The organism is Chryseobacterium sp. HNCC26DJ238 (assembly GCF_057180465.1).
Genome location: NZ_JBXUGI010000007.1, coordinates 57,672 through 173,014 on the forward strand (window position 1 = coordinate 57,672; position 115,343 = coordinate 173,014).

Here is a 115,343-nt window from a genome sequence, read left to right on the forward strand (position 1 = left end):
ATTAAAATTACCATTGGTAACTGAAACAGGTTTTGTAGCTGTGATTTTCGCACCTATCAGACCTTCCCAGTTATGCGTTGAATGCGTGCTTACTGCATCAATAATGTAAGACTGTCCTCTGTTTAAGGTAAATGTTTTTGTAGGTGAAGATGTTCCGTCTGAAAATAAAACCTGAGGATCATACCCTGAAACAATCACTGTTGTATTGTCTTCTGTTGCGGTTATACCAATAGTAGCATTGATCCAGTCATTAGCGGCAGTATTGGGAGCCATGGCAGCATAGAAGGTTGTTCCGAGGCCTGCCAGTCCTTTAGAAGTTATAATTTCGGCATGGTTAGAAACAGAAAACCTGTAATTGGCGAAGAATTTTTTAGAGCCTTTCACAAACATTCCCATAGGAACCGGTGTAAAAAGATCTCCCTGGTTGGTTGCAAGTAAAAAATTAGCTGGAATACTTACCTGTGCAGGATTTCCCTTGCTTATAGTAACTGTATTATAGAGATTGTTGTTATTGAAAATCTGCACCTGGAAAGGGCTTGATTCATTGGTGGAAAGATAGAGAAAGCTTTGTAGGCCACTGGTTCCTGCGCTTGCTGACATTGGGGCAAACCAATGGTCTGTATCCAGCTGAGCGTTGATCAATAAAGATAAAAAAGTAAAAAGAGCCAGTAAGATTTTTTTCATGCCGATTATTAAAAGGCGACAAATTTATATATTAATAATCATATAGTCGTATTGTTATTTTAATAATTGTAATTTAAAACCATGGTTCGTTGAATATTTAAAATAAACTTGATAATTAATTAATATTCATAATTTGGTTTGTAACAAAATATCCCGATGAGAAATCATCGGGATCTTATATTATTTTGAAAAATTGATTAAGCTAAGCTTACTCTTATAAATCCTGTAACTTTTAAGTCTCCGTTTACAGATTTTACATAATCAGCAACAGAAACAGAGCTGTCTTTGATAAAATCCTGGTGTACCAAAGTATTGTCTTTATAGAATCTCTGCATTTTACCTTTAAGGATGTTCTCGATAATGTTTGCAGGCTTACCTTCTTCAGTAAGTTTGTGTCTTTCGATTTCCAGTTCTTTATCAATTGTTTCCTGGGAAACTTTAGTTTCGTCAAGAGCAATTGGGTTCATAGCAGCAACCTGCATAGAAACAGATTTGGCAGCTTCATCAGCTCCGTCTACTTTAGCAGAAAGGGCAGTGATTGATGCGATTTTATTACCAGCGTGAATGTAAGCTCCAAGGAATGGTCCTTCGATTCTTTCGAATGCTCCGATTTCGATTTTCTCACCGATCACTCCGGTTTGCTCGATTAATTTTTCAGCAACAGTTACACCGTGGAAATCCGTAGCCAATAATTCTTCTTTAGTAGCAGCGAAAACAGCCATTTCAGCAATTTCGTAAGCTAATTCGATGAACGCTTCATTTTTAGCAACAAAGTCAGTTTCGCAGTTTAAAGAAATAATAGTACCTAAAGTATTGTCTTCGTTTACTCTTGCGATTACGGCTCCTTCAGCAGATTCTCTGTCTGCTCTGTTAGCCGCTACTTTCTGTCCTTTTTTTCTAAGGATATCTACTGCTTTTTCGAAGTCTCCTTCTGCTTCTACTAACGCTTTCTTGCAGTCCATCATACCTGCACCTGTTTGGTTTCTCAATTTTGCTACGTCTGCAGCAGCTGGTGAATAAGACATAATATTTATTATTTTTTTATTTAAAATTATGATTAGCTTTAATAGTTTATTTTAAAGATGTGCAAAGATAATGATTTTAATGATAAACTAAAAAATGACTTTTCACGTTATAGTATTATTTAATAAATTTTTAAAGGTTTTTATTCAATGAAAAAGATATTTCTGATTGTATTCCTATCCATATTCTGTCTCGGTTTTTCTCAAAAGAAGAAAAAAGGTAAAGCAAAAGCAGTTGCCGAGAAAGAAACAGTAATTATTTATACAGAAGCTGAGGCCGAAACTTCTAATGAACCAAGAATTATTGCAGGATTTTTAAAACAGAACCCAGGTCATGCAAGATCAGATTTTTTTAAGAAAAGACTCATTACCATTATTATGGCAGATAATTCTCCGGAAGCAAAACCGACAATCAGGCCATTAGGTAAAGATAAGATTGAAAAAATTGTAAGTAACAACGAACTGAATAAAGGCAAAGAGGTGACGATTAATAAAAAACCTGACAGTAATGTAAATTTCGCAAGTGTAGGAAGTACAGGTAAAAAATCTGAAGTCAGTGATAAAAATAAGAAAACAGCAGCCATGCTTACCCATATTTTTAATGATGATCCCAGTGATAAGGAAGCTTACATTAATATTAAGAACAGATCAAACTGCAGACTGATTGTGAAAATCAGCGGAAAAAAATACTACAATCTCGATGTTCCGGCAAAAGGCCAGAATTTTGTTTTAATTGATAAAGGCGATTATGTTTTGACAACTATGGTGTGCGACGCCAAATATTCTTCACTGAAAAAGATTACGAAAGATATTGAAATACAGCTTGATGTGGCAGAGTAATAGGTAGATTAAAAAGAAAAAGCAGCTTTGAGATTCTCTCAGCTGCTTTTTTTTTGGTTTATCCTTTAAATTGCCCCATCGCAATAAATTTGTCCTGTCTCTGCGTTTCCAGTTCTTTACCTGTAAATTTTGAGAATGCTTTGATATTTTGCAAAATCGAAGTTTTCAGATTCAGATAGGTAGTTTCCGGATCGTAATGAGCTCCACCCAATGGTTCTTCGATGATTCCATCGATGAATTTTTCTCTCAAAGCATCTTTTGGAGTCAGATTCAATGCGTTCGCTGCATCTTCTTTGTGATCCCAGTTTCTCCATAAAATTGAAGAACAGCTTTCTGGTGCAATTACCGTGTACCATGTGTTTTCAAGCATATACACTTTATTACCAACACCAATTCCTAAAGCTCCACCACTTGCACCTTCACCGATGATGTAAGTGAAAATAGGCGTTTTAAGCATTGTCATTTCAAAAATATTTCTTGCGATAGCTTCACCCTGACCTCTTTCTTCAGCTTCCAGTCCAGGATAAGCTCCAGGTGTATCCACTAAAGTGATTACAGGAATTTTGAACTTCTCAGCCAATTTCATTAGTCGTAGAGCTTTTCTGTATCCTTCAGGATTTGGCATTCCGAACCTTCTGTGCTGTCTCTCTTTGGTTGTTCTCCCTTTCTGAGTACCAATGATCATGATTCTCTGACCGTCAAGGGTGGCCAAACCTCCGATCATTGCAGGGTCATCAGCAAAGTTTCTGTCACCGTGAAGTTCCAGAAAGCTACCTTTATCTACCATTCCTTTGATATAATCAATGGTATAAGGACGATCCGGATGGCGGGATAACTGTACTCTCTGCCAAGGCGTAAGATTACCATAGATTTCTTTCTTGGTATCTCTAATCTTATCCTCGATCTGACTGCATGCTAATTTTACATCAACACCACTTTCTTCTCCTACCAATGAACAGGTTTGATACTGATCCATCAGCTCTTTTATAGGAAGTTCGAAACTTAAATATTCCATTCTTGAAGTAAATTAAATCTTTCAAATGTATGAAAAATTATGAAAATTTATTTAAAATTATTTACAGCATTGCTTATTCTTGCAATACTTTCTTCTTTTCCAACGAGTTCCAGAATATCAGGAACGTCAGGTCCTTTTAATTCTCCCACTAGAGCCAGACGCAATGGCATCATGACTTTTCCTATTCCAAGACCTTTATTCTCAGCAAAATCGTGTAAATTTTGCTTAATGCTTGCAGAAGTGAAATCATCCAATGACTTTAAACTTTCTGCAAATTCTGTTAAAAGGTTAGAAGTTTCAACATTCCATGCCTTTTTTGAAGCTTTTTCATCGTACGAAACCGGAGCTTCGAAAAAGAATCTTCCGTTTTCGTAAATGTCTTTCGGGAACGTTGCTCTTTCTTTCATCAAATGAATGATTTTCAGCAATTTTTCATCTTCAACAGATAGACTTAGATCTGAACTCTTTAGAAGTTCAAGCAATTCCGGGTCCGATTTCATTTGAATATACTGATGGTTAAACCACTCTGATTTTTCTTTACTGAATCTGGCACCGGCTTTATGAACTTTATACAAATCAAATTCTTTAATCATTTCATCTAAAGATAAAATCTCTTTATCGTCAGAAGGTGACCATCCTAACAGAGCAATCATATTAATGAATGCATCAGGAAGATAACCATTTTCACGGTATCCTTTAGAAATAATCCCGGTTTCAGGATCTTTAAAATCAAGTGGAAATACAGGGAATCCGAATTTATCTCCGTCTCTTTTGCTCAGTTTTCCTTTTCCTTCAGGTTTCAGAATCAATGAAAGATGTGCAAATTCAGGAGCTTCCCAACCCATTGCCTCATACAGTAAGATATGTAATCCTAAAGAGGGGAGCCATTCTTCGCCACGAATGACGTGAGAAATTTCCATTTCGTGATCATCGATGATATTGGCAAAGTGATACGTAGGCATTCCGTCATTTTTCACTAAAACTTTATCATCTAAAGTATTGGTATTCACTGCGGAATTTCCACGGATAATATCTACTAATCCCAAAGTTCTGTCAACAGGCATTTTGAATCTTACAACATATGGCGTTTTCGAATCCAAAAGTTTCTGTACCTCCTCTTCAGAAAGTGAAATGCTGTTTTTTAGACGGTTTCTTGAGATATTATTATAAGAGAAAACATCGCCTTTAGCTTCATATTCTGCACGGATGGTATCTAGTTCTTCAGCAGTGTCAAAAGCAATATATGCATAATTTGTTTTTAAGATCTGCTCTGTATACCGATCGTAGATGTCTCTTCTTTCGGATTGTCTGTAAGGAGCAAATTTTCCGCCTTTTTTAGGGCTTTCATCGGGAATAATTCCGCACCATTCAAGAGCTTCTTCAATATAATCTTCAGCACCTTCCACATATCTGGCAGTATCCGTATCTTCAATTCTCAATACAAATTCACCCCCCTTATTTTTAGCGAAAAGATAATCATATAATGCAGTTCTTACACCTCCCAAATGCAGAGGTCCTGTAGGACTTGGTGCAAAGCGGACTCTTACTTTATTCATTTCTTTGAAATTAAGGTGCAAATTTAAGCATTTCAAAAAAGGTTATAAGGAAAAGAGCTACTTTTTTAGAAAACTATTTGATATTTTTGAGCAGGATATAGTTTTTGTATTCTCCGATTCTTATTTTAAGCAAATCTTCCAGCGGCTGTACCAATTTATCTTTCTTATCCCAGACTGCCTGAGATTTATCGTGTTCAAAAACAAAATCATGATCGGCGATTGCCTGTGTCATTACTTTAGGGTGAGTTCCGGAGAATTTTCCAACTCTGTCAACTTTATGATAATTGTATTCCTCTTTCGGTGTTTCAACTAATTTTTCGTCCTTATGACCATAATAATACTCGAAATTGTTGGCTTTCAACATCATTTTCTTTTTGGATCTGACCGAATTATAATGATAGACAGGAACGTCCAACTTCAGGACTTTTAATTTTTCACCTTTTTCGCTGCCATTCAAATATCCTTCATTAGATTTAAACTTTCTAAAACCTTGCGAATCAATATAAGACCTTATTTCAGGATTATTTTTAAAAATTCTGATCTCATTTTTATGCACAGCGCGGCTATTTCTGATATGATTATAATCGCCCCAGAAATGGAGAAAAGGTTGTAAAAAACCTTCTACAATAGGGTTGTTGTGATGCTTTTTGATGTTTTCAAGGATTTTGAGCAAATCATTTTCATGGATTACTTCATCTGCCTGAATATGAAAAATCCAGTCTCCTGTAACGTGATCAAGCCCTATATTTGACTGTTGGGCAAAAATTTTACCATGCAGTTTAAGATTGTCATCCCAAATTGTATCTACAATTTTAATTTTTGGACTGTTCAAGTTTTCGATTGCTTCACGGGTGCCATCTGTAGAGTCACCCACTACAGCGATAAATTCATCACAAATAGGTAAAACAGACTGGATTGATTCCAGAAATGGAACACCATACTGAAAGCCATTTCTTACATATCCGTATCCGCTAATTTTCATAGTATTGATTTTACTGCAAAAATCCTGATTTTTTTTATATAATACCATATTTTAATCATTTAAGTTTTATTTTTGTACTTAAAGATTGAAGATCATGTTAGAAATTGGTGAAAGACCCTGGGGAAAGTATTATGTGTTAGCTGATGAACCTCATTATAAACTGAAAAGAATTGAGATAGATCCCGGTCAAAAGTTATCCTATCAATATCATCATAAAAGACAGGAGCAGTGGACTGTCATTGAAGGAGATGCTACAGTTGTTTTAAATGGTGATGAAATCAAATTGTCTTATGGAGAAAGTATCTCTATTCCACTTGGAGAAAAACACCGCATGATGAATCTGTCAAATAAACCGGTAGTTTTTATTGAAGTACAGACCGGAACCTATTTTGGAGAGGATGATATCGTAAGATTGGAGGATGAATATGATCGAGCTTAAAATAATATACAAATTAAAATGACTCGCCACGTCAATAGACTTAAGTTTTTAATTCTTTTTTCTATAATTTTTGTAAATTCCTGTTCTCAGCAGGAAGAAGGTTTGTTTGCTGAAAATGTCCCAACTGTATCCGACAATAACACAGAATACGGAGGGCCATTAAATTACCTCATAGATATTGGAACGATCAATATTAACGTAATAGCCAACGGAAATTATTCAGGAATGAATAATGTTTCCTTTATAAAGGATATTAGTAATCCTAATTTTTCATACTGTCATCCTGATGTACAATATTTTCCCAATAGCTTTAACGGATATAAGTATTGGATGGTTTTTACACCTTTTTTTGGAAAGATTGGAAATATTCGTGAATCTGAAAGATATGAAAATCCAACTATTGTTGTATCTAATGATGGAATAAACTGGAGTAGTCCAAATGGTCTTACAGGCCCACTGCAGAGAACTCCTTCAATGAATGAAGGTTTTGCCGAAAATAGGGATTCTCCTAAATATACTTTTTGGTCTGATGTTGATTGGACGTTTGAACATGGTAAGTTTACATTATATTATAGAGGCAGTTTCATAAAAGCCACTGCCTTGAAGGAGAGAGGTGCTAAAAATCTAAATAATTTTAAAAAATTATTGCATAATGCTCAGCGAACTATAGTTAGGCAGACTTCTACGGATGGTGTATCCTGGTCTAGTTTAGAAGCAGTTTATACTAGCAGTCCTCCTTATTCTCCGAAAAATAATCATCTTCTTTCACCCAGTATTGTTTATAATGGACAACGATATGTGAGTTTTGAGGTTGAAAATAATATTAGTCCAAATTTCCCTGGAAATGATCCGTCATATATTATTAGAAGAACGTCTTACAATGGACTGGATTTTTCTAATTTTAAACAAAGTAAGGTAATTAATTTCATTAATAAACCTTGGGTTGAAGTAAATCCCGAATATGCTCCCTGGCATATACAAGCCACTTATGTTGATGGCTATTATTTTTTATGCATTGCTGCAGGTGAAGTAAAAAAATGCACCTCAGACAGTCTCTATCTTGCATTCTCTAAAGATGGGCTTAATTTTAAAGTATTATCTAAGCCATTTGTTGAACACAATGCATATAGATCATGTATCTTTCCAATGAAAATAAATAATGAAACCATTGATTTTGGAGCAGTTTTTGCGTACAAATCTGGCGTTTTTAAATATAGCGAATTCCAGTTAGAAAAGGGAAAACTGGAGGCATGCCTTTCTAAATGATTTATATGGATGATAAAAAGAATATGTCTGTATTTGTTAAATCTTATGTATATGTTTAGAGAAATTTTTACTTGAAAATATAGTATTAAAGTTTTTTTTATAAACGTATTCTTCATAATTAAATTAGAGATTTAGGCTTAGATGTTGTGGAAAAAATTTTTATACAGAAAAATCATATCATATTCCAATCAAATTACAGTGTGTAAAAATTGTACTCATCAATGGTCAGGTTTCGGTCATAGTACATTACTGTCAAAAGGATTAAGATTAAATTAACTAAAAATCTGTACGACAGCTAAAACAATTGTCCATGCGATTGATAAAAGAGTTTACACGCAATTTCAATGAAAAACAGTATGCATTTTATCAATCTGCGATAAATTTATACACTAAACCTGTAAACCAAAAACCAGCAGATAAAGACAGAATTTATAACATCCACAAGCTTTTTAACCGATGTGTTGCCAAAGGGAAAGCGCATATGCAGTATGAGTTTGGAAAAGTTGGGCTGGTAACCACAGCCAACGAAAAAAAAATCATTCTCTGAATTAAATCATTTTTACAAACTCCTTACGACGGTCAAACCATCGAATCACTTTTAGAACGAGTGAAAACGAGCGGTCAAAAACTCGTCTACGAAAGAGGAGGGAGAGTAAACTAGGAAATAAAAGGAGTGAAAATCTCTATTTCAAACTCTCCACATAAGACAGATACTGCTTATCAAAAGCAAATAAAGCGTAAAAAATTCAGAACCAGATCCGTAATAGAGCCTGTCATCGGACATTAAAAACCGATTTCAGGCTGGCTAAAAATTACTTCATGGGAGAAGAAGAACAAATCAATGCATTCTTATCAGCAACCGCTTGGAACATGAAGAAAATGATGAAAATATTGAAACATAAATTAATTTTCTATTCTTATTAAATTCAAATTTTCATGTCTTGCAATGCTATTTTTAAAAATCAATTAGAAAGACGATTTTATCAAGGAACTACTAATTATCATTTCACGACTATTATTTTTGACGAATTTTTTATTTCAATTAAAGATAAATTAATGATTAGCCAGATAGTTATCAGAAAAAAATATATTTCTTCTTTTTTTTAAGCCAATTACTTTGGAAAATTATTCCTAAATAAACTTTTTTCAGTTTATCAATATTGTGAAGCTTTTTTTCTAAAATATACTGTTCTTTGTAGTGGTACACTTTGAAAAAATTTTCTATTGGGTAAATATCAATTAATCTTGTTTTCACTAGGTATTCTCCATATATTACACATTCTGAAGGTGATGTGATTTTATCGATGTCATTAAAAAACTCTTCAAAAGTTTTATTTTTCTGCTTTAAATATACTTCGATAAAATGTTTCCAGACAGTGCAGCTCCAAAGATATGGAGAAGGGCCGTAGTCCCATTCCTTTCCTTTATTTCCAAAAAAAGGGCGTGTTGATCTTAAAGCTTCTTTAAAAAAGATATTTTCAGAGTCCCTGCCAATATTTTCCATAGTTTCTAGAAACGCCTTTGATTCATGCATTATAGTATAAGGAGTGTCTTCATCATATAGAAAATCAGAATAGTAGAAATCACGAATAAATTCTGAATCAGAATCTAGACATAAATAATTTTTACAAATGTTTAATTTATATACATTAGCTTTTATTATTTGTTGATATCTCCATCCGTCTTTGATTTCTGAAAAAATAATCTCTGAATCTTTGATAATATGATAATCTTTGAAATTTTCCGTAAAGAAGATGAAATCTATATCGTTAACAGATATAAGGACTGGAATTTTTTCTTTGTTATGCTTTTCTATTGATGCAATAAGATTTTTCACCCTATCAAAATCAGGTCTGTATGTCTTTATAAATAGAATGAGGGATTTCATTTATGATTGGTGTTATATTGTTAATATTTCCCGCCAGAGTTCTACTGCTTTCTCCTCAGAAAAATTAAGTTTAAAATATTCTTCGGCTTGTTTTTTTGTATCATGATAATAAGATACATCTTGTAACAAAGATATTATTTCATTTTTAAAAATTTCAGGATTGTTATCTATTAAACAGCCATTATTTACTTTAGATGAAAAACCGTCAACTGCCCGTTCTGTTCCCACTACAGGGAGTCCGTACGACAGAGCCTCTATCACTTTTATTTTTATGCCTGTCCCTTCAAGCATTGGGCAAATCGCTACCTTCGACTGTCTGTAATATTCTTCTAAACTCTCTGCAAACATTACTAACTTTACGTTCTTTTTCTTCTCTATATGTTTGCAAATTCTACCAATAATTACAATGTTAATGCTTTCTGGTAATAAAGGATATACTTTCTCAAAAAACCATCGCATTGATTTTATATTAAATACATTGTCTGAACCTACAAAAATAAGATCATATTTTTTTTTGTCTGCATCAGAAGAAAAATTAATTGTGAAAGTAGGAGGAATATTGATAACCTTTTCACCTAAAAATCCTTTAAAGATAAAATGTTCATCATTGGAAATGGTTATTACTTTGTCAAATTTTGCCAGATTGTTAATTTCCTCTTCAAAACGTTCACCTATTTTTAGTGATGGATTTTTGAAAAACTCATTCAAAGTAATCCAATCGTGAGTATCAATTATTTTTACAGGATTGTTTGGTAATTCACAGTCCACAAGATCTGTCCAAAATTCATAGTTAATAATAACAAAATCGTAATTTTTAGCTCTAAATAATTTTTTGAAACCGTCTTTAATGTAAGTTGACAGTAAATGATTTGATTTGTTTTTACTATTTAAGCTGAAAAATTTATATCTCCAATACTCTACGGATGCAATTTTTTTTATAGGTCTTCTTACAAGCAAAAATAAATAGTCAATTATGTTTTTATCAAAATCAGTATTGTCTCCCATTCCATTATAGATGTCTTCGATACCTGCCAAATCAATTTCATAGCCAAGCCTTTTTAAAATTTGAAGATTGGTTTTGGCCCTTGTAGTATTTCCAGCTCTGTTAGAAAAGGGATTTTCTGGAAAAAAAAATAAAATTTTTTTTGGCATTATAAAGATTTTATGGCTGAATTGAATTTGTTGATAATTGTATTCCAAGAGTAATTTTTCAAAACATAATTTTTTGCTTTGGTACCTTCTAAAATTAAATTATCTTGTGTTTGTTGCAGATAAAAAATAAGAGATTGAGAAAATTCTGTACTACTAATGAAACTTTTTCCTGTTTCACTTTTTTCAACGTGAGCACATAAAACTTCACAGTTTTTATTTACAATGACAGGGATTTCCAATAACATTGATTCCAATGTTATTAAGGAAAGACTTTCGTAAAATGAGGGCATTATAAGCGCAGCCGCATTGATTAGCAAAGTATTTTTCAAGGTTTGATCTACAAATCCGGTAAAAATAATATCTTCTCCTTCGATAATTTTTTCTGAGAGAGAATTTTTACCCACTAATACTAATTTTATATCTTTATATTCTGGATGTGATATCTTAAAATTCTTAAAATAGTCAATCATCATGACGCAACCTTTAGCCTCAACAATTCGACCTACATAAATGAAATATTTTTTAGAAGAAAGATATCGTGGAAGTTCAGTTATTGATATCTCATAGTCGTCAAATCCAATTCCTGCGATTTCTGATTTTATTTTTTTTGTTTGTGGATACACTTTTTCTACAATATCTTTTTCAGTTTGTGTATTATACATTAAGAATTTTGGAGAAGAAAATAATTGAGAATAACCGTCAAGATAGAATTGAGGTTCATCATGTGCTGTCGGAATTAAAATACTTTTTTCAGAAACTTCTTTAATTCCTATGTTGGTAGGATAGTATAAATAAGTGAAGAAAATAAAAGCTGTATAATTATCTTTTTTTTCTTTTATATAATTAACAAGATCAGTAGAGAATGGACCTTGTACTTCCAGCCACTCATTAAAGTTAAATGAATTTTTACTGTATTTTGCTCTTTTATAAAGTAGATAAGGGAAATTTAGAATACTTAAATTTCGATTATTGTATTTAAATTGGTTGCGGATTATTTTACTAAGCTGATTAAATCTGTTTAAATTTTTTTTTAAAGTTTTGAATCTTCGAACTTTGATATTATTGATAATTTCAATCCCGTCAGGATAATAATTATTCCAAAATTCATATTCTATTGCACAGGTAGTGATAATTTCAACATCATAGATCAGTGATAATTTTTCAGCAAGCATTCTCGCATGAAGTTCGGCTCCTCCATTGATCTCTAAGCCATATCTTTGGACAACGATAGCAATTTTGTCTTTCATGAAAATCAGAATTTTATTCTAAGATAATTTATTTATGATAAAGTTTCAGATCACTAATATAGAAATGTAATTAATCCCGACCTTTTATTTTTTTTAAAATTTCATTTATTTTTTTTCTTGCTTTGTTATAAAATCCTTTTTCTAAATATTTTACTCTTTTTTGTAAAATCTTATTATCGCTTTCTAATTTTAATAAATGATTTTTTATTTCGTAATCTCCTCTGTCAATTAAGATTGTGTTTTCAATAATATCCAGTCTTTTTTTCATTTTGGTTCCAATTGCCTCCAGAGAGAAATAAGTATGAATGTCTTTTTTTGCTCTGTTTCCTATTTCGGAAGCGTAATTTTGATTCTCAAATACAAATTTCATCTGTTCTGCAGCATGATCTGTATCTGGCTCTGACCAATAATTGTTTTTTGGTAATACGCTCAAGTCGTAGTCATGCTTAATCATTTTGTATTTCACCAAAAAAGAATTATTAACATTCATAAAATCCAGATTTCCGGAATATCCCGTTGCAATCACTGGTTTCCCCAATGCCATGGCTTCTGCCATTGTCAGCCCAAAACCTTCCGAACGGTGCAAAGAAATATAACAGTCTGCAAAGTCCATCAAGGCAAGCAAATCATTTCTTCTTAGCATTTCTTCTTTATAAATAATGCTTTGATTATTGCCAATTCTTGTCATCACCTTTCTTTTAGCTTTAGAAAGATGATTTCCGGGAATTGAAGTTTTGAGGATAAGTTTTACTTTTTCGTTATCTGTGCCAAAAGCTTTTTCGTAAGCATCAATTAAAGCGAGTGTATTTTTACGCTCAATAAGGCTGTTGTAATCAAAAATAAAAAGGAAGTGATAATATTCTGATGAAAGACCAGTTTCAAAATTTTTGGTAATGTCATCTTTATTAATATTAATGGCGTGAGGAATATTGACAACAGGAATGTTTGATTTTAAAGATATAGAATCGAGACAATATTTAGAACATGTCCAAATTTCGTCATAATACTTAAAATATTCTGTATACTCATCCGGGAATTCTTCCATTTCCCAAGCCCAGTAACCGATATTATATTTGTTTTCAAAAAACTCAGAAGATTTTTCGTTAAAGAAACTGTAGATAGTATCCATATTTATATGAACAATATTCACAGGGTAGTCATTCGCATTGTCATCGAAATTTACAGAATTTTCATTCAGCCTATGACTAAGATGCATATTAAAATTAATTGGCTTTGCAGGAATTCCCACTTTTTCTAAGGCTTTCAGATTATTGCGGATCGCTTCACCAAATCCAATCTCAGCATTAAAAAAGCCGGACATATTCACACCAAATGTCTTATTATTAATTTTCATAAATATCTTTTCTAAAAATTTCTTTTAATTTGTTGCTAAATATGGCTTCCTCATTCAAAACCAAATTTTTGTAGGTCTTAAAATTAAGAACATGTAGAGAATAGTTGTCAAAAATACATTGTATCTTATTCAGAATAGACGGAATTTTTTCTGTACTGAAATCAAATTTATATTCATCAGGAATCATCAGATCTTCATAATAAGCGGAAGAACCATTTTTACCGGAAATGATACAGCAATCCTGGGACACAGACTCGCGAAGCATTTTGTCGCGTCCCGGATTTTCTCCGAAATCTACGTATAAAAGTGATTTTGCCATCAAATCTTTTATTTGATCTGCATTCATATTTTGTATAGGAGTCCACTTCAAATCAGAAGAATTTTTAATTAATTCTGCAATCTCTCTTTTTCCTTTTTTGGGATTGTAAAGTATCGTTTTATTAGAAAGATCTTTATTGATAGTTTGATTTTTTTCTAAAAATATCGGATTGATATAATCACAAACATAATCAATCTTGCTTTCCGGAACATTGTGATCTTTCAGATAAACGCTTGATCTGTAGGATTGTGCCCATTGAAAAACATTCGGAAGATTCTCAAAATGATATTCTTTATCGTCTTGTTTATAAAATAATTTTGTGAAAAAACTCTGTTTTCTGATTCTGTAATCCATCAGGATTTTGTAGAAATCAACACTTAACCACCAAATTATTTTTTGACTTTTAGGATATTTTTTAATTAAAAAGGTCATTGACTCCGGAATAATGAGTATGTTTTCTAAAGTGTCTTCAAACGTATTGATTTCCTTAGTTTTATAAATATCATAGTTTTTCGCTTTTGCATTTGCTCTTTGAGGAACATAATGCATAAAAACGTTGTCGTAATTTAATTCATACAACTTATTAGAAAGCTGATGCAATGCTTCCGGACCACCAGTAACTTTTCTCGGAGGACAGAATATGATGATTTTAGAAGCGCTTTTGTAAGAAATCATAAAGAAAATCAATTAAATAATTTGGAGTATCACAAGAATTTACGCCTGTTTTGAAACTATTAATTTGCAAAATTACGACATATTACTCAATCAATTCGTCAACCCAGTTTTCAATGAGGTATTTTTTGAGTATTTCTTCAGGTATTTTCGCATAATCTGTTTCAAAAAATGAATTGGGGATAGAGAGGTTTTCTACATTTTCAATGACATGGATGTTGACGGGATTATAAAAATCATAATTGACAATATCCGTATTTGTAGTAATTAATTTTTTTTGAAGACCTAGACTTTCAAAAACCCTGAAACTTAAACCCTGCTGTTTGCTTCTGTGTACATCCAGCATAATCTCCGATTCTGCCAAAAGTGCGTTGTTTTCAGCAATGGAAAGAGTCGTCTTTGAAAATTCCAGATAAGGATCATCTTTTTTCTTTGAAGTGAAAATGATAATTTTATAGTTAATATTCAGCTCATGAAGATACTTTGCTATCTTTTGAAACACAGGAAATCTGTTGTCCAGAGAGCTGATATTGAAAACTTTATATTTAAATTCCGCAGTACTGTTTTCTGCGTATTTATAGATGAAATTGGTTTTAAATATTAAATTGTATTTCTCACAGTCTTTTTTCTCAAAAGAAAATACTTGATCAAATAAGGATAATATATTTTTTGTTTTTGGATAACGGTTGATCGAATCGCTGATAATCAAGACAGACTTTTCTGATTTTTTATTAATAGCTTCAATAGTTTTCGGAGAAAGGAAATCAGCCTTGATATAAATGGAAATGTCAATTTTCTGAAAATCTTCTAGTTCTTTCAGAATGACATCGTTATAGTGAATATGTTTTAAATTTAAAAGACCTGTATTTTTAGTGAAGAAATTAAGCGTCTTATAGCCAATATTCGGGTAAGTATATCTGAAATGGTGAAAATTAATATGTTTTACTTCATACCCTTTTACCTCCAGTGCATCAGCAATATATTGATTAAAACCCCAGTTGTCATAGGTGATCAGTAAAATCGTTTTTTTGTGTTTATTCATTTTTGCGTTACAAATTATTTTAGTGCCTGATTCAAGAATTCTTTCAATTGATCTGAAAATAATTCAGGTTTGAAATCTGAATAGTCTGTTGATTCAGGAATAAAATCGTGTAAATGCAAAAATCTGTCCATTTTAGGATTGTTTGTCCATGCCCAGCCCTTTCGTTCGATATGGGGAGCAAAGATTGTAAAAGTTGGGATGTTTAATGATTTACTGAGATTTGTAGCACCGCCTTCATTTCCAATCAAGCATTTACAGAGACTGGTAACAGCAGCAAATTCACGAAGGTTTTTGGTGTCAAAGTTTTCTGCTATTGCTTTACGCGTTATAGGTGAAACCTTATTGAGTATTTGTAAAAAAAGCTCTTTTTGAAAGGGTAGGTAATTGCACAGGATTTTTGAATTTGATTTAGATTCTACAATTTTATCCAATATTTTCACCATATATTCTGATGGGTAGGTTTTTTCATTCGTACTTCCAAAAGTACTGATCATGATTAAACGGTCATCTGATTTCAGCCCATTTTGAGCCAGAATATTTTTTGCAGCTTCAAGTTCCTCCTCAGTAATATAAGTTTTAGGAAAAACTTCCTCAAACTCAATGCCTAAAGGTTCCAACAATTGAAGACGATGTTCAATACCTAATGTAGTATTCTCAGATAATGCGTTATCTCTTCTTTTTACAGGATGGGTGTAGAAAAACCTGGTATATTTTTTAAAAAAACCAAGACGTTTCTCTGCGCCCGAAAAAAGGGACAGCAATCCGGTGTCAATCTTGGAATACAGATCAATAACGATATCAAAATGATGATGTTTTATCTTCATCATCATTTTCATAAAATTTTGATCATCCCAATAGAGAAGATGATCCACATAAGGGTTTCCGTACAGGATTTGTTGATGTTTTTCCTCAAGAAGAAAACTTATTTCAGCATCAGGAAACTTATTTTTCAGTAGGGGTAAAATGGTGGAACTCACCAATATATCGCCCATGAATTTTTTTTGAATGATCAGAATTTTTATTTTAGCTCCCAAATTCCAAAACAGTTTTCTCGATTATTTTTACGCAGTCCAGTAACTGCTCTTCTGTAATAACTAAAGGCGGTGCCAATCTGATAATATTCCCATGGGTAGGTTTTGCAAGCAATCCGTTTTCTTTTAATTGTAAACAAAGATTCCATGCTGTTGAACTTTCAGGTGTATCGTTGATCAAAATTGCGTTTAGCAATCCTTTTCCTCTTACTTTTGTGATCAAATCAGATTTTTCGATCAGTTTTTCAATTTCAGATCTGAAAAGCTGACCCAATTCTTCTGCTCGTTCAGATAATTTTTCATCCTCTACAACATCCAAAGCTGCAATTGCAACTGCACATGCAATCGGATTTCCACCAAAAGTAGAACCGTGTTGTCCCGGTTTGATCACGTTCATGATCTCATCATTTGCCAAAACTGCTGAAACGGGATACATTCCGCCGGAAATAGCTTTTCCTAAAATTAAAATATCAGGTTGAACGTTTTCGTGATGACAGGCAATTAATCTTCCTGTTCTTGCAATTCCTGTCTGTACTTCGTCTGCAATAAAAAGAACGTTGTGCTTTTTGCAAAGTTCAAAAGCATTTTTAAGGAAATTTTCGTCCGGAACGTAAACACCGGCTTCACCTTGAATCGGTTCAACTAAAAATGCTGCAATGTTTTGAGCATCATTTTTTAAAACTTCTTCTAAAGCTGCAAGATCGTTATATGGAATTTTTACAAATCCCGGAGTAAAAGGTCCATAGTTTTTATTGGCATCCGGATCGTTCGAGAAAGAGACGATTGTTGTTGTTCTTCCATGAAAGTTATTTTCACAAACTACAATTTTTGCTGAATTTTCTGAAATTCCTTTCACTTCATAACTCCATTTTCTGGCTAATTTAACTGCCGTTTCCACAGCTTCTGCTCCGGAATTCATCGGCAGAACTTTGTCAAAACCGAAAAGAGTGGTGATTTTTTTCTCGTACTCTCCTAAACTTGAATTATAAAATGCTCTTGAAGTCAATGCTAATTTTTTAGCCTGATCCACTAGCGCTTCCACGATTTTAGGATGTGAATGTCCCTGATTTACTGCTGAGTAAGCCGATAGGAAGTCGTAATATTTTTTTCCTTCAACATCCCATACAAAAACACCTTCACCCTTGTCTAAGACCACAGGAAGCGGATGATAATTATGCGCGCCGTGTTTTTCTTCGAGTTCGATGAAATATTGTGAATTTTTTGTTTGTTCTGCTGTTGACATATTGTTTCCTTTTTTACAAAGTTAGGAATTATAAATGAAATCGATCAACAGTAGTATGATCCTGAAAAAAAGTATGATTTAGAAGTCTTTTAAAGATAAACAACAAGATCTTAGTGGAATTTTATACTCAAATCATAAGCTGTAGTTTTTATATCTGTTTATCAGTAATTTTCTGAATTAAAAAAAACCGTCTCATTTGAGACGGTTTAAAATATTTTTAAAAAATAATCTTAGTGATTGTCATATTTTCTATCCATTACAAAACTTTCCATGAATTTTGTAGTGTAGTTTCCTGAAAGATAATCTTCATCTTCCATCAATTGTCTGTGGAAAGGAATAGTAGTCTTTACACCTTCAACATAAAATTCTTCCAAAGCACGTTTCATTTTTGCAATCGCTTCTTCACGGGTTTGTGCTGTTGTGATCAGTTTTGCAATCATAGAATCATAGTTGGAAGGAATAGTATATCCTGAATAAACGTGGGTGTCAACTCTGATCCCGTGTCCGCCGGGAATGTTTAATCCGGTGATTTTCCCCGGAGAAGGTCTGAAATCAGCATAAGGGTCTTCAGCGTTAATTCTGCATTCGATAGAATGTAATTTTGGATAGTGATTGATTCCTGAAATAGGAGTACCTGCAGCCAAAAGAATTTGCTCTCTGATCAAATCATAATCAATCACCTGTTCGGTAATAGGGTGTTCTACCTGAATTCTTGTGTTCATTTCCATGAAATAGAAATTTCTGTGTTTGTCTACTAAGAATTCTATAGTTCCCACACCTTCATAACCGATGAATTCTGCCGCTTTTACAGCAGCTTCACCCATTTTCTCACGAAGTTCGTCAGTCATGAATGGAGAAGGGGTCTCTTCAGTCAGTTTCTGGTTTCTTCTCTGTACGGAACAATCTCTTTCAGAAAGATGACAGGCTTTCCCAAATTGGTCTCCTGCTACCTGAATCTCAATATGTCTTGGCTCTTCAATCAGTTTTTCCATGTACATACCTCCGTTTCCAAAGGCTGCTACAGCTTCCTGAATGGCAGATTCCCAGTGTTCTTTAAGGTCTTCAGCTTTCCATACCGCCCTCATTCCTTTACCACCACCACCGGCAGTAGCTTTGATCATTACAGGATATCCTGTTTCTTCTGCTGTTTTTACTGCGTGCTCGTAAGATTCAATTAAGCCCTCAGAACCCGGTACACAAGGTACATTGGCTGCTTTCATGGTCGCTTTGGCATTTGCCTTATCTCCCATTTTCTCAATTTGTTCAGGGCTTGCACCGATAAATTTAATTCCGTTTTTCTCACAAATTCTTGAGAAATTTGCGTTTTCAGATAAGAACCCGTAACCAGGATGAATTGCATCTGCATTAGTAATTTCTGCAGCAGCAATAATGTTTGGGATCTTCAGATATGAGTCCTTACTCATTGCAGGACCAATGCAGACCGCTTCATCAGCAAATCTTACATGCAGACTGTCTTTGTCGGCTGTAGAATAGACCGCAACAGTTTTGATTCCCATTTCTTTACAAGTACGTAAAATACGCATTGCAATTTCGCCACGGTTGGCAATTAATATTTTTTTAAACATCTTAATTTGATTTGAAATTTGAAATTTTGAAATTTGAAATTGATTTTTTCTTCAATTATCAATCATCATTAATCAATTATAATTAAGATGGGTCTACTAAGAACAATGGTTGGTCGTATTCTACAGGAGTAGCATCGTCAACTAAAATTTTAACGATTTTACCGCTTACTTCAGATTCAATTTGGTTGAATAACTTCATCGCCTCGATTACACAAACTACTTTCCCATTAGAAACCTCATCACCTACATTGATGAAAACTTCTTTATCTGGAGAAGGTTTTCTGTAGAAGGTTCCAATCATTGGAGATTTAATCGTTACATACTTACTGTCTTCAGAAGCCACTTCGATTTTTTCAGGAGATGAAGAAACTGCAGCAGGTGCGTGACCCGGAGCTGCTTGCTGAGGAGCCTGCTGATACATTGCAGGTTGGGAGACGTAGCTTACCTCGTTTCCTCCAAGTGGTGTTTTAATAGTAATTTCGAAATCTTTCGTTTTATATTTTACTTCTGAAACTTCAGCTTTAGATACAAACTTTATAAGATTTTGGATGTCTTTAATGTCCATAAAATTGATATTTGATTTGGCGTCAAAGATACCAAAAAAAGACAAAAAGCAATAAAAAACCACTCATTTTTATTAAAAATGAGTGGTTTTTGTATTAAATAGAGGTTTTTAAGATAAAAAGCTCTTAATTTTCTTCTGTAGTTGTTTCTACTGTTTTTTCCAATACTACTTTACCTCTGTAGTATAATTTTCCTTCATGCCAGTGCGCTCTGTGATATAAATGCATTTCTCCTGTAGTTGCATCTTTTGCCAATTGAGGAACTACTGCTTTGTAATGAGTTCTTCTCTTATCTCTTCTTGTAGACGACTGTCTTCTCTTTGGATGTGCCATTTTGTAATAACTTTTTTAATTTGATGAGCGATGAGATCTTTGCATCATCTCATCAATTATTATTATTTTTAATTTTTATCTTTTAATTTCTTCAAAGCTTCCCATCTCGGGTCAACTTCCTGCTCTTCCTCAATTTCTTTCGGACTGAATTTTTCAAGGATTGCCAAATCTTCATCACTGATATTTGGTGATATTTTTTTCATAGGTATTGATAGTGCCACATTTTCATAAATCAAATGAGCTACGTTGAAGGCATGATCACCAGAAGGAATCGTAATTACATCTTCTTCGCTGTCATCATACTCTTCTCCGAATTTTACTAAAATACCGATCTGGTTTTCAATGGGGTGATCAAAATTTTCGTTTGTGATATCACAAACCAACTCTACCGTTCCATTTACTTTTACTTCAAATTCTAAAAATGTAGTGTGTTTCTGTAAAAATACTTCTACATCGATTTTAGGATTTGTAAATTCCTGTTCAGTGTCGAATAATTGAAAGAACTCTTTATCTGTCTCAAACCTGAACTCGTGCTTACCGATTTTCAGTCCGGAAAAGCTTATATCGTAGTTTCTTAACTTGTCCATAAAATGAGTGTGCAAAAATATGCATTTATTTTAATATTACAAATAAAATAGGTAACAAAATTAATTTTAATTGAATTGATGATTTATATTTCACTTTCTACAGGAAGATCTTCGTCAATTCCATTGTCTGAAGGCATTCTTCTTGGCTGAAGCCTGTTACTCATCATCTCTTGATAATCACTTCTGTTCTTAAAAATTTTAATCGCCGTAAAAATTGCTTCCATAAAACTCTGCTCGTCAGCAATGTTTTTTCCTGCAATATCGTAGGCGACGCCGTGATCCGGCGATGTTCTGATAAAAGGAAGTCCTGCTGTGTAGTTTACCCCTTCTTCGTATGCCAGAGTTTTAAAAGGTGCCAGACCCTGATCGTGGTACATGGCTAAAACCGCATCAAAACTTTGGTATTTGCTGGGCTGGAAAAAACTGTCTGCCGGGAATGGTCCGAAAGCCAGGATTCCCTGGTCCGAAAGTTCCTTAATTGCCGGTGAAATGATTTCGATCTCTTCATTTCCGATCACACCACCATCTCCTGAATGAGGATTTAATCCTAAAACTGCAATTTTGGGTTTTGAGATTGAAAAATCTTCAATCAGTGTCTGGTTCAGTACTCTGATCTGTTTCTTTATTTTTTCTTTGGAAATATTTTCTGCAACCTGGGAAATCGGAATATGATGGGTAGAAACAGCTACTTTCAGGCCTTCAGTTACTAAGAACATCAATCCTTTTTTGTTAAATTTTTCTTCAAAGTAGCCGGTGTGTCCAGCATGCTTAAAGCCCATCTTTACCATTTCGTCTTTGTTGATCGGAGCAGTGACCAATACGTCAATCTCTCCTTTCGTCAGGGCCTCAGTGGCCGCTTCTAAGGAGTCAATTGCCATTTTTGTAGATTCTTCAGAGGGTTTGCCCAATTCCACTGTTGAATTGTCTTTCACCAGATTTAGCATATTCAGCTTTCCGTTCTGTGCCTGCGATGTTTCTGTTATGTAATTGAAATTCAGATTCAGTTTGAATATATTCTTCTGATACGTAAACAGTTTTCCTGAGCCGAAAATGATAGGGGTGAAAAAGTCTGTGATGGTTTTGTCTTTCAGAGATTTCATAATGATTTCAGGGCCGATGCCGTTGAAGTCACCAATTGAAATTCCTACTCGTACTTTATGGTTTTTTGGGCTCATTTTGATTATCTTTGAAGATTATAATTTTACAAATTTAGCAAAAAATAATATGTTCACAGGAATTATTGAAGCGGTAGGAGTTATTGAAAAAATTGAAGAAAACGGCAGCAATATTAATTTCACTCTAAGTTGTCCGTTTACCCAGGAATTAAAGATTGATCAGAGCCTGGCTCATAACGGCTGCTGTCTTACGGTAGTTGAGATTACAGATCGTCAATATGTTGTTACTGCTATCAGTGAGACCTTGCAAAAAACCAATCTGGGGAAATGGAAAGTAGGAAGTGTGGTCAACCTTGAGCGTTGCATGATAATGAATGGCAGGCTTGATGGTCATATTGTTCAGGGGCATGTTGATCATACCGGTGAAATAATTGATATCGAAAACAAAGATGGCAGCTATTTTGTTACTGTACAGTATAATTCAGAAGGAGGTTTTGTAACCGTTCCCCAAGGATCAGTTACTGTAAACGGAATAAGTCTGACCGTTGCCAAAAGCGGAGATTTTCAGTTTTCTGTTGCTATTATTCCATATACATGGGAATTTACCAATATGAATCAGCTTAAAATCGGAGATAAAGTCAACCTTGAATTTGATATCGTCGGGAAATACATCGCTAAATTAATTAACAAACAGAATGTCGTTTAGTAAATATAAAGGATATAGTTTAAGAAACCGGGTTTTTTTTGGTTTCCTGTTTGTCTGTCTTTTAAGTGTTGCTGCATCATCACTGGTTCCCTATTTTGTTTTGAGAAGCAATTCTCTTAAGCAGAGCAAAATTGATATGCAGGAGAAAACCAATGCTGTCATGAGGTTTTTAGATTATGCGGTCAGTTTGTCCACAGTACATACCGAAGATCTTCCTGTTGTCCTGAAAAATAAAATATTCGAAATAGCAGATATAAATCAACATGATATTATTATTTATGATCTGAAAGGAAATTATCTCCTTTCAAACAGGGATGAAAATCTTGTTGATAAAAAGAAAATTCCCGTTAATATTGTTAACAAACTTCTTTCTACTGAAACAAGATATGATTTCAGGGAGCATGATGTTACCAAGGATGCTGTATTTACATCTTCTTATCTGCTGCTCAAGAATAACATGTGGGAGCCTATAGGGATTATTTATATACCTCTGTACCATGATGAATCAGCCTATCTTGATGTTCTTCATCAATATGTTATTTATATTTTACTTGTCGATATTGTATTGATTGTCTTCAGTATCTGGCTTAGTTGGGTAACCTCAGCTAACCTTGCGAAAAATATTACAAAATTTTCTGATATGATTACCAGGATCACGCTTTTCGAAAATGAGATGCGCCCTATTAAGTATTATAAAAATGATGAACTTAACGCTTTGGCAAGAGCGTATAACAGGATGATTCTTCAGATTCAGGATCAGAAAGAAAGACTGCGTTTTAAAGCGTCTGAGGAGGCGTGGCGTGAGATGGCTAAACAGGTGGCTCATGAAGTGAAAAATCCTTTAACTCCCATGAAACTGACCATTCAGAATTTTGAAAGAAAATTTGACCCCACTGATCCTGACGTCTCTGCAAAAGTAAAGAAATTAAGTAAAACGATGGTTGACCAGATTGATCTGATTGCTACAGTTGCTTCTGCCTTCTCAGAATTTGCTAAACTTCCTGAAAAGAATAACGAAGTCATCAACCTTAATGCAGAGATTGATGATATTCTCAGGGTATTTAATGATGACCAGATCTTTGTACATTCGAATAAAAGTAACATCATGATCAATATGGACAGGATTTATCTGTCAAGGATTATAACCAACCTCGTGACCAATGCAAAACAGGCAAAGAGCGATGATCGGAATTTGCTTGTCAATGTAGACATTGAGCAGAATCAGAGAAAAGTGGTGATCTCAGTTCAGGATAATGGGATAGGTATTGCAGAAAGTATGTACGAAAGAATTTTTGAACCTAACTTCACTTCAAAAAACAGTGGAATGGGACTGGGGCTATCCATGGTACGAAAGATGGTTGAAGATTACAAAGGTCAGATCATTGTAAAATCAGAAGTTGGAAAAGGATCAACATTTATTATTACACTCCCTACAAATCTATAGTGAAACCTTTTAAATTCAAACAATTCGAAATTCATCAGTCCGCTGATGTTTTCCGTGTTGGTACAGATGGTGTTTTACTGGGTGCCTTAGCTAATGTTGCATCGGCTGCAAATGTATTGGAAATCGGGACGGGCAGTGGATTGATATCTCTTATGCTGGCTCAAAGAAATTGTAATGCCTGCTTCCTGGGAATTGACATTAATGAACAGGCTGTCGATCTCACAAAACTTAATTTTGAAACTTCTATTTTCAATTCAAGATTGAAAAATGTTCATCAGGACTTTAAATCCTGGGATACTGGAGAGAAATTTGACCTGATTGTTTCGAATCCTCCTTATTTTGAAGAGTCGGACTCTGTTAAAGATAAGCTGGCACGTCAGACGGTTGAACTGAATTTTCAACAGCTGATTTCAAAATCAGCTAAAATGCTTTCGAATATAGGGATTTTTTCCGTTATTATTCCCTTTGAAGTTGGGAAGGAATTTATTGAATTAGCTCGTAAAAGCAGATTGCATATCATTCGAAAAATCAATATTAAAGGAATAGAAAACTCGAGGGTAAAAAGATTAATTCTTGAATTTTCGCTTAAAGAAGCGATTTTGGATGAACTTGATTTTAGTATAGAAAAAAGTCCGAGAATATACTCGGACCAATATCTTGAACTCACGAAAGAGTTTCATGTTTTTAAAGGATGATTTATTCAAATAGCTCTGAAGTATCCAATACAGAAACTTTTCCGTCCTCACATCGTATGGCTTCTCCCGGAAAGTTTTGAATCATATGGTAATCATGTGTTGCCATCACTACAGCTGCTCCGTTTTCCGCAGCCACCTGTTTAAGTAATGTCATAATCTCATTTGAGGTTTCCGGATCGAGGTTTCCTGTAGGTTCATCAGCTAAAATCAAATCAGGATGATTTAGTAATGCTCTTGCGATGGCAATACGTTGCTGTTCTCCTCCGGAAAGTTCATGAGGCATTTTGTGTTTTTTCCCTTTCATGTTTACACTTGAAAGCACCTCGTTGATCCGCTCATCGATTTTTGTTTTCTCTTTCCAGCCTGTAGCTTCGAGCACAAATTTCAGGTTCTTCTCCACAGTTCTGTCAGAAAGCAATTGAAAGTCCTGAAAGACAATGCCCAGTTTTCTTCGCAGATTGGGAACGTCTGAAGCTTTTAGTTTGGCGAGATCAAATCCTACCACTTCACCATGTCCTGCAACCAATGGAATGTGTCCGTACAAAGTCTTTAAAAGTGAACTTTTACCTGAACCGGTTTTTCCGATAAGATAGCAAAACCTGCCTTTCTTGATGTTTAGATTAACATCAGTAAGTACGGTGAAGTTTTTTTGGGTAATTTTTGCGTGTTGAAGATTGATAATGTTGGTTCCGGATATATTTGTATGTGGCATAAATTCGATTTTTAGAGGCTTTTCCTGAACGGTTGTTTCAGAATTTAAAAATAGAAAAAAGAAGCTTTACAAACCTAAAATTTAGGAAAATTTAACAACAAAAAATGCTTGAAAAAAGTTATTTTCAAGCATAATCTGTATATTGTAAGTTAAGAATTATCTCTTAGCTCTTGCAGAACTAACAGTAAGGCTTTTTCTGCCTTTAGCTCTTCTAGCTGCCAAAACTCTTCTTCCGTTTGGCGTAGACATTCTTTCTCTGAAACCGTGTTTGTTTCTTTTCTTTCTTTCTGATGGCTGGAACGTTCTTTTACTCATTACTATATATTTTAGTCGTAATTATCTATTAATTTTCAGGTTGCAAATATATGTATATTTTTATTAAGTGCAAATATATTCTGTAATTATTTAACGAGAATTTTCTACACGGAAAACTATTCATTATATTTCAGTCTTTCTAATTCAAGATCTGAATAGGCAGAATTTATTTTAGTTTTTTGAACAGTAAGGATGTTATCCTTATGATTTCCGGAATCATTCAGAAATTAAAAAAAGTATTGGTTGTCAAATGTTTTGTTGTATTTTATTCTGAAGTTTTAATTTTCTCAATGTTGAAAAAGCTTTTCATCCGATTGAAACAGAGTCTTATAAATATTGTAATTTTTTCAAGCTCCAGGAGATGTATTTTTCATTTTTTAAAAGTACATACCGTATAAAAACTTTATCTTTGAAAACTCAAATTTATAGAAAATGTTTACACCTGCCGAACTTTTAGAAATCAATCAATTGCTTATTCCGGAAAATAGAATCGTAATCCTTACGCATTACAATCCGGATGGTGATGCCATTGGTTCAAGTTTAGGGCTTAAGCATTATCTGCGTGCCAAAGGGATTGAAGCAGAGATTGTAACACCCAATGACTTTCCGAAGTTTCTGAAATGGATGCCGGAAACAAAGAAAAACATTATCGGAGAGTATAAAAGAAAAGTAGCTTCTGAACTGATCAGTGATGCGGATGTGATTTTCTGTTTAGATTTCAATTCTCCTGCAAGGATTGGGATTTTGGGTGATTGGCTGATGAGAGCGAAAGCGAAAAAAATTCTCATCGATCACCATCAGCAACCGGAAGATTTTGACTACGTATACTCTGATACGGTTATTCCTGCAACCTGCCAGATGATCTATCATTTTATTGAAGCAATGGATGATGAAGATCTCGTAAATAAGGAAATTGCAGAATGTCTGTATACAGGAATTATGACTGATACCGGTGGTTTCCGTTTCCGTTCTACCAGTGCAGATACACACAGAATTGTTGCCAATTTAATTGAAAAGGGTGCTGATCCTTCTGTGATCACTTCAAATACATGGGATACAAATACTGTTTCACGCCTGCATTTACTGGCGCTGGTTTTAGGGCGTATTGAGGTTGTTAATGACGGAAAAGTAGCTGTTCTGTCGTTAACAAGAAAAGAACTCCAGGAATACGGCTTTCAGAAAGGGGATACCGAAGGTTTTGTGAATTACGGACTGAGTATTGTCGGGGTAAGAATGTCAGCATTCTTTATGGAAGATCTTTACGAAGATTTTATTAAAATCTCTTTCAGGAGTAAAGATGACGTCGATGTCAACCAGTTTTCAAGAAAATATTTCAGTGGAGGAGGTCATATCAATGCTGCAGGTGGGAAATCTATGGAGGCATTGCCGGATACGATTGAGACTTTTAAAACAAGAGTAGCTGAAGAGGGCTTGTAAACATTGTTGCCGGCCGGATTATAACTTTCTATAGCCCTTCTGCTCCAGCTCTTTACAGGTGTAATCATAAACTTCAGAAAACATATCATCCAAAAGTTTTTTATTAAACAAACTGAATTTTGTCATTTTTGGCGGATCAAGAAATATATCGCATGATTTTGCTTTAGAATAAACAGATTTGGCAATTGCTAAATGCAGGATGCGGTCAAATTCTTTCATTAAACTCATGTTTGTAAGGCTGTCATAGCTTATGGAATTGACGTGTGAGCCAATGAGAAAATCACATTTGTCAATAATCGGCTCGATAGGAAGATTATCTAAAACTCCGCCATCTACATATACTTTTTCTCCCATTCTTACCGGAGGCAGTACAAAAGGAACACTTGAAGACGCCAGAAGCGGACCGAATAATTCTCCTTCTGAGAAAAAATCTACAATCCCGTGAGTCATTTCTGTGGCTGCAACATATACCGGGATTTTTAAAACTTTAAAATCGTCTTCAGGAAAGTAATCCATGAGGAGTTTTAAAATAAATTTCGAACTGAAAATACCGTTTTTGGAAAGTTTTAAATAAGACTTTGAGAAAAAAGTTGTTTTTTTGACAATCTCCATCATTTCATCAGGAGATGTCCCGATAGAATAGAACGCGGCTACAATAGAGCCTGCGCTCGTTCCTGAAATGATATGAGGTTTAAGATCATATTCTTCTAAGGCTTTGAGAACGGCAATATGGGCGATTCCCCGCATTCCTCCGCCGGATAAAGTCAGACCGATAACAGGCTTCTTTTTTTTGAAAGAAAATAATCCCATTTATAAAAGAAATTTTTTCGGTAAATGATGAAGCAGTTCGGTATTAATGATCTCTGCACAGATACCGGGCTTTTCCCAATGACCGTTGTGTCCGCAATCGATAATATAAGATTTGATATTGGTTCTGTCAGGAAGATTATTGATGGTTTTGTCAGTTTTTACGGCATTATCATGTTTACCGGCAATGACTAAAATTTTAGCTTCAAGGTTTTCAAGAATGTGTTTTTTATCGGTTCTTGCAACCATACCTTTCACGCAGGCTAAAGCCCCCAGATTGTTAGTCGAGAGTGCTGTTTCCAAAGCAATTTCTATTTTCCCTTCCAATACATCTCTTTCATTTTGATTAAATAGATTAGGAATTCCTGCTCTGGCATAATGCGCAAATGCATCTTTTATGATCCGGTAGCTTTTGATTCGCTGTTCTTTTTTCTCTGCATCATCAGCAAAATAGGTAGAAAAGAATAAAGTCAGGCTTTTCAGGCTGTCGGGAAATTTTTCAGCAAATGCTAATGATGTATAGCCGCCCATTGAATGACCTAAAAGATGAAATTGGTCTAAACTTTCACTATCCACAACCTGCTTTACTTCATCAGCCATCAGTTCCATGGTGTGAACTTCAGCCAAAGTATCAGATTTTCCGTGACCGGGAAGATCAATTTTCAGTAAAGTGAAATCCTTAGAAAGATAGGCCTCCATATCACTCCATATGCTTATATTCTCCATAAAACCATGAAGTAAAACTAAAGTTTCTTTTCCGTTACCTTTCTTTTCAAAGTTGAGCATAGTTAAATTTTAAAAATGAATATCGATGTAATCTACAAAACCCGAACCATTAACCATATCCTGAAGCCTGTACGTTTTACCGCCATCTTTGGACATAAAAGTTTTTGTACCTTTTCTGATGTATGGTTTTCCGTTGTTATTTTCGGAGATGCTTTGCGTGATCTCTCCGGTAAAGTTGATATGCTTAGCAGACACTATTTTCATAACACCTTTAATCTGCACTGAATTATTGCCGGATTTTATACTTCCTGCAACATTATAAAAATCTCTTTCATCTTTATTTTTTGTAAAAACTACTGAGCCTGAATATTTTGGTGAACTGTCATTTTGGTATACAAACTGGTGACTTCCGCTAAAATCCCTGAAACGGTTTTTGCTATTTAAAGCTTTTATGCTGTCATTGATCTTTGTTCTTTCTGCATTGACGGAGTCTGCGATTTTTGAACTTTCTGAATGTTGGTTATTTTTCTGGGATTCTTTTTTTGAGCATGAAAATGTGAGAATTCCTGCAATGGCTATGATCAAAATTTTTTTCATTAACTGATAAATTATACTTTCAAAATTAAATAAAAAAAGAGCATTATAAAAATGCTCTCAGATTTTATTTTATTACGTTTTCGTAAATTTTCTTTTCCCAGGGTTTGATGTCGCTGATTCCGTATCTTTCTTTTTTGGATATTGAAATATTGTCCATCATGTCAACGAAATTTTTATAATTCGATTTATCTGTAGGTTTTACGATAATGGTAAAGTTCTCTTTTACAGGAGCCTTTTCGTAAGCAGTGGAAATGATCTTAGAAACATTCACTCCATTATAATCAGTTTCCTTTAATTCAGTTTCCGTAAGGTCTGTAGCATTGCTTTGATGATAAAAGATGCGATTATTCTCTCCAATGATGAATGTTATCTGATTTTTATCTCCAATCTGAATTGTGGGAGTATGCTCACCTTTTCCGGGTAATCCTAAATCCATCACGTTAGGTTTTGAAAAGCTTGATGTAAACATAAAAAACATGAGCAATAAAAAATTCAGATCGACCATCGGAGTCATGTCGATTTTAACGTTTTTCTTCTTTTGTCTGCCTCCTGATTTTTCCTGTGCAATGATTTCAGCCATGATTGTATTTTTTTAAGTTAAAGAAATGTGATCAAAATTACCCTGTAATTTGTAAGAATCAATGCAAAGTTTATACCTAAGTTTTTAATTTTATGTTAAATTGTTAAAAATGAATCTCGATTTATCAGTTGTTGCTTGTTTTTATTAAAAAAGCCTTATCAAAATGAATTGATAAGGCTTAAAATGATAATATCTTATTTTATTTACTGTTCTTAAAATAATTGACGCCACATTCTAAGAATTTTTTGAAATCTTCTTTCGGCATATATCCTGACACCGGAGTGTTGATTACCCTGCCATCGGGAGTAATTAATACATAATGAGGCTGAGAGTTATTGTTGAAATTCACTTGCTGGAATAAACTCCACCGGTCACCAATCGTTTTTACCTTTTTCACCTGGCCTTCACCCAGATCAATTTTTGTTTTTTGATCTTCAGGAAGTTCTTCCTTATCATCTACATAAAGTGAGGCTAAAACGATATCGTTCTGAAGAATGGGTAAAATATCGGGCTCGCTCCAGACAAATTCTTCCATTTTTCTGCAGTTTTCACATCCGTAACCTGTGAAGTCAATCAGGATGGGTTTGTTTTCTTTTTTAGCCAGTTCGACAGCATTGAAGAAGTCATGCTCGGGTTTCATTCCTAAAATTCCATCCTTTTCGTCATGGAAATAACTAACATTCAGTGGAGGCAAAATTCCACTTAGTAATTGAAGTTTCGGCCTGTCTGCAGGAACTAAGCCCTGGACAAGATAGATCACAAAGCCAATTCCCAAAGTTCCCAGAATCTTTCTGGTAATGGAGATTTTTGGCTTTTTATCATCGTGCGGAAATCTTATTAATCCGAATAAATATAATGCTAAACCTATCGCAATCACAATCCAGACTGCAATGAAAAGTTCTCTTTTAATCAGGAATGTCTTTGAGACCAGATCTGCTTTTGATAAAAATTTTAGAGCTAAAGCCAATTCGACAAAACCTAAAACCACTTTTACCGTATTCATCCATCCTCCGGATTTCGGAAGGCTCTGCAATGCCTGTGGGAATAAAGCTAAAAGCCCGAAAACGATCGCCCATGCGAATCCAAAACCAGCCAAAGCAAATGTAAGCAGCATCGGGACATTGGTAGATCCGGTCACGGCGCTACCCAATAAACTTCCTAAGATAGGGCCTGTACATGAAAATGAAACAATCACTAAGGTCAGTGCCATAAAGAATATTCCGATAATTCCGCCTGCTTCTTCTGCTTTTGAAGATTTATTGGCAATTGAACTGGGTAAAGTGATGTCGTAATATCCAAAGAAACTTCCCGCAAAGAAAATGAAGATGATGAAGAATGCCACATTCAGCCAGACGCTTGTTGAGATTTCATTGAAGACATTTCCTGCAATTCCATCTATCAAATGGAAGGGAAGGCTTAATAAAACAAAAATGATTAAGATGAAAAATCCATAGATCAGAGCATCTCTTTTTCCCTTTGCCTTATTTTTATTTCCTTTTGTAAAAAATGAAACGGTCAGAGGAATCATTGGAAAAACGCATGGGGTAAGCAAAGCGATGAGTCCGCCGATAAATCCTAAAAACAAATAGGTCCAGTAATTTTCAGAGGCTTCTATTGTTTTAGTTCCGCAATCGGTCAGAGGTTTTTTAAAATCAATCGATGCGATTTTCAACTGTTTCGGATCCAGTTTTGAAGTTGTAACAACGTTAATTTCTTCCTTTGTGGGATTGGTAACTACCTTTTCCGTTGTTTTTACAGAATCTTTTACTTCTGTTAAAGTCTTTGCGGTCTCTTCGGTAATTCCTGCCGGTGTAATATTTTTGTTAAACTCTAGAGTGTTCGGTGCCAGGCAAACTCTGTCATCGCACGTCTGATAAGTGATTTCTGCAATAACTTCACCTGGTTTTGTTCCGTCTTTTAATCTGAATTTCTGTTTAAAGCCGGCAGCATTGGAATAATAAATAATCGTTCCTCCAAAAGCTTCAGAGAATTCCTCGTGTTTCTTGCCGACTTCCTGGAATTTTCCGATCAGTTCAATATTTTTCCCTGAAACGGTATATTCAGTCGGGATTCCCGTATCCTCAGGAATATCTCTTGAATATATATGCCATCCGCTTTCCAAAGTTGCATTCAGGACGGCTTCGTATTGATTATTTCCAAGATCATTGACCGTGAATTTGAATTTTACAGGATTTTTGATCTGTGCATTAATTCCTGTGCATAAAAACAGGAGAATGAGTAAAAACCAGTTTTTGAATTTCATTTTACTTTTCATTAAAAATTGTGAGAATGCATTTTGTTCTCTCGTCTTTTGCGTAGCGTCTGTCCTGCCGGAAAGGAATAATGCCTAAAACACTGTTCTTTCCATCTGTCAGAAGCCAGATTTTTTGCTTCGCTAAAATAGACAATTTTTCGTCCTTAAAAAACTTCGAAACTTTCTTTTTCCCCGAAAAGCCAGTCGGGTAAAAAACGTCTCCTTCTTCTTTCCTGCGAAGCCTCAGCGGAAACATAATCTTTTCAGCATCAAATTCCCATTGAAACGGTTTATTGATTTCTTCAATAGGTAAAATGTCTTCCGAAATATTGATTTTAACATGACTTTGATTTAAATCCAGAACGTTGGTTAAAAAGATTTCTTTACGGTTTTCTCCATTTTTATCTAATTTCATCAAAATCAATTCATTTCGGTTAATGACCAGTTGATAGTCTTTTGAAATGAAGGAGCTTCCTGTTTCAGCTTTGAATATTTTATGTATTTCTTCGATCTGATCAAAACCGTATTTTCTTAATATTTCAAATTTTACAAAATCACGCTCAGAATTAAGTTTCTCTTTATTCAGAACCTTCATTTCATTATCGGAGATTGTTAGTATTTTTTCAATGTCTTTAATCTGTTGCTCGACAAAATCCTTAGTCTGATTCAGGTAGAACAGTGACTTTTTAAAGTTTTCGAGAAAATGATCATTGGTCTCCATAAGTTTAGGGACAATTTCATTTCTTATTTTATTTCTTAAATAATCACTTTTTTTATTAGAAAGGTCTTCACGATATTCGATCTTATATATTTCTGAAAAATCATAAATTTCCTGTTTTGAAAAATGTAATAGAGGGCGTAAGATTTTGTTGTTTTTTTCAGGAATTCCGCTTAATCCTTTGATTCCGGAGGCTTTAGATAAATGAATGAGAAAAGTCTCAAGCTGGTCATTCAAATGGTGGGCGGTAACTAAAAATTCTAAATTTTCTCTTTCCTGAATTTCTTTGAAAAAATTATACCGGAGTTCCCTGGCCCAGAGCTGAATAGAATTTTGCGGCTTGTTATCTTTGTCCGAAACTTTATATAAATGAAATTTAATATGATGTTCATTACAAAAATTTTCCACCACTTTCTGGTCTGAAGCAGAATCTTTTCCACGAAGTTTGTAATTAACATGCGCGATCTGAAATCTTAAACCTAAACCCTTGAAAATATAAGCCAGAACCATAGAATCTGCGCCGCCGCTTACAGCAAGAAGATATGTCTGGTTTTCAGGAAAATCTATGAGGTTTTCGAGTTGTTTTTTGAATTTTGATTGATCCAGCATAATATCCGGAATTTCTTTTCTGCAAAGATAAGCGATATAATTAAAATGAATTTCCCTAAATTTGGCTCGTCTAAAAAAGATTATTTATGAAGATTTTTAAAATTTTAGCAGTTTCTGCAATGGTGTTGGGTGTAACATCTTGCGTAAGTAAAAAGCAGTATGACGCATTAAGCGGCAACTACAAACAGTGTATCGAAAATATCGGCGAAAGACAGAGAGAAATTCAGGATCTGAAAGGTCAAAACTCTACGCTGACCGCAGAAAATAACCTGTTAAAGAATCAGCATGATGCTCTGAAATCATCTTTGGATGCGTGTCTTTCCAATACTGGGAAAAGTTCGGCAAACATTGATAAACTGGTGGGAGAGATCAACTCTTCAAACATGTATATCAAGCAGCTTATTTCTTCAAATGCGAAAAATGACAGTCTGAATTTAGCATTATCAAACAAACTGAAGAGATCTCTGGATAATATGACTGACGCTGATGTTCAGGTAAAAGTATTGAAAGGGGTGGTAATGATCTCTCTTTCTGATAAAATGTTATACAAAGTAGGAGATTACAACGTTTTACCGGCAGCTCAGGAAGTTCTTGGGAAAGTTGCTAAAGTGATCAACGATTACGACAAATACTCTGTATTGATTGAGGGGAATACTGATAACGCTCCTTTAAGCTCTGCAAATTTACCTAGGGATAACTGGGATCTTTCTGCATTGAGAGGGACTTCAGTTGCAAAAGTATTACAGAGCCAGTTTGGTGTTGATCCTGCAAGAATTACAGCAGGTGGACGTTCTGAATATAATCCTAAAGCGACCAATATGAGCGTTTCCGGAAGATCTGAAAACAGAAGAACGGAAATTATCATCATGCCAAAACTTGATGAATTTATGAAATTAATGGATATTACTCCTAAGAAATAGTAAATGCCAGCATGGAAAAAATCCCGATAAAACTTTATCGGGATTTTTTTGTGATTTCACAGGTCGGTTTTAAACCAGAAAACCACGGCTTTCGAGAAGCTATCCTCAATCAAATGAGATATTTCACCTTACAGGATTTTCATCTTGAAGAAATGGGTATATTTAAGTAAATTTGAATTGTTAAAATTATCAATATGAGTTTTTTTGAAGAAGAAAATGCTGACATGGACAGGTATCTCGAAAACCATGCTTCCTCTGAGCCTGAAATTCTGAGGCAGCTGAGAAGGGAGACTTTCCGGAAAACTACTCAGCCTCACATGATTTCAGGATACCAGCAGGGAAGATTGCTGACCATCATTTCAAAAATGCTGCAACCGAAGAATATTCTGGAAATAGGAACATTCACGGGGTACGCAGCACTCTGCATGGCAGAGGGTTTAGCTGAAAATGGAAAACTGACTACTTTGGATGTCAACGAAGATTTGGCCTATCTACCTAAAAAGTATTTTGCTGAAAGTGAATTTTCTGAGCAGATTCATTTTAAGCTTCAGGATGCAAAAGAATTTTTAAAAGAAACGGATGAGGTTTTTGATCTGATATTCATTGATGCTGATAAAGAAAATTATGCAGAATATTTCAGATTGATCAAACCCAAAACGAGATCAGGTTCTGTGATACTCTTTGACAATGTGCTCTGGTATGGGAAAGTTTTAGAAGAAAATCCAAAGCAGAAATCAACACAGGTCATTAAAGAACTCAATGATTTGGTAGCAAAAGATGAAGATTTTGAAAATCTTATTTTACCTTTGCGTGATGGAGTAAATCTTCTTCGAAAGAAATAATCAAAATATTTATTATCTCTAATTTTTTAATCTTTGAATCATTCAATCTTTTAATATAAATCAATGGACAAAGGAATTTGTGTGGTAACCGTAGCACCTGTACGTGCGGAGAACTCTGACAGAGCAGAAATCGTGACAGAAATACTGTTTGGAGAAAGTGCTGATATTTTAGAGGTGAATAAAAACTGGACTAAAATAAAAATGCATTACGATGGATATGAAGGCTGGATGGATACCAAACAGATCAAGCCTGTATCTGAAGAACATTTGATGAAAAGAAAAGTGACACTGATTACTGAAGATTTTTCATCAGTAATGACAAATGACGGACGGACTTTGCTTTCTATGGGTTCTGAAGTGGAATATCCTGCAGTTGCTTCCCGAAGAAGTCATGATTTGCGGGAAAGCATTGCTCTTACCGCAAAAGAATTTCTGAATGTTCCGTATTTATGGGGAGGAAAAAGTTTTTTTGCTGTAGACTGTTCAGGTTTTGTACAGTTGGTATATAAGATTCATAATGTTAAAATGCCAAGAGATACTTATCAGCAGGCAGAAGTTGGAGAGACTTTAAGTTTTGTGGAGGAAAGCCAGCCGGGTGATCTTGCCTTTTTTGAAAACTCTGAAGGAAAAATAATCCACGTAGGAATCATGCTTGAAAATCAGAAAATCATTCATGCGTCAGGAAAGGTGAGAATTGATACTCTCGATTCAACCGGGATTTTCAATAAAGAAATGAATAAGCATACGCACAGATTGAGAGTTATCAAAAGTGTTTTATAATTCAGTTTGTTTGCATGAGAGATTTGTCACTTATATTGTTTGATATTCTCAACTTCGGGTTGGTTGTTTTGCTGTGGTGGTTTACTGCGACTAATTATAAATCACTTCCCGAAAAAATTCCTACTCATTTTGATGTCGAAGGTAAAGCTGACCAATTTGGAAATAAAAAATTCTCTTTTTTAATACCGGCTTTAAGTATACTGTTTTATACAGGAATTTTCTTTCTGGTCCGTTTTCCAACCACGGTCAATTTTCCTGTAGAAATCACTGACGCTAATCAGGGAATTCAGTTTTTTATTATGAATTTCTTTATGAGATGGCTTTTACTTTTGGTTTTGTTGATTTTTCTGAACAGTCAGGACTATATGTTCAGATACGGTCATGATACAAATGCGAAAGTGAAAGTTTCTTTCTCTACTATGCTGCTTGCTGTTATTGGAAGTTTAATCGCTGTATTCATTATCACCTCTCAATTTAAATAACTTAAAATGTCATTCCTGTACACAGTCTTTATATATCTTCTTGTTTTCGGAATGAAAATATTCTCGCTGTTTAATGACAAAACTAAAAAAGGCGTTATAGGAAGGAAAGAATCTGTCAACCGTATAAAATCCGACCTTTCGATTTCAGATAAAGTAATATGGATGCACGCAGCAAGTTTAGGTGAGTATGAGCAGGGGCTACCTGTCCTGGAAAGACTTAAAAATCATTTTCCTGATCATAAAATTTTAGTAACATTTTTTTCTCCATCAGGTTTTGAGAACGTTGTAAAAAAGAATAATATAGCAGATTCAATCTGTTATCTGCCTTTCGATACAAAGAGGGATATAAGAGAATTCGTTTCTCATCTGACTGTTGAACTGTTTTTTACGGTGAAATATGATTACTGGTATCATCTTCTTCAGGAACTGAAACATAAGAATGTAAAAATATTTGTGATCTCTGCCCTGTTTTATGAAAATCAGTCTTTTTTTACTTCATACGGAAAATGGTTAGTGAAACAGTTGAAACAAAACATCGACTGGTTTTTTCATCAGACCCGGCAGTCCTGTCTTTTGGCCAAAAGCATCGGTCTTCAAAATTCTTCCGTCACAGGCGATACGAGATTTGACAGAGTAAGAGAGTTGAAAAGGCGTGATAATTCTGTTGATTTTATTGAAAAGTTTATTGATAATCAGAAAGTAGTTGTTTTTGGAAGTTCTTGGAAGTCTGAAGAGCTCATAGCCAAAATAATTTCAGATAGGAATCCGGAGATAAAACTGATACTCGCTCCACACGATTTAAAGAGAGTGGAAAATTTAAAAGAAGTCTTTCCCGATTCGATCCTTTACAGTGATTTAAAACAAGGTGAAACTCCACAGTTTTCTAACGCTCATATTCTGATCATTGACAGCATAGGTTTGCTTTCAAAACTTTATTCTTATGCAGATCTAGCGGTCGTGGGTGGTGGATTCCATGATTCTGGCCTTCATAATATTCTGGAAGCTGCCACTTTTGGTGTTCCTGTGATTTTTGGAGATCAGTACAGGAAAAATCCTGAAGCAGATGGACTGATTAAAGCTGAAGGAGGGAGATCTTTCGCACATGAAAATGCCGCAGCAGAATTTATCGCTCATCTCTTACATAATCATGAAGAATTGCAAATAATGTCAGGAAACGCTGAAAAATTTGTTATGGCACAACCTGAATCTTCGGAGCTCATTCTGAAAAAAATGGTGCTATTTTAAAAAGCCGTGACTTCTGATATCTTTGACAATTAAATCTAAATGATCAGGAATTTTCTCCGTCGTCAGCCAGTTGAAATCAAAACTGTTGTTGATGCAAAGTTTTTCCAGGTATTTGTTTTCATGGATTTTTGATTCAATACTCTCTAATATCTCATCAAGTTCCATCCAATAATCTTCATCAATTTTTTTTATTGAAATGATTGCCTTTAAAAGCTTATTGATAAGATAGATATAGAGCTTGTAAATGTTGTCAAACCTTTGATGGTTGAGTTTGTCGTTGTTTTCTAAAATTTGATTAACCAAAAAAAGTTGCAAAGAAATATCTCCGAATTTATCTGTCGTGATCTTTACGTGTTCTGTAATTTCAGCACTTATTTTTCTTATTAAAACTAAAAAATATTTGGGATTGCCTATATATTTTGAAGCAAGAATAACCCTTTCCTCAATCTGCTCTTCCATCTCGTTACGTTTCTGATCAACTGTTTCTGTGTCAATGAGTTCAAAATACAGTTTTTTAGAAAGCAATTTGTCCTTTTTCAGCAAACGGAAAATCAGACGGTCTTTTTCTATTGACGAGAAATTGCTCAGTGCAGCTTTAAATTCTTTTGAATATTCCATTAATTAAATATTTTTGAGTATTTCAGAAAACCGTTGATTGCCCAATGGGTTGTGTAATAAACAGATTTTACCGTTGAAAATTTCATAAAATCTTTATACACCAAATACTGATCTTTGAAAATATTCTGTTTTTTTCTTGAAATACTTGTTGCGTGCATCCTGTATTTTGCCATAGTCTTAGGAAGTGGTTTTCCCACAGGGATTTTTCTCAGCAGATTGAGCCACATCACATGGTCTTCTCGCTTACTTCCCTCAGGGAAATATTCTATACCGACTCTTAGTGAATCATACATTGACGAAAGTAAAGACAATCGGCAGGTTTTCAGTAAATTATTAAAATTGACTTCTTTATCTGCTCTGAAATCTTCAATCTTCGGAACTAAATATTCATCGCATCTGGCATAATTGGAATAAGCGATTTCTGCATTTTCCTTTTTCATAAACCCAATCATTTCTTCCAGGAAATCAGGTTCCCAAAAGTCATCTGCATCCAGAAAAGTAATGAATCTTCCTTTGGCATTTTTCAAAGAGATATTTCTTGCATAGCCTGCACCTCCGTTTTTCTCTGCTACAGTCAGCTGTATTCTGGGATCATTTGTTTTCTCGATGATTTCTACAGAGTTATCAGTGGAATTGTCATCTGTAATCAACCATTCCCAATCTGTAAAAGTCTGATCTATTACAGAGCGGATTGTCTCCTCCAGAAATTTTGAAGAATTATAACAGGGGGTAATGATAGATACTTCAGCCATTCAGTATTTTTTACAAATATAAGGCTTTGGAAATGGTCTTTGAAATTGGTATTTCAAATAAAATGTAAATTATGATTTCAAAATCCAAAAAAAATGATTGGTTTTTAATAAAAAATCATAATTTTATGCCTTGAAAAATTTGATCTATGAAGAAATTAGCATTATTATTTGCAGGTTTATCATTAATGGCAGCAACTACCGCATGTAACGATGACGAGGAGACGGTACAGGAGTTTCCTATTGTAGGAACCTGGAGACCTGTGGCTGAAGTAAGAACTGAGGTTGACCTTGACGGAGTCGGGTTTTCTGATGAAATTGCATACACTACATGTCAGAAAGAATCTACATGGGTATTTGGCGACAATGCTGCCGGTAAGAGAACAGACCGAGATGAAGCCGGTAGCCCATTAACCTGTTCAAATATTAATCAGCGTAATTTTACGTATGTCTATAATAAAACTGAAAAGAGTATCGAAATAAAATATCAGGGCACTGTTGTTTCAGATAAAGGAAAAGTCGTTGATCTCAATGCAGAAACGATGAATATCAAGTTTGAAGATGATACTGATCCTACTGTTTACAAAACGACGACACGTACTTTTAAAAGAGTTGTTCTTTAATCACCAAATTTAATACATCAACACATCAATATAAATCTCATCTCCCAATGAGATTTTTTTTATAATTTATCATGATGATAAATTAAATTAATTTCCAATTCTTTTAAAATCATTAAATTTGTGACTCTTGATTTCAGAATTAAAAAGGAATTTAAATCTAAAATCATTAATCTAACATCTAATATCTATAATAAAGTGTTTTACGATCATCAGCAGATAGAAAAAAAGTGGCAGAAATATTGGGAAAGCAACCAGACCTATAAAACTTCCGATTCAACCGATAAACCAAAATTTTATGTTCTTGACATGTTCCCTTACCCGTCGGGAGCGGGTCTTCATGTAGGGCACCCGCTGGGATATATCGCATCAGATATTTATGCAAGGTATAAAAGACATCAGGGATTTAATGTTCTTCATCCGGTTGGTTATGACAGTTTCGGACTGCCTGCAGAACAGTATGCAATCCAGACCGGACAGCACCCTGCGGTGACGACTGAACAGAACATCACCAGATATGAAGAGCAGTTAAGAAAAATTGGTTTTTCGTTCGACTGGAGTAGGGAAGTAAGAACTTCCGACGTTTCCTATTATAAATGGACACAGTGGATCTTTATTCAACTTTTTCATTCGTGGTATAATAAAGATTCGGATAAGGCAGAATCAATCGAAACTTTAATCAGCCATTTTGAACAAAATGGAACAGAAGGGCTACATGCTAATCAAAGCGAAGAGTTAAATTTCACTTCAGAAGAATGGAAAAATGCTTCTGCAATTGATAAAGAAGATATTTTATTAAATTACCGTCTTTCTTTCCGTGCCGAAACTACGGTAAACTGGTGTCCTGCTTTAGGGACTGTTTTAGCCAACGACGAAATTAAGGACGGGAAATCTGAAAGAGGAGGGTATCCTGTTTATCAAAAGAAAATGATGCAGTGGAGTATGAGAATTTCTGCGTACTCTGAAAGATTGTTACAAGGTCTGAAAACTTTAGAATGGCCACAGCCGCTGAAAGATGCCCAGGAATACTGGATAGGGAAATCTCAGGGAGCGGAGGTGAGATTCCCCCTTTCCCCCGAAGGGGAGAATACCTCTAATGATGCATCTCTAAAAAATGAATCTTCAGAAAAAGATAATAAAAAGTTTGGGTATATAACTGGAGGAAGTAATTCAGCTTTGCTTATTAAAAAAGCTCAGGAACAAAGAGATAATCCAACAGAAGCAGAAGCAATTCTATGGGAGGTTTTAAAGTCTAAAAAATTAGGATATAAATTCAGACAACAACATCTTATCAATGATTTTATTGTAGATTTTGTTTGTTTATCAAAGAAACTTATTATTGAAGTTGATGGAGGTTATCATAATATGGAAAAGCAGAAAATTTCTGATAATGAAAGATCAGAAATTTTAGAAAATGAAGGTTTTGAAATATTAAGATTTAAAAATGAAGAAGTTATTGGTGAGAACCAATCAGTAATTAAAAAAATTATTGAAAAACTTGAATCAAGATCAGATTCAGAGGAATTTACAGCAGAGAATCAGCCACAGCTCGCCCCTTTGGGGGAAAGGGGGATTGAGGTTTTCACAACCCGTCCCGATACTATTTACGGAGCGACCTTTATGGTACTGGCTCCTGAAAATCCTTTGGTTGAAAATATTACAACAGCAGAACAGAAAGCTGAAGTCGATAATTATATAGAAGAAACTTCTAAAAAGACGGAGCGTGATAGAATGGCTGATGTGAAAAATGTAAGCGGTGCTTTTACGGGAAGTTATGCAGTCAACCCGTTCAGCGGGAAAAAAATGCCGGTCTACATTTCAGACTATGTTTTGATGGGGTATGGAACGGGAGCCGTAATGGCTGTTCCTGCACATGACGAGCGCGATCATAGATTTGCGAAGAAATTTAATTTGGAAATTGTAAAAGTCGTAGAGACGGAAGAAGATATTCAGGAGAAATCGTTTGATTCAAAAGATTCTGTCTGTGTGAATTCTGATTTCTTAAACGGGTTAAAATATAAAGAGGCAAAGTCAAAAATAATTGCTGAAATAGAAAGAAGAGACATTGGTCACGGCACGACAAATTACAGACAGCGTGATGCAATTTTCTCAAGACAGAGATACTGGGGTGAGCCTGTTCCCGTATATTATAAAGAGGGGATGCCTTATACATTGCCAAATTCTGCTTTACCGCTGGAACTTCCTGAAGTTGAAAAGTATTTACCGACTGAAGATGGAGATCCTCCATTGGGGAATGCAAAAACGTTTGCCTGGGATGAAGTTGGTCAGAAAGTGGTTGCTACAGATTTAATTGATAATCAAACCGTATTTCCTTTAGAATTATCGACGATGCCGGGGTGGGCAGGAAGCTCATGGTATTTCTTAAGATACATGGATCCGCATAATGATGAGGTTTTTGCGAGAAAAGAACTTTCAGATTATTGGGGTCAGGTGGATTTGTATATCGGTGGAAGTGAGCATGCTACCGGACACCTGTTATATTCACGTTTCTGGAATATGTTCTTAAAAGATCGGGGATACATTAATCAGGAGGAAGAGCCTTTCCGGAAACTGATCAATCAGGGAATGATTCTAGGAATGAGTGCTTTTGTTTACAGGATTGAAGGAACCAATCAGTATGTTTCAAAAAATCTGGCAGTTGAGTATAAAACACAGGCAGTTCATGTAGATGTTTCTTTATTAAAGGGAACTTCAGACGAATTGGATACAGAATCTTTCAAAGCTTGGAGACCCGATTATGCAGATGCAGAATTTATCCTGGAAGATGGAAAGTACATTACGGGACGTGAAGTTGAAAAAATGTCTAAATCAAAGTACAATGTCGTAAATCCTGATGACATCTGTGAAGAATATGGTGCAGACGGGCTGAGACTGTATGAAATGTTTCTGGGTCCTTTAGAGCAATCAAAGCCCTGGAATACCCAAGGTCTGAGTGGAGTGTATGGTTTCCTTAAGAAATTCTGGAATTTATACTTCAACGGAGATATCTTTGAAGTTTCTGATGAAGAGCCTACGAAAGCGGAATATAAGATATTGCATACTTTAATTAAGAAGGTTGTTTCAGATATTGAAAATTTCTCTTTTAATACTTCCGTATCCTCATTTATGATAGCAGTGAATGAGTTACAGAAATTAAAATGCAGCAAACGCAATATTTTAGAACCACTTGCCGTTATAATTTCCCCTTATGCTCCTCACATCTGTGAAGAGGTATGGAATTTGCTTGGTCATAACAACTCAATAGAATTTGAAAAATTCCCCGTTTTAAACGAGGAATATCTAGTAGAAGATGAAATTAACTACCCGGTAAGCGTAAACGGTAAAATGAAATTTAAAATTTCTCTCTCTGCTCAGCTTTCTGCAGCGGATGTAGAGATTTTAGTGCTTCAAAATGACAAAATGAAAGAAATTTTAGAAGGTAAAACACCTAAAAAGATTATTGTGGTACCTAAAAAAATAGTAAATATTGTAATTTAATTTAAAATTAACATTGGTGATTTCAAAAAAATAGAAGGTTAATTTTTATTATTTTTTAATGTATTTGCAAATAGTGATAAAAATCATTAATAATATTAGATATAATTACAATATCGGAATCGTATTAATTTTTCTTTATCGAAAAAAGGCAAAATGTTTATTTAAGACTATTGCATTTTAAGTAATTTTGCCTTTATTTTACAACTTTAAAATTTTTAAACAATATAATTTAGTTAAATATGGAAATGAATGTTTCAAAAAATGATGAGCAAGTAGTTGCTAGAAAGGCAGGAGGTTTAAATCCGGCTGTAATTATTCCTATCCTATTGGTGTTGGGGATTTGTATTTGGTTATTCGTATTGGGTAGTCCAGGTAATTTTAAAGCTGATCCCAGGTTAGGAGGAGGTTCAGTAGCTTTTTCTGATGTAGAAGGTAAAGATTTGCATCCAGAAGGATTTATGGGAATGATTTACATGGGAGGTGTAATTGTACCATTGCTTGTTACATTCATGATTACTGTAATCGTTTTCTCATTTGAAAGATATTTTGTATTGAGCAAAGCTTCAGGTGCAGGGAACGTTGACAACTTCGTTGTAAAAGTTAGAAGTTTGTTGAACCAGAATAAAGTTGACGAAGCTTTAGAGGAGTGTGACAGACAGCAAGGATCTGTAGGGAATGTTGTAAAAGAAGGTTTGACGACTTATAAAGCGTTAGCTCATGATACGACCTTGAACAAAGAACAGAAAATGATCGCTCTAAACAAAGCTATTGAAGAGGCTACTACTCTTGAAATGCCAATGTTAGAAAAAAACATGATGATTCTTTCTACATTAGGTACAGTTGCAACATTGGTAGCACTATTAGGTACTGTAATTGGTATGATTAGAGCGTTCTTCGCTTTAGGAGCTAGTGGTGGTACGCCTGATGCTGCTGCATTGTCAATCGGTATCTCTGAAGCATTGATCAACACTGCATTAGGTATTGGTACTTCGGCTGTAGCAATTATCCTTTATAACTTCTTTACTTCTAAAATTGACGGATTGACTTACAAGATCGATGAGATCGCAATGAGCATCCAGCAGTCATTTGCAGAATTTCACTAAGAAATAAGTGAATCTGTGTTTTACACAAAAAGAAGTTTATAATTTAATTAGATAATAAATAATGGCGAGAATAAAACCAAAAAGACATGGGGTAGTTACGGATATGACCGCAATGTGCGACGTTACATTCCTACTGCTTACGTTCTTTATTATGACCACGCAGTTTAAGAAACCTGATGTGGAGCAGATCAAACCGCCATCTTCAATCTCAGAAAAATTACTTCCTGATGCTAGTTTAATGACGATCAACGCTACACCGGACGGAAAATTTTATTTCCAGCCAGTAGAAAATGCATCAGAAAGGTTAGAGCTTTTGGATAAAATGGGGAAAAAGTACGGAATTACTTTTGACAACAACCAAAAAGCTGCATTTCAGAGAGTTCAGACAATAGGGGTTCCTATGAACCAGTTGAGAAGCTATCTTGCTTTGTCTGAAGATGAGCAGAAGAATTTTAAAAGTCCGAAGGGAATTCCTATGGACAGTACAGATAAACAGTTAGTGGACTGGGTAGAGCAAAGCTTAAGTGTTAATCCTGAATACAAATTAGCGATTAAGGGTGATGTTACAACAGAATATCCAAAAGTTAAGAGTTTATTTGAGGGTTTAAGAGATATTGATTTTCTTAAATTTTGGTTGATTACGTCACAAGAAGGTAAACCTAACGAATAATAAGGAGTAGAAATGGCAGAAGTACAGGTACAAGAAAAAGGCGGCAAAGGCGGCAAGGTACGATCCAAGAAGAATAACCCCAGAGTCGATATGACTCCTATGGTTGATTTGAATTTCTTATTATTGATGTTCTTTATGTTTACATCAACGTTCAGTAAACCAAATGTAATGGATTTAGGTCTTCCGGCAAAACCGGATCCTAATGCTCCAAAACCACCCCCGACAGAAATTAAGCTTTCGAATTCAATTTCTTTGTTATTAGGAAAAGACAATAAGATTTTTTGGCATCAGGAAGATAATACATCTCTTACTGATCAGAATCTTAAAGAAACTTCTTTTGACAGAGAAGGAATCAGAAAGATCATTGAGCAAGCAAAAGCTGGTGCGGCAGATAAAGACAAATTCACAGTAATTATCAAGCCGACTGACGATGCAGTATATAAGAACTTTGTAGATATTCTCGACGAAATGGCCATTACCAAAAGCGAAAGATACGGTGTTACCGATGTGAAGCCTTGGGAAAAAGCGATTTATGATAAGAGAGTTGGTAATTAATCAATTACAACAAAGTAATTAACCATTAAATTTATATTACAATGGCAGATGAAAATGCTTACGGTCCTAATCTAACTTTAGATGAGATCGTATTTGAAAATAGAAATAAAAATTATGGGGCTTATGATATCAGAACGCAGTATCCCAGATTACTGACAAAATCTTTTATTATTGGTACCTCTATATTTTTATTGATTGCATTATCTCCCTTAATCTATTTAACCATTAAAAATTTAACTGCCGAAGAGCAGGTTGAAGTAAAAGCTGATTTGGTTGATATTATTCAGGAAGATAAAATTATAGAGCAGCCTAAGGAAGAAGAACCACCTCCACCACCTCCACCAAAGGAAGAGGAGAAAATTGAAATTATTCAGAATGTGGTTCCGGAACCGGTAAAAGCTCCAAAGATTGAAACTCCGCCACCACCGATTTCTAAGCAATTAGAGACAACGACTGGTTTGGTTAATCAGGAAGGGGTGAAAGCTCCGGCTTATACACCGCCGCCGCCACCGCCATCTACAGGTAACAAAGCTTCAACAGCTGAAGTTAAACCTCAGGTAAGTGATACGCAGGTATATAGTGAGGTTGAACAGACTGCGGAGTTCCCTGGAGGAATCAATGCTTTTAGAAATAAAGTATCTGGTAACTTTGACGGTTCTGCTATGAATGGTGATGAAGGTACTGTAAAAACTGAAATTACTTTCGTTGTTGAAAGAGATGGATCTATTACAGACGTAAAAGCTAACGGTAAGAATTCAGATTTTAATTCTGAAGCTGTTAGAACGATCAAGTCAATTAAGAATAAATGGACTCCTGCAAAAATCAACGGTCAATCTGTTCGTTACAGATTCAGATTACCATTAACGATGAATTTTGAAGGATAGAATTTATCTTTAAATATTAGTTAAAAAGAGAAGCATATGCTTCTCTTTTTATTTTTTTTAATACTTTTGTTATATGGTTTTCAAATATTTATCCTTAGTTACAGGATTTTGTTATATAGTATTGGGATTGGTTATTATATTTTATAAAACCTCTTTTGCCAGTTTTGATCCTACAATGATTCTGGTGTTTGGTATCGCTATTATTTTATACGGTACTTTCAGAATCTGGCGTGGATTTATCAATCTTAAAAATGACAGCCATGAAGAATAGTATTATATTAATGCTTGTTTTTTTACTGACCGCTGCCGGCTGTTCAAAAAAAGAAAAATCTCTGTCTTATAACAACGGTGAGATGACCATTCTTACTGATGAGTCGTTCAAAAGCGTAACTGAAGCATTAGCGGAAGGTTACATGATCAGTTACCCTGAAAGTAAAATAAAAGTCATTACTAAAAAAGAAGATTTGGGTTTTTTGGATCTTTTAAACAATAAGGTGAAAATTGCCGTTATGTCTAAAGATCTATCTCCTGAAGAAAAAGATGCTTATGAGAAACAGGTAGACTTGAAATTTATTCCTGCCAGATTTGCTGCTGACGCAGTTGTTTTTGTGGTTCCGAAGAATTCGGACAGAACAAGTATCACAATGGAAGAAATCATCAGTGGAATGCAGTCTGACGAGAAAAACTTTATTTTTGATGGAGCCAATTCCAGTAATCTGAATTTTATTGCTCAAAAATTAAAAAAACTTCCTAAAGACCTGAAATATTCTGTGATTCCGGGAAGTACGAAAGTAATTGAGGAATTGAGCAGGTATCCTGATAAAATAGGGGTTGTTGGCCTAAATACCCTCAGCAGGCCTTATGATAAAAACGCTGAAAAGTTAAGAGAATTAATAAAAGTTTTACCTGTGGTAAGTAAAGGAAAAACATATTCTCCGGATTTCGATGGAATGCGTGAAATGAAATATCCTTTTACCAGGGTTCTGTATTTCCTGACCAATGAAGGCAACTTTAACATTGCCAATGGATTTATCAGATATTCATGCACTCATTTAGGACAGAAGATCGTTCAGAAAGAAGGTCTGCAGCCTTACAATATTTATCCCAGAGAAGTTCAGATGCGTTAAATAATATTAAATTAACCTGATTACCAATTTAATTCATTTATTTTGGTCTGAAAATTGTGGGTAACCTATAGTTCAATTTAGAAAATATTTAATGAAAGATATAATGATTATGAATGTAAAGAAGATTGCTTTTGGAGCAGCGGTTGTATTTTTTAGCAATTTTACAGTTGCACAGACGTTACAGGAGGGTATCAACAGTGTTGACAGTGACAAGTTTGCTCAGGCGAAGAATAATTTTACTCAGATGATCGCTAAAGAGCCGAAAGCTGAAAATTATTTTTATTTAGGAAATACATATTTAAGACAGTCAGAGCCTGATTTTGCTCAGGCTACAGATAATTTTAATAAAGGTCTTGCTGCAGACAGCAAAAGTTACTTAAATAAGCTTGGTTTAGCTGCTGTTAAACTGGGAAAAGGTGATAAAAGTGCGGTCGCTGAAATTCAGAATATAGTTAAGGATTCAAGAGAAAAGGATGCTGAAGTTCTGTTCAGAGCTGCAGAAGCATTGACTTTATTTGAGAAAAACAACTCTCCTGATCTGGCTATTCAGTTTTTGAACAAAGCGATTGAAAGAGCAGCTAAAAAGGAGGTTCCTGCAAACTACTATTATACTTTGGGTGATGCTTACAGACTGAAAAAGATTCCCGGAGATGCAATGACCGCTTATGACAAAGCGTTGCCTTTAGCTAAAAACAAAGCTTCTGTTTATACAAGAATCGGAACGCTTTGGATGGCTGCACAGCAATGGCAGCAGGCTAAGACAAGTATAGAGAAAGCGATTGCTACTGATCCTACGTACGCACCGGCTTACAAGGCTTTGGCTGCATATAATATCAAATATCAGGAGAATGCAAAAGCGACTCAGGATTTGATTAACTACACCAAATATGCAGATGAGGATCCATATACACAGTTAGAAATTGCAAAGCTGTATTTCACCAATGAAGATTATGCAAACTCAAAAGCGATTTTAGATAAAATTTTTGATAAAATCAATGATCCTATCAAATTCAAATTGAGATCATATGTTAATTATGCTGACGGACAATATGCAGAAGCAAAAAAGAACATGGATTCATTCGTCTCCCAGGCCGAAAAGTCAAGAGTACTACCTGCTGATCAGGGATTACAGGGCTTGATTGCAGCGGGATTAGCGAAGACTGAAACTGATGCAGCAAAAAAAGCAGCTTTAACATCAGAATCTCAGCAGAAAATCGCTATCGCAAAAGCAGCGAAAGACGAAACAATGAAATGGGATATGGAATTGGCTAAGATAAGTGGAGGAGGTGCAGCATCTCAATCTTCTGTTGATGCAGGTCCTACCAACCCTCAGATTGAAGCTTTGAAAAAGCAGGTGGCTGCTAATGCTCAGGATTCTGATGCATTATATAAACTGGCTACGGCCTATCAGGATGTGAAAAACTGGAATGGTGCGATCATGACATGGCAGAAAATGAGTACAATCCTTCCTGATTGGGCTCCAGCATATTACAGTTTAGGATATGCTTATCAGCAGGCTACAAACAATGATGCCGCAAAAGTGGCTTATGAGAAATACATTGCTACCGTAAAACCCGCAGAAGTGGAGGCTAATAAGCAAACTCTGGCGTATGCTTATTTTGCAGTTGCTTATTTATCTAAAGATTCTGATGCAGCGAAAGCAAAAGATTATGTTGCTAAATCTTTACAGTTAGATCCGACTTATCAGGATGCTGTAAAATTAAACACTGAAATAAACAAGTAATCTGATTTTTAAATCATAACTATATAAACTTCCCATCCATCAGGCCTGGGAAGTTTTTGTTTTTAATCATATATTTGAAACTGTGAAATACTGCAGAAATATTGAGTTGATGTAAAAGAAATACTCACTGAAGCATTATTATAAATTATATAAAATCTTTATTTTAAATGAAAACAGATATACTGGCTTTCGGCGCTCATCCTGATGATGTTGAATTGGGATGTGGCGGAACAATTGCTAAATTAATTTCAGAAGGGAAAACCTGTGTTATTGTAGATTTAACCCGCGGAGAATTAGGGACCCGTGGAACAGATGAAACGAGAAAAGAAGAAGCAACAGAAGCCGCAAATATTTTGGGCGTCTCGGCAAGGGAAAATCTTGGGATGAAAGATGGTTTTCTTGTTAATTCAGAAGAATATCAGTTGAGTATTGTAAAAATGATCCGCAAATACCGCCCTGAAATTGTTTTAGCCAACGCAATCGACGACAGGCATCCCGACCATGCAAAAGCGGCTAAATTAGTTTCTGATGCCTGCTTCTTAGCAGGTCTCCGTAAGATTGAAACCGCCATCGATGGAGAATCTCAGGAAATCTGGAGACCTAAACAGGTTTTTCATTATATTCAATGGAAAGATATCAAGCCCGAATTTGTAATCGACATATCAGAACACCTTGAGAGGAAGTTGGAGGCTTGTATGGCGTTTAAAACACAGTTCTATGATCCTGAATCAAAAGAACCGGTAACTCCGATTGCAACAAAAGACTTTTATGAAAGTCTGACTTATCGTGCTCAGGATCTCGGAAGATTATCAGGTGTAGCGTTTGCAGAGGGCTTTACGACAGAAAAGTTATTAGTTTTGAAAAATTTTGAAGGAATTGTTTTGTAAGTAAAATAAAATTTCTATATTTGCACCCACGAAACGGTGATTGTAGCTCAGTTGGTTAGAGCGCCGGATTGTGGTTCCGGAGGTCGGGGGTTCGAGACCCCTCATTCACCCACATTAAAACACATCTTCTTTTGAAGATGTGTTTTTTTTATACAAAAAAAGCATCTGAAAAGATGCTTATGTTTTTATAGTGGGAAGGCTGCTGATTTAAACTTCGTCGTCAGAATCTATCGTATAAGTTCTGCTTTTAAAATCTTTATCATGTTTCTCAGATATTACATCTTCACCTTTCTCATTAATGATAAAATCTGTAGATTCATTGAACATTTCCTGAAAACTTTTAAAATCTTCCTTGTATAGGTAAATCTTATGCTTTTCAAATGTAGCTTCTCCATTCTCTCCGAAATTCTTTTTGCTCTCGGTAATTGTAAGATAATAATCTCCTGCTTTCGTCTCGCGCACATCAAAGAAATACGTTCTTCTTCCTGCTTTTAACACCTTCGTGAAAATTTCATTCTCATGGCGTTCCTTGTATTCACTCATTATTAGATATTTTTTAATCTTGTTAAGAACAAATATAAAATATTTCTTTTAATCACAAAATTTTTTTTATGATTTATTTAACAATTCCAAAAGAAACAGCTATGCAGTTACAGAATTGGTAATTTCAGTAAGATTAATAATTTTATCAGCTCTCTGAGCGCTGGACTCTCTGTGTGTGATAATTATGGATGTCGCATTATGAATTTTGCTGTCGATGTTTTCTAAGATATTCTGTTCCGTTTCTGTATCTAATGCTGACAGAGAATCGTCGAAGATAATGATGTTCGGATCTTTTATCAATGCTCTGGCAATACATATTCGCTGTTTCTGACCTCCTGAAAGCATCACTCCACGCTCACCAACCATTGTTTTGTAACCTTCTTTGAATCCGACAATGTTTTTGTGAACATCCGCTATTTTAGCATATTCGACAACTTTTTCGTGGGAAGGACTGTCAATGGAGAATCCGATATTATGCTCAATCGAATCTGAAAACAGGTAACTCTCCTGTGGAATATATCCAATAAAATCCCGGTAATTATCAAGATTAAGTTCTTTCAGGTTTTTGCCGTCGATCAGAATCTCACCCTCAGTAGGATCTATAAGTCTGCATAACAATAATGCAACGGTTGATTTTCCACTTCCTGTCTTCCCCATAATGGCTAATGACTGACCGGCATCAATAGTAAAACTCAAATTATCTAAAGCCTTGATTCCGGTATTTGGGTAAATGTAGGACACATTTCTGAATTCTATATTTCCTTTGACAGGATCCTTTTCAAAATTTTTATTAATGACCTCAGATTTTTTATCCAGAAATTCATTGATCCGCTGCATAGATGCCTCTGCTCTCTGGTTTACTGAAGTTACCCATCCCACCATAGAAAAAGGCCAGATCAATATATTGATGTACATAAAGAAATCGGCAATTTTACCTACGCTCAGTTCCCCTGCAATGTACTTTTGCCCCCCGATCAGAATGATCGCAACGTTGAGCAGACCGATTACAAATAAGATAATCGTAAAGAAATATGCTTCTGTTTTTGCTAAATCAAGAGCTTTTTCCTGATAATCGGTCACCTTTACTCCGTAACTTTTTTTAATATAGTTTTCTTTTGCGAAAAATTTCACAACCCTTATTCCTGAAAAGCTGTCCTGTACGAAAGTGGAAATCGCTGACTGACTCTTCTGCATGATTTTCGATTTTTTATTAATGATCGAACTCACCTTAAAAATGATAAAGGAAAGAATTGGAAGAGGAAACAGAGTCCATACAGTCATTGAAACATCAGTCTTCAGCATATAAATACAGGTGATTGTCAGCAGGATCACGAGGTTCACTACATACATTACACCTGGCCCCAGATACATTCTTACGGCAACGACGTCTTCACTGAGACGGTTCATAAGATCTCCTGTGGTGGTAGTCTTGTAATCGGTGAGGGATAGTTCCTGATAATGTCTGTATATTTTATTTTTAAGCTCATATTCTATTCTTCTTGATGCAACAATAATGGTCTGTCTCATCATAAAAGTAAAGAATCCTGTTAGAAGGGAGCATCCGACAATAATGGCAACATAAATAAGAACCTGTCTGTTGAATCCCAGATTGCCCTGTTTAGTCAGTTCATCTACAGATTTTCCTACGAACTGTACTTTATATATGTTGAAAAAGTTGCTGGCAATTATAAAGAGTAACCCCCAAAACAATAATATTTTGTGCTTCCAAAAGTAAGGGTTCAGAGTTTTCAGTGCTTTCATAAACTTTTGCAAAATTACAAAAATTGATACAGAGTGCGAATCACATACATTTTAAATTTTGTATCTTTGCACCCATAAAAAGCTCTTTGAATGTTAGGAAGAAGACAAATCCGTGAGAAAGTGGTGGAGAATGTATATTCATACTACCAAAATCCAATTAAATTTGATGTTTTAGAGAAAAACATGTTCTCGAGTATAGAGAAAATCTATAATCTGTATGTTCTGGAACTCAATTTTATGGTTGCCCTGAAAGCGCTCGCAGAAAATCAGATGGAAATCGGTAAGAATAAATACTTCAAAACCGATTCTGACATCAATCCCAATCAAAAATTTATCAATAATCAGGTTCTGATCAAGTTGGAAGAAAATCCTGAGAGGCTTTTCTTTTCCGGTCAGCACCAGGATTTGAAATGGGATCTGCACGATGATTTTTTAGTGCGTACTTTCCAGAGAATGACTTCAGGCAAAAGATACCAGGATTTCATGAAGGAAGAAGAATACTCTTTTGATGAAGATCAGAAGTTTATCGGAAAACTTTTTCTGAGATATGTAGCGGAGAATGAAGATTTTCATGATTACGTAGGAGACCGTGAACTTTCCTGGTCGGATGATATTCACATTGCGAATTCAATGGTTCAGAAAACGATAGGTTTTATCAAGGAAAATGAAGACAGCCGTACGCTGATCAAAATGATTAAAGATGAAGAAGATAAAAACTTTGCCGGAAAATTATTGAGAGATACACTGAACAATTGGGAAGGCAATGAAAAAAAGCTGTCTGAAAGATTGGAAAACTGGGACCTGGATCGTGTCGGACTGATGGATAAAGTAATTTTAACAATTGCATTGACCGAGCTTGATCATTTTCCTCTTACCCCTTCAAGAGTTATCATCAATGAATATATTGAGATTTCTAAAGTATTTGCAACCGACCGTTCCAATATATTCATCAATGGAATTTTAGATAAATATTGTAAAGATTTAAACAGAATATAAACAGAATAAAAATGAAAAAGACGTTATCAATTATCGCTTTGTCTATCATAGGCTCTGGTTTGGTTTCTTGTAAAAAAGAAGAAAACAAAGGGATTCAAAATTCAGAAACTGCAGTATCAGATTCTACAACTACAGTAAATCCAACTGATTCTGCAGGAACAGCAGCAAAAGTAACTCCTCCGGTAACAGGTGGAAGTGCACAGTCGCCAGCAGTTTCAAATCAGCCGTTAACTACAATTGCTTTATCTCAGAGCAGTTATGATTTCGGAAACATTAAAAAAGGAGATAAGGTTAATCATGTATACGAAATTACCAATACAGGTAAGAATCCGCTGGTTATTTCTGAAGTAAAACCTGGATGTGGATGTACTGCTCCTGAATTTACAAAAGATCCGATTTTACCGGGTAAAAAAGGGAAGATTACATTAAGTTTTGACTCTTCAAGCTTTGACGGTGCTGTTCAGAAATATGCAGATGTTTTTGCCAACGTGGAAAATGCTCCGATTAAACTAACGTTCAATGCAAACATTCAACCTAAATAATCAGATATGGTAACATTATTTTTACAGGCACCTGCAGGAGGGTCTTCTCCAATGATGCTGATCATGATGGGCGTCATGTTTGTAGGATTTTATTTCCTGATGATCAGACCTCAGATGAAAAAGCAGAAGCAGGAGAAAAAATTTCAGGATGATCTTAAAGTAGGAAGCAGAGTGGTGCTGACTTCAGGTCTTCATGGAAGAATTGCTCAGATCCAGGAGGACGGAATCGTTATTGAAACCCTATCCGGAAAATTAAAATTCGAAAAAGCTGCTATTTCGAGAGAATTTACAGCGGCCAGATTTGGTGATAAAGCGATAACAGCTACTGATAAAAAAGAAGTTATTGATACTGAAAAAAAATAAATTTCAGTTTGATATTATTATAAAACGGCGCGGTGATCAAAGGTCACCGCGCCGTTTTTCAAGTATGCTCCTTATGAAAATCTACAGCTTTTTTTAATTGTTTTTTTTAATTTTAAAAAGTCAGGAGACCGATGTATTTAAATGATTGTTCGTGATTGTCAGATTAGCGTAATTCATGTTTTAAAAATATCTTTGCCCAATGAATCAAAACAAAACTAAAACCGTTCTTATACTCGGTGCCAATTCTGATGTGGCTAAACAATGTATTCTGCAATATGTTGAAAAAGGCTTTGAGATTATAGCTGCATCCAGGAATACCGACTCTCTGAATGATTTTGTTGAAAAAAATAATCTGGCATCAGCAGTTTCCGTTATGTATTTTGATGCTGCGGATTTTGATTCCCATCAAAGGCTTTATGATGGACTTCCTGTTCAGCCTCATGTTGTTGTGTATGCTGCAGGGTTTTTAGTTGAAAACTCAGAAGCTTTAAGAAATTTTCAAGGTACGCAGCAAATGATACAGGTCAATTATATGGGCGGTGTTTCTATTCTTAATATTATTGCAGCCGACGGAAATAATAGGAATTTAGAAAGAATTATTGGACTGTCTTCGCTTTCAGGGGTCAGAGGAAGGAAAAGTAATTTTGTTTATGGAAGTACAAAAGCTGCTTTCACGACCTATTTAGCTGGTTTAAGACAGGAATTACAGGGAAGGAATGTAAAAGTCAATGTTTTGATAAGTGGATATATTAATACAAAAATAAATGCAGGTCTGGATCTTAATAAAAGCCTTTTAATGGAACCTGATTATGTGGCGGAACATATCGTTAATGCTGGAAATTCTTTTACAATCGTTCCCAATTTTAAATGGAAAATGATCTATTTTGTTTTGAAAATTCTGCCGGAGAGTCTGGTAGCAAAATTGCCTTAGGGTTTTAATTTTGAATATTTTTGCAGAAAACTATGAATGGTTTCAAATTCGTCAGCCATTACTTCAGTTTTATTTACAATGAAGTTTACATTTGAAATGGGATTAATTAATAAATGATTATCCTTTAAATCATAGGTTGTTTTTTCCCAAATCGAACAAATGGTGTTAAATGGATTCTTAAATTCAATCTCCTTATCATTGAGTCGTATATGAGAAATTTCAGATTTTAATTTATATTCGGCAATAATTTTCTCTACTTCAACTTTAAATTTCTTTTTTGAGACAAAATACCGATATGTTATAATAAGGCAGGATCCACCAAGGAAAATTCCAATGTATTTTATAATATAATACAGTAGATTTGTGTTAAAGTTTTCTATCGGATAAAAACCTAAGAAAAGAAATACAACAGTTATAACAATAATTCTGGTTCTAAACTTAAAAACTTTATCCCAGACGTATTTAAAGTAAAAATTCTGATTATCTCTTTCATTTTTTTCGTTAAAGGAAAGGTTAATTATAATATCCCCGTTCATTGTTATTATTTATATGACCAAAAATATCAAATTACTTCGCATCCTGCAACAATTCCAGTGCCTTCATCATATCGATTCCCTTTCCTAAAACAGGCTTAAAAAGATCTCCTTTAGCTTTAATTCGTTCCAAAGCATTTTCTATGTTAAAATCTGTTGGCTTCAATCCTTTTTTCAATTCGTCCCATTCCAGTGGCATAGAAACAGCAGCTCCTTCCTTTGGTCTCAGACTGTACACGCTTGCCAAAGTCTGACCCTGCCGGTTCTGAAGATAATCAAGGTAGATTTTTTTATCGTCTCTTTTCTGAAGGCTTCTTTCCAGGGTCGTTATTTTCGGAAGTTTATCATTGACCTGCTTCATCAGGATGTGGGCAAAATCTTTGACCTGGTCATCATCATAACTGCCACCCATAGGAATATAGATGTGAATTCCTGTGCTTCCGGACGTTTTACAGTACCCTTTTATTTTAATTGCACCCAACACTTCTCTGACCTGTTGAGCGGTCTCAATCACATGATCAAAAGAATTTTTCTTTGAAGGGTCTAAATCCAGAACCAAATAATCGGGATGGTCAAGATCAGGAAGAGAGGAGTTCCACGGGTTGAAATCAATGCAGCCAAGATTATTAAGATAAGCCATTGTCGCTTTGTCATTACAGATGGCATAATCAATATACTTATCAGTAGATTCTGAATGGACTTTTGTCGTTTTGATCCAGTCCGGAAAAGTATCACCGGTATCTTTCTGATAAAACCCTGACTGGTCAATTCCACTTGGGAAACGGTTCAGTGAAAGAGGGCGGTTTTTCAAATGAGGCAAAAGGTATTCAGCCACAGACTGGTAATATTCCACAACATCTCCTTTGCTAATTTTATCTTTGGGAAAATAAATTTTATCCTGATTGGTGAGTTTTATTTTGTGTCTGTTCAATGTAATTTCTGTGTCTTTTTCATCACCATTGTCTTCTTCAATCTTTTTTTTAGTTGACATATTGTTAGGGTTTTTATCTTTTTGACTTGATATATTCATCTCATCCGTATTCTTGTCTTCCCGCAGTGCTACGAAAACAGGATGGCGGAACATGCCGTCTTTAGTGATTTCCGAGTATTTTATTTCGCAGACTAATTCAGGCTTTACCCAAGTTACGGGCATATTGGTCTTTGGAATGGTTTCAAAAGGAGCATTTTTCAATTCTGATTTTTTTAGTATCAGATAAAGCCGGTTAAGCAATTCATTATTAAATCCCGTTCCGGTATGCCCTGAATAAATTAATTTACCTTCCGCATATTTTCCGAGAATCAATGCTCCAAAACCCTGACGGGAACCTTTTGGTTTAGTAAAACCACAGATGACCGCTTCTTCTGTATTGGTAAATTTTATTTTGAGCCAGTCTGTACTCCTTGAATTTTCACTGTAAATGCTGTCCGATCTTTTGGCTATCATTCCTTCAAGCTGCATTTTTTTCATCTGATCAAAGAAATCAATCCCTTTTTCAGGAACGTGGTCACAAAATCTGATTAGATCGGTTTCAATGAGTGCGTCTTTTAACAGTTCTTTTCTCTGTATCAGTGGAAGTTCTTCTGTCGAATGGCCATTAAGCCAAAGGAGATCAAAAACCTGATATGTTAAAGCCAGATTAGGATTGTCACCTATCTGCTGTAGTAACTGAAAACTCGGTTTGCCATTTTCATCGTATGCGACAATTTCGCCGTCAAGAATCATGTTATGTTTCTGTTGTTTGAAATCGTTGGAAATGATATCAAACTTTGATAAAAAGGAAATTCCGTTTCTGGAATAGAATAGGGGAAGCTTTTTGCTCAGATCTGCCACGGCCCGGTAGCCGTCCCATTTAATTTCAAAAAGCCAATTCTCGTGGTCGAAAGGTTTTTCAAAAGATTTTGCCAGCATGGGCCTGATGAAGGTTTCTAATTTTTTTTCATCCCCTAAAGAATTGAATTTTTGAAACTTTGATTTGGTGTCAGATTTTATTTCTTTCTGCTGCTTTTTGGGCTTTTTTTTTCCTCGATGAATTTTGAAACTAATGATTTCGGCGAAACGTTATCTTCTGCATCATATTCGTCTTTTGCAAATTTATCTTTATGCTTAATCAAAAGCCATGCGTTGTTTTCCGCATTTTTCATTTTAACCAAAGCAAATTCTCCTTTCAGTTTTTTACCATGTAAAATGAATTTTAGTGATCCTGATTTCAGTTCCTTTAATAATTCTTTTTCATCCGACAGTTTACTGGTATCATCCAGAGGTTCATAAGTTCCGCTGTCCCAAACTTCGACCTGCCCGGCCCCATAATTTCCGTCAGGAATGTTTCCTTCAAAATCTTTGTAATCGTATGGGTGATCTTCTACCATCATCGCCAACCGTTTGTCATCAGGATTTAATGACGGCCCTTTCGGAACTGCCCAGCTTTTTAGAACGCCTTCCATCTCCAAACGAAAATCATAGTGGAGTCTTGACGCAGCATGTCTCTGTATTACAAAAATAAGCTGATTTTCACTTTTTTTTGTTTTTCCTTTAGGTTCGGTTGTTTCGTCGAACTTTCTTTTTTCGTTATAATCTTTAAGTGCCATGATCAGGAAGCATTTTTAGATTTCGGACTTTGTAAACTTGCTTTCAGCTGAGCCATTAAGTCAACCACTTTACCTTGTTTTGCAGGTTCTGATTTTTTCAGTTTTATTGATTTTCCTTTGGCTTTTTTCTTGATAATTTTAAGCAGCTCTTCCGAATAGGTGTTTTTGTAAAACGAAGGATCAAAAGATTCAGAAAGCTGTTCGATGAGATTTTTAGCCATCTTTAATTCAGCAGGTTTCGGAGCTTTTTTAGCAGGAATTTTCAAATCTTTGTAATCTCTTATTTCCTGATTAAACCGTAATCTGTTTAATACTAAAACGTCATCATTATAAGGACGGATCATTCCGATAGCTTCCGAATCGCGTAAAACAAATGTTCCGATACCCACCATTTTTGTCTGTTGCAGGGCTTTGATTAAGAGCCGGTAAGCATTTTCGCCGTTTTTTTGAGGTTCCAGAAAATAAGGTGTCTCAAAATAAACAGAGTCTACTTCAACTTCTTTTACAAAATGTTCGATGCCCAGGATTTTTGTTTTTTCAGGGCTTGCAGCTTCGTAATCTTCATCTTCGAGAACGACATATTTATCGTCGATCAAAAAACCTTTTACGATATTTGCCCACTTGACTTCCTTTCCCGTTTTTTCATTGACTCTTTTGAATTTGATATTGGAAAAATCAGATTTATCCAGCATATCGAGATCCAGTTTGCTGGTTTCTGTTGCAGAATAAATCTTTACAGGAATATTGACTAAGCCAAAACCAATGGCACCGTTCCAAATTGCTTTCATTGTCTTTCTTTTTTTGTAAACTTACAATGATTGTGCCGTGGGAATATTATATGGTCCCTTTTCTAAATTAGAAGATAATAAATTTAGTATTCGAATTAAATCAAAAATCAACACAAAAGTAAAGCGAAGACTTAATCTCCGCTTGTATTTAAGTCAGTTTGAGTTTTCTCTTTCTGTCCCGTTTTTCTATATAATCTAAAACAGCATCTTTTGTCGTCAACCAATTTCTGCCTTCTTTGAAAGCGTCAATTTTCCCTTGCCTTGCGAGCAAACTCATATATTCCTGTCCATATGGAATATTCGGTTCGTTCACAATATCAGAAATACTCTGATAATTATCATAAGTATTGTTTAACGAACCTAAATATATGTCTAAACTTCTCTCCAAAGCCTGTAAAATAAGCAAAACCAATTTCGAATAATTCCCATTATTTGCAAAGTTCAGAGCATCGTAATATTTTTTCCTGTCGTTTTTAAGAATGATTGCAGGCGGAAAACCTTCTTTCATCAACAATAAATTAAAAAGCAAACGAGCAGTTCTTCCATTTCCATCAAAAAAAGGATGAATCCAAACAAAGCGATGGTGAAAAATGGCAGATTTTAAAATGATATTCATGTCAAAATTGTTCGTCCAATCAATTAATTCGGTGATGTATTCATCAATTTTCAAAGCGTTTGGCGGAACAAAATTCGCTCCGGAAATCCTTACACCCGAAGTTCTGAAACGACCGGCAAAATCTTTTTCAATTTTTTGAAGAACCAATTCGTGAATATTCAAAATATCGGTTTCCTTCAAAATATAGCTATCAGATATTAAGCTCTCCACCAATATAATTGCTTCCTGATGATTTAAGGCTTCGAAATGTTCCCGTAAAGATTTTCCTTTGATAGTAAAACCTTCTTCGATAACCATTTTGGTTTCCTGAAGCGTCAAAGTATTCCCTTCAATACTGTTCGAATTGTAGGTCCATTCAATCATCAGACTTTCTTTTATGCTTTTCAGAGCATAGGTCGGGATAGGGCGTAACTGATCTAATTCCTCTTTTTTCTGCAGAATTCTTTCGAGTTGTTTTTCTAAACCCTCAAAGTGATAAGGATATTCTTGCCATTTCATCTTATGCTTTTTTGTCTGTATTTATATGTCAGATGCAACGTCTATAAAAGATTACGAATTTTTAATCAGAATTTTATCAGACGTTTCATAATGATAAATTTACGATTTTATTTTAATATCGGATATATGAATTATAAGATACATCCGATATTAATATTTTTTAGAAATAAAATTACACCTTCAGGGTCGGGGAAATAATTTTGATGAAATTTTAGTTTCAAAAAATTACTGCTGCGAATTATGATAAGCAATCGCAACATGAATTTCAAAATAAGAAAAATCATCGCCTAATTCTTCTTTAATCGCTTTTAATGACTGAATGGATTGAGATTTGGCAATCTCAAGGATAGGTTTTATTTTGTTGACGTCCATTAATTCGGTTGGTTTTATCGCTCCCGATTCTACATATTTTGCTAAATGATTTTGGATAGTGTTAATCGATAGACTTCTGATTTTTGCAATTTCCTCAACACTGTGATGCTGCTTGTATAGTTCAAAAGTTGTTGCAAAAGTTCCTGATGTACTTTTAACTGCTTTCTTTGGTGCACGTGCTTTTTTAGGTTTTTTCTCCGAAATTTTACTGCCTACATTATTCTTCCTGCAAAATTCGATAATTGTTGGAAGAAATATATCCCCATACTTCTCTATCTTAAAAACTCCGAAACCACTGATCTGATTCAATTCTTCTTTTGAACTAGGCATATAAGATGATAATTCCAGCAAAGTCGCATCAGAAAAAATAACGTAGGGCGGAACATTTTCACGCTCGGCAATTTCCCTTCTTAAAGTTTTCAGTTCTGCAAAAAGTTCTTCATTTGCATCGATATCAGGAGTGAAATAATCAGTTTCTATTTCTGCAATGGTGACAGCTTTTGCTCGTTCTTTTACTTTCTGAAAGATTATTTTTTTATTTTTAAATAAAATTAATCTGCTTTCTTCATTTAATTTCAAAACAGGAAATTCCTCATTCGATTCATACAGGAAGCCTTTGATGAGCAACTGAGTTATTAAGTTTTGCCAATAGTTTTTATCCTGATTAATTCCTACGCCATAAGTAGGCAGACTGCGCATGTAGTCTGTAATTTTAACACTTTGCGAACCCCGCAGAAAATCAATAATCAGTGTTTTTCCGTAACGTTCTTTCAATCTGTAGACTGCGCTCAATAATTTCTGAGCATCAGCCGTTGCATCAAAAGTTTCAAAATCACTGAGACAATAATCGCAGGAATTGCAGCTGCCATCGTGCTTTTCGCCGAAATATTCCATCAGATACTGTCGTCTGCATTTTTGCATTTCGGCAAAGTCGGACATCTGTTTCAGTTTTCGCAGCATCAGTTCAGATTGCTCTTTATTGCCTTCTATCATTGCAAATCGTTTGAGTTTCATCACATCCGCATTTGAATAAAACAAAATCGCTTCACTCGGTAAGCCATCTCTTCCGGCTCTTCCCGTTTCCTGATAATAACTTTCTATATTTTTGGGCAAATCTGCATGCATCACAAAACGGACATTGCTCTTGTCGATTCCCATCCCGAATGCAATCGTAGCCACCATTACTCGTGTTTTGTCCTTCAAAAAATCTACCTGCACTTTTGCCCTTTCCACAGAAGAAAGTCCGGCATGATAAAAAGCCGAGTTGATGCCGTTTTCTCTCAGCTTATTCGACATTTCTTCAGTTCCTCTTCTTGATAAGCAGTAGATAATACCGGAATCGTCCGGATGCTCGTTATGGTACTGAATGATGTTTCGCAGAACAGATTTTTTCGGCTGGACAAAATATTTGATATTGGCTCTGTCAAAGGAAGAAATCAAAACCAGAGGTTCCTGAAGATTGAGTTGTTTGCTGATGTCTTTCCTTGTAATTTCGTCTGCACTTGCCGTCAAAGCGATGATTGGAATTTCTGGAAACTGTTTTTTTAAACCATTTAAAAACAAATAATCGGGACGGAAATCGTGCCCCCAATGCGAAACGCAATGCGCTTCATCAACCGCAAACAGGGAAATATTCACGTCATTCAGAAACTTTAAAAATGCTCCATTATCTGTACTCAGTTTTTCGGGTGCAACATATAAAAGTTTGAGCTGACCGTTTTTTAATTGATTAACAGTTTCATTTTGTTCAAATGATGACATCGAAGAATTGATGTACGAAGCAGAAATACCATTTACGCGTAAAGCATCAACCTGGTCTTTCATCAAAGCAATCAACGGAGAAATCACGATGGCTGTTCCCTCCAAAATCAACGCCGGAACCTGATAACATAGCGATTTTCCACCACCAGTTGGCATCAGAACAAAGGTGTCTTTTTTTAAAATTACATTATCAACCGCATTGGCTTGCTCAAGGCGGAAGTTGTCGTAGCCGAAGTATTGCTGTAAGATTTGCAAGGGAGATTTCATCATTTAAAATTTTGTGTTTAAGTAAAATTAATAAATTCTGATTAATTTTTGAATCTACCTTTTTAATTTAGTGGAAAAAAAAACTCATAGCCGAAAAAACAATGAGATCTTACTTTGATTTAGGATTGCTTTTTCTCATTGTTTTTTCTCATAAATAGAACTTCCTTTTAATATATCTGCAAAAACTTTCCAGTCAATCTTTTCTAAGTCAATATCCTGATTTGTGTTTTTGTGATATCCATCAATGTCTTCAACATAACGAGACATAGCTTCCAGATAGTCTTTAATGGTTTTGTTTTCCCATTGTTCTTTATTCTCAATGAAATCTAATCTTAGATTTTCTACGAATTGAATGAATTCTGATTTATTCATAATTATTGCAAATCAATAGAATCCTTTTGAATATAGTCGAATTTAGAAGTTCTTATATCCCCAATATCGGTGTCCATGTAATACTTTTTAGAAATAATGATATATCTGTTTTTTTCATAACAGTGTCTGATGATTTCAATAGGAATAGTTTTATTTTTTTCCAAATTTATAAAACCGTTAAAATGATCACACCGGTAACGTCCCTCCGTTCCTTCAATATTATTGAAAACATCATTTAAATCATTCTTACTAAAGAATATTCCATTTATTTCAGCATTGATAATTTTATTGTGTTTTAAAGTGTTATGAAAATCGAATTTTATGATTTGTTTTCCACCTAAAAAACAAATAGTACTTACTGTAATCAGAGTTCCTGCAATGTAAAAATTCTTTGAGATTTTCTCTGAAACTTCTTGCATTACATCGGGAGGATAATAAAGCATTTTCTTTGCTAAACTTATTAATAAATAGATGGCTCCAATTATTGCAGTAATAAATCCAATAGCCGAAAGTATTTGGATAAGTATTTTCATAATAAAAAAGCGGAGAAAAAATCTCCGCTTCTAATTTATGCTTTTAAATTTAATTTCAGTTCAAGCTCATCAAGCTGTTCGTCAGCAATTGCTGCCGGTGCGTCGATCATGACATCTCGTCCTGAATTGTTTTTAGGGAAAGCGATGTAATCTCTGATCACTTCGTTTCCGTCAAGAATTGCGACCAGACGGTCAAATCCGAAAGCTAAACCACCGTGAGGCGGAGCTCCGTATTTGAAGGCATTCATTAAGAATCCAAATTGGGCTTCTGCTTCTTCTTTCGAGAATCCTAACAAATCAAACATTCTTGACTGTAGATCTCTGTCGAAAATTCTGATAGAACCTCCACCGATTTCGTTTCCGTTCAGAACCATATCGTAAGCATTAGCTCTTGCTTTTCCGGGATCAGTTTCCAATAAATGAATGTCTTCAGTTTTTGGAGAAGTAAAAGGGTGGTGCATGGCATGGTAGCGTCCGCTTTCTTCGTCGAATTCCAATAAGGGAAAGTCAACCACCCAGAGAGGTGCGAAAACATCTCCTTTTCTTAATCCTAAACGGTTTCCGAGCTCCATTCTGAGTGCAGAAAGCTGTGTTCTTACTTTATGCTCGTTTCCGGAAAGGATCAACATCAGATCTCCTTCTTTTGCTCCGAATTTTTCGATGATTTTTGCCAGGTCTTCTTCATTATAGAATTTATTCACGGAAGAAGTTTTTACGCCATCATTCTGGAATTTAGCCCAAACCATTCCTGAAGCTCCGATCTGTGGTCTTTTTACCCAGTCAACAAGTTCATCGATCTGCTTTCTTGTATATTCTGCACATCCTTCAACATTGATTCCGACCACCAATTCGGCATCATCAAATATTTTAAAATCTTTACCTTTAACTAAATCATTCAGTTCCACGAATTCCATTCCAAAACGGATATCCGGTTTGTCATTTCCGTATTTCTGCATTGCATCGGCAAATGTCATTCTTGGGAAAGTTCCGAATTCCTGACCGGTAATATCTTTAATCAATGTCTTCGTCATTCCCTCAAAAACATTCATGACATCTTCCTGATCAACGAACGCCATTTCGCAATCGATTTGTGTGAATTCCGGCTGTCTGTCTGCTCTCAGATCTTCATCACGGAAACATTTTACAATCTGGAAATATTTATCCATTCCGCCTACCATCAACAACTGTTTGAAGGTCTGTGGAGACTGTGGCAATGCATAAAACTGTCCCGGATTCATTCTGCTCGGTACAACGAAGTCTCTTGCTCCTTCCGGAGTGGATTTAATAAGAACCGGAGTTTCAACCTCGATGAATCCTTCATCCGAAAGATAATTCCTTACCTTCTGTGCCATTTTGTGACGGAAAATCAGTTTATCTCTTACCGGAGCTCTCCTGATGTCCAGGTAACGGTATTTCATTCTCAATTCTTCACCACCGTCTGTTTCATCTTCTATCGTAAAAGGAGGAAGCTGGGATTCATTGAGAACCGTTAATTTGTCAACTAATATTTCAATTTCCCCTGTTGGAATGTTAGGGTTTTTGCTGACTCTTTCAATAACCTTTCCGGTAACCTGAATCACAAATTCACGTCCCAGTTTTTTAGCATTCTCCATCAATTCCGCTGAAGAACGGTCCTGATCAAAAACCAGCTGCGTAATTCCGTAACGGTCCCGAAGATCTATCCAAATCATAAATCCTTTATCACGGATGGTCTGTACCCAGCCTGAAAGGGTAACTTCTTCATTAAGATTTTTGAGAGATAATTCTCCGTTGGTGTGCGATCGAAACATACTAATTTGTTTAAAGTTTTGAATTTAAGTTTAAAGTTGAGTGTAAGACTCGAAACAACAAACTGGAAAGTTTGAATTTTCCGTGGGCAAATATAAGATTTTTGGGGGGTATAGAAACAAAAAAACTTCCGTGATGGAAGTTTTATAGAATTTTATATTATTAAATTTTGATTACAAAATTTTAGCCAGCTGCGTATGATTGTTTTTTAATGCAATTTCTTTTGCAGTCTCTCCGTTTGAGTTTTTTAAAGACTTACTGGCTCCTTTTTTCAGCAATGCTTTTGCCATTTCGGATCTTCCATACGTAGCAGCCTTCATCAGTGCAGCGTCGCTTCCGCAGGTTCTGTTGATATCTGTTGTGTTGTTAATTAAAAAATCGAAAATATTTTTTTTATCATATTGTACGCTTAGAGTCAAAAGGTCATAAGATCTCTCTTTAATATTAAAACATTTATTATAATCATCTTTTGTAAATACATTTTTAAATTCCTGAAGGTTGTCTGTCTGGAAAATTCTCAGTTGATCAGCAGGCATTTCCTGCGCGAAAAGACTGTTGGCAAAAATTGAGATGGCAATAAGTAATGTAGCTGATATAATTTTTCTCATAGTTTCTTCTCTTATGAAATACAAATCTAAATATTTTTTTCATATATCAGGATAATTTATTATTCCTTTATTTTAAGATAAATAATAGAAAGTGTATTTTGATAACATTCTGCCGGGATTGATTTTATTCCAAAAGTTTAGCAACTTCCGTCTTTTCATATTTTTTAGCATAATCAAGAGCACTATATCCACGGTCGGTTTTTATTTCTTTCTTTGCCCCATAATCTAAAAGTTTTTTTGCAAGATCAGTATTCCCATATTTTGCAGCGAACATCAATGGGGTTTTCCCGTCGCATACTTTCTCTAATGAAGCCTTTTCATCGATAAGCTTTTGGAAAACCTTTCTGCTGTTTAACTTAATTGACAATGCCAAAAAAGAATAAGAATTATTTTCATTCTGATAACACCGGTCAATATTTTCTTTATTAACGATGGTTGAAAAATCTGATACATCATCGTATCTTAACATTTTTTTCTGCTCATCACTGAGTTCCTGCCCTGAGTAAGAGGTGAACACTAAAAGTGATGCTGATAGGATTAGTTTTTTCATTGTACTATAGGTTTAATTAAGGTTTAAATTCCAAAAGGTCTCCGGGCTGGCAATCCAATGCTTTACAGAGTGCTTCAAGCGTAGACAGTTTCACCGCTTTTGCTTTGCCTGTTTTTAAAATAGAAAGGTTAGCCTGTGTGATCCCGATTTTTTCTGCAAGCTCCTGCGACTGCATCTTTCTTCGCGCCAACATGATGTCAACGTTGATAATTATCGGCATAATTTATATTGTTAGATCGTTTTCTTCCTGCATCATTTTTCCTTTTGCAAATATTTCTTTAAGAAAAATAAACAGACATCCGGTGATGATAAACAGAAGTGGAGGGTTTAAATTAAAATTTTCTGAAGAGGTAGATAAATCTATTATAAAATGGATTGTTCCAAAGCATAATAATCCAAAACCTAAAATTTTGAAATTTCGAACTGCTTTGTCAGTGAAAAACTGGTCTTTTGAAAGTTCAATCGAAATTTTAAAAACAATAATTAGTATAAAACATACAGAAATAAGTCCTACAAATGCAAGTGATATGCCTTCCAGAGAATTTTCAGCAGACAGAACCATTGTTGAAAAAGGATAATGAAATTGAATCATATCATTTTTTCCTGATTGATTATGGTTAAAGGAAATATAACGGTTTTGCGCTCCCGTTATGGTGTAAATGATCATCAAAAGCAGGATCCAGAGAGATAGTATTGAAAATCCTACGGTATAGATCCCAAATGGATATTTAATCCAGTAAAGAAGTGAATTTTTTCCGGTAATATTCATATCAATAATTGTTTATTTATTGCAAAGATATAATTAATTATTGTTTTGCGATAAATAATTGTTGTTTATTTTATTTGAAATTACATTTGTCGAATTTGTATTTTAGTGCGATTTAATTTTAGCATGAAAAAATATTTAATTTTTTTGAAAAAAGCTTTCAGCGAAGAAGACACTGATTACACCAAAATCAGCATTAGAAGTGCTGTATTACTTTTAGCAATTCCTATGATGCTTGAAATGGCTATGGAATCCGTCTTTGCTCTGGTTGACCTTTATTTTGTCGGTCATCTCAAAGAAAGTGGTTTCGCTATTCAAACAGTGGGTCTTACAGAATCTGTGCTTACCATCATCTATTCGATTGCTATCGGAATGAGTATGGCAGCAACGGCAGTTGTGGCCAGAAGAATTGGTGAAAAAAAGACCGAACAGGCTTCCAGAAGTGCTGCACAGGTAATTTCGGTGTCGTTTATTATAACCTCTCTTTTGAGCGTATTGGGAGTAATTTACGCAGAAGATATTTTGATTTTAATGGGTTCAAAACCGGATGCTGCAAAGTACGGCAAAGAATTTACACAAATTATGATGGGAAGCAGTGTGATTATTATGCTGCTCTTCTTAATTAACGGAATCTTCCGAGGTGCGGGAAATGCCGCCATTGCCATGAAAAGTTTATGGATTGCCAATATTGCCAACATTATTCTTTGCCCCATTTTAATACGGGGTTTGGGTCCGATCCCTGCAATGGGTTTAACAGGTGCTGCAGTGGCAACAACTATCGGAAGAAGTTCCGGAGTGTTTTATCAGCTTTATCATATTTTTATTGCTGATTCTCTGGTAAGGATCAGGACTATTTATTTTAAACCTGATTTTAAATTAATCACTTCCATCTTGAAGATAGCCATGCCGGGAATTTTGCAGTTTGTTATTGCCTCCTGCAGCTGGATCTTTCTTGCACAATTGGTTGCGACAACGGGAGGAAAAGACGCTTCCGCAGGTTATCAGACCGCTCTCCGGTTAATGATGTTTTTTATGCTTCCGGCTTGGGGGTTGAGTAATGCGGCTTCCACATTAGTCGGGCAGAATATGGGAGCGGGTGAAATGTTGCGCGCAGAGCAGTCTGTAACGAAAACGGTAAAATACAATGTGATTTTTATGCTTTTGGTGAGTTTGCTGTTTTTTATTTCAGGAGATTTTCTTGTTGGATTTTTTACAGAACAGATTGAAATTAAGAATTATGCCAAAAATGCATTACACATCATGAGCATAGGTTTTGTTTTTTACGGAATAGGTATGGTGACTATGAATGCCTTCAATGGAGCAGGTGATACCTGGACGCCGACCTGGCTCAATTTTTTGGGATTTTGGATGTTTCAGATTCCTTTGGCATATGCGCTTTCAAAATATTTTCAACTGGGACCTAAGGGTGTTTTTATATCTGTTCCAGTGGCAGAAACATTCATTACCGTTATTGCATTTATTTTATTTAAAAAAGGAAAATGGAAGAATGTGAAAGTGTAAATTTTTATTTGTAATATATTAACGGCAAATTTTTGAATTGTTGTTCTTAATGCGTAACTTGTGATAAATAAATTATAACATTATGGGAAAAGGAGACAGAAAGTCAAGAAAAGGAAAGGTGATTTTAGGAAGCTACGGAAAGAAAAGACCGAGAAAAGCTTCAAAATCTTACTCAGCAACTGCTGAAAAGCCAAAAGACTAAAAACAAAAATGACCGTAGAATATTTTTACGGTCATTTTTTATCTTTAAGATAAATTTTATTTTCCTCCAAAAAGTCCTCCAAGAATGTCACCTAATCCTCCTTGCTGCTGTTTTTGCTGTTGACCTCCGTTACCAAGTATGCTTCCCAGAATATCATTTAACGGATTTTCTGAAGATTTTGACTGTCCATTTCCTAATACACTTCCAAGAATGTCATTTAAAGGATTAGACTGTTGCTGTTGAGCCTGATTCTGAGCGCCTCCCAGGATTCCGCCTAAGAGATCTCCGAGGCCTCCGGATCCGACATTGCTCTGTTGTTTTTCTTTACCTATATATCCCATAATTACAGGGGCGAGCATTGCCAGAACTGGTCCTATTTTATCAATAGAAATTCCCGTATTTTGTGATAACTGATTCTCAACGTTATTTTTCTGATTTCCAAATATGTGAGAAAGGATTGATCCTCCTTCTTCCTGCCTGTAGTCAAGCTGCGAAGGATCTTCTAAAATACTTCCGTCGTGGTCTTTATCCAATGCACTGTTCAGTGCTTCAGCTTCTTTAGCATCCTGAGATTTGTTTCGAAGATATGAGATGATGAGCGGGGTAGCTACTGCCAGTAGGGCAATAATCTGATTTTTACTGATTCCGAATTTGTTTTCAGCCTGCTCAGCTACCTGATTTCCTGTGTTTCCTGTCAAAAGATCGATTAGATTCATCTTTGTGTCTGTTATTTGTTAGTTTATGAATATTATCAAAAAATATTCCAACAATTCTCATATTGACTTTAATCACAAAGCTTATGCTTTTCAGCAGTATGTATGCCGTTAATTCTTAAAGATCGGAACATTTGAACAGGCTTCACCAAACATCAGTGATTTCACAATCGGTTTCAGCTGTTCTACCAATTCAATGTACGCATTTTCTGGAATTTCTTTATCAGAACAGCCTTTTACCAAAACTCTTTTTCCCTTTAAATCCTCAAAATCATGGGTCTGAATGGCATTGTGCATTAAAATGACCTCTAAATCTTCTTTATTTCCGAAAATTATTTTTTTTGTAACATCAGTTAATTTAGCAGTAATTAAAAAGTAAGCCCAAAGTGGAACAATAGCATCAGCTGAATTATAAATATATACATACTGATCCTGATAATCTTCGGGATTAATTGCGGCAACTTTTTCACGGAAATCTTTTTCTTTGAGAATCATCTCCATGAACAGAAAATCTTTAAGATCAATGCCTTTTCTTATACCTTTCGGAACCAAATCCGTGAGGTCAAAATTAACCAGTCCGCTGGAGGCGACTTTATTTTTTATTTCAAATTCTTCTGACATTTTTTTATGATTATCTTTGAAGCAAATTTACTTAATTATAATTTGAATTCTGATGACTGAAGCTTTCATTTTGATAGATAAAATCATTCATCATATATCCATGATCATCCATGAAATATTACATTATTGCCGGTGAAGCATCCGGAGATCTGCACGGAAGTAATTTAATGAAATCTTTAAAAAGTAAAGATCCTGATTCAGAATTCAGGTTCTGGGGCGGTGATCTGATGAAAGAACAAGGCGGGACGCTTGTTAAGCATTACCGTGATTTGGCATTTATGGGGTTTCTTGAGGTAGCGATGAATCTGAAAACAATTCTGAACAATATTAAATTCTGTAAAGCTGATATACGAAATAACATACCCGATGTTTTAATTCTTATCGATTATCCGGGCTTCAATCTGAGAATCGCAAAATTTGCGAAAGAACTGGGGATAAAGGTTGTTTATTATATCTCACCCCAATTATGGGCATGGAAAGAAGGAAGAGTGGAAATCATCAAAAAATACGTTGATGAAATGATGGTAATTCTTCCTTTTGAAAAAGAATTTTATCAAAAACATCATGTGAAATCTCATTTTGTGGGTCATCCTCTGCTTGATGCGATTTCTTCGCTGGATGATATTGATAAAGAAGGTTTTAAAAGAGAAAATGATTTAAATAAAAAAGAGATTATTGCTCTTCTACCCGGATCAAGGAAGCAGGAAGTCGAAAAGATGTTAGAGATTATGTTGTCTGTAAGACCTTATTTTGAAGATTATCAGTTTGTTATAGCAGGAGCGCCAAGTCTCGAAAAAGATTTTTATCAGAAATACGTAGATGAGAATGTGCATTTTGTTTCTAATAAAACCTATGATTTGCTGAGGTGTTCTAAAGCTGCTTTAGTCACTTCGGGAACTGCAACCCTTGAAACTGCTTTATTAAATGTTCCGGAGGTCGTATGCTATCGTGGCAGTAAGATTTCCTATGCTATTGCAAAAAGATTGGTAAAACATATTAAATATATTTCGCTTGTTAATCTTATTATGGATAGAGAGGTGGTTAAAGAGTTGATTCAAAGTGAATTAAATACTCAGAATCTTGTTAGGGAACTGCAGTTAATTCTTAAGGGGGAAGATAGAAATACAATGCTCTCAGAATATGAAATTTTACGCAGTAAGCTGGGAGGTAAAGGAGCAAGTGATCATGCAGCAGATATTATTTTAAAAATCAGATAAATTTTAAGGATAAGTTTTCAGATTTTTATTATTTTAGTCATACAAAATGATGAAAATTGAACAAACAGCCACTTCTTATACTGGTTTGCTGCTTTATCTCTGGAATTTTATTTCAGGATTACTTTTCTTTTGACAGAAATTTTATTTTTTCCACAGCAGTTTTCTGTGCTTTTGTTTTTATATCCCGATTCTTCAAATCTTATTTAATAGCAAAAGTCAGCCTTCTCTTGCTTTTTGCTTTCTTTTTTGGATTGGGAATTAACCTGCATTATCTAAATTATCCGGAAGCGCCCAAAAATTTACCCAATTCTAATGAAAGGATTATTTTTAAAGTTTCTCAGAAATTAAATTCTACTGATAAGAATAAGAAATATGAAATCTTTGCAAAGGCCGGAAAAGAAACTTTTAAGTCTGTTTTACTGATTCCAAAAGAAAGTAAAGAGCTTGATTTTGAGCATTATTACAGAGCTGAAACTTTTATAAGTCAGCCGAAGGCTCCTGAGTATGATTTTCAGTTTGATTATTCAAAATATCTTCAGCGGAGAAATATTTTTTATCAGTGTTATAGTAATGGTGAGATTGCATCTACAGTCAGAACAGATCTTCCATTCGGTGAAAGAATACGTCAGGAAAGACTAGAGGTTCTGCGGCGCATCAATCATTCTCAAATGTCATCAAAAAGTCAGGAGTTTTTAAAAGGGATTATTCTTGCGGATCGTACAGAGACTGATTCAGAGACTTTACAGGATTTTAACCGATCGGGTCTGATGCATTTTCTGGCTATTTCAGGAACGCATGTTGTGGTTATTTTCGGAATGCTTTATTTTGTTTTAATGAAATTCCTGCCTTTAAGATTCAGGAAATCCGTTATTATCTTGAGTTTGATGTTTATCTGGATTTTTGCTTTGTTCATTGGTTTTGGAAGTTCGGTTGTACGTTCCTGTATTATGTTAACGGTTTATTTCATTTATGTGTTGCTACAAAGAAAATCGGATTTGCTGCATTCTTTGGCTCTTTCTGCTTTTGTAATTCTTATCATTGATACCCAGCAGTTATTTGATGTAGGATTTCAGTTGAGCTTTCTGGCAGTTTTAGGGATTTACTGGCTCAATCAGCCTATTTTAAAGTATTTACCCAGACAGGATAACTACCTGAAAAAAATCATCTTCAACACCATTTCCATTTCTCTTTCTGCCCAACTGGCAACGCTGCCTTTGGTTTTATGTTATTTTCATCAGTTCTCTTTTATTTCAATTATTGCCAACTTTTTCATCGTTCCTTTTTCAGAGGTAATTATCATCTTTTCTTTTTTAATGACCGGTTTGATGGCAGGAGGTTTTGATTTCGGGTTCATCAGCATGATTTATGATTTTATTATTGAGCTGCTGTTGAACACAATCCATTGGTTTGCAGATTTTGAATGTTTCTTTTTTGAGAATATTTCGATGACTGGAGTTGAGGCTTTTTTGATGTTTGTTGTGATTTATCTTTTAAGATTTGTCATCGTCAGGCATACATTTAAAAATACCGCCAAGTTTACGTTATCAGTTTTGCTGTTTTTTATAATACGAACTTCCTGGAACATATATGAAAATCAACAGGAGGAAATTTTGGTATATCACTATAAAAGAGGCAAGGTGTTTTCTGTAAAGAAAGGGGATTCTGTCTGTTTCTGGGTTGAGAATATACATGAGTCAAAAAAAATTCAGCAGTATATTGTAAATCCTTATCTGTCCTCCCGCAGAATAAAAAATGTTGCTGTCAAAATACTTCCTTCTTCATCAGAAAAAGTTGTTTTTAACAACCGTATTTATGAATTGAAATAATTATTGATTTTTTAAAATTTTCCTGCATTACTGATGTTTTTCAATGTTATTTAGAAAGATTACAAACTGCCTAATAGTGAGATTTCTCACTTTTTAGTTTTATTAACATTCCTTAATTTTGTGGAAAATCAAATTTAAACTCAATATGGCAGGTTTAACAAGTTCTTCGATAGGCAGGAAATATGCTATGGCACTTTCAGCAATGTTTTTGCTGATTTTTCTGATCATGCATTTATCCACCAACATGACATCTGTTTTCAGTGAAGATGTTTTCAATTCAGCTTCTCATTTTATGGGGTATAATCCGGCGGTTCAGTTCCTGATGCAACCTATTTTAATGTTTGCTGTAATATTCCATTTTGTAATGGGATTCATCTTAGAAATAAGAAATAACAAGGCGCGTCCTATTAAATATGCCGATAACAAAGGTTCTGCTAACTCTACATGGATGTCAAGAAATATGATTATTTCCGGTGCTGTGATTTTAGCATTCCTTGTATTGCATTTTTATGATTTTTATTTTCCTGAAATGAACTATAAGTACATTCAGGCAAATACACCGGACGAAACCAGATATTGGGTAGAACTTCACCACAAGTTTCATGATCTTTGGAGAGTGATTCTTTATGTAGTTGCATTCGGATTGCTTGGTTTACACCTGGCACACGGATTCCAGTCTTCATTTCAGTCAATCGGAGCTAGACATCCAAAATATACACCGGTGATCAAGGCGTTTGGAAATTGGTATTCAATCCTTATCCCGCTTGGTTTTATTTTCATCGCAGTTTTTCATTACGTAACTCAATAATTTCAATATACTAATATGAGTAAATTAGATTCTAGAATTCCAGCTGGTCCGCTTAAGGATAAATGGAAAAATCATAAAGACCATATGAACCTTGTTGCGCCTAACAACCGTGATAAAATTGATGTTATTGTTGTAGGTACAGGTTTGGCAGGAGGTTCTGCGGCAGCTACCCTAGCTGAGCAAGGATATAATGTAAAGGCATTCTGTTATCAGGATTCACCGAGAAGAGCGCACTCTATTGCAGCTCAGGGTGGTATTAATGCTGCTAAAAATTATCAGGGAGACGGTGACTCTACTTACAGACTATTTTATGACACTATTAAAGGTGGAGATTATAGAGCAAGAGAGGCAAACGTTTACAGATTAGCTGAAGTTTCTGCAAATATTATCGACCAGTGTGTTTCTCAGGGAGTTCCATTTGGTCGAGATTATGGCGGACAATTAGATAACCGTTCATTTGGTGGAGTTCAGGTTAAAAGAACATTCTACGCAAAAGGTCAGACTGGTCAACAGCTGCTGTTAGGTGCATATTCTTCATTAAGCCGTCAGATCGGAAAGGGAAGAGTGAAAATGTACAACCGTCACGAAATGCTTGAGTTGGTCATTGTTGACGGAAAAGCCAGAGGGATTATCGCAAGAAACCTGGTGACAGGTGAAATCGAAAGACACTCAGCTCACGCAGTTGTTATTGCATCAGGAGGTTACGGAAACGTATATTTCCTTTCAACGAATGCGATGGGTTCAAACGTTTCTGCAGCCTGGAAGATTCATAAAAAAGGAGCTTATTTTGCAAATCCTTGTTATGTTCAGATTCACCCGACCTGTATTCCGGTTCACGGGACACAGCAGTCTAAACTTACTTTGATGTCTGAATCTCTCAGAAACTCAGGAAGAATCTGGGTTCCAAAGAAAATTGAAGATTCGGTAGCCATCAGAGAAGGTAAGCTTAGACCGGAAAATATTAAAGAAGAAGACAGAGATTACTATTTGGAAAGAAGATATCCTGCATTTGGAAATCTTGTTCCTCGTGATGTGGCGTCCAGAGCCGGTAAAGAAAGATGTGATGCTGGTTTTGGGATAGAAAATAACGAAACTAAAGAAGGTGTTTACCTGGATTTCTCTACGGAGATCATGAAGAAAGGTAAAGAATCTGCCATTGAAAAACATATTCAGAATCCTACAGATCAACAGATTTATGATCTTGGAAAAGCCTGGATCGAAGAAAAATATGGTAACCTATTCGTCATGTATGAAAAGATTACTGCTGATGATCCTTATAAAACTCCAATGAAGATTTATCCTGCAGTTCATTATACAATGGGTGGGGTTTGGGTTGATTATAACCTGCAGTCTACCATTCCGGGATGTTTCGTAATTGGTGAGGCTAACTTCTCAGACCATGGAGCCAACCGATTGGGAGCTTCTGCATTGATGCAAGGTTTGGCAGATGGTTACTTCGTGCTCCCTTACACCATTGCAGACTATCTTTCTGCAGATATCAGAACAGGAGAAATTCCTACTGCTTCTGCTGAATTTGACGAAGCTGAAAAAGAAATTAAAAGCAAAGTAGATTTCTTTGTGAATAATAAAGGAACACATTCAGTGGATTATTTCCATAAACAATTGGGACACATTATGTGGAATAAGGTTGGAATGGGAAGAACTCCTGAAGGTTTGAGAGAGGCCATTGCAGAAATCGATGAAGTAAAGAAAGATTTCTGGAAGAATGTGAAAGTCATGGGTGAAGCTGAAGGAATGAATACAGAGCTTGAAAAAGCATTCAGGGTAGCTGACTTTATCGAATTGGGACAGCTAATGGCAATCGATGCTTTGCATAGAAATGAATCTTGCGGAGGGCATTTCAGAGAAGATCATGCTACTCCGGAAGGGGAAGCAGAAAGAGATGATGTCAACTTCAAATATGTTGGAGCGTGGGAATATCAGGGTGATGATATCAAGCAGGAAGTATTGCATAAAGAAGATCTGATCTATGACAATATCGAAGTTAAAGCGAGAAGTTACAAATAATCTCCAACCTATAAATATAAAATTATGAGTGCAAAAAAAGGCCTTCATCTTACGCTGAAAATTTGGAGACAGAAAAATACAAAGACTAAAGGTCAATTTGAGACCTACAAAATATCAGATGTTTCTACAGATTCTTCTTTCTTAGAAATGTTGGACATTCTGAACGAAAATTTAATTAACGAAGGAAAAGAGCCCATTGCTTTCGACCACGACTGTCGTGAAGGAATCTGCGGGATGTGTTCTCTCTATATCAACGGAAGAGCTCACGGACCCGATACCGGAATTACAACCTGTCAGCTTCACATGAGAATGTTCAAAGACGGTGAAACGATCGTGATCGAACCATGGAGAAGTGCTGCTTTCCCTGTCATCAAAGATTTGATGGTTGACAGAAGCGCGTTTGACAGAGTAATGGCTGCAGGTGGATTTATTTCGGTAAACACTTCAGGAAATACTTTGGATGCGAATGCTATTCCTGTTCCTAAAGAAGATGCTGATAAGGCAATGGATGCCGCTGCATGTATCGGTTGTGGTGCTTGTGTAGCGTCTTGTAAGAATGGTTCTGCAATGTTATTTGTCGGAGCAAAAGTTTCTCAGTATGCTCTTTTACCTCAGGGTAGAGTAGAAGCTAAGAGAAGAGTTTTAAATATGGTGAAAGCCATGGATGAGGAAGGCTTCGGTAACTGTTCAAATACGGGAGCCTGTGAAGTGGAATGTCCTAAAGGTATTTCTCTTGAGAACATTGCAAGAATGAACAGAGAGTATCTGGCTGCTTATGCAGACAGAGGATAATCTGTTTTTAAAATAAATCATAAAAGACTCCAGGGAATATTTCCTGGAGTCTTTTTTATCTGCTGTAGTTTTTTTTCTTCTGGAATTCAATTATTTTTCACTCGATACAACTAAAAATTGATTCTGAATTTTTGATTACTGACAAACTCATTTATGATAAAATATTGTATTTAAAAGAAAAGAGAATTTCACGATGTAAAGAAAATTATTTATTTAGTTAAATCTTTCATAAAATGAATTATTGAATTGTTGTAAGTTTATCAAAAAACCTATTTTTGTGCAATTATTAAAATCAAAAATGAAAAAATATCTTTTGTTGTTTGTCATTGCAATATTTGTAATGTCTTGTTCAAAAAAAGTTGAAGTAAAAGGAAAAATCGCAGGAAGTGCTCCCTTAGAGAGAGTCGAATTTGTCGAGGCTTCCGGTGTTGCAACATTGCCGTTAATCAATATGGGCTTAGATAAAGACGGAAATTTCGCAGGAAGTTTTGAAGCGCCTAAAAATGGAATGTATGTTATTAACTATGCTGGTAAGCAAAACTTAATCTTCCTGAAGGGGGGACAGACTGTTAATATTTCTGGAAGTGCTGCTACATTCCCGAACGAATATGTGGTGACCGGTGATGCCAAAAATGACAATGATTTCTTTCAGGCGAGCCAGAAATTTCTTTCTACTTATGGTCAGGGACTGAATATTCAGGAACTGATGGCAGGGGATGAAGCGAAATATGTGAAAGGAATGCAGAAAATCGAAGCTGATATCAACAAAAATATCGAAGAGAATGTAAAAAAATACAATCCGGGTAAAGAAGTGGTAGAGTGGAAAAAAACAGATGCAAAAACTGCTATTCTTAATCTTCTGGTCAATTATGAAATGACTAAAAAGCAGATTTCAGGTAATCCTTCTTTTAAAATGGGGAAAGTATTTACGGATTATGAAAACAAGTTAAAAGAAAACAATGACGAAATGGTAAAAACAAGCCCTTTCTACAGACAGTATCTTTTAACAAAAATGAGTCCCGATTTCCAAAAATTTGCAGAAGCGAAAAGTAAAGGAAAAACAGATATCACCACATCGGAACTGTTTAATGAATTTCTGAAATCCCAAAAAGAAGTTTCACAGATTACCAAAGATTATCTGTTGGCATTTGTAATGGCTCAGTCAGATATACATCCGCAGACTCCTGCTAAGACAGCTGATAAAATTAAGAAGATTATTGAAGAAGATATTAAAGATTCAGGAATCAAAGCTGATATCAAAAAAATGCAGTTTACGATCAATGGATTTAAAATTGGTGATGATGCTCCTGAAGCTTCATTGATAAAAGCAGACGGAAAATCTTATAAATTAAGCGAGAACAAAGGGAAACCTTACGTACTTGTTTTTTATGCATCATGGAACCCGTACATCTCTGAAGGTACAGTACCTGTATTGAAAGAGGTTGTGAACTTCTATAAGTCTAAAATGAATTTTGTTTTCGTCAACCTTGACGACACAAAAGATCAGTTTACTAAAACAAGCAATGCGATGATGAAAGGAATTCAGGGAACTAATGTTTATGCAGAAGGAGGTCTTAATTCTGACATAGCAAAAAAATACGGAGTTTACGGATTTAAATTGCCAAACTTTATTGTTGTAGATAAAAACGGTAAGATTGCGAGCAGATCTTTTGTCAACTTAGGCGACCAGGATTTGATTACGATTTTAGATAAACAAACAGGTCTTTCTGCACCAAAGGCTGCTCCTCAACAGCAGATGATGCCGCAGATGAATATGGATCCGTCAACACAGCCTGCTCCTCCTGTACAGGAGGCTCCTCAGCAGCCAGCTCAGACAAAATAATAAAATTCACACAATATAAAAAAACCTTGTCTTCTGATAAGGTTTTTTTTATTGTATTTTTGCAACGTGAAACCTTATGGTGAATCAGTGTATAGAAAAAAATAGAAAATTTACGGGGATAAAAGTAGAAAGTTGGATCCGTAGTCATAGAATTGATATGAGAAAGAAGAAAGATGTAATTCTCGAGAATATAAAACTTATAACTGCAGGCGCTAAAGGTGTTGCCATTGGAAAGACGGAGGAAGGTAAGACTGTTTTGGTTTCAGGAGGAATCCCCGGTGATATAGTGAATGTAAGAGTTAAAAAGTCGAAGTCCAAATATTTTGAGGCTGAAGTAAAAGAAATTGTTGAAAAATCTCCTTTCAGAGTAGAACCTAAATGTATTCATTTTGGGACTTGCGGAGGCTGCAAATGGCAGAATATGAGCTATGAAAAGCAGCTTGATTTTAAACAGGAAGAGGTTTATAATAATATTAAGAGAATTGGCGGAATTGAAGATTTTGAAACCGTTCCTATTTTAGGAGCAGAAGAACAGTATTTCTACAGAAATAAAATGGAATTTTCTTTTTCTAATGCAAGATGGCTGACACAATACGAAATCAGTTCTGAAGAAAATTACGGAAGCAGGGATGCTCTCGGTTTCCATATTCCCGGAATGTGGAGCAAGATTTTAGATTTAAAAGAATGTTGGTTACAGGAAGATCCCTCCAATGCTATTCGTCTCGCGGTCAGAAATTTCGGAATTGAGAATGGATTGGACTTCTTTGATGTAAGAAATCAGGAAGGCTTCTTAAGAACCCTGATGATGAGACAGAATTCCCAAGGAGAATGGATGGTTCTTTTTCAGTTATACAGAGAGGAAAAAGCAAACAGGATAAAACTTTTTGATTACCTTTTGGAGCAATTCCCGCAAATCAAAACATTGGTTTACGCCATCAATCCTAAACAGAATGATTCAATCTACGATTTAAATGTCAATACTTATTTTGGGGATGGTTTTTTAATGGAAGAAATGGATGGGTTAAAATTTAAAATCGGTCCTAAATCTTTTTTCCAGACCAATTATAAACAAGCCCTGGAATTATATAGAAAAACACTGGAATTTGCCGATTTAAAAGGAGATGAAGTGGTTTATGATCTATATACAGGAACTGGAACGATTGCACAGTATGTTGCGCGAAATGCAAAACAGGTTATTGGTATTGAGTCTGTGCAGGAAGCAATTGATGCGGCGATTGAACATGCTGAGCTGAATGGTTTGACCAATACAACCTTTTATTGTGGAGATATGAAAAATGTCTTTAATGATGAGTTTTTAGAAAATCATCCAAAAGCAGATGTATTGATTACCGACCCGCCAAGAGACGGAATGCACCAGAAAGTTGTTGAGCAGATCCTAAAGCTTGCTCCTGAAAAGGTAGTGTATGTTAGTTGTAATTCAGCAACACAGGCAAGAGATCTGGCTTTAATGAAAGAGCATTATACTTTAGTGAAAATTTTACCGGTAGACATGTTTCCACAAACGCATCATGTGGAAAATATAGCATTATTGGTCAAGAAATAATTATTTTTAAATTTGAATATATAAATCAGATATTGACATGATAAAAAACTGTAAAGCATTCTTCGTATTGGCAGCCTTGGTATTTTTCCAGCAGAATTTATTTTCTCAGGAAAAAAATAAAGATTCTGTTGCTTCAAAAACAGATACAGCTAAAGTTAAAAAGGATGATAAAAAGAAAATTCTGATTAAACCTTTCAAAGAAATCATTACGGATAAGGCGGTTTCGGATCAGGGAGTTTTTACAGTTCATAAAGTTGACGATAAATATTATTTCGAGATTCCTGACGCAATGCTGAAGAAGGAATTTCTTCTCGTTACAAGATTGACAAAAGCGGCTGCGGGAATGCGTTCCGGAACTTCCGGGTATGCCGGAGACCAGATTGGTCAGCAGGTCATTGCCTTCGAAAAAGGTCAGAAAGATAAGATTTTATTAAGATCAATTTCCCATGTCGATTACGCCCGCGATTCCACATCAGACATGTACAATTCTGTAACCCGGAACAATGTGCAGTCGATCATTAAATCTTTTGATATCAAGGCTTATGGAATTAAGAAAAATTCTTCTGTTATTGAAGTGACAGATGTTTTAAATTCTGATAACGAACTGACTTCTTTTTCTGTATGGTCTAAAGACAATTACAGAGTAGGAAATTTCCAGAAAGAGATGTCGTTCGTAAATTTTGTAAAATCTTTTCCTACAAATATTGAAATTAACACGACCAAAACTTTTGCAAGAACTTTAGGAAGACCTGCGACACCTGCGGTGCCGGGGGCTATTGCTCCAAAAGTAAGTGGAAATTACACTGTTGAAATCAATTCTTCATTTGTACTTCTTCCTGAAAATAAAATGCAGTCCAGGTATTTTGATCCGAGGGTTGGATATTTTACAGTTGGATATACAGATTTTGATCTTGATCCTCAGGGAGTAAAAAAGATTTCACTGGTTAAGAGATGGCGTCTTGAGCCAAAACCTCAGGATGTAGATAAATACAATAAAGGAGAATTGGTAGAACCCGCAAAACCGATTGTGTTCTATATAGATCCTGCAACGCCAAAAAAATGGGTGCCATTTTTGATGCAGGGAGTTAATGACTGGCAGAAAGCTTTTGAAAAAGCAGGTTTTAAAAATGCAATTGTCGCAAAAGTTCCGGATCCTAAAATTGATACAGAATGGAGTCTGGAGGATGCAAGGTTTTCAGCGATTGTGTATAAGCCCTCGGATGTTCCCAATGCTTCAGGTCCATCCATCGCAGATCCACGGACTGGAGAAATTCTTGAAAGTCATATCAATTGGTATCACAATGTGATGATGCTCTTGAGAAACTGGTATTTTGTACAGGCTTCTCCGAATGACCCGCGGGCAAGGAAAATTGAGTTCGAGGATAAGCTCATGGGTGAGCTGATTCGTTTTGTCTCATCCCATGAAGTCGGGCACACCCTAGGTTTAAGACATAATTATGGATCAAGCTCTACTGTGCCTGTTGAAAAGTTGAGAGATAAAAAATGGCTGGAAAAAAATGGACATACCCCTTCAATTATGGACTATGCCAGGTTTAACTATGTGGCGCAGCCCGAAGATAATATCGGTGATTCCGGAATTTTCCCAAGAATCGGGGATTATGATGATTGGGCAATTGAGTGGGGATATAAGAGATTCAATCAGTTCAAAACTCCTGATGCTGAAAAAGAATACCTGAATAAATGGGTTATTAAAAATCTTAAAAATGAAAGACTCTGGTTCGGAACAGAATCTAATCCTCTTGACCCAAGATCACAAAGCGAGCAGGTAGGTGACAATGCCATGATTGCAAGTACATACGGGATAAAAAATCTTCAGAGAATTATTGATAATTTAGAAAAGTGGACGAAAACTCCCAACGAAGATTATGCAAATCTAGATATGATGTACGACCAGGTGACGACTCAGTTCAGAAGATATTTAGGTCACGTATCAAAATATATCGGTGGACAAATGGAAACACCAAAAACAGCAGAACAATCCGGTGCAGTATACGAAGCAGTTGCTAAAAAAGATCAGAAGGAAGCCATGAAGTTTTTAGACGAGAACATTTTCACAACCCCACAATGGCTGATTAAAAAAGATATTTTTGATAAAACGGGGAAAACTCCCGTAAAAACAGTTGAAGAAATTCAGAACGGTGTCCTGGGAAGAATTTTAAGCCAGATGGTTCTCCAGAATATGTACCAGATGGAAGCTGTTGAGCCGAATACTTATTCTGTCATCGAGTTGCTTTCTGATTTGAATAATTCTATTCTTAAAAAAGAAAACACTGATATCTACAGAAGAAATCTTCAGAGGAATTATATTGATTCACTGATAAAACTCGTTGATAATAAATCTTCTGACAAATCAGATGTTTCGGCATTGGTCAGAGGAAATCTAAATACTATTAAAAAAGAGCTTTCTGTACAGTCATCTTCTGATCTGGTGAATAAATACCATTACGAAGATTTGGTTTTCCGTATTGAAAAGGCTTTAGACCCCAAATAATGTAATATGAAAAAATTAGTATTACTCTTTATATTATCTCTGATGGTAATATCCTGTGGTGGAGATGATGACATTTGTGAGAGCGGTGAAGGAACTCCGAGAGTGAAATTTAAGTTTAAAAATGCTGACAAAATTACAAGATTGGATTCTTTAAAAATCTATGTGGATTACGGAGTTCGAACGGTTGATCTGGGATGGAGCAGAAATGCAGATTCCATCTTGGTCCCACTTAGAGTTGACAATTCTCCTTATACTGATATGTATATAAAAAGAACAAAAAAGGGAGATTCTTCCAAAGTGCGCATCAATTATACAACGAGATCCATTTATGTTTCACCAGGCTGCGGTGCTAAAATAAATTACGAGAACCTAAATAGTCAATTATTAAAAGCAGCTCCTGTTGTAAAACTGGAAGCCGGACAAAACTTTATTGAAAATGAAGACAAAACTAATCTTTACCTCGTTTTTTAGCTTTTTAGCGGTTTTGGTTTCTGCTCAGGAAAATAAAAAAACTGAAAAAGAAAAATGGCACTACGAACCTAACTTTATGGTGGGTGTGGATGTACTGAATACAGGAGTTTCCTTTTTTTCAGATAGACAGTTGTTTCAGGGTTTTATTTCATCAAAAATAAAAGGAAATATCCATGCAATTATAGAGGCAGGATTTGAAAAAAATATCTATCAGAAAAATGGTTATGATGCGACAGCCAATGGTCCATTCTTTAAAGTGGGTGGTATTTATATGTTAGCAAGAGATCCTGAAAATGAATTCAATGGTTTCTATGGCGGACTGAAAATAGGAGGATCTTTTTATAACCAGGAATATTATGAAATTCCTATTCGCGGATTTGGAGGCAGCAGTTCATCAGTTTCATTACCCGCATCATCACAATCATCATTCTGGCTTGAAGGCGCGATCGGGGGGAGAGTTCAGCTTTTTGAATCCAATTTTTTCATCGATGTTAATATGCAGCCAAGATACCTGATGGTAACTTCCAAACAGGATGAAGTCGTACCCATGATAGTTCCCGGCTTCGGTAGAAGTTCATCTAAATTTAATATGGGATTCGCATGGAGTCTTGCCTACAAGTTCTAGAAAGAAATTTATTGATTTTTTTTACTAAGCAATAACTCTTGCACTTATAAACAACTTTTATATGGTATGCTGTAAGTTAAAATATTTTTGTGTTATTCTGATGACAATTGATTTATTTTGCTGTTGTATCTGTTAAAAATAAGTGGTAATGAATCTGTGTTTTGATGAAAATATTTCTGTTTTTTATTATGAAATGTTAATGTAGTATTATTTTAACACTTTATATGTTTTTTTCATTGTAATCGTGTTTCTTTTTAGTGGTATATTTGAATAATAAATAATTATTCAAATGAAAAAACTCTTTACAGTTTTATTCTGCAGTGTAATGATTGGCTCTGTGTCTGCACAATGGAGCCCGGCTGCTTATGAAGAGGGGGTGAAAAAATCTTCCGATGTACAAAGTTATTACAGGCTTGATCTTAATAAAATAAGAATTCAGCTGAGTAACGCTCAGGAAACAGGGAAAAATGCAAAACCTGTGGAAATTTCTCTGCCAACTTTAGATGGTAAAATTGAAAAATTCGCAGTTTATAGCTTTCCTGTAGTCGTTAAAGAATTGGCTGATCAATATCAACTTGGTTCTTATATCGGTGTAGGTATTGATGACCCTTCAAAAAATGTCAGATTCTCAGTAGCTCCAGGTGATTTTCAGTCGATGATTGAAAAGAATGGAGTTTATGAGTTTATTGAACCTCAAAACTCAGATAAAACGATTTACGGAATTCATCCAAAAACTCATTATACTCAGGGGCAGGGCTTTCTCTGCAGCATGAATGAAAATATATTATCCAAGAAGCAGATGGATAATTTATATAAAAACGGCAAATCATTCACAAACAGTATATCCAATTTTGCCAAAACGTCTGACAAAAAATACAGAACCATGAGACTGGCGATGTCTGTTACGGGTGAGTATACCGTATTTCATGGAGGTACTGTAGCAGGAGCTTTAACTGCAATTAACGCTACAATGACTAGAGTAAATGGCGTTTTTGAAAAAGATTTTGCTCTTCATTTAAATGTTCAAAATTTTCCTGCTGTAATTTATACCAATGCTTCAACAGATCCATATTCTGCTGCTGCAGCAGGAGCAGGAGGTGCATGGAATTTAGAACTGCAGAATACACTGACAAATATTGTAGGCAATGCTAATTATGATATAGGACACCTTTTTGGAGCTTCAGGAGGTGGTGGAAATGCAGGATGCATTGGATGTGTCTGTATTAATCCAAGTGTTGATGAACCAGAAGGGAAAGGTTCAGGGTACACTTCACCGGCTGACGGAATTCCACAGGGAGATAATTTTGATATTGATTATGTTGCTCATGAAATGGGTCACCAACTGGGAGCTAATCATACTTTTTCTCACGCCATTGAAGGGACTGGGGTCAACATGGAGCCGGGATCAGGTTCTACAATTATGGGGTATGCCGGTATTACCAGTGCAGACGTACAAAATCATTCTGATGCATACTTTCATGTAGCGAGTATTCTTCAGGTTGAAGAGAATCTTATGGATAAAACGTGTGATGTGGAAACAACCGTTGTAAATGATCCTCCTGTTATTGCACCGCTTACGAATTATTCAATTCCTAAGGGAACGGCATTTGTGCTAACTGCATCTGCCACTGATCCGCAGGGAGATCCTATGACGTACACCTGGGAGCAGTTTGACTCTGCTTCGACATCGGTAACAGGTGTTACGGGAAATAACCTTACAGGAGCTCTTTTCAGATCATTAATTCCTACAACATCACCAACAAGATATTTTCCAAAATTATCATCTGTCTTAAATGGAAATCTTACCATTCCTGCAGATTGGGAAACCGTTTCTAATGTTGCCAGAGAAACTAATTTTGTGGTTACCGTGAGAGATAATAATCCAACAAGTACTTCTCAACAGACACAGAGTGATATCATTACGCTAATGGTAGGGAATGATGGCCCTTTTAAAGTTAATACAGCGCAGGTTTATCACAACACTGCAACTTCACCAGTTAATTGGGATGTTGTCAATACCAATGTTGCGCCTTATAATGTGGCCAATGTTAAGATTGATTATACAACAAATAACGGAACAACGTGGACTGTCCTGTCTGCTTCAACTCCAAATGACGGTAGTGAAAGTTTTGCTTTTCCGGCTTCCCTGAATGGACAGAATATTAAGCTTAGAATTTCATCTGTTGGAAATGTGTTTTATGCTGTGAAACAGATTCTGGTAACAGCAGCGGCAAGTTGTGACGGAAGCGCGCCAACGAATGTAACTGTAAGCAATGTCACTTCGTCTTCTGCTGTTCTTAATTGGAATTCTATTGTTAATGCCACTTATCAGATCAGGTATAAAAAATTCACTGAAACTACCTGGACGCAAGTGACATCAGCTACTAACAGTGTTACTTTAAATGGTTTGGAAGAAGGCATGAAGTACGATGTGCAGATTGCTGCCGTTTGTTCAGGTACCACAGGTAGTTACAGTCCTTTAGCTCAGTTTGTGACATTATCGACTGTCGTTTATTGTGCCCAGACTTCTGCGGATCCCGGAGATGAGTACATTTCAAATGTTACTTTATCAAATCTTAATAATACAACAGGTGCTGCTACCTATACAGATTATGGTACAGATGTTTCTAAAATTGTGAATCTTGTTGCCAACTCAACAAACAATACTGTTTCGGTAAGTAAAACATGGACCGACCTGACGTATAATGAAGGAGTTGCGGTTTGGATTGATTTTAACAGGAATGGAACATTTGAAACCAGTGAAATGGTTATGAATTCTGCAGCGAGTGCAGCAACCCCGGTGACTTCTACGTTTACCGTTCCGTCAACTGCTGTATTGAACAAAACATTAAAAATGAGAGTTGCGTTACGTTATAATTCCGTACCCGCTGCATGTACTTCTTTCACGTACGGTGAAGTAGAAGATTATAATGTTATTGTTGCGAATGTTTTGGGTGTAAATGATGTTATTGGTGCAAACCACAATATCCGGATATATCCTAATCCGGTAAGTGAGATTTTAAATGTTACCAATGTCTCTGATAAAGCTGCATATAAAATTTATAGCGCAGCAGGTCAGTTGATTGGAAACGGAAATGTCAATGACGGAAAAATCAATGTTTCTTCATTGATAAAAGGTGCTTACGTTATTACCATTGAAGAAAAAGGAAAAGATTTATTCAGATCGAAATTTATCAAGAAATAATTCAATATAATTAATAACACTCCGCCTCACAATTTGTGCAGGCGGATTTTTTTTGAAAACCATCTATTAAAGGGCTTTTAACTGAAATGAAAATTCATTTTGACCATCAGTTTTAGTAAGTACTGTTTACAGATTAAATTATAATTATCAAAATTTTAATAATTTTCGGTTACTTATATAAATATTTAATGTATAATTAATACTATATTTGGAAAATAAAAAATAATTCAATTATATGAAAAAAATGCTTACTGCTTTGTTTTGTAGTGTGATTGGTGTTTCTGCTTTTGCGCAATGGACGCCTGCCACTCCGAAATTAGATACAAAAAAAAGAGTGTCGAGTATAAAACCTGCTAATCTTGCAGTTTATTACAAATTAGATTTAGATCAACTTAAATCTCAGTTAAGAAATGCGCAGGAGAGCGGGCCTGACGCAAAACCTGTTTATATCTCTTTACCAACATTGGAAGGCAAAGTCGAAAAATTTGCTGTTTATAGTTTTCCCGTTATGGTTAAAGAATTGGCAGACCAATATCAGTTAGGTTCGTATGCAGGTGTAGGTGTTGAAGATCCCACAAAGTTTGTTAGATTTTCAATAGCACCCAACGATTTCCAATCGATGATGAGTAAAGCCGGTGAATACGAATTTATCGATGCTCAGGATTCTTCGAAAACTCTTTACGCAGTTCATCCAAAATCAAACAATCCCGAAGGCAAATCTTTTACATGTACTACTTCTGAAAATCCTGGTGCAGTAGCGGAATTAAATGAATTAAAAGTTTCCGGACAGTCATTTAATAATCAATTTTCAGATTTTGGAAAAAGTTCTGATAAGAAATATAGAACGATGAGATTGGCAATGTCTGCTACTGGAGAATATACGACGTTTCATGGCGGTACAAAAGCTTTAGCTTTAGCAGCAATAAATGCGACTATGACTCGTGTGAATTTTGTATTTGAAAAGGATCTGGCATTACACTTAAATGTACAAAATTTTCCGGATATCATCTATCTTGATGCTGCAACTGATCCTTATAATACTAATCTCAATTTTGAACTTCAGCAAGTCTTATCTTCAAGTGTTGTCGGAAGTGCTAATTATGATATAGGACATGTGTTTAATGCAGCAGGTAACAATGGTAACGCAGGCTGTATAGGTTGTGTTTGTATAGCCCCAACTTCTACAAATCCTAATTTGCAGACGGCTTACGGAAAAGGATCTGCATTCACACAAAGTACAAATCCGGTAGGGGATGCTTTTGATATTGATTTTGTAGCTCACGAAATGGGTCATCAGTTAGGAGGAACCCATACATTTGCGCATGCATTAGAAGGATCTTCTACAAATGTAGAACCAGGTTCAGGATCAACAATCATGGGATATGCTGGGATTACCGGTGCAAATACAGATGTTCAGCCAAACTCAGATCCCTTTTTCCATAAAGTGAGTATCTCGCAAATTCAGACAAATTTAGGTGTTAAAACCTGTGACGTTGAAACAACAATTGCAAATAATCCACCGGTGATTGCAGCTTTGCCAACGTACAATATCCCTAAAGGAACTGCATTTGTTTTGACAGCATCTGCTACAGATCCTGAAAATGATCCGATTAACTATATGTGGGAAGAGGCTGATAATGCATTAGTAGTAATTAACAAAAACAATATAGGATCAACTACTACAGGTGCTACTTTCAGATCACTCACTCCTACGACAAGCCCTTCAAGATATTTTCCTAAGTTGACATCAGTTCTAAATGGTGTTTTAGATAATGCTAATAATGGATGGGAATCTGTTTCTAAAGTTGCGAGAACTACTAAATTTGTAGTTACAGTGAGAGATAATAATGTTATTCCTACTCAGCAGCAAAGTGAATTTGCAGAACAGACAATTATTGTTGGTAATGATGGACCATTCAAAGTAAATTCCCAAGCAGCAAATACCACAGCTCCTACACCTATTGATTGGGATGTTGCAGGTACATCTGCTGCACCTTACAACGTTGCTAATGTTAAAATTGATTACACAACGAATAACGGTACTACATGGACAGTGTTATCAGCTTCTACGGCAAATGACGGAACTGAAAACTTTAGTTTTCCAGCTTCGCTCAATGGTCAGACTATTAAATTAAGAGTCTCTTCTATAAATAATGTATTTTATGCTATAGGACAGATTAATGTATCAGCATTTGCTTCGTGTAATGGTTCTGCTCCGACGGGCGTAGTTGCAAGTAATATTACTGCGAGTAGTGCTACTGTAAGCTGGGCACCAATTTTAAATGCTACTTACAATATTCGTTACAGAATAGTAGGTCAGTCTATCTGGCAGCAAACAACTTCTACCGCACCGTCAATTTCATTAACAGGTTTGACTGATGGGGCTGCTTACGAAGTTCAGGTATCTGCTGTATGTTCAGGAATTTCTGGAGCTTATTCAGCTTCTACAAACTTCTCCACAACAGCAATAACATATTGTACTGCAGCAAGTAACAGTGGACAATTTAACTACATTTCTAATGTTACATTGGCATCTGTAAATAATACAACAGTGGGTACCACTTATTCAGACTTTACTGCCAATCCGTCTTTACAAGCAGTCTTAGTACCTAACAGTACAAATAATACCATAAGTGTATCCCTTACAGTAAATAATGTTGGTGCTGTAAATAATGCAATGGCTGTATGGATTGATTTTAACAGAAATGGTGTATTTGATTCAAATGAAAGAGTTTTAAATATGCCAGGAACAACTTTAGTACTTGGACAAAATGTTAAAACGGGAGCGTTTGCTGTTCCTTCAACAGCAATTTTAAATGCTCCATTAAGAATGAGAGTAGTGACTGTTTTGTTAAATGCTGCAAGTATAGGTGCTACAATACCAGATTCTTTTGCTTGTGGATCTTTCCCTAACGGTGAAGTTGAGGATTACAATGTTATCGTATCATCAGCATTATCAACAAATGAGACATCTAATCCAAATAATGGTATTCAGATCTATCCTAACCCTGTAACTGATTTCTTAAATGTTACAAAAGTTTCAGATAAAGCAACCTATAAAATTTATAGTGTGACAGGACAGTTGGTAAATAGTGGTTCTATCAATGACGGGAAGATTAATGTATCTTCTTTAATCAAAGGTAACTATGTCATTTCTATTGATGATAAAGGAAGGGAAGCTTTCAATTCCAAATTCATTAAGAAATAATAAAACATCTTAATATTTAATAAATCCTCAGTTTTTACTGGGGATTTATTTTATTATGTAATCATAAGTGAGATTTTTGTGTGGTAGTAATAAAAAAAATAGTTAAAAATATCACCAAATAACAAAAAATGATTAGATTTGTATTTAATAATAAATATTGCCTATGCGGAAATTCTTTACATCTTTAATGCAATTTCACTATTTTTTGATAAATTTTTTGGTAAAAAAGACTTATTTTATTAGATATCAGAAATTGCAACTATACCTTTTTTCTACTACGGAAACCTGGTTCAAAACAAATAATATCAGTAATTTAGAGGATAAACATACTGATAGATTTAAAACTCATTTTAATACTTCATTGGATTCTTAATTTACTATTTATGAAGAAATTTCTATTCTCGTGTCTATTGTTTATAGTCACATTTATGAATGCCCAGATTAATCTTGGTGTCGGAAGTACTACTACGGGTATTGCTCCTATTAGTACTTATTATGGATATTCTTATGTTCAGCAGATTTTTCCTAAAACAGAAATCAATGCCGCCGCCGCCGGAAATATAACCGGGTTAAAGTTTTATTTAAATGCCTCTTCTACTCTTACCAATTCATCAAACTGGACGGTATATGTAGGACATACTACAAAAACGGCATTTGATTCCGCCACAGACTGGATTCCTGTAGCAGGCCTTACTCAGGTGTTTACAGGAACCGTTACGAATAATGCAGGTGTTGTGGAAATTACTTTTACAGCTCCTTTTGCATATAATAATACCAGTAATTTGGTAATTGCTGCAAAAGAAGGATCACCAAATTATGATTCTAATGGCTTTGCAGAAGCAATGTATGTATATAATACGACAGCAAACAGATCAATTTATTATAGAAGTGATACAACAAATCCGGATCCTGCAACACCACCTACAGCGGGAGGAAGAAACGGCTATAATTCTGCAGTTACTATTTTAGGATTGGCTCCAAGTCCGATTCCTGCATGTCCTACTGTTTCAGCACCTGCAGCCGCAGCTACAGGAGTTGATATACTGCCTGTATTTACCTGGGGTGCCGTTAACGGTGCAACTGGTTACAGAATTTCTGTAGGAACAACTCCTGGAGGAACAAATATTGTCAATAACCAAAATGTAGGAAATGTAACTACGTATACGCTTACAACTCCGTTATTGTATAATACTCAGTATTACTATACGATTAGTTCATTCAGTGCTACAAATCCATCAGCGACTTGTTCAGAAAGAAGTTTTACAACAAAGACAATTCCTTGTCCAACAGTGTCTGCTCCGGCTGCGGGAGCGGCTGGTGTATCTCTTACACCTAGTATTACCTGGGCTGCTGTACCGGGAGCTACAGGCTACAGACTTACTGTAGGTACTACCACAGGAGGAACAAATGTTTTGAATAATATTGACTTGGGAAATGTAACTTCTTACACTTTTACAACCCCATTGGCAAACAGTACGCAATATTTCTATAAAGTTAATTCGTATAATGCAAATTCGACTTCTGCATCTTGTACTGAAAGAAATTTCAGAACAGTTTGTTCTCCGGTTACCGTGTTACCTTGGACTGAGAATTTTGATGCAATGACATCACTGGGGGCAGGGATACTGCCTGTTTGCTGGACTCAGGTTACAGGAACCAGCGCTTGGACATCATCAAGTGCCGTTTTTTCTACTACATCTCCAGGTCCGAGATCTACTCCTAATTATGTAAGAATTCAATATGGTAATACCAATGCAAGCCAGTTATGGACTCCGGGATTTGCATTGACTGCAGGTACGACCTATGAATTTTCTTTCTATTATAATACAGGCGGAACCACTGCCAGCTATATAGGATATACCGGTAATGTTTTGGTGAATACTTCGCAGTCTACCACAGGAGCCGTTAGTTTGGGAGCATTCATTAATGCAACTCAGGGGACGAGCGCTTATACACAATACAAGTTATTTTATACGCCTACTGCTTCCGGAACTTATAATTTCGGAGTAAATGTGTCTTCAACAGGTGCCCCTTGGTACTTAGGAGTTGATGACTTCAGATTGAGAATTGCTCCTACCTGTATTGAACCTTTAGGAGTTATATCTACAGGGTCAACAGGAAATACGGCTACTGTTTCATGGACACCTCCTACAGTGCAGCCTGCCAATGGATACCAGATCTTTTACAGTACAACGACAACTCCTCCTGCAACTCCTCAGATAACAGGTATACCAGGTACAAGTACGAGTTATACTATTCCGGGGTTAAATCCAAGTACAATGTATAATGTTTGGGTTAAAGCTTTGTGCAGTGCGACAAATCAGAGTGATCTATCAGAGCCGGTTTCTGTAATGACTACTCAGATTCCTGCCACACTTCCTTATATCCAAAACTTTACAACAGGTAATGATTTAGGATTGTTAAACGGTACCCAGACCAATAAATGGGTTCGTGGCAGTGCTGCCGGAAATCCTGCACAGTCATTATATATATCAAATGATAATGGGGTAACTAATGCTTATACTCATACGGCAAGCACAGTACAGGCATATAGAGATATTACAATTCCTACCGGAACGACAATCGCAACTTTCTCTTTCGACTGGAAGGGACAGGGTGAAGGAACTACATTTAAAATTGACTATTTACAGGTATGGTTAGTACCGTCTAACTTTTTACCAACTCCGGGAACATTGATTACAGCAGCTCCTGGAAGAGTATTAATAGGGCAGTATAACCTTCAGGGTACATGGCAGTCTTATTCCAATGCAAACCTTAATTTAAGTGCTTTTGCAGGTACTGTAATGCGTTTGGTATTTGAATGGAGAAACGATGGCTTCGGTGGTGTTCAGCCTCCGGCGGCAATTGATAATATTGTACTGAGAGTTTGTAGTACAGCTACACCTGTCGTTACAGTGACACCAGCTTCTATAACCTATAATTCTGCTACCATTACGTGGCCTCAGGATATTGGCGGAGCAAATTATAAAATCAGATACAGACCGGTAGGTTCAGCTAACTGGCTTCCGGCAGCAGGTCCTATAGATGTGGCGGCAGTTCCTGGAACGACCCAGACTTATACTTTTGCAGGTGTTTTATTACCTGTAACCAATTATGAGGTAGAGGTTGCAGCGGTATGTAATGCTGGAAATACTATTGGAGTTTATTCTCATAATGAGTTTCTTACTAAATGTGATCCGACGCCTCCAAACGTTACCATAACACAGATCACTCCTACTTCTGCATTAGTGACATGGAATCCTGTTGCATCAGGTGCAACTTATGAACTGCAGTGGAGAGAGGTTGGAACTATTCCTTGGAATACTCCTGCGGTACCACAACCACCTCTTAACAGTTATACGATTACCGGATTAACTTCATTCAAAACCTATGAAGTACAGGTTAGAAATAAGTGTATTGCCTCAACAACTCCAAACCCATGGTCAAATCCTCAGGTATTTACAACAGTTAGAGTTTGTGAAATAGCACCTCCGGGATTAACCATAACTACGCTTACACCAACAAGCGCTGAAGTAGTATGGGCTGCTTACACAGGTCCGGGAGCTACGGGCAGTTATACATTGAGATATAGAAAAGTGGGAATTCCAAGCTGGACGAATATCAATGTTAATACGAATACCTATACAATAACAGGATTATTGGAACTGACAAAATATGAAATGCAGGTGGCTAATATCTGCAGCGGTACGCCGGGTAATTTTACTCCTCCATATTACTTTACGACGCCGACAGTTGTATACTGTCAGATGTCTTCAAGCAGTTCTGCAGCAGAGTATATTTCAAAAGTAACGGCTAAGCCAACAGGTAAACCGGAGATGATCAATGAGTCAGTTGCTTCAAACTATTCTGATTTTACAGGGATTGTTAAAAATCATATTCAAATGATTCAGGGATCTGCAGGTAATCAAATTATTATTGATAAAACGTCATCATCAGGAGCGAGTACAGGAGTTGCAGTCTGGATTGACTTCAACAGAAATGGAACTTTCGATTTAGATGAGAGAATCCTGGCTGACGGACCGAATACAAATCCTACAGCAACTGCTACCTTCAGTGTTCCTGCAGATGCATTTGTAAGTATGACAGATTATAAATATGTAGTGATGAGAGTGGCAATGCAGAAAGACGGAATTCCGGTAAATTGTCTGAGCTTTCCAAATGGCGAAGTAGAAGACTACACTGTCAGAATTTCTAAACAGACCATTCCAAACTCACTTAATCAAACAGATATCCTAATCTATCCTAACCCGGTGAAGACCGTTCTGAACGTTAAAAATATCAGTAAGAAAGCGAATTATAAAATTTATAGTTCTGCCGGACAGATGGTATCTACGGGATTAATCTTAAACAATAAGATTGATGTAAGCAGATTGATCAACGGAGTGTATGTTATCGACATAGAAGATGTTCAGGGAACTGTACAGAAGAAATTTATTAAAGAGTAATCAGATAACTTCTTATATAAAAATAAGCTCTCAGGAATGAGAGCTTATTTTTTTTACCCACAGCGGTAAGATGTATAAAAAAAACCGCTGATTAACAAGCGGTTTATGGTAATGTACGGTTAAATTATCTTCAGATTTCTATTCAATTTCAAAAATAATTCGTTCTGTCTGTTCTTTTAAATCATCCAGATTAGTGTTGTTATAAATTATATAATCTGCCTGTTTTATTTTATCCTTTTCAGGCATTTGATTATTCATGACTGTCTCTACTTCACGGTAGGTCTTTCCGTCCCGATCCATCACTCTTTTTAATCGGATATTGTCTTCTGCGGTAACCAGAAGCGATTTATAACATTGGAGGTGCAATTTAAGCTCAAACAGCAACGCAGTTTCTTTAAAAACCAGATACTTGGTCTGTTGTGATACCCACTGTTCAAAATCCAAACGTACTGCGGGATGAATAATTTCATTGAGCCTGTGAAGTAACTCATCATCATTAAAAACTCTCCCGGCAACGAATTTTCTGTTGTAAATGCCTGATTCGTCATAGGCCTGTGTTCCTAAAAGTTCCCTGATCCTGTTTCTTACTTCTTCATGATCATTCACTATTGTTTTAGCTCTGTCGTCAGAATAATAGACCGGGAAACCACAGTCTTCAATATATCGGGCTACCGTTGTTTTACCTGAACCGATTCCTCCTGTAAGACCAATTATTTTCGGGGCTGAATCAGGGTCTGCTTTCTGGGTTTCTGTAAGTAATTCTTCCATAATTAATAACCAAAAACTTCATTAAAGCTAAATGTTTCATCTAACCGAACTCCTTTTTCGGTCATTTTTAGACTGGCCAGTTCATTGTGGGCATCATGTTCAAAAAAGAGTAAATAATCATTGTCAACGCATTGTTTCAGAAATCTGGCTTTTTCTTCTATGGTCAGCAATGGTCTGGTGTCATAACCCATCACATATACTTGTGGAATGTGACCTGCTGTCGGAATAAGATCGGCTGCAAACACAATTGTTTTTTCCTGATATTGTATTACCGGAAGCATTTGCTTCTCGGTATGGCCGTCAACAAATATAATATCCATCTTAAGGTCAGGACTGAATCCGTAATTTCCAGTGGCAGGGAGCGGTAAAAACCCCAGTTGCCCGCTTTCCTGAATGGGAAGAATGTTTTCTTTGAGAAAGCTTGCCTTTTCTCTTGCATTAGGTTCTGTTGCCCATTGCCAGTGATTTTCGTTAGTCCAGAACTGAGCGTTTTTAAAAGCAGGCCGGTAACCTGTTCTGTCATCATTCCATTCAATAGCACCACCGCAATGGTCAAAATGTAAATGAGTTAAAAAAACATCCGTAATATCTTCTTTTACAAAACCGTATTTCTGTAAATTTTTATCTAAATGATCATCGCCCCACAGTGAATAATGACCAAAAAATTTATCATCCTGCTTATTGCCGAGACCACAGTCCACGAGGATCAGCTTTTTCCCGTCTTCTATTAGTAAAGAACGTGTTCCCAATTCAATCAGGTTTCTTTCGTCTGCCGGATTCGTTTTTTCCCATAGGCTTTTTGGGACGACTCCAAACATCGCTCCGCCGTCGAGCTTGAATTTTCCACACTGGATAGGATATAGTTTCATATTGTTATTTGATTTTGTATTGATTTCATTTGATCAGCAATTTTTTTGCTGTTTTCATCTTCAGAATTTTCTAAATTTAAAATAATATTCTGATAATCCCGTTCTTTTCTGTTTTGAGAAAGCTTTTGATTGATGTAAATTTCCGTTGGGAATATTTTAATTCCTAAAGCTCCTTTTATTTCTTTCTCTATAAACTCTTTGTCCATATCTTTGACAAAGACCGGACACTTTTGAGGCTGTTCATACTTTGCAGTTAGTTTTTCGAGATGGTTATAAAGCTCATCCTGATTCATGAGCTCGATTTTTCCGGAAATCTGTACTGCTTCATAATTCCAGGTCGAAACGTTGAGATGATCATACCAGCTGCTGGAAATATAAGCATGCGCTCCTAAAAAATCACAGAGGACTTCGTCTTCATTGTTTAAAGTTTTTGCCTGCGGATTGGCTCTTGAGATATGGGTTTCAATAAATGAACGGTCAGGATCTTCTTCATTCAGCAGCATCATAGAATGCGTTGCTCTTATTTTTTCTTTTGACGAGATTAATAAGGCAAACGCATTTTCACTGATAATTTTTTTCATCAGATGCTCATCTTCACTTTTATAGATCTTAGGTATAAACATTGTATTAAAATAATTCTCCCGGATTTCTTGGAATGGCTATATTCAGATGTCGGTAAGCTTTCTCTGTTACCTCACGTCCTCTTGGCGTTCTGATGATGAAACCTTCCTGAATTAAAAACGGTTCATATACTTCTTCCAGCGTTTCAGGATTTTCAGCAATTGAAGTTGCCAAAGCAGAAATTCCAACAGGTTTCCCCTTGAAATTCTCAATCATTACCCGCATGATTTTATTATCCATTTCATCTAAACCAAATTCATCTACATTTAAAGAATTTAAAGCGTAGGTTGTGATATTGATTTCAATTTCTCCATTTCCTTTGATCTCTGCAAAATCGCGTACCCTCCTCAGTAAAGCGTTGGCAATTCTAGGTGTACCTCGGCTTCTTCTTGCTATTTCAATAGCTGCATCTTCATAAATGGTAACTCCCAAAACTCTGGCACTTCTTATAATGATGGTTGAAAGAAGCTCTACAGAATAATATTCCAGTCTGCTCTGAATTCCGAATCTCGCTAACATTGGTTTTGTCAGCATTCCGCTTCTGGTTGTTGCACCCACTAACGTAAACGGATTTAAACTGATCTGTACACTTCTTGCATTTGGACCCGTTTCCAGCATGATGTCGATTTTGTAATCTTCCATTGCAGAATAAAGGTATTCCTCGACAATCGGAGAAAGACGGTGGATTTCATCAATAAACAGAACATCATTTTCTTCCAGATTGGTAAGAAGACCTGCTAAACTTCCCGGTTTGTCCAAAACAGGACCTGAAGTGATTTTACAGTTTACACCCAGTTCGTTTGCGATAATATTGGATAAAGTAGTTTTACCTAAACCCGGGGGACCATGGAGAAGCACATGATCAAGCGCACCGCCACGATTCTTTGCAGCAGCCACAAAAACCTCCAGGTTTTCTAACGTTTTTCTCTGTCCGGCAAAATCTTTAAAACTCTGCGGACGAATTTTTTCTTCCTGTACGAGTTCGTCATCGGAATAATTTTCCTTATCAGGATGTAAAAAATCTGGCATTAATTCATTTCATTTACTTCAAAGATAAGAAATTTAGGTCAGGGTTTCATGACTGTGACAGAGTAAAATTAAGATTTGAGAACAAGAGATATTTTAAGTATTTTTGAAAATAGAATTATGCTTTGGAACACTTAGCCTGGTTTTTGAGCCGGAATTCTTTTGAAAGATCAATCTGATGCTTATACTGTCAACTTCAAATATCCGTTGCAGAGTACGATGATAAACATTATTGATCTGAACTTTAGCTTTTAAACTATACAAATGAAATTAATCGGACCTTTCACGCAGGTAGTAACACTTGCCAACCTTTCTTTAAGAGGAAAACTTTCTGATGAACAACTAGAAGTAATTATTGACGGTGGAATTATCGTAAATAACGGTACTGTTCAAGATATAGGAAACTTTGAGACATTAAAATCTGAGCACGAAAATATACAGATTGAATCTGTAGAAGGAGAACAGATCATTATGCCGGCTTTTGTTGATTCTCATACCCATATCTGTTTTGGAGGAAACCGGGCCAATGATTTTGCAATGCGGAATGCAGGAAAAACTTATCTTGAAATTGCAGAAAACGGAGGCGGTATCTGGAGCTCTGTACAACATACAAGAAATGCGACGGAGTTGGAACTGCTTCAAAGCTTACTAAAAAGAATAGACATATTAATTTCTTTAGGAATTACGACCATTGAAGTGAAAAGTGGTTACGGCTTAAATGTAGACAGTGAATTGAAAATGCTCAGGATCATTAAAATTGCACAGTCACAGACTCATGCTACACTCATTTCGACATGTCTTTCGGCACATTTGAAACCGAGAGATTTTGAAGGTGATAACAAAGCATATTTGGATTACATTCTGACTGAAATTTTACCAAAAGTCAAACAAGAGAACCTCTCCGGAAGAGTTGATATTTTCATTGAGAAATCAGCTTTTCAGCCAGATGAAAGCAAAGATTTTTTGTTAAAAACTAAAAATTTAGGTTTTGAAATTACAGTTCATGCAGATCAGTTTACACCTGGAAGTTCGAGAATTGCGGTTGAAGTGGGAGCGAAATCTGCTGATCACCTGGAAGCAACTGCTGACGAAGATATTCTGTTTCTGGCTCAGTCAGATACTGTTGCTACAGCACTTCCCGGAGCCAGTTTAGGATTAGGAGAAAAATTTACCCCGGCGAGGAAACTTTTGGATGCCGGTGCTATTCTGGCAATAGCAAGTGACTGGAATCCCGGTTCGGCCCCTATGGGAAATTTAATTACGCAGGCCTCAATTTTGGCAACATATGAAAAGTTAACAACTGCAGAAGTTTTGGCGGGGATGACCTTTCGATCTGCTTTTGCACTGGGTTTACAAGACAGAGGTAGACTGGTAAAAGGTTTTAAAGCTGATTTCGTAAGCTACAAAACAGATAATTTTCAGAATGTACTTTATTATCAGGGAAGTTTAAAGGCTGAGAATGTCTATATTAATGGAGATAAAATAAAGTAAGATGGGCATTTTTGATAAGGCTTTTAAAAGAAAAAGTGAAAACAGTGATCAGAAGATAGAGACTTATCAGGATTTCTGGAACTGGTTTCTGACGAAGGAAGATGATTTTTATAAAGTTGTGAAAAACCGGGAGAATGTTGAAACCGGTTTTTTTGATTTGATTTCTTCTCAACTTCGCCGGATCAACGAAGGCTTTTATTTTCTTGCAGGAATGAGTAATGAGACAACTGCAGAACTGATCATTACCGCAGAGGGTGAAATAAAAAACATCGTATTTGCTGAAGAAATTATCGCTTCTGCTCCAAAATTACAGCATTGGAAATTTACGGCATTAAAGCCTGAAATGAATCTGGACAGTGGAATTCAGATGGACGGTAACAAATTCACTACAGATAATATTCACTTTTATGCCAATGAGATTGAAGGTTATCCGGATGAAATTGATATAACCTTTGTTTACGATGCAATAAATTCTGATAATAAAAATTCCGTAGTCACTGGGGTCTGTATATTTTTAGATAACTTTTTAGGTGAATTAAATTTTGCAACACAGATTGATACCTTTAATGTTATAGATAAAAGCGAGGCAATCAGTGATCTCATCCCGTTGGCCAAGCTGAAAGATTATCTGCAGTGGAGAGAAAGAGAATTCACAGAAAAATATGGCAATATAAAAAGTTATGATGACGAGGATAAATTTTCCGTTTTTGAAGCCAGCCTTCAAAATGGTCTTCCTCTCATTGCAACCGTTAATACCTCGTTGCTGGAATATGATTCAAAAGCTTCTTATCCATGGATCTCGGTCGTGAAAAGTTATTACGACGGAAAAGATAATAACGGTCTTCCTGCTAGGGAAGACTACGAAAAATTGAATAAGATCGAAGAGCAGATGATGAATGAAATGAAAATTGAAGACGGAAATTTATACATTGGCAGAGAAAGTGCAGATAATGTAAAAGAGACTTACTTTGCAGGTAAAGATTTCAGGTCAGCATCAAAAATTCTTCAGAAAATCATAAAAGAATATCCCGAATACAAGATGTCACTTGAAATTTATAAAGACAAGTACTGGCAAAGTTTTGAACGCTACAATTTAAATCAAAATTAATGAATATGATCTGGCAAGGAAGATTAGACGGTGATGAACCTTTGCACCACAGGATTTTTCAAAGGGTACAGGAAGTAAATAATTACGATCTTGTTTCAACGAATGATTTCGTTTTACACGGGTTTTCTGTTGATGAAGGGGTAAGAAGAAATAAAGGAAGAACAGGTGCGAAAAATGCACCCGATGTAATCAGAAAAAACATGGTTAATTTTCCGGTGATCTTTCCGGATTTTTCGATGCTTGATTTTGGAAATGTTACCTGTAATGACGAAGACCTGGAAAGCGCTCAATATGATTTGGCGGAAAAAGTATCGAAGGTTCTTGCTAAAGGTGGAAAATCTTTGGTCTTGGGCGGGGGACATGAGTTGACCTATGCCCATTATTCAGGAATCAGGAATGCTTTTCCTGATAAAAAAATCGGGATTATTAATATTGATGCTCATTTTGATAACCGAAAACCTGAAGATGGAATCGGAGCGAGTTCGGGAACTGGATTCTGGCAGATTGTACAGGATGAAAATAATTATACATTACATATTGGGATTCAGAGAAATTCAAATACGCTGAAATTATTTGATACCGCTCATCATTTGGGAATGAAATATATTTTGGCAGATGAATTGTTTTTTGAAAACCTTCCGTCAGTTTATGAACGTATCACCGAGCTAGTGGAATCCGTAGATGTTCTCTACTTAACCATTTGTATGGATGTTTTCAATGCATCAATTGCTCCGGGAGTTTCAGCTGCAGCTTATAACGGAATATTTGCAGATGCAGCTTTTATGCATTTTTACAAACATATTCTGAAAAGTAATAAGCTGATCGCTCTTGATGTTGCTGAAGTCAATCCCGAATTTGATATTCAGGACAGAACGGCAAAACTGGCGGCAAGCCTGGTAAACGAATGGCTGATGATTTAAAGGATTAATGTAATCAATAGAAATTATCATCCTTTTTTTTATGTTACTGAGAAACATATTTTGTTGCTTTACAGCTGCTTTTTCTAAAGGCAGCAAATTCGTTTAGAATTTTTGATCAAATTAGTATGGAACAATCAATAGAAAATAAACTCTTAAAAGCTGATGATGCTTTTAAAGTCTGGAAAAATTTTTCCTTCGGAGACAGACAGAAATTAATAGCAAAAGCCGCTGAATTATTTAAATTTCAATCAGAAGAATTTGGTGCGATCATAACGAAAGAAATGAACAAGCCCATTTCACAATCTATTTCGGAAGTGGAAAAGTGTGCTTTAATGATGGGTTATTATGCAGAAGCAGACAACGTTCTGCAGCCTGAAAAAATTGATTCTGAATATTCTATTTCTGAAATTCATTATGTGCCGAAAGGGGTGATCCTGGGAGTAATGCCCTGGAATTTTCCCTTCTGGCAGGTTTTGAGATTTGCAACACCTGCAATACTGGCAGGAAATACAGTAGTTCTTAAACATGCCTCTATCTGTTTTGGAAGTGGAGACGCTATTGAAAAAATATTTTTGGAAGCAGGTTTTCCGAAAGGTGTTTTTCAGAATCTTGAAGTGGGGCACAAAGAAGTAAAAGAGATTCTTGAGCATCCTCTGATCAAAGGTGTAAGTCTTACCGGAAGTGAAAAAGCAGGTGCTGAGGTCGCATCTATTGCAGGGCAGAAGATCAAGAAATCCCTACTTGAGTTGGGTGGAAGTGACGCTTTTATTGTTTTAGACGATGCCGATCTTGATGAAGCTGCAAAAGTTGGTGCGTTGGCACGGTTACAAAACTGCGGGCAGACATGCGTGGCAGCAAAAAGATTTATTATTCAGGAAAATATCGAATTTGACTTCCTTCCAAAATTTATAGAAGAATATAAAAAATACACTCCGGCAGACCCAATGAATAAAGATACAAAATTGGGAGGGATGGCAAGAGCCGATCTGGCGGATGACCTTGAAAAACAATATCAGAAAGCTTTAGATCATGGTGCAGAAGCACTGATCCCTCTGGAAAGAGTTTCTGATAATGAATTTAATCCAGGATTAATCATTGTCAAAGAGGGAAATCCTATTTTACAGGAAGAATTATTCGGTCCTCTTGGAATGATTATGATTGCCGGGAATGATAATGAAGCTCTGAAACTGGCTAACAATATTCCTTTTGGATTATCAAATTCAGTCTGGACCAAAAATACGGAACGTCAACAGTTTTTTATAAACGGGTTAGAATCCGGAACTGTCAATATCAACAGAATGACCAGTTCTGATCCCCGATTCCCTTTCGGAGGTACGAAATCCTCGGGTTACGGAACTGAGCTTTCTTTACTGGCTCTAAAAGAGTTTGTGACGGCAAAAACCATTTTAGGAAAATAACAAAAAACTCCCGGATTTCCGGGAGTTTTTTCTTTATGTCAATGAAGATTAAACGGTTGTTAATCTCAAAGTATTCGTTTTGCCGCCTTCATAAGATGGAGTAGCATTGATATTGATTACAAAATCTCCTGTTTCTATATAGCCGTGATTATGCGTAAGCATATTCACCTGGATAATTGTTTCGTCTGTAGATTTGTGCATGTCATAATGGTAGGCACGAACTCCCCAGAGTAAATTCAACATCGTGATTACCCTCTTATTGGCACTGTAAACAATGATATGAGAATTAGGTCTGTGCGCAGAAATCTGAAACGCCGTATATCCTGAATTGGTTAAAGTGACAATCGCAGAAACATTGGTGCTTTTTGCAATTCTTACTGCAGCCAGACAAACACGGTTGGTAATAAATCTTTCGTCAATACAGTTGAAGTCTTTCTCAATCGGTTCGTTTTTATGCTGATAAAAATTGGTCTGCTCGATATTCTGAACAATTTTTGCCATGTTTTCAACCACCTGGATCGGATATCTTCCTACAGAAGTCTCACCGGAAAGCATTACTGCATCAGCTCCGTCAAGTACAGAGTTGGCAACATCATTTACTTCAGCTCTTGTAGGGGTAAGACTGTTGATCATGGTTTCCATCATCTGGGTAGCAATGATCACAGGTTTAGAATAAAATCTTGCTTTTTCTACTAATGTTTTCTGAATCGCCGGAACTTCTTCCATCGGAACTTCTACACCTAAATCTCCACGGGCAACCATCAGTCCGTCGCACTCTAATAAGATCTGGTCAATATTTTTTACACCTTCAGGTTTTTCAATCTTTGCAATGATCGGTGTTTTAAATTTACCGTTAGGATGTTTAGACATCAATTCTTTAAGATCAACGATATCCTGTGCATGGCGTACAAAAGAAAGTGCAATCCAGTCAACTTCCATATCAAGCATAAAGTTGGCATCCAGAATATCTTTTTCAGTCAGTGCAGGAAGCGATACGTTGGTATTAGGCAGGTTAACTCCTTTTTTGGAACTCAGTGGTCCTCCCTGGATAGTTTTAGCTTTTACCGTATCAATCTTATTCGTTTCAAGAACTTCCAAAACCAATTTTCCGTCATCAATCAAAATTCTTTCTCCAACGTTCACGTCCTGAGGAAACTGTTGGTAAGTCATATATACTTTTGTAGAATCTCCTTCGATTTTTTCATTGGTAAATGTCAGGATATCTCCGGGATTCAGATAAGATCCTTCTTTTACAACGCCTACTCTCAGTTTAGGTCCCTGTAAATCGGCCAGAATTCCAACGGAATATCCATATTCTTTATTAAGTTCTCTGATGGTTTGAATATTAGTACGAACTAAATCGTAGTCTGCATGTGAAAAATTTATTCTAAATACGTCAACACCGGCTTTCATCAATCCCAACATTACTTCCTTGGAAGAGGAAGCAGGCCCTAGCGTTGCAATAATTTTTGTCTTCTTTAAATACTTATTCATAATACTGTATTATTTGATAAAGTTCTTCTTCAGAACTCAGATTGTAATCCTGAATTGGAAACACAAGATTTTCAGGCAGCAAAATTACGGAAAAATCAGTGAATTGTTCCGGACTGTGCAGAATATATTCTACTTCTGTCTGATTATTTAATAAAAATTTAATGTTTTCTTCTTCTGTGAAGAGTTCGGTTTGTAACTTTTTTTGTTTACTTTCTGAAGATTTGTTTGAAATAAATGTAAAACAGGTCTTGGTAAACTTGTGGTAGGCTTCAAATCTTGGAAAATAGTAATCATAGTAAATCCCATTGTAAATAAGATCTCTGATCCGTGAAAACGTAAGATCGTTTCCCTGATTTATTTTGAAAAAAAACTCATGATCGGGTATATTTTTGGCTAATCTTACCAAGCCAATGGTAATATCTTCAGATTCTATATCGTCAAGATCATACAGTTTTTGGATTTCCAAGAATATTTTCTTTTTTGTTTAAAATATAAAATGCTCTCTGCGCCGATTTTTCTTCAGCCTTCTTTTTGGATGTCTCGGTCGCGTTAGCAATCTTTTCATCGCCTAGCCACACGTGACAGCGGAAAACAATACTTTTGTTCACCTGAATTTCTTCGCAGGTTTCATACCTGATATTTAGTTTTTTCTTTTGACTCCACTCCAGCAGAAGACCTTTGTAGCTCACAATTTTATTTTCAAGCTTATTGATTTCTGATGGCGTCAGCAGTCGCTCCAGTACAATCTTTTTACAGGTATCGTATTGGAAGTCAAGATAAACCGCACCTACTAAAGCTTCGAAGAGATTTCCTGAAATATTTTCCCCTAAAGCAGCAGAATTGTTGTTTTTTTGTAAAAGACCGGTAAGTTTTAAATCTTCTCCTAATTTATTCAAATTCTTTCTATTTACAATCTTCGACTTCATCTGGGTCATATATCCTTCGTTACCTTTAGGATAAGTATGAAATAGATGACAAGAAACAATTGTACCCAAAACAGAGTCTCCCAAGAACTCAAGCCTTTCGTAATTAGTGTCTTGATTTTTAGAAGAATTTTTAATAGAAAAAGCTTCGCGGTAAAAATCTATATTCTGAACAGGAGTGCCTAAAATTTTATTAAGCTCAATGCTCAGGAAATAGTCTCTTTCCGTTAATACTTTTTTTCTTTGTTTGAGAAGGAATTTAGAGAAGTATTTCTGTAACTCCATTCAGTGATAATTAGATTTTCTTGAATAGAACGCAAGCGTTGTGCCCACCAAATCCAAAAGTGTTACTCATAGCTACTTTCACATCTTTTTTTACAGCCTTGTTGAATGTGAAATCCAATCGGCTGTCGATTTTTTCATCATCTGTAAAATGATTGATTGTAGGAGGAACAATACCATGAATAATGGTTCCCAAAGCAGCAATAGCTTCAATAACTCCGGCAGCACCCAAAAGGTGTCCTGTCATTGATTTTGTAGAATTAATCTGAATGTTGTAAGCATGCTCACCAAATAGTTTTGAAATAGCGCTGGATTCTGCAAGATCTCCTAATGGAGTAGAGGTACCATGCATATTGATATGGTCTACTTCATCAGCAGTTAAGCCCGCGTCATCCAAACAGTTTTTCATTACCAGATAAGCTCCTAAGCCTTCAGGATGAGGTGCTGTCATGTGATGTGCATCTGCACTCATACCGCCCCCTAATAATTCTGCATATATTGTTGCTCCACGCTTTACTGCGTGTTCATATTCTTCAAGAATGATTGCTCCTGCACCTTCACCCAGAACGAAGCCATCTCTGTCTTTGTCAAAAGGTCTTGAAGCGGTAAGAGGATCTTCATTTCTTGTAGAAAGTGCCATCATCGCATTGAATCCGCCAACGCCGCTTGCTGTAACGGCAGCTTCAGAGCCTCCGCAAACAATAACGTCTGCCTTTCCTAACTGGATCAGCATTTTAGAATCAATCAATGCATTTGCAGATGAAGCACAAGCGGAAACAGTTGTGTAATTTGGACCATGGAAACCATACTCTATTGAGATGTGTCCCGGTGTAATGTCCGCAATCATTTTAGGAATAAAAAAAGGGTTAAATCTTGGAATATCCGTGTTAGCCCACCCTAAAACCTCAGTTTCAAAAGTTTCTAAACCACCAATTCCGGAACCCCAGATTACTCCGACTCTGTGCTTGTCTACATTGTCTTCCATAATCCTTGAATGAGCCACTGCCTCTCTGGCAGCCACCATACCAAGTTGAGTGTTACGATCCATTTTTTTTGCATCTTTCTTATCGAAATGATCCAGCGGATCGAAGTTTTTCACTTCGCAGGCAAACCTTGTCTTGAAGTTTGTGGCATCAAAAAGAGTAGTCGGAGCGGCTCCGCTCTCACCTTTTAAAAGGCTTTCCCAGTATTCATTCGCATTATTACCGATGGGTGTTAAGGCGCCAAAACCGGTTACAACTACTCTTTTTAATTCCATAAACTTTGTAAATTTTCTTTAGTTGAAGAATATTATTTATTCACTACTTCTTCAATGTAAGCGATAGCGTGCCCTACTGTAGTGATTTTTTCAGCTTGGTCATCAGGGATCTGAATGTTAAATTCTTTTTCAAATTCCATGATTAACTCAACGGTATCTAGTGAGTCAGCTCCTAAATCATTTGTGAAGCTAGCCTCTGGAGTTACCTCTGTTTCTTCAACGTCAAGCTTATCAGCGATGATAGCTTTTACTCTTGATGCAATGTCTGACATAGTAAATTATTTTTTTAATTGTTAGATTGTGCAAATATATAAAATTCTTTGCGATAAAACATTTTTTTAGTCTTTTTTGTCGACGGATAACGGTTATTTTATTGTCTCAGACTTTAGTATTTAGTTTTCAGGTGTTTATATTTCAAATTGATTACGGGACCTGTTTTCGGAATTTTAATTTTCAGAATCACCAAACTTTTTAGTTTAAATTTTTATTAAAGTTATACCGAAAAATGAATATTTCAGGTCTTATCTTTTATTTGAATGAATATTTTGCGTAAAACATTTCCTGATTTTATTTTTAAAACTACGGTTCGATCTGTAGTGCTTTCAAAATTTTATGAAAAATTTCGTTGTTTTCGTAGACTCCTGTAAAAAGATCCGATTGCGGACCGTAAGAAAATACAGGAATCAGAGTGGCGGAATGATCATCCGTGGTAAAGTCTCCCTCTATTGTATTTGTCTGTAGGTCTCCATGAGGAATGCTGAAGCCTCCTGTTTCGTGGTCTGCGGTAATCACGATCAGTGTTCCCGGGTTCTGATCGGCAAACTGTATGGCTTTTGTAATAGCCCTGTCAAAATCTATTCCTTCGGTAACGATGGTTCCTGTGCTGTTGCTGTGGCCTCCACTGTCGATTTGGGCACCTTCAATCATCATAAAGAAAGGTTTGTTTTTGGCGTTCAGATACTGTAATCCATTTTCGACCACTTCAGACAGGACGTTTCCTCGACCTTTTAAAACAGAGGGAACACCCTTATCTGAAAAATAGTAAGCCAGGCGATCTGCTTTGTTTTTCCTGATATCTTCCGGTTTTTCGGCTACTGTAAACTGAGGCAGTTGCTGAATTTTTGAACTTCCGCCTGCTGCGAAGAAGGTAAGCCTGCTTTTTGTAAGGTCTCCAGAAATCTCCTGTTCCATACCTCGGTCTTTCTGATGGGCGTAGAAAGCTGAGGGAGTGGCTCCGACGATTTCATCTGTCGTGATGACTCCGGTGTTAAATCCTTTTTCAGATAAAATTTCTGTAATATTTTTATTAGCTTTTCCATCAGGATTTACGCCGATAAATCTGTTTTTAGTTTTCTTTCCGGTAGCAAAAGCAGATGCCCCGGCTGCAGAATCGGTGGAGAAATTATCAGTGGATGATGTCTTGATGAGACCGATGTTTTTAAGCTGTGTTAACGTGAGTTGTCCCCTGTTAGCTAAAACTGATGATGAGATTTGAGATAGTCCGTTGCCGTCACCGATGAGCAGAATTACATTTTTAACCGGAATGTTTTTATTAACGTAAAGAAATTTCGGAGTGTAAACTTCTGAGAAGTAAGTATTTTTAAATGTTCTCGATTTTAATGTTGAAATGTATTCAACGCAGTTTTTCGGTCTGTCAGTATTGATGTAATCTACACCGGCACTAACGAAAAATTCCCATGAGGTTTTAGAGTCCGGAGTACCCCAGAATCGGATAGGTCTATTGAAAGTTTTGGCTTCTTTAATAATGCCTCTTACAACAGGAAGATCTTTCTCTATCAGTCCGCCTTTACCATTCCAGTTTGAGTATTTTTTAAAATTTAAACTGATCATGGCTACTTTATCCCATTGCTGAGGTGTAAGCTTTTTAAGCTCCTGATAATCGAATTTTATAAAATCCGGATACATATTGTATTCTTCAGGTGTTGGCTGATTACCTGATATAACAAAAGTAAATGTCTTCTGCTTAGTTAATTTCGGATGCTTTTTGATTTCGGAAACTATTCTCTGAAGAGTTGGTTTTGCTTCTGTTTTGATATCAATTAAGATCTGCACAGGTTCTGATCTTTTTAGATGAAGTTCAAGAGCCTGTTCGACAGGTTTCAGATATAAATTTTCAAAAGTTCTTTCTTTTGAAATTTCATTTTTATCGTGAGCGACAAATAATTCATTGTTTTCAAAAAATACATCCGCTTCAATAGATGATGCTCCTGCTCCTAATGCATACCAAAACGGAACCGTCTGTTCATAATCATTGTGAGAATGAACCTTCGGAGCTTGTGCAGAAATTTGAAGTCCTGCTAAAAGGATAAGCAGCAATCCTGTCTTGTAGAATAATGAGGTCATACCGTGTAATTATATTAGAAATTATTTAAATTCGATGCCTGATTTTTTTAATGCATCCAGGAGTTTGTGATAAATCGTATTGTTGGGATAGACCCCAGAGAAAAGTTCCTGACTTTTTCCCATTGCAAAGACAGGAACAAGAGCAGCAGTGTGCTGATTGTCTATAAAATTGATCTGTACTTTATCTTTAATATTCTTCTCTTTTCCTGCAGCATCTTTTTCCATGAATTTTCCGATACTGGCACCTCCGGTTTCATGATCTGCAGTGACGACCAGAAGAGTGTTTGGATTTTCTTTAATGAATTTCATTACCACACCGATGGTCTTGTCAAAATCTAAAACTTCTTTTACCATCATATCAGCATCTTTAGCATGGCCGCCCCAATCAATAAATGAACCCTCTACCATCAGGAAGAAGGGTTTGTTGTTTTTTGAGAGATAATCAAGTGCAGTTTGTGTAGCTTCGGGTAGAAAATCTCCTCTGCCTTGTACTTTGTTCGGAAGTTCGTCCTGTGCCAGCAGATAAAAATTGTTTTTATTTTGAACCGGTTTAGAAAGTTTTAGTGTGTCGATGTTATAATTCAGTTTTGCAAATTCATTGAGAAGATTTTTCCCGTCTTTTCTTTTGTTGAAAAATTTCAGGCCGCCACCTGCCAAAAAATTGACTTTAGCTTTTACGAGATCTAATGCAATGTCTTCATGAAGATCTCTGTCTTTTACATGGGCATAATAAGATGCCGGTGTCGCATGTGTGATACTTGTCAGACTCACAAGCCCGGTCTGGTAGTTTTTTTTCTGTAGCTGTTCAAGGATTGTAGGCAGAGCGATTGAGTCCTTGCTTACGCCGATGGCGCGTTTATACGTTTTTTGTCCCGTAGAAAGCGCAGTGGCTCCCGCTGCAGAATCAGTCACCCAGTCACTGGTTGACGAAGTCTCTGAAAGACCAACGATTTTAAATTTCTGAAAATTGGGTTCTGAATTTCCGAAATAGAATGCTGAAGTGACCTGAGAAACGCCCATCCCGTCACCGATCATAAATATAATATTAAGAGGTTTCTGTGTTTGGGCTTTAATTATTGCTGCAAAAAGAATCAAAGAAAGTACAGCTGTCTTTCTTATTTTGCTGATTATGTAACCAAATTTCATAATGGGTGAATTTTTTATAATTTTAATTGACGTGAAATCAGTGTGCAAAATTACTTTTTAATCCGGTTTCAAAAATAGGTCTGCGTATTTGAAAGTCAATGTTAACGGTGAGTTTGTTGATTTGAAGTTAATTATGATTATAGTCGTTGTAATAGTTGATGTAAGTTTAATTTTCATCAATAAAATTTACATTACGTTAACTTATTTATATTCATTTGTTAAAGCTTAATTAACATATTTCGGGGTTTGTCAAACCTAATTTTGCACAAAAAAAGAATGAAACGTATTTATTTGGTACCGACAGTTCTGATGAGTTGTGTAAGTTTTACTTTTGCACAGCAGCAGATTTCAGGAACTGTACAGGATGAAAAAGGAGCCCCTTTGCAAAATGTGAGCGTGGCAAACCTTCAGACTCAGACTGCTGCAGTCACAGATTCGTCAGGAAACTTTATTATCAATGCTGAGAAAGGAAATGTTCTTGAATTTTCGTTGGATAATGTGACTCAGAAAATCACTGTTGACAGCCGTACAAAATATCCGGTCATTCTCCGGAATAAACTGACAGATATCGAAGAGGTAGTGATGGTAGGATACGGAAGCCAGAAAAGATCTGACGTTACCGGAGCGATCGGATCTGTAAAAAGCGAAGATTTTAATAAGGGTCTGGTAGCCAATGTAGGGCAACTCCTACAGGGAAAGGTGGCCGGTGTCAATGTTGCTAATGTCAGCGGTGAGCCGGGAGCCAATCAGAATATTGTCATTCGGGGAGTAGGAAGTTTACGTTCCGGTACAACACCTTTATATGTAATTGATGGTTTTGTAATCGATAACAGTAATACAGGGGTGGCTAACAATCCTATGAATTTTATTAACCCGCAGGACATCGAATCAATGGATGTTCTTAAAGATGCGTCTGCATCTGCCATTTACGGTGCGAGAGGTGCAAACGGAGTTATTGTTATTACAACGAAGAAAGGGAAAAAGGGAAGAACGGAAATGAATCTTTCTTCATCACTTACTGCTTCTCATCTTGCAAATAAAATGGATGTCTTCAGCGCAGATGAATTCAGGAAGCAGGTAACTGCAATCGGAGCGAAGCTTGATGATATGGGGGGCAGTACAGACTGGCAGGACGAGCTGACACGAACAGCAATTTCTACGAATATTAATTTCTCAGCTTCGGGAGCCACAGAAAATTCTAATTATTATGCAGCTTTAGGTTACGAGGACCAGGAAGGAATTCTTTACAACAGTTCATTAAGAAGATATTCAGGTCGTATAAATGTTTCTCAGAAAGCATTTGACGGAAGAGTAAATATTGATTTTAATATCAACGGCTCAAAAACTGAAAATGACAGACCCAGTGTGACAAGTATGGTTTCTACCATGCTTACACTGAACCCGACTTATCCTGCGTATACTAACGGTTCACCAACGACTGTTTTTAACAACGGTGGTTTCAATCCTCTGATCCGTCAGGATCTTTATACCGATTTTACCAATAACAACAGGATTTTAGCCAATTTTTCTCCATCGGTAGAAATTATTAAAGGCTTAACCTATAAACTTAATTTAGGAGTAGATTATTCAAGTGCGGACCGCGTGATCCAAAATATTCCGAATGCGGTTCCTCTGGAAATAGGTAATTTAAATCTGAATTATTTCTCAAACAACAATACACTTGTTGAGAATACCCTTACCTATAAATTTAAAATTAACCATCATGACTTTAATGTAATGGCAGGTCATTCTTACCAGAGGCTGATGCTTACCTCAAGAGGGTGGTACTACGAGAACTTTCCAATCAACGGGATAGAACCACAGTACCAGATTCCGGCTGCTGGAAAGACCAATGCAACCTCATCGGTTACTGCCAACAAAAATGAACTGCAGTCATGGTTCGGAAGAATGAATTACGGTTATCAGGACAAATACTTACTAACCGCAACCATAAGAGCGGACGGATCATCTAAATTCGGCGAAAACAACCGATACGGTGTCTTTCCTTCAGTTGCTGCAGGATGGAATATCATCAAAGAAGATTTCTTAGCTGATGTAAGTGCGCTAAGCAACCTTAAGCTGCGGGCAAGCTGGGGTAAAACAGGAAACCAGGAAATTCCGAGCAAGATTACCAAAAGAAGCTACAAATCTGCCTCTGACGGTGGTGGGCAGGCAACCTATCCTTTAAACGACAGTGGGAACTATCCTGTAGGCGTTTATTTAGTAAGAGCCAACAATCCTGATCTTCAGTGGGAGGTTACTACACAGACCAACATCGGTGTAGATTTCGGATTTCTGAACAACAGGCTGACCGGTACGGTAGATTTCTTCAAAAAGGTTTCTGATAATATCCTGTTGGAAATCAATCCGACAGACCCGATCGAACCGGCTGAAAAGATGTGGAAAAATATTCCGAATATATCAATCAACAATACAGGATGGGAATTTTCACTGGATTACAGCAGTGACAGAAACAAAGCGTTCAGCTACAGCATCGGAGGAAATGCATCTTTTATTAAAAATGAAGTTAAAGATTCACCCTACCGGGTGCTTACTACCGGTGAAGCTCAGGGTCCTGGAACGACCAATGCAGTTATTAACGGATATATCAACGGGCAGCCCATCGGAACTTTTTATGTGAGAGAATTCATCGGATTAAGCGAAAACGGAACCAACATCTTCAGGGATGTAGACGGTGACGGAATCATTACGGATAACGACAGAGTAGCATCAGGAAGTGCTCTTCCTGATTTTACCTATAACCTTTATCTGAAAGCAGCTTATAAAAACTTTGATCTCGGATTGAATTTTAACGGAGTTTCCGGAAATATGATCTATAACAATACCGCTTCTACTCTATTTACCAGAGGAAGATTGGGGATTTCAAATAATACCACAGATGTTGCTACCCAGTTTCCGAATGAAAGTGTTAATAATACAAATGTAATTTCTACAAGATACCTGGAAAAAGGAGACTTCCTGAGGCTCAACAATGCAACGTTAGGATATAATTTAAATCCCAAGATCTTAGGCATCGGTGATCATATCAGAAATATCAGATTTTCTGTGACTGCTCAGAATTTATTTGTAATCACCAAATATTCAGGATTTGATCCAGAGATCAACACCGGTATTTCACAGGGAGGAATTCAGTCCTTTGGTATTGATTACAGTACGTATCCAAAAGCAAGAAGTTTTGTATTTGGTGTAAACGTAGCATTCTAATCTAATTACTTAAAAAAGAAAAAATGAAAAATAAATTTTTAGTCTCTATAGTAAGTGTAAGCACTCTTATTGCAGTAGGATGTACAGATCTTTCAGAACAGATCATTGATGAGTCCCTGGAAGTACAGGCGGGTAATATAGTTGAATCTGTAGTTGCTCCGGCCTACGGACCTCTTCCTGATGCATTTACCCATACCAAAAATTACGGACTTCAGCTGATCAGTACTGATCAGGGCATCCTTCCTCCGCGAGGAAGCGGTAATGACTGGTATGACGGGGGGAAATACATTGAGCTTCATCAGCACACAACGACGACCACGAACGTTGTAGTGCAACAGACATGGTCAGCATTTACACTGATGATTTCAAGAACTGTAACTGCAATCGAAAAGCTGCAGCCTCTTGCTGCTTCTGATATGAATGCGGCAAAAGCACTTGCTGAGATGAGAGGGTTAAGAGCTTACTATAATATGCTGATGCTTGATTACTGGGGAATTGCATTTAAAAAAGATGCTACCGGTCAGAACTCTCAGATTTTAAGAAAGCAGGAAGCGATTACTTATATTGAAAGTGAGTTTCTTGCGGTAGTAAATGAGCTTGATAATTCTAAAGGCCCCGGGAGAATGTCGCAGGCAGCTGTGAATGGATTTTTAGCTCAGCTTTACCTGAATGCAGGAGTATATAGAAATCCTTATGGTACACCGGTTTTCTCTGCTACAGATATGGATAAGGTTATTGAATATACCAATAAAGTGATCAATTCAGGATTGTTTGTTCTGGCACCGGAATATTTTTCAGTTTTCGATGATAATAACCACACAAATAAAGAGCTGATCTTTGCAATCGACCAGCGTCAGGATCTGACGACTTCTCATAACAGATTGGGCTATTGGTCCCTGTCCGGAAGCCAGTATCCGCTGGCTGCTTTTCCGAAAGCAAACGGAACGGACGGGCCGGCGATTACTTCTGACTTTTACAATACCTGGACTCAGGCGTATGGAAGCACGGACCCTGCACAGGCAGATGCGAGATTTTATAAGGAGAATGTTATTATTCCGCAAAATTTAAAGAATTTAACCGGAGTTACCCCTGCAAATGACGGCAATCACTATTTTCTGGTTAATGGTGCAACGTATGAGATCAACAGGGGAATCCAGAGAGGGATTCAGTGGGGATTGAGAAATGCATCCAACGGACAGCCTTTCCAGACGGTTAGCGGTCAGTATAAAATCTATCCGATGATTGAGCAGAGAAACGGATTTGTAAATTATGTTAACCACACATTGGATATTGATCTGGAAAATCCAAATAACAAAGACTACGCAGATGGCTACAGGGTTTCAAAATATCAGTACAGCAGAACTTCAGATACAG

General features: G+C 35.9%; 104 protein-coding genes and 1 tRNA gene (2 of these 105 cut by a window edge). 49 read left to right on the forward strand and 56 right to left on the reverse strand.

Translation table 11 applies throughout. The features are described 5' to 3' along the window. Both AC2A07_RS08275 and tsf read right to left on the reverse strand, forming a co-directional pair. A protein-coding gene (locus tag AC2A07_RS08275) for a T9SS type B sorting domain-containing protein (protein WP_484050008.1) crosses the window boundary here: on the reverse strand, positions 1–684 show its start. 3,219 nt of this gene lie to the left of the window's left edge; only the first 684 of its 3,903 coding nucleotides appear in the window; its start codon is at positions 682–684; its stop codon lies off the left edge, out of view. 197 nt (positions 685–881) lie between these two features. Then, on the reverse strand, positions 882–1,709 hold the full coding sequence (tsf, locus tag AC2A07_RS08280; protein WP_484050009.1) for a translation elongation factor Ts: 828 nt from the start codon (positions 1,707–1,709) through the stop codon (positions 882–884). 147 nt (positions 1,710–1,856) lie between these two features. Between tsf and AC2A07_RS08285 the strand changes: the two genes are divergently transcribed. Next, complete coding sequence (locus AC2A07_RS08285) at positions 1,857–2,546, forward strand: DUF6759 domain-containing protein (RefSeq protein WP_484050010.1); 690 nt, start codon at positions 1,857–1,859, stop codon at positions 2,544–2,546. 58 nt (positions 2,547–2,604) lie between these two features. Here AC2A07_RS08285 and AC2A07_RS08290 read toward each other — a convergent pair whose 3' ends face one another. From AC2A07_RS08290 to AC2A07_RS08300, 3 genes are all read right to left on the reverse strand, one after another. Next, on the reverse strand, positions 2,605–3,561 hold the full coding sequence (locus AC2A07_RS08290; protein ID WP_314495307.1) for an acetyl-CoA carboxylase carboxyltransferase subunit alpha: 957 nt from the start codon (positions 3,559–3,561) through the stop codon (positions 2,605–2,607). Positions 3,562–3,608: 47 nt separating this feature from the next. Next, on the reverse strand, positions 3,609–5,117 hold the full coding sequence (gene gltX, locus AC2A07_RS08295; RefSeq protein WP_484050011.1) for a glutamate--tRNA ligase: 1,509 nt from the start codon (positions 5,115–5,117) through the stop codon (positions 3,609–3,611). A 73-nt stretch (positions 5,118–5,190) separates the two neighbouring features. Continuing rightward, positions 5,191–6,099 carry a glycosyltransferase gene (locus AC2A07_RS08300; protein WP_484050012.1) on the reverse strand — a complete coding sequence of 303 codons (909 nt, stop codon included), beginning with the start codon at positions 6,097–6,099 and terminating at the stop codon, positions 5,191–5,193. 94 nt (positions 6,100–6,193) lie between these two features. Here AC2A07_RS08300 and AC2A07_RS08305 point away from each other — a divergent pair, with 94 nt between their 5' ends. From AC2A07_RS08305 to AC2A07_RS08315, 3 genes are all read left to right on the forward strand, one after another. Continuing rightward, positions 6,194–6,538 carry a phosphomannose isomerase type II C-terminal cupin domain gene (locus tag AC2A07_RS08305; protein WP_484050013.1) on the forward strand — a complete coding sequence of 115 codons (345 nt, stop codon included), beginning with the start codon at positions 6,194–6,196 and terminating at the stop codon, positions 6,536–6,538. A gap of 18 nt (positions 6,539–6,556) precedes the next feature. Next, positions 6,557–7,804, forward strand: coding sequence for a hypothetical protein (locus tag AC2A07_RS08310; protein ID WP_484050014.1), 1,248 nt, complete (start codon positions 6,557–6,559; stop codon positions 7,802–7,804). Positions 7,805–8,114: 310 nt separating this feature from the next. Then, positions 8,115–8,351 (forward strand): hypothetical protein, encoded by a 237-nt coding sequence (locus AC2A07_RS08315; RefSeq protein ID WP_484050015.1) that lies wholly within the window; start codon positions 8,115–8,117, stop codon positions 8,349–8,351. Between the two features lie 528 nt (positions 8,352–8,879). Here AC2A07_RS08315 and AC2A07_RS08320 read toward each other — a convergent pair. The 13 genes from AC2A07_RS08320 to pdxA form a co-directional block, all read right to left on the reverse strand. After that, a complete protein-coding gene (locus AC2A07_RS08320; protein WP_484050016.1) occupies positions 8,880–9,692 on the reverse strand; it encodes a DUF6492 family protein in 813 nt (270 codons plus the stop codon). Positions 9,693–9,704: 12 nt separating this feature from the next. Further along, complete coding sequence (locus AC2A07_RS08325) at positions 9,705–10,844, reverse strand: glycosyltransferase (protein ID WP_484050017.1); 1,140 nt, start codon at positions 10,842–10,844, stop codon at positions 9,705–9,707. Next, positions 10,844–12,091 carry a glycosyltransferase family 4 protein gene (locus tag AC2A07_RS08330; protein ID WP_484050018.1) on the reverse strand — a complete coding sequence of 416 codons (1,248 nt, stop codon included), beginning with the start codon at positions 12,089–12,091 and terminating at the stop codon, positions 10,844–10,846. The genes AC2A07_RS08325 and AC2A07_RS08330 overlap by 1 nt, the downstream gene beginning before the upstream one ends. A gap of 70 nt (positions 12,092–12,161) precedes the next feature. Then, positions 12,162–13,445: a glycosyltransferase family 4 protein gene (locus AC2A07_RS08335; RefSeq protein WP_484050019.1), complete on the reverse strand. Its 1,284-nt coding sequence runs from the start codon at positions 13,443–13,445 to the stop codon at positions 12,162–12,164. Beyond that, entirely contained in the window at positions 13,435–14,439 is a 1,005-nt protein-coding gene (locus tag AC2A07_RS08340; RefSeq protein ID WP_484050020.1) for a hypothetical protein, read from the reverse strand. The genes AC2A07_RS08335 and AC2A07_RS08340 overlap by 11 nt, the downstream gene beginning before the upstream one ends. Positions 14,440–14,521: 82 nt before the next feature. Next, positions 14,522–15,478: a WaaS/CpsH family glycosyltransferase gene (locus AC2A07_RS08345; protein ID WP_314495329.1), complete on the reverse strand. Its 957-nt coding sequence runs from the start codon at positions 15,476–15,478 to the stop codon at positions 14,522–14,524. Between the two features lie 14 nt (positions 15,479–15,492). Then, positions 15,493–16,470: a glycosyltransferase family 9 protein gene (locus AC2A07_RS08350; protein WP_484050021.1), complete on the reverse strand. Its 978-nt coding sequence runs from the start codon at positions 16,468–16,470 to the stop codon at positions 15,493–15,495. 31 nt (positions 16,471–16,501) lie between these two features. Further along, complete coding sequence (gene rocD / locus AC2A07_RS08355; protein ID WP_484050022.1) at positions 16,502–17,752, reverse strand: ornithine--oxo-acid transaminase; 1,251 nt, start codon at positions 17,750–17,752, stop codon at positions 16,502–16,504. A gap of 230 nt (positions 17,753–17,982) precedes the next feature. Beyond that, positions 17,983–19,338, reverse strand: a complete 1,356-nt coding sequence (gene accC / locus AC2A07_RS08360) for an acetyl-CoA carboxylase biotin carboxylase subunit (protein ID WP_484050023.1) — start codon at positions 19,336–19,338, stop codon at positions 17,983–17,985. 82 nt (positions 19,339–19,420) lie between these two features. Further along, positions 19,421–19,903, reverse strand: a complete 483-nt coding sequence (gene accB / locus AC2A07_RS08365; protein ID WP_484050024.1) for an acetyl-CoA carboxylase biotin carboxyl carrier protein — start codon at positions 19,901–19,903, stop codon at positions 19,421–19,423. A 124-nt stretch (positions 19,904–20,027) separates the two neighbouring features. Beyond that, on the reverse strand, positions 20,028–20,234 hold the full coding sequence (gene rpmF / locus AC2A07_RS08370) for a 50S ribosomal protein L32 (RefSeq protein WP_047445089.1): 207 nt from the start codon (positions 20,232–20,234) through the stop codon (positions 20,028–20,030). 68 nt (positions 20,235–20,302) lie between these two features. Beyond that, positions 20,303–20,821: a YceD family protein gene (locus AC2A07_RS08375; RefSeq protein ID WP_314495341.1), complete on the reverse strand. Its 519-nt coding sequence runs from the start codon at positions 20,819–20,821 to the stop codon at positions 20,303–20,305. Between the two features lie 83 nt (positions 20,822–20,904). Then, the gene (gene pdxA, locus AC2A07_RS08380; RefSeq protein WP_484050025.1) at positions 20,905–21,996 is read right to left on the reverse strand and encodes a 4-hydroxythreonine-4-phosphate dehydrogenase PdxA; all 1,092 of its coding nucleotides are present in this window, start codon (positions 21,994–21,996) and stop codon (positions 20,905–20,907) included. 49 nt (positions 21,997–22,045) lie between these two features. Here pdxA and AC2A07_RS08385 point away from each other — a divergent pair, with 49 nt between their 5' ends. The 3 genes from AC2A07_RS08385 to AC2A07_RS08395 are packed head-to-tail and all read left to right on the forward strand — an operon-like array spanning position 22,046 to position 24,781. After that, positions 22,046–22,642, forward strand: coding sequence for a riboflavin synthase (locus AC2A07_RS08385; RefSeq protein ID WP_484050026.1), 597 nt, complete (start codon positions 22,046–22,048; stop codon positions 22,640–22,642). Beyond that, positions 22,632–24,086 (forward strand): ATP-binding protein, encoded by a 1,455-nt coding sequence (locus AC2A07_RS08390; RefSeq protein ID WP_314495347.1) that lies wholly within the window; start codon positions 22,632–22,634, stop codon positions 24,084–24,086. The genes AC2A07_RS08385 and AC2A07_RS08390 overlap by 11 nt, the downstream gene beginning before the upstream one ends. Continuing rightward, on the forward strand, positions 24,086–24,781 hold the full coding sequence (locus AC2A07_RS08395) for a tRNA1(Val) (adenine(37)-N6)-methyltransferase (protein ID WP_484050027.1): 696 nt from the start codon (positions 24,086–24,088) through the stop codon (positions 24,779–24,781). The genes AC2A07_RS08390 and AC2A07_RS08395 overlap by 1 nt, the downstream gene beginning before the upstream one ends. A 1-nt stretch (position 24,782) precedes the next feature. On the opposite strand, the gene AC2A07_RS08400 is transcribed toward AC2A07_RS08395, so the two are convergent. Together AC2A07_RS08400 and rpmH are read right to left on the reverse strand one after the other, a co-directional pair. Further along, complete coding sequence (locus AC2A07_RS08400) at positions 24,783–25,493, reverse strand: cell division ATP-binding protein FtsE (RefSeq protein ID WP_314495350.1); 711 nt, start codon at positions 25,491–25,493, stop codon at positions 24,783–24,785. 156 nt (positions 25,494–25,649) lie between these two features. Beyond that, entirely contained in the window at positions 25,650–25,808 is a 159-nt protein-coding gene (gene rpmH, locus AC2A07_RS08405; protein ID WP_034679005.1) for a 50S ribosomal protein L34, read from the reverse strand. 432 nt (positions 25,809–26,240) lie between these two features. Between rpmH and AC2A07_RS08410 the strand changes: the two genes are divergently transcribed. Next, positions 26,241–27,245: a DHH family phosphoesterase gene (locus AC2A07_RS08410; RefSeq protein ID WP_484050028.1), complete on the forward strand. Its 1,005-nt coding sequence runs from the start codon at positions 26,241–26,243 to the stop codon at positions 27,243–27,245. Positions 27,246–27,263: 18 nt separating this feature from the next. On the opposite strand, the gene AC2A07_RS08415 is transcribed toward AC2A07_RS08410, so the two are convergent. The 6 genes from AC2A07_RS08415 to tilS form a co-directional block, all read right to left on the reverse strand. Then, positions 27,264–28,055 carry a patatin-like phospholipase family protein gene (locus AC2A07_RS08415; protein ID WP_484050029.1) on the reverse strand — a complete coding sequence of 264 codons (792 nt, stop codon included), beginning with the start codon at positions 28,053–28,055 and terminating at the stop codon, positions 27,264–27,266. Then, positions 28,056–28,838 carry an alpha/beta fold hydrolase gene (locus tag AC2A07_RS08420; protein WP_484050030.1) on the reverse strand — a complete coding sequence of 261 codons (783 nt, stop codon included), beginning with the start codon at positions 28,836–28,838 and terminating at the stop codon, positions 28,056–28,058. Positions 28,839–28,847: 9 nt separating this feature from the next. Beyond that, positions 28,848–29,375, reverse strand: a complete 528-nt coding sequence (locus AC2A07_RS08425) for a hypothetical protein (RefSeq protein ID WP_484050031.1) — start codon at positions 29,373–29,375, stop codon at positions 28,848–28,850. Between the two features lie 64 nt (positions 29,376–29,439). Beyond that, positions 29,440–29,955, reverse strand: a complete 516-nt coding sequence (locus AC2A07_RS08430) for an ExbD/TolR family protein (RefSeq protein ID WP_484050032.1) — start codon at positions 29,953–29,955, stop codon at positions 29,440–29,442. Positions 29,956–30,154: 199 nt separating this feature from the next. Beyond that, complete coding sequence (locus AC2A07_RS08435) at positions 30,155–32,218, reverse strand: protein-disulfide reductase DsbD family protein (protein ID WP_484050033.1); 2,064 nt, start codon at positions 32,216–32,218, stop codon at positions 30,155–30,157. 1 nt (position 32,219) lies between these two features. After that, complete coding sequence (tilS, locus tag AC2A07_RS08440) at positions 32,220–33,536, reverse strand: tRNA lysidine(34) synthetase TilS (protein WP_484050034.1); 1,317 nt, start codon at positions 33,534–33,536, stop codon at positions 32,220–32,222. An 86-nt stretch (positions 33,537–33,622) separates the two neighbouring features. Between tilS and AC2A07_RS08445 the strand changes: the two genes are divergently transcribed. The 5 genes from AC2A07_RS08445 to AC2A07_RS08465 all read left to right on the forward strand — a co-directional run bounded on the left by AC2A07_RS08445 (position 33,623) and on the right by AC2A07_RS08465 (position 37,805). Next, positions 33,623–34,456 carry an OmpA family protein gene (locus AC2A07_RS08445; protein WP_314495370.1) on the forward strand — a complete coding sequence of 278 codons (834 nt, stop codon included), beginning with the start codon at positions 33,623–33,625 and terminating at the stop codon, positions 34,454–34,456. Between the two features lie 194 nt (positions 34,457–34,650). Continuing rightward, positions 34,651–35,298, forward strand: coding sequence for an O-methyltransferase (locus tag AC2A07_RS08450; protein ID WP_484050035.1), 648 nt, complete (start codon positions 34,651–34,653; stop codon positions 35,296–35,298). Positions 35,299–35,361: 63 nt separating this feature from the next. Beyond that, positions 35,362–36,078: a C40 family peptidase gene (locus AC2A07_RS08455; protein ID WP_314495373.1), complete on the forward strand. Its 717-nt coding sequence runs from the start codon at positions 35,362–35,364 to the stop codon at positions 36,076–36,078. Between the two features lie 14 nt (positions 36,079–36,092). Next, positions 36,093–36,560: a DUF1648 domain-containing protein gene (locus tag AC2A07_RS08460; protein WP_484050036.1), complete on the forward strand. Its 468-nt coding sequence runs from the start codon at positions 36,093–36,095 to the stop codon at positions 36,558–36,560. A gap of 6 nt (positions 36,561–36,566) precedes the next feature. Further along, complete coding sequence (locus AC2A07_RS08465) at positions 36,567–37,805, forward strand: 3-deoxy-D-manno-octulosonic acid transferase (protein ID WP_484050037.1); 1,239 nt, start codon at positions 36,567–36,569, stop codon at positions 37,803–37,805. On the opposite strand, the gene AC2A07_RS08470 is transcribed toward AC2A07_RS08465, so the two are convergent. Further along, on the reverse strand, positions 37,797–38,423 hold the full coding sequence (locus tag AC2A07_RS08470) for a deoxyuridine 5'-triphosphate nucleotidohydrolase (RefSeq protein WP_484050038.1): 627 nt from the start codon (positions 38,421–38,423) through the stop codon (positions 37,797–37,799). The genes AC2A07_RS08465 and AC2A07_RS08470 overlap by 9 nt on opposite strands. Next, positions 38,423–39,175, reverse strand: a complete 753-nt coding sequence (locus tag AC2A07_RS08475) for a glycosyltransferase family 2 protein (RefSeq protein ID WP_484050039.1) — start codon at positions 39,173–39,175, stop codon at positions 38,423–38,425. Before AC2A07_RS08475 ends, AC2A07_RS08470 begins: the two co-directional genes overlap by 1 nt. Positions 39,176–39,321: 146 nt before the next feature. Here AC2A07_RS08475 and AC2A07_RS08480 point away from each other — a divergent pair, with 146 nt between their 5' ends. The 11 genes from AC2A07_RS08480 (at position 39,322) to AC2A07_RS08530 (ending at position 50,371) form a co-directional block, all read left to right on the forward strand. After that, on the forward strand, positions 39,322–39,795 hold the full coding sequence (locus AC2A07_RS08480) for a lipocalin family protein (RefSeq protein ID WP_314495381.1): 474 nt from the start codon (positions 39,322–39,324) through the stop codon (positions 39,793–39,795). Between the two features lie 195 nt (positions 39,796–39,990). Beyond that, the gene (gene leuS, locus AC2A07_RS08485; RefSeq protein ID WP_484050109.1) at positions 39,991–43,290 is read left to right on the forward strand and encodes a leucine--tRNA ligase; all 3,300 of its coding nucleotides are present in this window, start codon (positions 39,991–39,993) and stop codon (positions 43,288–43,290) included. A 239-nt stretch (positions 43,291–43,529) separates the two neighbouring features. Next, the gene (locus AC2A07_RS08490) at positions 43,530–44,393 is read left to right on the forward strand and encodes a MotA/TolQ/ExbB proton channel family protein (protein WP_314495385.1); all 864 of its coding nucleotides are present in this window, start codon (positions 43,530–43,532) and stop codon (positions 44,391–44,393) included. A 61-nt stretch (positions 44,394–44,454) separates the two neighbouring features. After that, on the forward strand, positions 44,455–45,063 hold the full coding sequence (locus AC2A07_RS08495) for a biopolymer transporter ExbD (RefSeq protein WP_314495387.1): 609 nt from the start codon (positions 44,455–44,457) through the stop codon (positions 45,061–45,063). Between the two features lie 12 nt (positions 45,064–45,075). Further along, on the forward strand, positions 45,076–45,618 hold the full coding sequence (locus AC2A07_RS08500) for a biopolymer transporter ExbD (RefSeq protein WP_314495390.1): 543 nt from the start codon (positions 45,076–45,078) through the stop codon (positions 45,616–45,618). A 41-nt stretch (positions 45,619–45,659) separates the two neighbouring features. Then, the gene (locus AC2A07_RS08505) at positions 45,660–46,502 is read left to right on the forward strand and encodes an energy transducer TonB (protein WP_314495392.1); all 843 of its coding nucleotides are present in this window, start codon (positions 45,660–45,662) and stop codon (positions 46,500–46,502) included. Between the two features lie 73 nt (positions 46,503–46,575). Further along, positions 46,576–46,773 carry a C4-dicarboxylate ABC transporter gene (locus tag AC2A07_RS08510; protein WP_484050040.1) on the forward strand — a complete coding sequence of 66 codons (198 nt, stop codon included), beginning with the start codon at positions 46,576–46,578 and terminating at the stop codon, positions 46,771–46,773. Further along, entirely contained in the window at positions 46,763–47,629 is an 867-nt protein-coding gene (locus AC2A07_RS08515) for a PstS family phosphate ABC transporter substrate-binding protein (protein WP_484050041.1), read from the forward strand. The genes AC2A07_RS08510 and AC2A07_RS08515 overlap by 11 nt, the downstream gene beginning before the upstream one ends. Before the next feature lie 91 nt (positions 47,630–47,720). After that, a complete protein-coding gene (locus AC2A07_RS08520; protein WP_314495397.1) occupies positions 47,721–49,373 on the forward strand; it encodes a tetratricopeptide repeat protein in 1,653 nt (550 codons plus the stop codon). Positions 49,374–49,540: 167 nt separating this feature from the next. Beyond that, positions 49,541–50,260 (forward strand): bacillithiol biosynthesis deacetylase BshB1, encoded by a 720-nt coding sequence (gene bshB1 / locus AC2A07_RS08525; protein ID WP_484050042.1) that lies wholly within the window; start codon positions 49,541–49,543, stop codon positions 50,258–50,260. A gap of 35 nt (positions 50,261–50,295) precedes the next feature. Beyond that, positions 50,296–50,371: transfer RNA gene (locus tag AC2A07_RS08530), tRNA-His, on the forward strand. Positions 50,372–50,467: 96 nt separating this feature from the next. On the opposite strand, the gene AC2A07_RS08535 is transcribed toward AC2A07_RS08530, so the two are convergent. Next, the gene (locus AC2A07_RS08535; protein WP_029295477.1) at positions 50,468–50,803 is read right to left on the reverse strand and encodes a DUF3276 family protein; all 336 of its coding nucleotides are present in this window, start codon (positions 50,801–50,803) and stop codon (positions 50,468–50,470) included. A 99-nt stretch (positions 50,804–50,902) separates the two neighbouring features. Next, positions 50,903–52,564 carry an ABC transporter ATP-binding protein gene (locus AC2A07_RS08540; RefSeq protein ID WP_484050043.1) on the reverse strand — a complete coding sequence of 554 codons (1,662 nt, stop codon included), beginning with the start codon at positions 52,562–52,564 and terminating at the stop codon, positions 50,903–50,905. A 90-nt stretch (positions 52,565–52,654) separates the two neighbouring features. Between AC2A07_RS08540 and AC2A07_RS08545 the strand changes: the two genes are divergently transcribed. The 4 genes from AC2A07_RS08545 (at position 52,655) to AC2A07_RS08560 (ending at position 55,396) form a co-directional block, all read left to right on the forward strand. Further along, positions 52,655–53,560 (forward strand): transcription antitermination factor NusB, encoded by a 906-nt coding sequence (locus tag AC2A07_RS08545; RefSeq protein WP_314495406.1) that lies wholly within the window; start codon positions 52,655–52,657, stop codon positions 53,558–53,560. A gap of 11 nt (positions 53,561–53,571) precedes the next feature. Next, on the forward strand, positions 53,572–54,102 hold the full coding sequence (locus AC2A07_RS08550; protein WP_484050044.1) for a DUF1573 domain-containing protein: 531 nt from the start codon (positions 53,572–53,574) through the stop codon (positions 54,100–54,102). Between the two features lie 6 nt (positions 54,103–54,108). Continuing rightward, a complete protein-coding gene (gene yajC / locus AC2A07_RS08555; RefSeq protein WP_484050045.1) occupies positions 54,109–54,465 on the forward strand; it encodes a preprotein translocase subunit YajC in 357 nt (118 codons plus the stop codon). A gap of 199 nt (positions 54,466–54,664) precedes the next feature. Further along, entirely contained in the window at positions 54,665–55,396 is a 732-nt protein-coding gene (locus AC2A07_RS08560; protein WP_484050046.1) for an SDR family NAD(P)-dependent oxidoreductase, read from the forward strand. Here the strand turns inward: AC2A07_RS08560 and AC2A07_RS08565 are convergent. The 13 genes from AC2A07_RS08565 to AC2A07_RS08625 all read right to left on the reverse strand — a co-directional run bounded on the left by AC2A07_RS08565 (position 55,393) and on the right by AC2A07_RS08625 (position 67,437). After that, the gene (locus AC2A07_RS08565; protein ID WP_314495413.1) at positions 55,393–55,932 is read right to left on the reverse strand and encodes a hypothetical protein; all 540 of its coding nucleotides are present in this window, start codon (positions 55,930–55,932) and stop codon (positions 55,393–55,395) included. The two genes, AC2A07_RS08560 and AC2A07_RS08565, sit on opposite strands and share 4 nt — an antisense overlap. A 31-nt stretch (positions 55,933–55,963) precedes the next feature. Continuing rightward, complete coding sequence (gene ligD, locus AC2A07_RS08570; protein WP_484050047.1) at positions 55,964–57,838, reverse strand: DNA ligase D; 1,875 nt, start codon at positions 57,836–57,838, stop codon at positions 55,964–55,966. A 77-nt stretch (positions 57,839–57,915) separates the two neighbouring features. Continuing rightward, complete coding sequence (locus tag AC2A07_RS08575; protein ID WP_484050048.1) at positions 57,916–58,515, reverse strand: DNA polymerase ligase N-terminal domain-containing protein; 600 nt, start codon at positions 58,513–58,515, stop codon at positions 57,916–57,918. A gap of 2 nt (positions 58,516–58,517) precedes the next feature. Next, entirely contained in the window at positions 58,518–59,303 is a 786-nt protein-coding gene (gene ku, locus AC2A07_RS08580) for a non-homologous end joining protein Ku (RefSeq protein WP_484050049.1), read from the reverse strand. Positions 59,304–59,451: 148 nt separating this feature from the next. Continuing rightward, positions 59,452–60,417 carry a Fic family protein gene (locus AC2A07_RS08585; protein ID WP_484050050.1) on the reverse strand — a complete coding sequence of 322 codons (966 nt, stop codon included), beginning with the start codon at positions 60,415–60,417 and terminating at the stop codon, positions 59,452–59,454. A gap of 225 nt (positions 60,418–60,642) precedes the next feature. Beyond that, complete coding sequence (gene recQ / locus AC2A07_RS08590) at positions 60,643–62,820, reverse strand: DNA helicase RecQ (RefSeq protein ID WP_484050051.1); 2,178 nt, start codon at positions 62,818–62,820, stop codon at positions 60,643–60,645. Positions 62,821–62,952: 132 nt separating this feature from the next. After that, on the reverse strand, positions 62,953–63,189 hold the full coding sequence (locus AC2A07_RS08595; RefSeq protein ID WP_484050052.1) for a DUF7660 family protein: 237 nt from the start codon (positions 63,187–63,189) through the stop codon (positions 62,953–62,955). Between the two features lie 2 nt (positions 63,190–63,191). Beyond that, the gene (locus AC2A07_RS08600) at positions 63,192–63,722 is read right to left on the reverse strand and encodes a hypothetical protein (RefSeq protein ID WP_484050053.1); all 531 of its coding nucleotides are present in this window, start codon (positions 63,720–63,722) and stop codon (positions 63,192–63,194) included. Positions 63,723–63,757: 35 nt separating this feature from the next. Next, complete coding sequence (aspS, locus tag AC2A07_RS08605) at positions 63,758–65,512, reverse strand: aspartate--tRNA ligase (RefSeq protein ID WP_484050054.1); 1,755 nt, start codon at positions 65,510–65,512, stop codon at positions 63,758–63,760. A 171-nt stretch (positions 65,513–65,683) separates the two neighbouring features. Then, entirely contained in the window at positions 65,684–66,118 is a 435-nt protein-coding gene (locus tag AC2A07_RS08610) for an ankyrin repeat domain-containing protein (protein ID WP_314495427.1), read from the reverse strand. Between the two features lie 124 nt (positions 66,119–66,242). Then, positions 66,243–66,668, reverse strand: coding sequence for an ankyrin repeat domain-containing protein (locus AC2A07_RS08615; RefSeq protein ID WP_484050055.1), 426 nt, complete (start codon positions 66,666–66,668; stop codon positions 66,243–66,245). 16 nt (positions 66,669–66,684) lie between these two features. Further along, on the reverse strand, positions 66,685–66,888 hold the full coding sequence (locus tag AC2A07_RS08620) for a helix-turn-helix transcriptional regulator (RefSeq protein WP_314495431.1): 204 nt from the start codon (positions 66,886–66,888) through the stop codon (positions 66,685–66,687). Between the two features lie 3 nt (positions 66,889–66,891). Then, a complete protein-coding gene (locus AC2A07_RS08625) occupies positions 66,892–67,437 on the reverse strand; it encodes a DUF2975 domain-containing protein (RefSeq protein WP_314495433.1) in 546 nt (181 codons plus the stop codon). Positions 67,438–67,560: 123 nt separating this feature from the next. Between AC2A07_RS08625 and AC2A07_RS08630 the strand changes: the two genes are divergently transcribed. Together AC2A07_RS08630 and AC2A07_RS08635 are read left to right on the forward strand one after the other, a co-directional pair. Continuing rightward, a complete protein-coding gene (locus tag AC2A07_RS08630) occupies positions 67,561–68,955 on the forward strand; it encodes an MATE family efflux transporter (protein ID WP_484050056.1) in 1,395 nt (464 codons plus the stop codon). Positions 68,956–69,037: 82 nt separating this feature from the next. After that, positions 69,038–69,157, forward strand: a complete 120-nt coding sequence (locus tag AC2A07_RS08635) for a 30S ribosomal protein THX (RefSeq protein WP_314495437.1) — start codon at positions 69,038–69,040, stop codon at positions 69,155–69,157. A gap of 56 nt (positions 69,158–69,213) precedes the next feature. Here the strand turns inward: AC2A07_RS08635 and AC2A07_RS08640 are convergent, their stop codons facing one another. Both AC2A07_RS08640 and AC2A07_RS08645 read right to left on the reverse strand, forming a co-directional pair. Further along, entirely contained in the window at positions 69,214–69,873 is a 660-nt protein-coding gene (locus tag AC2A07_RS08640) for a DUF937 domain-containing protein (protein ID WP_484050057.1), read from the reverse strand. Positions 69,874–69,981: 108 nt separating this feature from the next. Then, positions 69,982–70,491 (reverse strand): DUF2480 family protein, encoded by a 510-nt coding sequence (locus tag AC2A07_RS08645; RefSeq protein WP_484050058.1) that lies wholly within the window; start codon positions 70,489–70,491, stop codon positions 69,982–69,984. Between the two features lie 110 nt (positions 70,492–70,601). Here AC2A07_RS08645 and lpxB point away from each other — a divergent pair, with 110 nt between their 5' ends. The 13 genes from lpxB to AC2A07_RS08710 all read left to right on the forward strand — a co-directional run bounded on the left by lpxB (position 70,602) and on the right by AC2A07_RS08710 (position 95,056). Beyond that, positions 70,602–71,708: a lipid-A-disaccharide synthase gene (lpxB, locus tag AC2A07_RS08650; protein ID WP_484050059.1), complete on the forward strand. Its 1,107-nt coding sequence runs from the start codon at positions 70,602–70,604 to the stop codon at positions 71,706–71,708. A gap of 56 nt (positions 71,709–71,764) precedes the next feature. After that, positions 71,765–73,534 carry a ComEC/Rec2 family competence protein gene (locus AC2A07_RS08655; RefSeq protein ID WP_484050060.1) on the forward strand — a complete coding sequence of 590 codons (1,770 nt, stop codon included), beginning with the start codon at positions 71,765–71,767 and terminating at the stop codon, positions 73,532–73,534. Between the two features lie 145 nt (positions 73,535–73,679). Further along, positions 73,680–74,342: a succinate dehydrogenase cytochrome b subunit gene (locus AC2A07_RS08660; protein WP_314495446.1), complete on the forward strand. Its 663-nt coding sequence runs from the start codon at positions 73,680–73,682 to the stop codon at positions 74,340–74,342. A gap of 15 nt (positions 74,343–74,357) precedes the next feature. Continuing rightward, positions 74,358–76,370, forward strand: coding sequence for a fumarate reductase/succinate dehydrogenase flavoprotein subunit (locus AC2A07_RS08665; protein WP_314495449.1), 2,013 nt, complete (start codon positions 74,358–74,360; stop codon positions 76,368–76,370). 24 nt (positions 76,371–76,394) lie between these two features. Continuing rightward, on the forward strand, positions 76,395–77,162 hold the full coding sequence (locus AC2A07_RS08670; protein WP_314495451.1) for a succinate dehydrogenase/fumarate reductase iron-sulfur subunit: 768 nt from the start codon (positions 76,395–76,397) through the stop codon (positions 77,160–77,162). 298 nt (positions 77,163–77,460) lie between these two features. Beyond that, positions 77,461–79,005 (forward strand): redoxin family protein, encoded by a 1,545-nt coding sequence (locus tag AC2A07_RS08675; protein WP_314495463.1) that lies wholly within the window; start codon positions 77,461–77,463, stop codon positions 79,003–79,005. Between the two features lie 157 nt (positions 79,006–79,162). After that, positions 79,163–80,569 (forward strand): 23S rRNA (uracil(1939)-C(5))-methyltransferase RlmD, encoded by a 1,407-nt coding sequence (rlmD, locus tag AC2A07_RS08680; protein ID WP_484050061.1) that lies wholly within the window; start codon positions 79,163–79,165, stop codon positions 80,567–80,569. A 37-nt stretch (positions 80,570–80,606) separates the two neighbouring features. Beyond that, complete coding sequence (locus AC2A07_RS08685; RefSeq protein ID WP_484050062.1) at positions 80,607–83,081, forward strand: zinc-dependent metalloprotease; 2,475 nt, start codon at positions 80,607–80,609, stop codon at positions 83,079–83,081. Positions 83,082–83,087: 6 nt separating this feature from the next. Next, entirely contained in the window at positions 83,088–83,552 is a 465-nt protein-coding gene (locus AC2A07_RS08690; RefSeq protein WP_484050063.1) for a DUF6452 family protein, read from the forward strand. Further along, a complete protein-coding gene (locus AC2A07_RS08695; protein WP_484050064.1) occupies positions 83,518–84,177 on the forward strand; it encodes a DUF6048 family protein in 660 nt (219 codons plus the stop codon). The genes AC2A07_RS08690 and AC2A07_RS08695 overlap by 35 nt, the downstream gene beginning before the upstream one ends. A 289-nt stretch (positions 84,178–84,466) precedes the next feature. Continuing rightward, positions 84,467–87,382, forward strand: coding sequence for a reprolysin-like metallopeptidase (locus AC2A07_RS08700; protein ID WP_484050065.1), 2,916 nt, complete (start codon positions 84,467–84,469; stop codon positions 87,380–87,382). A 235-nt stretch (positions 87,383–87,617) separates the two neighbouring features. Then, positions 87,618–90,590 carry a reprolysin-like metallopeptidase gene (locus AC2A07_RS08705; RefSeq protein WP_484050066.1) on the forward strand — a complete coding sequence of 991 codons (2,973 nt, stop codon included), beginning with the start codon at positions 87,618–87,620 and terminating at the stop codon, positions 90,588–90,590. A 383-nt stretch (positions 90,591–90,973) separates the two neighbouring features. After that, positions 90,974–95,056 (forward strand): fibronectin type III domain-containing protein, encoded by a 4,083-nt coding sequence (locus tag AC2A07_RS08710; RefSeq protein WP_484050067.1) that lies wholly within the window; start codon positions 90,974–90,976, stop codon positions 95,054–95,056. A 138-nt stretch (positions 95,057–95,194) separates the two neighbouring features. Here the strand turns inward: AC2A07_RS08710 and coaE are convergent, their stop codons facing one another. The 4 genes from coaE to ruvB are packed head-to-tail and all read right to left on the reverse strand — an operon-like array spanning position 95,195 to position 98,343. Next, positions 95,195–95,824 carry a dephospho-CoA kinase gene (gene coaE / locus AC2A07_RS08715; RefSeq protein ID WP_484050068.1) on the reverse strand — a complete coding sequence of 210 codons (630 nt, stop codon included), beginning with the start codon at positions 95,822–95,824 and terminating at the stop codon, positions 95,195–95,197. A 2-nt stretch (positions 95,825–95,826) separates the two neighbouring features. Next, positions 95,827–96,693 carry an MBL fold metallo-hydrolase gene (locus AC2A07_RS08720; protein ID WP_484050069.1) on the reverse strand — a complete coding sequence of 289 codons (867 nt, stop codon included), beginning with the start codon at positions 96,691–96,693 and terminating at the stop codon, positions 95,827–95,829. Then, the gene (locus AC2A07_RS08725; RefSeq protein WP_484050070.1) at positions 96,690–97,316 is read right to left on the reverse strand and encodes an FMN-binding negative transcriptional regulator; all 627 of its coding nucleotides are present in this window, start codon (positions 97,314–97,316) and stop codon (positions 96,690–96,692) included. Before AC2A07_RS08725 ends, AC2A07_RS08720 begins: the two co-directional genes overlap by 4 nt. Before the next feature lie 4 nt (positions 97,317–97,320). Beyond that, positions 97,321–98,343 (reverse strand): Holliday junction branch migration DNA helicase RuvB, encoded by a 1,023-nt coding sequence (ruvB, locus tag AC2A07_RS08730; protein ID WP_314495484.1) that lies wholly within the window; start codon positions 98,341–98,343, stop codon positions 97,321–97,323. Between the two features lie 261 nt (positions 98,344–98,604). Here ruvB and hutI point away from each other — a divergent pair, with 261 nt between their 5' ends. The 4 genes from hutI to AC2A07_RS08750 all read left to right on the forward strand — a co-directional run bounded on the left by hutI (position 98,605) and on the right by AC2A07_RS08750 (position 103,277). Continuing rightward, complete coding sequence (gene hutI, locus AC2A07_RS08735; RefSeq protein WP_484050071.1) at positions 98,605–99,831, forward strand: imidazolonepropionase; 1,227 nt, start codon at positions 98,605–98,607, stop codon at positions 99,829–99,831. Position 99,832: 1 nt separating this feature from the next. After that, entirely contained in the window at positions 99,833–100,939 is a 1,107-nt protein-coding gene (locus tag AC2A07_RS08740) for a DUF695 domain-containing protein (RefSeq protein WP_484050072.1), read from the forward strand. Further along, positions 100,939–101,859 (forward strand): formimidoylglutamase, encoded by a 921-nt coding sequence (gene hutG, locus AC2A07_RS08745; RefSeq protein WP_484050073.1) that lies wholly within the window; start codon positions 100,939–100,941, stop codon positions 101,857–101,859. Before AC2A07_RS08740 ends, hutG begins: the two co-directional genes overlap by 1 nt. A 125-nt stretch (positions 101,860–101,984) precedes the next feature. Further along, the gene (locus AC2A07_RS08750) at positions 101,985–103,277 is read left to right on the forward strand and encodes an aldehyde dehydrogenase family protein (RefSeq protein WP_484050074.1); all 1,293 of its coding nucleotides are present in this window, start codon (positions 101,985–101,987) and stop codon (positions 103,275–103,277) included. Between the two features lie 48 nt (positions 103,278–103,325). On the opposite strand, the gene pyk is transcribed toward AC2A07_RS08750, so the two are convergent. From pyk to AC2A07_RS08785, 7 genes are all read right to left on the reverse strand, one after another. Further along, positions 103,326–104,771, reverse strand: coding sequence for a pyruvate kinase (pyk, locus tag AC2A07_RS08755; RefSeq protein ID WP_314495493.1), 1,446 nt, complete (start codon positions 104,769–104,771; stop codon positions 103,326–103,328). Then, on the reverse strand, positions 104,764–105,237 hold the full coding sequence (locus AC2A07_RS08760) for an IPExxxVDY family protein (protein ID WP_484050075.1): 474 nt from the start codon (positions 105,235–105,237) through the stop codon (positions 104,764–104,766). Before AC2A07_RS08760 ends, pyk begins: the two co-directional genes overlap by 8 nt. Then, positions 105,215–105,979: a ribonuclease III family protein gene (locus tag AC2A07_RS08765; protein ID WP_484050076.1), complete on the reverse strand. Its 765-nt coding sequence runs from the start codon at positions 105,977–105,979 to the stop codon at positions 105,215–105,217. Before AC2A07_RS08765 ends, AC2A07_RS08760 begins: the two co-directional genes overlap by 23 nt. A 10-nt stretch (positions 105,980–105,989) precedes the next feature. After that, positions 105,990–107,234: a beta-ketoacyl-ACP synthase II gene (fabF, locus tag AC2A07_RS08770; protein ID WP_484050077.1), complete on the reverse strand. Its 1,245-nt coding sequence runs from the start codon at positions 107,232–107,234 to the stop codon at positions 105,990–105,992. 32 nt (positions 107,235–107,266) lie between these two features. Then, positions 107,267–107,506, reverse strand: coding sequence for an acyl carrier protein (locus AC2A07_RS08775; protein WP_002976354.1), 240 nt, complete (start codon positions 107,504–107,506; stop codon positions 107,267–107,269). 307 nt (positions 107,507–107,813) lie between these two features. Next, on the reverse strand, positions 107,814–109,598 hold the full coding sequence (locus AC2A07_RS08780; protein WP_484050078.1) for an alkaline phosphatase: 1,785 nt from the start codon (positions 109,596–109,598) through the stop codon (positions 107,814–107,816). Between the two features lie 21 nt (positions 109,599–109,619). Further along, positions 109,620–110,744 carry an alkaline phosphatase gene (locus AC2A07_RS08785; protein WP_484050079.1) on the reverse strand — a complete coding sequence of 375 codons (1,125 nt, stop codon included), beginning with the start codon at positions 110,742–110,744 and terminating at the stop codon, positions 109,620–109,622. Between the two features lie 276 nt (positions 110,745–111,020). Between AC2A07_RS08785 and AC2A07_RS08790 the strand changes: the two genes are divergently transcribed. Further along, on the forward strand, positions 111,021–113,969 hold the full coding sequence (locus AC2A07_RS08790) for a SusC/RagA family TonB-linked outer membrane protein (RefSeq protein ID WP_484050080.1): 2,949 nt from the start codon (positions 111,021–111,023) through the stop codon (positions 113,967–113,969). A 23-nt stretch (positions 113,970–113,992) separates the two neighbouring features. Continuing rightward, positions 113,993–115,343: the 5' portion of a RagB/SusD family nutrient uptake outer membrane protein gene (locus AC2A07_RS08795; RefSeq protein ID WP_484050081.1), read on the forward strand. The gene runs 386 nt beyond the window's last position; only the first 1,351 of its 1,737 coding nucleotides appear in the window; the start codon lies at positions 113,993–113,995; its stop codon lies beyond the right edge, outside the window.

Coding starts and splice junctions, on each gene's coding strand:
- AC2A07_RS08490 (WP_314495385.1), top strand. CDS start 43,530: ATGGAAATGAATGTTTCAAAAAATGATGAGCAAGTAGTTGCTAGAAAG.
- AC2A07_RS08630 (WP_484050056.1), top strand. CDS start 67,561: ATGAAAAAATATTTAATTTTTTTGAAAAAAGCTTTCAGCGAAGAAGAC.
- accB (WP_484050024.1), bottom strand. CDS start 19,903: ATGGACATTAAAGACATCCAAAATCTTATAAAGTTTGTATCTAAAGCT.
- AC2A07_RS08445 (WP_314495370.1), top strand. CDS start 33,623: ATGAAGATTTTTAAAATTTTAGCAGTTTCTGCAATGGTGTTGGGTGTA.
- rpmH (WP_034679005.1), bottom strand. CDS start 25,808: ATGAGTAAAAGAACGTTCCAGCCATCAGAAAGAAAGAAAAGAAACAAA.
- AC2A07_RS08375 (WP_314495341.1), bottom strand. CDS start 20,821: ATGGACAAGTTAAGAAACTACGATATAAGCTTTTCCGGACTGAAAATC.
- AC2A07_RS08710 (WP_484050067.1), top strand. CDS start 90,974: ATGAAGAAATTTCTATTCTCGTGTCTATTGTTTATAGTCACATTTATG.
- AC2A07_RS08600 (WP_484050053.1), bottom strand. CDS start 63,722: ATGAAAATACTTATCCAAATACTTTCGGCTATTGGATTTATTACTGCA.
- AC2A07_RS08495 (WP_314495387.1), top strand. CDS start 44,455: ATGGCGAGAATAAAACCAAAAAGACATGGGGTAGTTACGGATATGACC.
- AC2A07_RS08700 (WP_484050065.1), top strand. CDS start 84,467: ATGAAAAAACTCTTTACAGTTTTATTCTGCAGTGTAATGATTGGCTCT.
- ruvB (WP_314495484.1), bottom strand. CDS start 98,343: ATGCCAGATTTTTTACATCCTGATAAGGAAAATTATTCCGATGACGAA.
- AC2A07_RS08645 (WP_484050058.1), bottom strand. CDS start 70,491: ATGTCAGAAGAATTTGAAATAAAAAATAAAGTCGCCTCCAGCGGACTG.
- AC2A07_RS08510 (WP_484050040.1), top strand. CDS start 46,576: ATGGTTTTCAAATATTTATCCTTAGTTACAGGATTTTGTTATATAGTA.
- AC2A07_RS08435 (WP_484050033.1), bottom strand. CDS start 32,218: ATGAAATTCAAAAACTGGTTTTTACTCATTCTCCTGTTTTTATGCACA.
- AC2A07_RS08565 (WP_314495413.1), bottom strand. CDS start 55,932: ATGAACGGGGATATTATAATTAACCTTTCCTTTAACGAAAAAAATGAA.
- pyk (WP_314495493.1), bottom strand. CDS start 104,771: ATGAATAAGTATTTAAAGAAGACAAAAATTATTGCAACGCTAGGGCCT.
- ligD (WP_484050047.1), bottom strand. CDS start 57,838: ATGCTGGCAAAATCTTTTGAAAAACCTTTCGACCACGAGAATTGGCTT.
- AC2A07_RS08725 (WP_484050070.1), bottom strand. CDS start 97,316: ATGTTTATACCTAAGATCTATAAAAGTGAAGATGAGCATCTGATGAAA.
- AC2A07_RS08750 (WP_484050074.1), top strand. CDS start 101,985: ATGGAACAATCAATAGAAAATAAACTCTTAAAAGCTGATGATGCTTTT.
- pdxA (WP_484050025.1), bottom strand. CDS start 21,996: ATGAGCCCAAAAAACCATAAAGTACGAGTAGGAATTTCAATTGGTGAC.
- tilS (WP_484050034.1), bottom strand. CDS start 33,536: ATGCTGGATCAATCAAAATTCAAAAAACAACTCGAAAACCTCATAGAT.
- AC2A07_RS08660 (WP_314495446.1), top strand. CDS start 73,680: ATGGCAGGTTTAACAAGTTCTTCGATAGGCAGGAAATATGCTATGGCA.
- AC2A07_RS08740 (WP_484050072.1), top strand. CDS start 99,833: ATGGGCATTTTTGATAAGGCTTTTAAAAGAAAAAGTGAAAACAGTGAT.
- rlmD (WP_484050061.1), top strand. CDS start 79,163: ATGAGAAAGAAGAAAGATGTAATTCTCGAGAATATAAAACTTATAACT.
- AC2A07_RS08300 (WP_484050012.1), bottom strand. CDS start 6,099: ATGAAAATTAGCGGATACGGATATGTAAGAAATGGCTTTCAGTATGGT.
- AC2A07_RS08790 (WP_484050080.1), top strand. CDS start 111,021: ATGAAACGTATTTATTTGGTACCGACAGTTCTGATGAGTTGTGTAAGT.
- AC2A07_RS08615 (WP_484050055.1), bottom strand. CDS start 66,668: ATGAAAAAACTAATCCTATCAGCATCACTTTTAGTGTTCACCTCTTAC.
- AC2A07_RS08595 (WP_484050052.1), bottom strand. CDS start 63,189: ATGAATAAATCAGAATTCATTCAATTCGTAGAAAATCTAAGATTAGAT.
- yajC (WP_484050045.1), top strand. CDS start 54,109: ATGGTAACATTATTTTTACAGGCACCTGCAGGAGGGTCTTCTCCAATG.
- AC2A07_RS08785 (WP_484050079.1), bottom strand. CDS start 110,744: ATGAAATTTGGTTACATAATCAGCAAAATAAGAAAGACAGCTGTACTT.
- AC2A07_RS08320 (WP_484050016.1), bottom strand. CDS start 9,692: ATGAAATCCCTCATTCTATTTATAAAGACATACAGACCTGATTTTGAT.
- AC2A07_RS08625 (WP_314495433.1), bottom strand. CDS start 67,437: ATGAATATTACCGGAAAAAATTCACTTCTTTACTGGATTAAATATCCA.
- AC2A07_RS08685 (WP_484050062.1), top strand. CDS start 80,607: ATGATAAAAAACTGTAAAGCATTCTTCGTATTGGCAGCCTTGGTATTT.
- AC2A07_RS08350 (WP_484050021.1), bottom strand. CDS start 16,470: ATGGGCGATATATTGGTGAGTTCCACCATTTTACCCCTACTGAAAAAT.
- bshB1 (WP_484050042.1), top strand. CDS start 49,541: ATGAAAACAGATATACTGGCTTTCGGCGCTCATCCTGATGATGTTGAA.
- AC2A07_RS08330 (WP_484050018.1), bottom strand. CDS start 12,091: ATGAAAGACAAAATTGCTATCGTTGTCCAAAGATATGGCTTAGAGATC.
- AC2A07_RS08480 (WP_314495381.1), top strand. CDS start 39,322: ATGAAGAAATTAGCATTATTATTTGCAGGTTTATCATTAATGGCAGCA.
- rpmF (WP_047445089.1), bottom strand. CDS start 20,234: ATGGCACATCCAAAGAGAAGACAGTCGTCTACAAGAAGAGATAAGAGA.
- AC2A07_RS08635 (WP_314495437.1), top strand. CDS start 69,038: ATGGGAAAAGGAGACAGAAAGTCAAGAAAAGGAAAGGTGATTTTAGGA.
- AC2A07_RS08290 (WP_314495307.1), bottom strand. CDS start 3,561: ATGGAATATTTAAGTTTCGAACTTCCTATAAAAGAGCTGATGGATCAG.
- AC2A07_RS08675 (WP_314495463.1), top strand. CDS start 77,461: ATGAAAAAATATCTTTTGTTGTTTGTCATTGCAATATTTGTAATGTCT.
- AC2A07_RS08340 (WP_484050020.1), bottom strand. CDS start 14,439: ATGATTTCTTACAAAAGCGCTTCTAAAATCATCATATTCTGTCCTCCG.
- AC2A07_RS08560 (WP_484050046.1), top strand. CDS start 54,665: ATGAATCAAAACAAAACTAAAACCGTTCTTATACTCGGTGCCAATTCT.
- AC2A07_RS08705 (WP_484050066.1), top strand. CDS start 87,618: ATGAAAAAAATGCTTACTGCTTTGTTTTGTAGTGTGATTGGTGTTTCT.
- accC (WP_484050023.1), bottom strand. CDS start 19,338: ATGTTTAAAAAAATATTAATTGCCAACCGTGGCGAAATTGCAATGCGT.
- AC2A07_RS08585 (WP_484050050.1), bottom strand. CDS start 60,417: ATGAAATGGCAAGAATATCCTTATCACTTTGAGGGTTTAGAAAAACAA.
- AC2A07_RS08325 (WP_484050017.1), bottom strand. CDS start 10,844: ATGCCAAAAAAAATTTTATTTTTTTTTCCAGAAAATCCCTTTTCTAAC.
- AC2A07_RS08665 (WP_314495449.1), top strand. CDS start 74,358: ATGAGTAAATTAGATTCTAGAATTCCAGCTGGTCCGCTTAAGGATAAA.
- AC2A07_RS08385 (WP_484050026.1), top strand. CDS start 22,046: ATGTTCACAGGAATTATTGAAGCGGTAGGAGTTATTGAAAAAATTGAA.
- AC2A07_RS08315 (WP_484050015.1), top strand. CDS start 8,115: ATGCGATTGATAAAAGAGTTTACACGCAATTTCAATGAAAAACAGTAT.
- AC2A07_RS08285 (WP_484050010.1), top strand. CDS start 1,857: ATGAAAAAGATATTTCTGATTGTATTCCTATCCATATTCTGTCTCGGT.
- AC2A07_RS08475 (WP_484050039.1), bottom strand. CDS start 39,175: ATGGCTGAAGTATCTATCATTACCCCCTGTTATAATTCTTCAAAATTT.
- AC2A07_RS08520 (WP_314495397.1), top strand. CDS start 47,721: ATGAAAGATATAATGATTATGAATGTAAAGAAGATTGCTTTTGGAGCA.
- AC2A07_RS08430 (WP_484050032.1), bottom strand. CDS start 29,955: ATGGCTGAAATCATTGCACAGGAAAAATCAGGAGGCAGACAAAAGAAG.
- tsf (WP_484050009.1), bottom strand. CDS start 1,709: ATGTCTTATTCACCAGCTGCTGCAGACGTAGCAAAATTGAGAAACCAA.
- AC2A07_RS08690 (WP_484050063.1), top strand. CDS start 83,088: ATGAAAAAATTAGTATTACTCTTTATATTATCTCTGATGGTAATATCC.
- AC2A07_RS08545 (WP_314495406.1), top strand. CDS start 52,655: ATGTTAGGAAGAAGACAAATCCGTGAGAAAGTGGTGGAGAATGTATAT.
- aspS (WP_484050054.1), bottom strand. CDS start 65,512: ATGTTTCGATCGCACACCAACGGAGAATTATCTCTCAAAAATCTTAAT.
- gltX (WP_484050011.1), bottom strand. CDS start 5,117: ATGAATAAAGTAAGAGTCCGCTTTGCACCAAGTCCTACAGGACCTCTG.
- AC2A07_RS08400 (WP_314495350.1), bottom strand. CDS start 25,493: ATGCCACATACAAATATATCCGGAACCAACATTATCAATCTTCAACAC.
- AC2A07_RS08765 (WP_484050076.1), bottom strand. CDS start 105,979: ATGGAGTTACAGAAATACTTCTCTAAATTCCTTCTCAAACAAAGAAAA.
- rocD (WP_484050022.1), bottom strand. CDS start 17,752: ATGTCAACAGCAGAACAAACAAAAAATTCACAATATTTCATCGAACTC.
- AC2A07_RS08695 (WP_484050064.1), top strand. CDS start 83,518: ATGAAGACAAAACTAATCTTTACCTCGTTTTTTAGCTTTTTAGCGGTT.
- lpxB (WP_484050059.1), top strand. CDS start 70,602: ATGAAATATTACATTATTGCCGGTGAAGCATCCGGAGATCTGCACGGA.
- AC2A07_RS08620 (WP_314495431.1), bottom strand. CDS start 66,888: ATGCCGATAATTATCAACGTTGACATCATGTTGGCGCGAAGAAAGATG.
- coaE (WP_484050068.1), bottom strand. CDS start 95,824: ATGGAAGAATTACTTACAGAAACCCAGAAAGCAGACCCTGATTCAGCC.
- AC2A07_RS08465 (WP_484050037.1), top strand. CDS start 36,567: ATGTCATTCCTGTACACAGTCTTTATATATCTTCTTGTTTTCGGAATG.
- AC2A07_RS08575 (WP_484050048.1), bottom strand. CDS start 58,515: ATGGCACTTAAAGATTATAACGAAAAAAGAAAGTTCGACGAAACAACC.
- AC2A07_RS08550 (WP_484050044.1), top strand. CDS start 53,572: ATGAAAAAGACGTTATCAATTATCGCTTTGTCTATCATAGGCTCTGGT.
- AC2A07_RS08420 (WP_484050030.1), bottom strand. CDS start 28,838: ATGCTCAACTTTGAAAAGAAAGGTAACGGAAAAGAAACTTTAGTTTTA.
- recQ (WP_484050051.1), bottom strand. CDS start 62,820: ATGATGAAATCTCCCTTGCAAATCTTACAGCAATACTTCGGCTACGAC.
- AC2A07_RS08425 (WP_484050031.1), bottom strand. CDS start 29,375: ATGAAAAAAATTTTGATCATAGCCATTGCAGGAATTCTCACATTTTCA.
- hutG (WP_484050073.1), top strand. CDS start 100,939: ATGAATATGATCTGGCAAGGAAGATTAGACGGTGATGAACCTTTGCAC.
- AC2A07_RS08415 (WP_484050029.1), bottom strand. CDS start 28,055: ATGGGATTATTTTCTTTCAAAAAAAAGAAGCCTGTTATCGGTCTGACT.
- AC2A07_RS08500 (WP_314495390.1), top strand. CDS start 45,076: ATGGCAGAAGTACAGGTACAAGAAAAAGGCGGCAAAGGCGGCAAGGTA.
- AC2A07_RS08720 (WP_484050069.1), bottom strand. CDS start 96,693: ATGAAACTATATCCTATCCAGTGTGGAAAATTCAAGCTCGACGGCGGA.
- AC2A07_RS08390 (WP_314495347.1), top strand. CDS start 22,632: ATGTCGTTTAGTAAATATAAAGGATATAGTTTAAGAAACCGGGTTTTT.
- AC2A07_RS08640 (WP_484050057.1), bottom strand. CDS start 69,873: ATGAATCTAATCGATCTTTTGACAGGAAACACAGGAAATCAGGTAGCT.
- AC2A07_RS08310 (WP_484050014.1), top strand. CDS start 6,557: ATGACTCGCCACGTCAATAGACTTAAGTTTTTAATTCTTTTTTCTATA.
- ku (WP_484050049.1), bottom strand. CDS start 59,303: ATGAAAGCAATTTGGAACGGTGCCATTGGTTTTGGCTTAGTCAATATT.
- AC2A07_RS08775 (WP_002976354.1), bottom strand. CDS start 107,506: ATGTCAGACATTGCATCAAGAGTAAAAGCTATCATCGCTGATAAGCTT.
- AC2A07_RS08540 (WP_484050043.1), bottom strand. CDS start 52,564: ATGAAAGCACTGAAAACTCTGAACCCTTACTTTTGGAAGCACAAAATA.
- AC2A07_RS08450 (WP_484050035.1), top strand. CDS start 34,651: ATGAGTTTTTTTGAAGAAGAAAATGCTGACATGGACAGGTATCTCGAA.
- AC2A07_RS08780 (WP_484050078.1), bottom strand. CDS start 109,598: ATGACCTCATTATTCTACAAGACAGGATTGCTGCTTATCCTTTTAGCA.
- fabF (WP_484050077.1), bottom strand. CDS start 107,234: ATGGAATTAAAAAGAGTAGTTGTAACCGGTTTTGGCGCCTTAACACCC.
- hutI (WP_484050071.1), top strand. CDS start 98,605: ATGAAATTAATCGGACCTTTCACGCAGGTAGTAACACTTGCCAACCTT.
- AC2A07_RS08610 (WP_314495427.1), bottom strand. CDS start 66,118: ATGAGAAAAATTATATCAGCTACATTACTTATTGCCATCTCAATTTTT.
- AC2A07_RS08305 (WP_484050013.1), top strand. CDS start 6,194: ATGTTAGAAATTGGTGAAAGACCCTGGGGAAAGTATTATGTGTTAGCT.
- AC2A07_RS08410 (WP_484050028.1), top strand. CDS start 26,241: ATGTTTACACCTGCCGAACTTTTAGAAATCAATCAATTGCTTATTCCG.
- AC2A07_RS08470 (WP_484050038.1), bottom strand. CDS start 38,423: ATGGAATATTCAAAAGAATTTAAAGCTGCACTGAGCAATTTCTCGTCA.
- AC2A07_RS08335 (WP_484050019.1), bottom strand. CDS start 13,445: ATGAAAATTAATAATAAGACATTTGGTGTGAATATGTCCGGCTTTTTT.
- AC2A07_RS08345 (WP_314495329.1), bottom strand. CDS start 15,478: ATGAATAAACACAAAAAAACGATTTTACTGATCACCTATGACAACTGG.
- AC2A07_RS08670 (WP_314495451.1), top strand. CDS start 76,395: ATGAGTGCAAAAAAAGGCCTTCATCTTACGCTGAAAATTTGGAGACAG.
- AC2A07_RS08460 (WP_484050036.1), top strand. CDS start 36,093: ATGAGAGATTTGTCACTTATATTGTTTGATATTCTCAACTTCGGGTTG.
- AC2A07_RS08515 (WP_484050041.1), top strand. CDS start 46,763: ATGAAGAATAGTATTATATTAATGCTTGTTTTTTTACTGACCGCTGCC.
- AC2A07_RS08505 (WP_314495392.1), top strand. CDS start 45,660: ATGGCAGATGAAAATGCTTACGGTCCTAATCTAACTTTAGATGAGATC.
- AC2A07_RS08535 (WP_029295477.1), bottom strand. CDS start 50,803: ATGAGTGAATACAAGGAACGCCATGAGAATGAAATTTTCACGAAGGTG.
- AC2A07_RS08455 (WP_314495373.1), top strand. CDS start 35,362: ATGGACAAAGGAATTTGTGTGGTAACCGTAGCACCTGTACGTGCGGAG.